Source organism: Curtobacterium sp. AC273 (assembly GCF_979253735.1).
This window is the reverse complement of the sequence record NZ_CEEDDU010000001.1, coordinates 165,452-276,869: the sequence shown is the minus strand read 5'-3', so window position 1 is coordinate 276,869 and position 111,418 is coordinate 165,452. Positions and strand designations below refer to the sequence as shown.

At 71.4% G+C, this 111,418-nt stretch carries 110 protein-coding genes and 30 pseudogenes (1 of these 140 only partly in view); 46 read left to right on the top strand and 94 right to left on the bottom strand.

The window, feature by feature from the left end; genetic code table 11:
- Nucleotides 1-130 precede the first annotated feature (130 nt).
- On the top strand, nt 131-697 hold the full coding sequence (locus ACZ8AI_RS01720) for a GNAT family N-acetyltransferase (RefSeq protein ID WP_464856012.1): 567 nt from the start codon (nt 131-133) through the stop codon (nt 695-697).
- A 78-nt stretch (nt 698-775) separates the two neighbouring features.
- Here ACZ8AI_RS01720 and ACZ8AI_RS01715 read toward each other — a convergent pair.
- Together ACZ8AI_RS01715 and ACZ8AI_RS01710 are read right to left on the bottom strand one after the other, a co-directional pair.
- Nucleotides 776-2,211: pseudogene (locus ACZ8AI_RS01715) on the bottom strand (catalase).
- Between the two features lie 188 nt (nt 2,212-2,399).
- The gene (locus ACZ8AI_RS01710) at nt 2,400-2,843 is read right to left on the bottom strand and encodes a Fur family transcriptional regulator (protein ID WP_071293047.1); all 444 of its coding nucleotides are present in this window, start codon (nt 2,841-2,843) and stop codon (nt 2,400-2,402) included.
- On the opposite strand from ACZ8AI_RS01710, the pseudogene ACZ8AI_RS01705 reads away from it, so the two are divergent.
- A pseudogene (locus ACZ8AI_RS01705) lies at nt 2,734-3,884 on the top strand (cytochrome c oxidase assembly protein). The gene ACZ8AI_RS01710 and the pseudogene ACZ8AI_RS01705 sit on opposite strands and share 110 nt — an antisense overlap.
- Before the next feature lie 280 nt (nt 3,885-4,164).
- On the opposite strand, the gene ACZ8AI_RS01700 reads toward ACZ8AI_RS01705, so the two are convergent.
- Both ACZ8AI_RS01700 and ACZ8AI_RS01695 read right to left on the bottom strand, forming a co-directional pair.
- On the bottom strand, nt 4,165-5,811 hold the full coding sequence (locus tag ACZ8AI_RS01700; protein ID WP_464856009.1) for a DHA2 family efflux MFS transporter permease subunit: 1,647 nt from the start codon (nt 5,809-5,811) through the stop codon (nt 4,165-4,167).
- On the bottom strand, nt 5,808-6,416 hold the full coding sequence (locus ACZ8AI_RS01695) for a PadR family transcriptional regulator (protein ID WP_464856007.1): 609 nt from the start codon (nt 6,414-6,416) through the stop codon (nt 5,808-5,810). Before ACZ8AI_RS01695 ends, ACZ8AI_RS01700 begins: the two co-directional genes overlap by 4 nt.
- A gap of 142 nt (nt 6,417-6,558) precedes the next feature.
- Between ACZ8AI_RS01695 and purS the strand changes: the two are divergent.
- The 4 genes and pseudogenes from purS to ACZ8AI_RS01675 all read left to right on the top strand — a co-directional run.
- Nucleotides 6,559-6,803 (top strand): annotated as a pseudogene (purS, locus tag ACZ8AI_RS01690) (phosphoribosylformylglycinamidine synthase subunit PurS); the annotation flags it as partial.
- 12 nt (nt 6,804-6,815) lie between these two features.
- Nucleotides 6,816-7,510: pseudogene (gene purQ, locus ACZ8AI_RS01685) on the top strand (phosphoribosylformylglycinamidine synthase subunit PurQ).
- A gap of 11 nt (nt 7,511-7,521) precedes the next feature.
- Nucleotides 7,522-9,925 (top strand): annotated as a pseudogene (gene purL / locus ACZ8AI_RS01680) (phosphoribosylformylglycinamidine synthase subunit PurL).
- Nucleotides 9,926-9,942: 17 nt separating this feature from the next.
- On the top strand, nt 9,943-10,863 hold the full coding sequence (locus ACZ8AI_RS01675) for a 2-hydroxyacid dehydrogenase (RefSeq protein ID WP_464856005.1): 921 nt from the start codon (nt 9,943-9,945) through the stop codon (nt 10,861-10,863).
- Between the two features lie 118 nt (nt 10,864-10,981).
- On the opposite strand, the gene ACZ8AI_RS01670 is transcribed toward ACZ8AI_RS01675, so the two are convergent.
- The 3 genes and pseudogenes from ACZ8AI_RS01670 to ACZ8AI_RS01660 form a co-directional block, all read right to left on the bottom strand.
- Nucleotides 10,982-11,104 (bottom strand): hypothetical protein, encoded by a 123-nt coding sequence (locus tag ACZ8AI_RS01670; protein WP_464856003.1) that lies wholly within the window; start codon nt 11,102-11,104, stop codon nt 10,982-10,984.
- A gap of 58 nt (nt 11,105-11,162) precedes the next feature.
- Nucleotides 11,163-11,969 (bottom strand): annotated as a pseudogene (locus ACZ8AI_RS01665) (lactonase family protein); the annotation flags it as partial.
- Between the two features lie 5 nt (nt 11,970-11,974).
- A pseudogene (locus ACZ8AI_RS01660) lies at nt 11,975-12,225 on the bottom strand (chorismate mutase).
- On the opposite strand from ACZ8AI_RS01660, the gene ACZ8AI_RS01655 reads away from it, so the two are divergent.
- Together ACZ8AI_RS01655 and ACZ8AI_RS01650 are read left to right on the top strand one after the other, a co-directional pair.
- Complete coding sequence (locus ACZ8AI_RS01655) at nt 12,170-12,310, top strand: hypothetical protein (protein WP_464856410.1); 141 nt, start codon at nt 12,170-12,172, stop codon at nt 12,308-12,310. The pseudogene ACZ8AI_RS01660 and the gene ACZ8AI_RS01655 overlap by 56 nt on opposite strands.
- Nucleotides 12,311-12,401: 91 nt before the next feature.
- Nucleotides 12,402-12,764, top strand: coding sequence for a DUF1304 domain-containing protein (locus tag ACZ8AI_RS01650; RefSeq protein WP_464856001.1), 363 nt, complete (start codon nt 12,402-12,404; stop codon nt 12,762-12,764).
- A 175-nt stretch (nt 12,765-12,939) separates the two neighbouring features.
- Here ACZ8AI_RS01650 and ACZ8AI_RS01645 read toward each other — a convergent pair whose 3' ends face one another.
- Entirely contained in the window at nt 12,940-13,947 is a 1,008-nt protein-coding gene (locus ACZ8AI_RS01645; RefSeq protein ID WP_464855999.1) for an iron-siderophore ABC transporter substrate-binding protein, read from the bottom strand.
- Between the two features lie 260 nt (nt 13,948-14,207).
- On the opposite strand from ACZ8AI_RS01645, the gene ACZ8AI_RS01640 reads away from it, so the two are divergent.
- The gene (locus tag ACZ8AI_RS01640; protein WP_464855997.1) at nt 14,208-14,435 is read left to right on the top strand and encodes a hypothetical protein; all 228 of its coding nucleotides are present in this window, start codon (nt 14,208-14,210) and stop codon (nt 14,433-14,435) included.
- A 497-nt stretch (nt 14,436-14,932) separates the two neighbouring features.
- Here ACZ8AI_RS01640 and ACZ8AI_RS01635 read toward each other — a convergent pair whose 3' ends face one another.
- From ACZ8AI_RS01635 to ACZ8AI_RS01620, 4 genes and pseudogenes are all read right to left on the bottom strand, one after another.
- A complete protein-coding gene (locus ACZ8AI_RS01635; protein ID WP_464856408.1) occupies nt 14,933-15,385 on the bottom strand; it encodes an SDR family NAD(P)-dependent oxidoreductase in 453 nt (150 codons plus the stop codon).
- A gap of 70 nt (nt 15,386-15,455) precedes the next feature.
- Nucleotides 15,456-15,731, bottom strand: a pseudogene (locus ACZ8AI_RS01630) (SDR family NAD(P)-dependent oxidoreductase); the annotation flags it as partial.
- Between the two features lie 184 nt (nt 15,732-15,915).
- Nucleotides 15,916-16,195: pseudogene (locus tag ACZ8AI_RS01625) on the bottom strand (YchJ family metal-binding protein).
- A 113-nt stretch (nt 16,196-16,308) separates the two neighbouring features.
- Nucleotides 16,309-16,734: an organic hydroperoxide resistance protein gene (locus ACZ8AI_RS01620; RefSeq protein ID WP_464855995.1), complete on the bottom strand. Its 426-nt coding sequence runs from the start codon at nt 16,732-16,734 to the stop codon at nt 16,309-16,311.
- Nucleotides 16,735-17,248: 514 nt separating this feature from the next.
- On the opposite strand from ACZ8AI_RS01620, the gene ACZ8AI_RS01615 reads away from it, so the two are divergent.
- Nucleotides 17,249-17,980, top strand: coding sequence for an SOS response-associated peptidase (locus ACZ8AI_RS01615; RefSeq protein WP_464855993.1), 732 nt, complete (start codon nt 17,249-17,251; stop codon nt 17,978-17,980).
- 42 nt (nt 17,981-18,022) lie between these two features.
- Here the strand turns inward: ACZ8AI_RS01615 and ACZ8AI_RS01610 are convergent, their stop codons facing one another.
- The 6 genes and pseudogenes from ACZ8AI_RS01610 to ACZ8AI_RS01585 all read right to left on the bottom strand — a co-directional run bounded on the left by ACZ8AI_RS01610 (nt 18,023) and on the right by ACZ8AI_RS01585 (nt 21,929).
- Nucleotides 18,023-18,349, bottom strand: coding sequence for a hypothetical protein (locus tag ACZ8AI_RS01610; RefSeq protein ID WP_071293062.1), 327 nt, complete (start codon nt 18,347-18,349; stop codon nt 18,023-18,025).
- Between the two features lie 86 nt (nt 18,350-18,435).
- The gene (locus ACZ8AI_RS01605) at nt 18,436-18,765 is read right to left on the bottom strand and encodes a hypothetical protein (protein WP_464855991.1); all 330 of its coding nucleotides are present in this window, start codon (nt 18,763-18,765) and stop codon (nt 18,436-18,438) included.
- Between the two features lie 213 nt (nt 18,766-18,978).
- Nucleotides 18,979-19,413 (bottom strand): hypothetical protein, encoded by a 435-nt coding sequence (locus ACZ8AI_RS01600; RefSeq protein WP_464855989.1) that lies wholly within the window; start codon nt 19,411-19,413, stop codon nt 18,979-18,981.
- Nucleotides 19,414-19,626: 213 nt separating this feature from the next.
- Nucleotides 19,627-20,926, bottom strand: a pseudogene (locus ACZ8AI_RS01595) (adenylosuccinate synthase).
- A 62-nt stretch (nt 20,927-20,988) separates the two neighbouring features.
- Nucleotides 20,989-21,498 (bottom strand): glycosyltransferase family 2 protein, encoded by a 510-nt coding sequence (locus ACZ8AI_RS01590; protein WP_464855987.1) that lies wholly within the window; start codon nt 21,496-21,498, stop codon nt 20,989-20,991.
- A gap of 83 nt (nt 21,499-21,581) precedes the next feature.
- Nucleotides 21,582-21,929, bottom strand: a complete 348-nt coding sequence (locus ACZ8AI_RS01585) for a hypothetical protein (protein ID WP_464855985.1) — start codon at nt 21,927-21,929, stop codon at nt 21,582-21,584.
- 142 nt (nt 21,930-22,071) lie between these two features.
- Between ACZ8AI_RS01585 and ACZ8AI_RS01580 the strand changes: the two genes are divergently transcribed.
- Nucleotides 22,072-22,245 (top strand): Rv0909 family putative TA system antitoxin, encoded by a 174-nt coding sequence (locus ACZ8AI_RS01580; RefSeq protein WP_464855983.1) that lies wholly within the window; start codon nt 22,072-22,074, stop codon nt 22,243-22,245.
- Nucleotides 22,246-22,345: 100 nt separating this feature from the next.
- Here ACZ8AI_RS01580 and ACZ8AI_RS01575 read toward each other — a convergent pair whose 3' ends face one another.
- From ACZ8AI_RS01575 to ACZ8AI_RS01560, 4 genes are all read right to left on the bottom strand, one after another.
- Nucleotides 22,346-22,516, bottom strand: a complete 171-nt coding sequence (locus tag ACZ8AI_RS01575; protein ID WP_464855981.1) for a hypothetical protein — start codon at nt 22,514-22,516, stop codon at nt 22,346-22,348.
- Between the two features lie 94 nt (nt 22,517-22,610).
- Nucleotides 22,611-24,455: a S8 family serine peptidase gene (locus tag ACZ8AI_RS01570; RefSeq protein ID WP_464856364.1), complete on the bottom strand. Its 1,845-nt coding sequence runs from the start codon at nt 24,453-24,455 to the stop codon at nt 22,611-22,613.
- Nucleotides 24,337-25,236: a S8 family serine peptidase gene (locus tag ACZ8AI_RS01565; RefSeq protein ID WP_464855979.1), complete on the bottom strand. Its 900-nt coding sequence runs from the start codon at nt 25,234-25,236 to the stop codon at nt 24,337-24,339. The genes ACZ8AI_RS01570 and ACZ8AI_RS01565 overlap by 119 nt, the downstream gene beginning before the upstream one ends.
- A complete protein-coding gene (locus ACZ8AI_RS01560) occupies nt 25,175-26,044 on the bottom strand; it encodes a S8 family serine peptidase (RefSeq protein WP_464855977.1) in 870 nt (289 codons plus the stop codon). Before ACZ8AI_RS01560 ends, ACZ8AI_RS01565 begins: the two co-directional genes overlap by 62 nt.
- Nucleotides 26,045-26,417: 373 nt before the next feature.
- Here ACZ8AI_RS01560 and ACZ8AI_RS01555 point away from each other — a divergent pair, with 373 nt between their 5' ends.
- The 4 genes and pseudogenes from ACZ8AI_RS01555 to ACZ8AI_RS01540 all read left to right on the top strand — a co-directional run bounded on the left by ACZ8AI_RS01555 (nt 26,418) and on the right by ACZ8AI_RS01540 (nt 29,845).
- A complete protein-coding gene (locus tag ACZ8AI_RS01555; RefSeq protein WP_464855975.1) occupies nt 26,418-26,711 on the top strand; it encodes a TetR/AcrR family transcriptional regulator in 294 nt (97 codons plus the stop codon).
- Nucleotides 26,603-27,784: a hypothetical protein gene (locus ACZ8AI_RS01550; RefSeq protein ID WP_464856406.1), complete on the top strand. Its 1,182-nt coding sequence runs from the start codon at nt 26,603-26,605 to the stop codon at nt 27,782-27,784. Before ACZ8AI_RS01555 ends, ACZ8AI_RS01550 begins: the two co-directional genes overlap by 109 nt.
- Nucleotides 27,781-28,452: pseudogene (locus ACZ8AI_RS01545) on the top strand (YhgE/Pip family protein); the annotation flags it as partial. The gene ACZ8AI_RS01550 and the pseudogene ACZ8AI_RS01545, both read left to right, overlap by 4 nt.
- An 820-nt stretch (nt 28,453-29,272) precedes the next feature.
- Nucleotides 29,273-29,845, top strand: coding sequence for a YhgE/Pip family protein (locus ACZ8AI_RS01540; RefSeq protein ID WP_464856362.1), 573 nt, complete (start codon nt 29,273-29,275; stop codon nt 29,843-29,845).
- Nucleotides 29,846-29,980: 135 nt separating this feature from the next.
- Here ACZ8AI_RS01540 and ACZ8AI_RS01535 read toward each other — a convergent pair whose 3' ends face one another.
- The 3 genes from ACZ8AI_RS01535 to ACZ8AI_RS01525 are packed head-to-tail and all read right to left on the bottom strand — an operon-like array spanning nt 29,981 to nt 31,510.
- Nucleotides 29,981-30,214, bottom strand: a complete 234-nt coding sequence (locus ACZ8AI_RS01535; RefSeq protein ID WP_464855973.1) for a hypothetical protein — start codon at nt 30,212-30,214, stop codon at nt 29,981-29,983.
- Nucleotides 30,190-30,783, bottom strand: coding sequence for an NAD-dependent epimerase/dehydratase family protein (locus ACZ8AI_RS01530; protein WP_464855971.1), 594 nt, complete (start codon nt 30,781-30,783; stop codon nt 30,190-30,192). The genes ACZ8AI_RS01535 and ACZ8AI_RS01530 overlap by 25 nt, the downstream gene beginning before the upstream one ends.
- Before the next feature lie 10 nt (nt 30,784-30,793).
- The gene (locus tag ACZ8AI_RS01525; protein ID WP_464855969.1) at nt 30,794-31,510 is read right to left on the bottom strand and encodes an endonuclease domain-containing protein; all 717 of its coding nucleotides are present in this window, start codon (nt 31,508-31,510) and stop codon (nt 30,794-30,796) included.
- Between the two features lie 542 nt (nt 31,511-32,052).
- Between ACZ8AI_RS01525 and ACZ8AI_RS01520 the strand changes: the two genes are divergently transcribed.
- Nucleotides 32,053-32,946, top strand: coding sequence for a LacI family DNA-binding transcriptional regulator (locus tag ACZ8AI_RS01520; RefSeq protein ID WP_464855967.1), 894 nt, complete (start codon nt 32,053-32,055; stop codon nt 32,944-32,946).
- A gap of 156 nt (nt 32,947-33,102) precedes the next feature.
- Here the strand turns inward: ACZ8AI_RS01520 and ACZ8AI_RS01515 are convergent, their stop codons facing one another.
- The 3 genes from ACZ8AI_RS01515 to ACZ8AI_RS01505 form a co-directional block, all read right to left on the bottom strand.
- The gene (locus ACZ8AI_RS01515; protein ID WP_464855965.1) at nt 33,103-33,744 is read right to left on the bottom strand and encodes a TrmH family RNA methyltransferase; all 642 of its coding nucleotides are present in this window, start codon (nt 33,742-33,744) and stop codon (nt 33,103-33,105) included.
- A gap of 79 nt (nt 33,745-33,823) precedes the next feature.
- Nucleotides 33,824-34,018: a hypothetical protein gene (locus tag ACZ8AI_RS01510; protein ID WP_464855963.1), complete on the bottom strand. Its 195-nt coding sequence runs from the start codon at nt 34,016-34,018 to the stop codon at nt 33,824-33,826.
- Nucleotides 34,019-34,032: 14 nt separating this feature from the next.
- Nucleotides 34,033-34,515: a TetR/AcrR family transcriptional regulator gene (locus tag ACZ8AI_RS01505; protein WP_464855961.1), complete on the bottom strand. Its 483-nt coding sequence runs from the start codon at nt 34,513-34,515 to the stop codon at nt 34,033-34,035.
- Nucleotides 34,516-34,679: 164 nt separating this feature from the next.
- On the opposite strand from ACZ8AI_RS01505, the pseudogene ACZ8AI_RS01500 reads away from it, so the two are divergent.
- Nucleotides 34,680-35,480: pseudogene (locus ACZ8AI_RS01500) on the top strand (HAD-IIA family hydrolase).
- A 2-nt stretch (nt 35,481-35,482) separates the two neighbouring features.
- A complete protein-coding gene (locus ACZ8AI_RS01495) occupies nt 35,483-36,259 on the top strand; it encodes a methyltransferase domain-containing protein (protein WP_464855959.1) in 777 nt (258 codons plus the stop codon).
- 127 nt (nt 36,260-36,386) lie between these two features.
- On the opposite strand, the gene ACZ8AI_RS01490 is transcribed toward ACZ8AI_RS01495, so the two are convergent.
- Nucleotides 36,387-37,049, bottom strand: coding sequence for a L,D-transpeptidase (locus ACZ8AI_RS01490; protein WP_464855957.1), 663 nt, complete (start codon nt 37,047-37,049; stop codon nt 36,387-36,389).
- A 393-nt stretch (nt 37,050-37,442) separates the two neighbouring features.
- Nucleotides 37,443-38,279 (bottom strand): hypothetical protein, encoded by an 837-nt coding sequence (locus ACZ8AI_RS01485; protein WP_464855955.1) that lies wholly within the window; start codon nt 38,277-38,279, stop codon nt 37,443-37,445.
- A gap of 77 nt (nt 38,280-38,356) precedes the next feature.
- Between ACZ8AI_RS01485 and ACZ8AI_RS01480 the strand changes: the two genes are divergently transcribed.
- Nucleotides 38,357-38,641, top strand: a complete 285-nt coding sequence (locus ACZ8AI_RS01480) for a hypothetical protein (protein ID WP_464855953.1) — start codon at nt 38,357-38,359, stop codon at nt 38,639-38,641.
- 30 nt (nt 38,642-38,671) lie between these two features.
- Here the strand turns inward: ACZ8AI_RS01480 and ACZ8AI_RS01475 are convergent, their stop codons facing one another.
- Both ACZ8AI_RS01475 and ACZ8AI_RS01470 read right to left on the bottom strand, forming a co-directional pair.
- Nucleotides 38,672-39,133 (bottom strand): hypothetical protein, encoded by a 462-nt coding sequence (locus ACZ8AI_RS01475; protein WP_464855951.1) that lies wholly within the window; start codon nt 39,131-39,133, stop codon nt 38,672-38,674.
- Nucleotides 39,134-39,291: 158 nt separating this feature from the next.
- Nucleotides 39,292-40,212: a CPBP family glutamic-type intramembrane protease gene (locus ACZ8AI_RS01470; protein ID WP_464855949.1), complete on the bottom strand. Its 921-nt coding sequence runs from the start codon at nt 40,210-40,212 to the stop codon at nt 39,292-39,294.
- Here ACZ8AI_RS01470 and ACZ8AI_RS01465 point away from each other — a divergent pair.
- On the top strand, nt 40,211-41,008 hold the full coding sequence (locus ACZ8AI_RS01465) for a metal-dependent transcriptional regulator (protein ID WP_464855947.1): 798 nt from the start codon (nt 40,211-40,213) through the stop codon (nt 41,006-41,008). The genes ACZ8AI_RS01470 and ACZ8AI_RS01465 overlap by 2 nt on opposite strands.
- A gap of 29 nt (nt 41,009-41,037) precedes the next feature.
- Here the strand turns inward: ACZ8AI_RS01465 and ACZ8AI_RS01460 are convergent, their stop codons facing one another.
- Entirely contained in the window at nt 41,038-42,333 is a 1,296-nt protein-coding gene (locus ACZ8AI_RS01460) for a sodium:proton exchanger (RefSeq protein WP_464855945.1), read from the bottom strand.
- A 384-nt stretch (nt 42,334-42,717) separates the two neighbouring features.
- Nucleotides 42,718-43,362: a HEAT repeat domain-containing protein gene (locus ACZ8AI_RS01455; RefSeq protein WP_464855943.1), complete on the bottom strand. Its 645-nt coding sequence runs from the start codon at nt 43,360-43,362 to the stop codon at nt 42,718-42,720.
- Between the two features lie 94 nt (nt 43,363-43,456).
- Here ACZ8AI_RS01455 and ACZ8AI_RS01450 point away from each other — a divergent pair.
- Nucleotides 43,457-44,413: pseudogene (locus ACZ8AI_RS01450) on the top strand (aldo/keto reductase).
- Nucleotides 44,414-44,448: 35 nt separating this feature from the next.
- On the opposite strand, the gene ACZ8AI_RS01445 reads toward ACZ8AI_RS01450, so the two are convergent.
- Both ACZ8AI_RS01445 and pyrE read right to left on the bottom strand, forming a co-directional pair.
- On the bottom strand, nt 44,449-45,738 hold the full coding sequence (locus ACZ8AI_RS01445; RefSeq protein ID WP_464855941.1) for a septum formation family protein: 1,290 nt from the start codon (nt 45,736-45,738) through the stop codon (nt 44,449-44,451).
- A gap of 1,032 nt (nt 45,739-46,770) precedes the next feature.
- Nucleotides 46,771-47,322 (bottom strand): orotate phosphoribosyltransferase, encoded by a 552-nt coding sequence (pyrE, locus tag ACZ8AI_RS01440; RefSeq protein WP_464855939.1) that lies wholly within the window; start codon nt 47,320-47,322, stop codon nt 46,771-46,773.
- 87 nt (nt 47,323-47,409) lie between these two features.
- On the opposite strand from pyrE, the gene ACZ8AI_RS01435 reads away from it, so the two are divergent.
- The 4 genes from ACZ8AI_RS01435 (at nt 47,410) to ACZ8AI_RS01420 (ending at nt 51,416) form a co-directional block, all read left to right on the top strand.
- Nucleotides 47,410-49,077 (top strand): hypothetical protein, encoded by a 1,668-nt coding sequence (locus tag ACZ8AI_RS01435; protein ID WP_464855937.1) that lies wholly within the window; start codon nt 47,410-47,412, stop codon nt 49,075-49,077.
- Nucleotides 49,078-49,207: 130 nt separating this feature from the next.
- Nucleotides 49,208-50,173 carry a hypothetical protein gene (locus ACZ8AI_RS01430; protein ID WP_464855935.1) on the top strand — a complete coding sequence of 322 codons (966 nt, stop codon included), beginning with the start codon at nt 49,208-49,210 and terminating at the stop codon, nt 50,171-50,173.
- On the top strand, nt 50,149-50,634 hold the full coding sequence (locus tag ACZ8AI_RS01425; RefSeq protein WP_464855933.1) for a M23 family metallopeptidase: 486 nt from the start codon (nt 50,149-50,151) through the stop codon (nt 50,632-50,634). Before ACZ8AI_RS01430 ends, ACZ8AI_RS01425 begins: the two co-directional genes overlap by 25 nt.
- A 101-nt stretch (nt 50,635-50,735) precedes the next feature.
- The gene (locus ACZ8AI_RS01420; protein ID WP_464855931.1) at nt 50,736-51,416 is read left to right on the top strand and encodes a hypothetical protein; all 681 of its coding nucleotides are present in this window, start codon (nt 50,736-50,738) and stop codon (nt 51,414-51,416) included.
- 550 nt (nt 51,417-51,966) lie between these two features.
- On the opposite strand, the gene ACZ8AI_RS01415 is transcribed toward ACZ8AI_RS01420, so the two are convergent.
- The 4 genes from ACZ8AI_RS01415 to ACZ8AI_RS01400 are packed head-to-tail and all read right to left on the bottom strand — an operon-like array spanning nt 51,967 to nt 53,520.
- A complete protein-coding gene (locus ACZ8AI_RS01415) occupies nt 51,967-52,509 on the bottom strand; it encodes a hypothetical protein (RefSeq protein WP_464855929.1) in 543 nt (180 codons plus the stop codon).
- Nucleotides 52,506-52,889: a hypothetical protein gene (locus ACZ8AI_RS01410; RefSeq protein ID WP_464855927.1), complete on the bottom strand. Its 384-nt coding sequence runs from the start codon at nt 52,887-52,889 to the stop codon at nt 52,506-52,508. Before ACZ8AI_RS01410 ends, ACZ8AI_RS01415 begins: the two co-directional genes overlap by 4 nt.
- Entirely contained in the window at nt 52,886-53,077 is a 192-nt protein-coding gene (locus tag ACZ8AI_RS01405) for a DUF2273 domain-containing protein (protein ID WP_464855925.1), read from the bottom strand. Before ACZ8AI_RS01405 ends, ACZ8AI_RS01410 begins: the two co-directional genes overlap by 4 nt.
- Nucleotides 53,074-53,520 carry an Asp23/Gls24 family envelope stress response protein gene (locus tag ACZ8AI_RS01400; protein ID WP_071293091.1) on the bottom strand — a complete coding sequence of 149 codons (447 nt, stop codon included), beginning with the start codon at nt 53,518-53,520 and terminating at the stop codon, nt 53,074-53,076. The genes ACZ8AI_RS01405 and ACZ8AI_RS01400 overlap by 4 nt, the downstream gene beginning before the upstream one ends.
- A 160-nt stretch (nt 53,521-53,680) precedes the next feature.
- On the opposite strand from ACZ8AI_RS01400, the pseudogene ACZ8AI_RS01395 reads away from it, so the two are divergent.
- Nucleotides 53,681-54,517, top strand: a pseudogene (locus tag ACZ8AI_RS01395) (exodeoxyribonuclease III).
- A gap of 95 nt (nt 54,518-54,612) precedes the next feature.
- Entirely contained in the window at nt 54,613-54,870 is a 258-nt protein-coding gene (locus ACZ8AI_RS01390) for a nuclease (protein WP_464855923.1), read from the top strand.
- A gap of 6 nt (nt 54,871-54,876) precedes the next feature.
- Here the strand turns inward: ACZ8AI_RS01390 and ACZ8AI_RS01385 are convergent, their stop codons facing one another.
- The 4 genes from ACZ8AI_RS01385 to ACZ8AI_RS01370 all read right to left on the bottom strand — a co-directional run bounded on the left by ACZ8AI_RS01385 (nt 54,877) and on the right by ACZ8AI_RS01370 (nt 56,369).
- Nucleotides 54,877-55,095 (bottom strand): four-helix bundle copper-binding protein, encoded by a 219-nt coding sequence (locus tag ACZ8AI_RS01385; protein ID WP_464855921.1) that lies wholly within the window; start codon nt 55,093-55,095, stop codon nt 54,877-54,879.
- Nucleotides 55,068-55,283 (bottom strand): hypothetical protein, encoded by a 216-nt coding sequence (locus ACZ8AI_RS01380; RefSeq protein WP_464855919.1) that lies wholly within the window; start codon nt 55,281-55,283, stop codon nt 55,068-55,070. Before ACZ8AI_RS01380 ends, ACZ8AI_RS01385 begins: the two co-directional genes overlap by 28 nt.
- A 157-nt stretch (nt 55,284-55,440) precedes the next feature.
- Nucleotides 55,441-55,767, bottom strand: a complete 327-nt coding sequence (locus ACZ8AI_RS01375) for a hypothetical protein (protein ID WP_464855917.1) — start codon at nt 55,765-55,767, stop codon at nt 55,441-55,443.
- A complete protein-coding gene (locus ACZ8AI_RS01370; protein ID WP_464855915.1) occupies nt 55,746-56,369 on the bottom strand; it encodes an AEC family transporter in 624 nt (207 codons plus the stop codon). The genes ACZ8AI_RS01375 and ACZ8AI_RS01370 overlap by 22 nt, the downstream gene beginning before the upstream one ends.
- A gap of 265 nt (nt 56,370-56,634) precedes the next feature.
- On the opposite strand from ACZ8AI_RS01370, the pseudogene ACZ8AI_RS01365 reads away from it, so the two are divergent.
- The 4 genes and pseudogenes from ACZ8AI_RS01365 to ACZ8AI_RS01350 all read left to right on the top strand — a co-directional run.
- Nucleotides 56,635-56,862 (top strand): annotated as a pseudogene (locus ACZ8AI_RS01365) (nitroreductase family protein); the annotation flags it as partial.
- A gap of 38 nt (nt 56,863-56,900) precedes the next feature.
- Complete coding sequence (locus tag ACZ8AI_RS01360; RefSeq protein WP_464855913.1) at nt 56,901-57,131, top strand: hypothetical protein; 231 nt, start codon at nt 56,901-56,903, stop codon at nt 57,129-57,131.
- Between the two features lie 11 nt (nt 57,132-57,142).
- Nucleotides 57,143-57,569: pseudogene (locus ACZ8AI_RS01355) on the top strand (acyl-CoA thioesterase); the annotation flags it as partial.
- 57 nt (nt 57,570-57,626) lie between these two features.
- A pseudogene (locus ACZ8AI_RS01350) lies at nt 57,627-58,383 on the top strand (HAD-IIB family hydrolase).
- Here ACZ8AI_RS01350 and ACZ8AI_RS01345 read toward each other — a convergent pair.
- From ACZ8AI_RS01345 to ACZ8AI_RS01335, 3 genes are all read right to left on the bottom strand, one after another.
- Nucleotides 58,364-59,029, bottom strand: a complete 666-nt coding sequence (locus ACZ8AI_RS01345) for a phosphoribosylanthranilate isomerase (protein WP_464855911.1) — start codon at nt 59,027-59,029, stop codon at nt 58,364-58,366. The pseudogene ACZ8AI_RS01350 and the gene ACZ8AI_RS01345 overlap by 20 nt on opposite strands.
- Before the next feature lie 281 nt (nt 59,030-59,310).
- Nucleotides 59,311-59,670, bottom strand: a complete 360-nt coding sequence (locus ACZ8AI_RS01340; RefSeq protein WP_464855909.1) for a protein kinase domain-containing protein — start codon at nt 59,668-59,670, stop codon at nt 59,311-59,313.
- A complete protein-coding gene (locus ACZ8AI_RS01335) occupies nt 59,667-60,215 on the bottom strand; it encodes a serine/threonine-protein kinase (RefSeq protein ID WP_464855907.1) in 549 nt (182 codons plus the stop codon). The genes ACZ8AI_RS01340 and ACZ8AI_RS01335 overlap by 4 nt, the downstream gene beginning before the upstream one ends.
- Before the next feature lie 138 nt (nt 60,216-60,353).
- Here ACZ8AI_RS01335 and ACZ8AI_RS01330 point away from each other — a divergent pair.
- A pseudogene (locus ACZ8AI_RS01330) lies at nt 60,354-60,455 on the top strand (hypervirulence associated TUDOR domain-containing protein); the annotation flags it as partial.
- 116 nt (nt 60,456-60,571) lie between these two features.
- Here ACZ8AI_RS01330 and ACZ8AI_RS01325 read toward each other — a convergent pair.
- The 3 genes from ACZ8AI_RS01325 to ACZ8AI_RS01315 all read right to left on the bottom strand — a co-directional run bounded on the left by ACZ8AI_RS01325 (nt 60,572) and on the right by ACZ8AI_RS01315 (nt 62,512).
- Nucleotides 60,572-60,910 carry a DedA family protein gene (locus ACZ8AI_RS01325; protein WP_464855904.1) on the bottom strand — a complete coding sequence of 113 codons (339 nt, stop codon included), beginning with the start codon at nt 60,908-60,910 and terminating at the stop codon, nt 60,572-60,574.
- A 46-nt stretch (nt 60,911-60,956) separates the two neighbouring features.
- The gene (locus ACZ8AI_RS01320) at nt 60,957-61,598 is read right to left on the bottom strand and encodes a DedA family protein (RefSeq protein WP_464855902.1); all 642 of its coding nucleotides are present in this window, start codon (nt 61,596-61,598) and stop codon (nt 60,957-60,959) included.
- A gap of 197 nt (nt 61,599-61,795) precedes the next feature.
- Nucleotides 61,796-62,512, bottom strand: coding sequence for a winged helix-turn-helix domain-containing protein (locus ACZ8AI_RS01315; RefSeq protein ID WP_464855900.1), 717 nt, complete (start codon nt 62,510-62,512; stop codon nt 61,796-61,798).
- Nucleotides 62,513-63,040: 528 nt separating this feature from the next.
- Here ACZ8AI_RS01315 and ACZ8AI_RS01310 point away from each other — a divergent pair.
- The 3 genes and pseudogenes from ACZ8AI_RS01310 to ACZ8AI_RS01300 all read left to right on the top strand — a co-directional run.
- Nucleotides 63,041-63,262: pseudogene (locus ACZ8AI_RS01310) on the top strand (family 20 glycosylhydrolase); the annotation flags it as partial.
- A 4-nt stretch (nt 63,263-63,266) separates the two neighbouring features.
- Nucleotides 63,267-63,662: pseudogene (locus tag ACZ8AI_RS01305) on the top strand (family 20 glycosylhydrolase); the annotation flags it as partial.
- A gap of 206 nt (nt 63,663-63,868) precedes the next feature.
- Nucleotides 63,869-64,264: a family 20 glycosylhydrolase gene (locus tag ACZ8AI_RS01300; protein ID WP_464856360.1), complete on the top strand. Its 396-nt coding sequence runs from the start codon at nt 63,869-63,871 to the stop codon at nt 64,262-64,264.
- Nucleotides 64,265-64,474: 210 nt separating this feature from the next.
- Here ACZ8AI_RS01300 and ACZ8AI_RS01295 read toward each other — a convergent pair whose 3' ends face one another.
- From ACZ8AI_RS01295 to ACZ8AI_RS01230, 14 genes and pseudogenes are all read right to left on the bottom strand, one after another.
- Nucleotides 64,475-65,650: a hypothetical protein gene (locus ACZ8AI_RS01295; protein ID WP_464855898.1), complete on the bottom strand. Its 1,176-nt coding sequence runs from the start codon at nt 65,648-65,650 to the stop codon at nt 64,475-64,477.
- Nucleotides 65,651-66,629: 979 nt separating this feature from the next.
- Nucleotides 66,630-67,490, bottom strand: coding sequence for a fructose-specific PTS transporter subunit EIIC (locus tag ACZ8AI_RS01290; protein ID WP_464855896.1), 861 nt, complete (start codon nt 67,488-67,490; stop codon nt 66,630-66,632).
- 161 nt (nt 67,491-67,651) lie between these two features.
- Nucleotides 67,652-68,401 (bottom strand): hypothetical protein, encoded by a 750-nt coding sequence (locus ACZ8AI_RS01285; RefSeq protein ID WP_464855894.1) that lies wholly within the window; start codon nt 68,399-68,401, stop codon nt 67,652-67,654.
- A 215-nt stretch (nt 68,402-68,616) separates the two neighbouring features.
- Complete coding sequence (locus ACZ8AI_RS01280) at nt 68,617-68,934, bottom strand: hypothetical protein (RefSeq protein ID WP_464855892.1); 318 nt, start codon at nt 68,932-68,934, stop codon at nt 68,617-68,619.
- 75 nt (nt 68,935-69,009) lie between these two features.
- Nucleotides 69,010-70,021 (bottom strand): annotated as a pseudogene (locus tag ACZ8AI_RS01275) (1-phosphofructokinase family hexose kinase).
- Nucleotides 70,022-70,027: 6 nt separating this feature from the next.
- A pseudogene (locus ACZ8AI_RS01270) lies at nt 70,028-70,801 on the bottom strand (DeoR/GlpR family DNA-binding transcription regulator); the annotation flags it as partial.
- Nucleotides 70,802-71,375: 574 nt separating this feature from the next.
- Nucleotides 71,376-71,603 carry a hypothetical protein gene (locus ACZ8AI_RS01265; RefSeq protein ID WP_464855890.1) on the bottom strand — a complete coding sequence of 76 codons (228 nt, stop codon included), beginning with the start codon at nt 71,601-71,603 and terminating at the stop codon, nt 71,376-71,378.
- Complete coding sequence (locus ACZ8AI_RS01260) at nt 71,561-71,968, bottom strand: carbohydrate ABC transporter permease (protein ID WP_464855888.1); 408 nt, start codon at nt 71,966-71,968, stop codon at nt 71,561-71,563. Before ACZ8AI_RS01260 ends, ACZ8AI_RS01265 begins: the two co-directional genes overlap by 43 nt.
- Nucleotides 71,969-71,995: 27 nt before the next feature.
- Complete coding sequence (locus ACZ8AI_RS01255; protein WP_464855886.1) at nt 71,996-72,241, bottom strand: hypothetical protein; 246 nt, start codon at nt 72,239-72,241, stop codon at nt 71,996-71,998.
- Nucleotides 72,242-72,305: 64 nt separating this feature from the next.
- Complete coding sequence (locus ACZ8AI_RS01250) at nt 72,306-73,244, bottom strand: carbohydrate ABC transporter permease (protein ID WP_464855884.1); 939 nt, start codon at nt 73,242-73,244, stop codon at nt 72,306-72,308.
- 5 nt (nt 73,245-73,249) lie between these two features.
- A complete protein-coding gene (locus ACZ8AI_RS01245) occupies nt 73,250-73,468 on the bottom strand; it encodes a hypothetical protein (RefSeq protein WP_464855882.1) in 219 nt (72 codons plus the stop codon).
- 1 nt (nt 73,469) lies between these two features.
- The gene (locus tag ACZ8AI_RS01240; protein ID WP_464855880.1) at nt 73,470-74,438 is read right to left on the bottom strand and encodes an extracellular solute-binding protein; all 969 of its coding nucleotides are present in this window, start codon (nt 74,436-74,438) and stop codon (nt 73,470-73,472) included.
- A 419-nt stretch (nt 74,439-74,857) separates the two neighbouring features.
- Nucleotides 74,858-75,628: an ABC transporter permease gene (locus ACZ8AI_RS01235; RefSeq protein WP_464855878.1), complete on the bottom strand. Its 771-nt coding sequence runs from the start codon at nt 75,626-75,628 to the stop codon at nt 74,858-74,860.
- 12 nt (nt 75,629-75,640) lie between these two features.
- On the bottom strand, nt 75,641-75,766 hold the full coding sequence (locus ACZ8AI_RS01230) for a hypothetical protein (protein WP_464855876.1): 126 nt from the start codon (nt 75,764-75,766) through the stop codon (nt 75,641-75,643).
- Nucleotides 75,767-75,843: 77 nt separating this feature from the next.
- On the opposite strand from ACZ8AI_RS01230, the gene ACZ8AI_RS01225 reads away from it, so the two are divergent.
- On the top strand, nt 75,844-76,575 hold the full coding sequence (locus ACZ8AI_RS01225; protein ID WP_464855874.1) for a hypothetical protein: 732 nt from the start codon (nt 75,844-75,846) through the stop codon (nt 76,573-76,575).
- A gap of 146 nt (nt 76,576-76,721) precedes the next feature.
- Here the strand turns inward: ACZ8AI_RS01225 and ACZ8AI_RS01220 are convergent.
- The 18 genes and pseudogenes from ACZ8AI_RS01220 to ACZ8AI_RS01135 all read right to left on the bottom strand — a co-directional run.
- Nucleotides 76,722-77,003: pseudogene (locus ACZ8AI_RS01220) on the bottom strand (hypothetical protein); the annotation flags it as partial.
- A 380-nt stretch (nt 77,004-77,383) separates the two neighbouring features.
- On the bottom strand, nt 77,384-77,704 hold the full coding sequence (locus ACZ8AI_RS01215; protein ID WP_464855872.1) for a hypothetical protein: 321 nt from the start codon (nt 77,702-77,704) through the stop codon (nt 77,384-77,386).
- Nucleotides 77,694-77,972, bottom strand: coding sequence for a peptidoglycan-binding domain-containing protein (locus ACZ8AI_RS01210; protein WP_464855870.1), 279 nt, complete (start codon nt 77,970-77,972; stop codon nt 77,694-77,696). Before ACZ8AI_RS01210 ends, ACZ8AI_RS01215 begins: the two co-directional genes overlap by 11 nt.
- An 878-nt stretch (nt 77,973-78,850) precedes the next feature.
- Entirely contained in the window at nt 78,851-78,961 is a 111-nt protein-coding gene (locus ACZ8AI_RS01205) for a hypothetical protein (protein ID WP_464855868.1), read from the bottom strand.
- Between the two features lie 236 nt (nt 78,962-79,197).
- The gene (locus ACZ8AI_RS01200; RefSeq protein WP_464855866.1) at nt 79,198-79,458 is read right to left on the bottom strand and encodes a hypothetical protein; all 261 of its coding nucleotides are present in this window, start codon (nt 79,456-79,458) and stop codon (nt 79,198-79,200) included.
- Nucleotides 79,459-79,507: 49 nt separating this feature from the next.
- Nucleotides 79,508-80,165 (bottom strand): annotated as a pseudogene (locus tag ACZ8AI_RS01195) (response regulator transcription factor).
- 202 nt (nt 80,166-80,367) lie between these two features.
- Nucleotides 80,368-80,790, bottom strand: a complete 423-nt coding sequence (locus tag ACZ8AI_RS01190; RefSeq protein WP_464855864.1) for a hypothetical protein — start codon at nt 80,788-80,790, stop codon at nt 80,368-80,370.
- A gap of 226 nt (nt 80,791-81,016) precedes the next feature.
- Nucleotides 81,017-83,201 (bottom strand): annotated as a pseudogene (locus ACZ8AI_RS01185) (ATP-dependent Clp protease ATP-binding subunit).
- 57 nt (nt 83,202-83,258) lie between these two features.
- Nucleotides 83,259-83,708, bottom strand: a complete 450-nt coding sequence (locus ACZ8AI_RS01180) for an MFS transporter (protein WP_464855862.1) — start codon at nt 83,706-83,708, stop codon at nt 83,259-83,261.
- A 5-nt stretch (nt 83,709-83,713) separates the two neighbouring features.
- Complete coding sequence (locus ACZ8AI_RS01175; protein WP_464855860.1) at nt 83,714-83,962, bottom strand: hypothetical protein; 249 nt, start codon at nt 83,960-83,962, stop codon at nt 83,714-83,716.
- Entirely contained in the window at nt 83,947-84,678 is a 732-nt protein-coding gene (locus tag ACZ8AI_RS01170) for an MFS transporter (protein WP_464855858.1), read from the bottom strand. Before ACZ8AI_RS01170 ends, ACZ8AI_RS01175 begins: the two co-directional genes overlap by 16 nt.
- Nucleotides 84,679-84,842: 164 nt before the next feature.
- Nucleotides 84,843-85,124 carry a twin-arginine translocase TatA/TatE family subunit gene (gene tatA / locus ACZ8AI_RS01165; protein ID WP_464855856.1) on the bottom strand — a complete coding sequence of 94 codons (282 nt, stop codon included), beginning with the start codon at nt 85,122-85,124 and terminating at the stop codon, nt 84,843-84,845.
- Nucleotides 85,125-85,270: 146 nt separating this feature from the next.
- Entirely contained in the window at nt 85,271-85,408 is a 138-nt protein-coding gene (locus tag ACZ8AI_RS01160; RefSeq protein ID WP_464856358.1) for a sugar transferase, read from the bottom strand.
- Nucleotides 85,409-85,457: 49 nt separating this feature from the next.
- Nucleotides 85,458-85,894 (bottom strand): annotated as a pseudogene (locus ACZ8AI_RS01155) (sugar transferase); the annotation flags it as partial.
- 617 nt (nt 85,895-86,511) lie between these two features.
- Complete coding sequence (locus ACZ8AI_RS01150; protein WP_464855854.1) at nt 86,512-86,742, bottom strand: hypothetical protein; 231 nt, start codon at nt 86,740-86,742, stop codon at nt 86,512-86,514.
- A 97-nt stretch (nt 86,743-86,839) separates the two neighbouring features.
- Nucleotides 86,840-87,400 (bottom strand): hypothetical protein, encoded by a 561-nt coding sequence (locus ACZ8AI_RS01145; protein WP_464855852.1) that lies wholly within the window; start codon nt 87,398-87,400, stop codon nt 86,840-86,842.
- A gap of 1,091 nt (nt 87,401-88,491) precedes the next feature.
- Complete coding sequence (locus ACZ8AI_RS01140; protein ID WP_464855850.1) at nt 88,492-89,088, bottom strand: glycosyl hydrolase 2 galactose-binding domain-containing protein; 597 nt, start codon at nt 89,086-89,088, stop codon at nt 88,492-88,494.
- Nucleotides 88,992-89,525 carry a glycosyl hydrolase 2 galactose-binding domain-containing protein gene (locus ACZ8AI_RS01135; protein WP_464855848.1) on the bottom strand — a complete coding sequence of 178 codons (534 nt, stop codon included), beginning with the start codon at nt 89,523-89,525 and terminating at the stop codon, nt 88,992-88,994. Before ACZ8AI_RS01135 ends, ACZ8AI_RS01140 begins: the two co-directional genes overlap by 97 nt.
- 233 nt (nt 89,526-89,758) lie before the next feature.
- Here ACZ8AI_RS01135 and ACZ8AI_RS01130 point away from each other — a divergent pair, with 233 nt between their 5' ends.
- A complete protein-coding gene (locus tag ACZ8AI_RS01130) occupies nt 89,759-90,166 on the top strand; it encodes a pilus assembly protein CpaE (protein WP_464855846.1) in 408 nt (135 codons plus the stop codon).
- Nucleotides 90,167-90,253: 87 nt separating this feature from the next.
- The gene (locus tag ACZ8AI_RS01125) at nt 90,254-91,084 is read left to right on the top strand and encodes an aldo/keto reductase (RefSeq protein ID WP_464855844.1); all 831 of its coding nucleotides are present in this window, start codon (nt 90,254-90,256) and stop codon (nt 91,082-91,084) included.
- Nucleotides 91,085-91,132: 48 nt separating this feature from the next.
- Here the strand turns inward: ACZ8AI_RS01125 and ACZ8AI_RS01120 are convergent, their stop codons facing one another.
- The 6 genes and pseudogenes from ACZ8AI_RS01120 to dnaK form a co-directional block, all read right to left on the bottom strand.
- The gene (locus ACZ8AI_RS01120; protein ID WP_464855842.1) at nt 91,133-92,272 is read right to left on the bottom strand and encodes a class I SAM-dependent methyltransferase; all 1,140 of its coding nucleotides are present in this window, start codon (nt 92,270-92,272) and stop codon (nt 91,133-91,135) included.
- Nucleotides 92,273-92,375: 103 nt separating this feature from the next.
- Entirely contained in the window at nt 92,376-97,028 is a 4,653-nt protein-coding gene (locus tag ACZ8AI_RS01115) for an Ig-like domain-containing protein (protein WP_464855840.1), read from the bottom strand.
- 394 nt (nt 97,029-97,422) lie between these two features.
- Nucleotides 97,423-97,831 (bottom strand): annotated as a pseudogene (locus ACZ8AI_RS01110) (heat shock protein transcriptional repressor HspR).
- Between the two features lie 126 nt (nt 97,832-97,957).
- The gene (locus tag ACZ8AI_RS01105; protein WP_464855838.1) at nt 97,958-98,965 is read right to left on the bottom strand and encodes a DnaJ C-terminal domain-containing protein; all 1,008 of its coding nucleotides are present in this window, start codon (nt 98,963-98,965) and stop codon (nt 97,958-97,960) included.
- A gap of 23 nt (nt 98,966-98,988) precedes the next feature.
- Entirely contained in the window at nt 98,989-99,618 is a 630-nt protein-coding gene (locus tag ACZ8AI_RS01100; protein ID WP_464855836.1) for a nucleotide exchange factor GrpE, read from the bottom strand.
- Between the two features lie 2 nt (nt 99,619-99,620).
- Nucleotides 99,621-101,490, bottom strand: a pseudogene (gene dnaK / locus ACZ8AI_RS01095) (molecular chaperone DnaK).
- A gap of 938 nt (nt 101,491-102,428) precedes the next feature.
- Here dnaK and ACZ8AI_RS01090 point away from each other — a divergent pair.
- From ACZ8AI_RS01090 to ACZ8AI_RS01055, 8 genes and pseudogenes are all read left to right on the top strand, one after another.
- Complete coding sequence (locus tag ACZ8AI_RS01090; protein ID WP_464855834.1) at nt 102,429-102,917, top strand: hypothetical protein; 489 nt, start codon at nt 102,429-102,431, stop codon at nt 102,915-102,917.
- Nucleotides 102,799-103,914, top strand: a complete 1,116-nt coding sequence (locus ACZ8AI_RS01085; RefSeq protein WP_464855832.1) for a hypothetical protein — start codon at nt 102,799-102,801, stop codon at nt 103,912-103,914. Before ACZ8AI_RS01090 ends, ACZ8AI_RS01085 begins: the two co-directional genes overlap by 119 nt.
- On the top strand, nt 103,911-104,315 hold the full coding sequence (locus tag ACZ8AI_RS01080) for a hypothetical protein (RefSeq protein WP_464855830.1): 405 nt from the start codon (nt 103,911-103,913) through the stop codon (nt 104,313-104,315). The genes ACZ8AI_RS01085 and ACZ8AI_RS01080 overlap by 4 nt, the downstream gene beginning before the upstream one ends.
- Nucleotides 104,276-104,632: pseudogene (locus tag ACZ8AI_RS01075) on the top strand (Ig-like domain-containing protein); the annotation flags it as partial. The gene ACZ8AI_RS01080 and the pseudogene ACZ8AI_RS01075, both read left to right, overlap by 40 nt.
- Before the next feature lie 913 nt (nt 104,633-105,545).
- Nucleotides 105,546-105,680, top strand: a pseudogene (locus tag ACZ8AI_RS01070) (Ig-like domain-containing protein); the annotation flags it as partial.
- A gap of 72 nt (nt 105,681-105,752) precedes the next feature.
- Nucleotides 105,753-106,655, top strand: coding sequence for an Ig-like domain-containing protein (locus tag ACZ8AI_RS01065; protein WP_464855829.1), 903 nt, complete (start codon nt 105,753-105,755; stop codon nt 106,653-106,655).
- A gap of 349 nt (nt 106,656-107,004) precedes the next feature.
- Complete coding sequence (locus ACZ8AI_RS01060) at nt 107,005-107,310, top strand: hypothetical protein (RefSeq protein ID WP_464855827.1); 306 nt, start codon at nt 107,005-107,007, stop codon at nt 107,308-107,310.
- A 163-nt stretch (nt 107,311-107,473) separates the two neighbouring features.
- The gene (locus ACZ8AI_RS01055) at nt 107,474-108,376 is read left to right on the top strand and encodes an oligosaccharide flippase family protein (RefSeq protein WP_464855825.1); all 903 of its coding nucleotides are present in this window, start codon (nt 107,474-107,476) and stop codon (nt 108,374-108,376) included.
- A 273-nt stretch (nt 108,377-108,649) separates the two neighbouring features.
- On the opposite strand, the gene ACZ8AI_RS01050 is transcribed toward ACZ8AI_RS01055, so the two are convergent.
- From ACZ8AI_RS01050 to ACZ8AI_RS01025, 6 genes are all read right to left on the bottom strand, one after another.
- Entirely contained in the window at nt 108,650-109,768 is a 1,119-nt protein-coding gene (locus ACZ8AI_RS01050; RefSeq protein ID WP_464855823.1) for a glycosyltransferase, read from the bottom strand.
- A 193-nt stretch (nt 109,769-109,961) separates the two neighbouring features.
- Complete coding sequence (locus tag ACZ8AI_RS01045) at nt 109,962-110,180, bottom strand: hypothetical protein (protein ID WP_464855821.1); 219 nt, start codon at nt 110,178-110,180, stop codon at nt 109,962-109,964.
- Entirely contained in the window at nt 110,131-110,601 is a 471-nt protein-coding gene (locus tag ACZ8AI_RS01040) for a hypothetical protein (RefSeq protein ID WP_464855819.1), read from the bottom strand. Before ACZ8AI_RS01040 ends, ACZ8AI_RS01045 begins: the two co-directional genes overlap by 50 nt.
- A 126-nt stretch (nt 110,602-110,727) precedes the next feature.
- Nucleotides 110,728-110,871, bottom strand: a complete 144-nt coding sequence (locus tag ACZ8AI_RS01035) for a hypothetical protein (protein ID WP_464855817.1) — start codon at nt 110,869-110,871, stop codon at nt 110,728-110,730.
- Between the two features lie 214 nt (nt 110,872-111,085).
- A complete protein-coding gene (locus ACZ8AI_RS01030; RefSeq protein WP_464855815.1) occupies nt 111,086-111,412 on the bottom strand; it encodes a hypothetical protein in 327 nt (108 codons plus the stop codon).
- Nucleotides 111,390-111,418: the final stretch of a hypothetical protein gene (locus ACZ8AI_RS01025; RefSeq protein ID WP_464855813.1), read on the bottom strand. The gene runs 604 nt beyond the window's last position; 29 of the gene's 633 nt are visible here — the last part of the coding sequence; its start codon lies beyond the right edge, outside the window — the gene reads right to left on this strand; the stop codon is at nt 111,390-111,392. The genes ACZ8AI_RS01030 and ACZ8AI_RS01025 overlap by 23 nt, the downstream gene beginning before the upstream one ends.

Here is a 111,418-nt window from a genome sequence, read left to right as displayed (position 1 = left end):
GCCCGCGAAAGCGACAAGACGCCGCCGGGCGCTTGGCTCACCTTCGCCAGGGCGACAGAAAGCCGCGAACGTTCGGCGGCGAACTGTCGCTTCCGTGTTCTCGGACGGCGGCGTCCGGCAGGATGGTCCCGTGACTGAAGACATCCGGTGGGAAGTCGTCGAGGAGAGCACGCTGTCGCTCCCCGACCACGAGGCGATCGCAGCGCTCCTGGGGCAGGCGTTCCCCGACTGGTCGCACTGGTACGTGGGCGGCCGGAGCTGGTCCGGGATGCAACCCGAGCGTCGGGTGCTCGCGCACGACGCCGACGGGGTCGTCCTCGCCCACGTCGGCATCCGACGCATGTTCGTCACCGTGGGCGGCCGGGACCTCCTGGTCGGCGACACGGGCCTCGTCGCGGTGTCCCCGCGGCTGCAGGGAACCGGCGTCGGCCGCGAGCTCATGACCCGCACGCACGCGGTCCTCGACGGACTCCAGGTGCCGTACGGGTTCCTGGGCGCCGGCGAGAACCGGATCCCGTTCTACGCACACCTCGGCTGGCACGAGCTCGACGACGTCGTCGGCACGTTCTCGGCGTTCACGGCCGAGGGTGCGGGCGTCAGCAACACGGAGCAGGGCGGCTGGATGGTCCGGCCGGTGGCCGAAGCGCTGGAGGACTGGCCGACCGGACCGATCTGGCTGAACGGCCAGCAGGTCTAGCACTCGACCGAACGACGGACGGGAGGCACGGTGCCAGCTGGCACCGTGCCTCCCGTCCGTTAGGTGGTGGACCGGGGCTTACGCCTCGACCGCGACCTTCTCCGGGTCCTCGTTGGACCCCGGCGCGCTCGGCGCGACCGCGGCGCGCACGCGCGCCCCCAGGTCGGCGTCGACGTTGGTCCAGTACGCGAAGACGCGCTCGCGCAGGTCGTCGCGCGTCACCTTCGAGACGTGCCCGGCGATGTTGCCGACCAGGCGCTCACGGGCGGCGTCGTCGAGGACCTCGCGGACGAGCGTGCCGGCCTGGCCGAAGTCGTCGTCCTCGGGGTGGAGCGTGGCGGCGGAGCGCTGCAGTGCACCGTCGGACTCCCAGCCCGGGGCGTCGTCGGTGGCGTTCGGGTCGGCGTGCGCGCCACCGAGCGAATTCGGCGCGTACACGGGGACCTCGGACTTCTGGAAGTCGAAGCGCATGGCGCCGTCCTTCGAGTACGAGTGCACCTCGTTCTTCGGGGCGTTGACCGGCAGCTGCGCGTGGTTCGTGCCGACGCGGTAGCGGTGGGCGTCCGCGTAGCTGAAGATGCGCGCGAGGAGCATCTTGTCCGGGCTCGCCGCGATGCCGGGCACGAAGTTCGAGGGGCGAAGGTCGCCTGCTCGATCTGCGCGAAGTAGTTCTCCGGGTTGCGGTTCAGCTCCATCGTGCCGACCTCGATGAGCGGGTAGTCGCCCTTCGGCCACACCTTCGTCAGGTCGAACGGGTTGAAGCGGTAGCTGGCGGCGTCCTCGTAGGGCATGACCTGCACCTTGAGGGTCCAGCGCGGGTTGTCGCCACGCTCGATGGCCTCGTGCAGGTCGCGGATGTGGAAGTCCGCGTCCTCGCCGGCGATGCGGTCGGCGTCCTCCTGCGTCAGGGTCTTGTGGCCCTGCTGGGTCTGGAAGTGGTACTTCACCCAGAAGCGCTCACCCTCGGCGTTGATCCACTGGTACGTGTGCGAGCCGAAGCCGTCCATCTCGCGCCAGCTGGCCGGCAGGCCGCGGTCACCCATCAGCCACGTGACCTGGTGCGCCGACTCGGGCGACAGGGTCCAGAAGTCCCACTGCATGTCGTGGTCGCGCAGGTGCGAGCCCGGCAGGCGCTTCTGCGAGCGGATGAAGTCCGGGAACTTGATGCCGTCGCGGATGAAGAAGACGGGGGTGTTGTTACCGACGAGGTCGTAGTTGCCCTCTTCGGTGTAGAACTTCAGCGCGAAGCCGCGGGGGTCACGCCAGGTGTCCGGGGAGCCCTGCTCACCGGCGACGGACGAGAAGCGCGCGAGCATCTCGGTCTGCTTGCCCGGCTGCAGGAACGCGGCACGGGTGAAGCGGCTGATGTCCTGCGTGACGGTGAAGGTACCGAAGGCGCCGCCGCCCTTGGCGTGCACGACGCGCTCCGGGACACGCTCGCGGTTGAACTGCGCGAGCTTCTCGACCAGGTAGTGGTCGTGGAGGGCGATGGGGCCGTCGGCGCCGACACCCATGGAGTGCTGGTCGCTCGAGACGGGGGCGCCGGAGTTGGTCGTCGTGGTGGGGGTGCCGGCCGGCTGGCCGGTCGTCGTGTTCTGGTCGGACACGGTTCCTCCTCAGGTGGAACGGTTGGTTCGGTCAGGGTGCTCGGGTTGTCTGTGGGGCCGGTCCGCGGCCGACGCGCTCGTCGCCGCGGGGCTGGCTACGCCGTGACGGGCTCGGCGTCGTCGCGTTCCGCCGCTGCGCACCGCTCGCAGATCCCCCAGTAGGTGACCTCGGCGGTGGTGACGGCGAAGCCGTGCGTCTCGGACGGCGTCAGGCACGGCGAGTGACCCACCGCGCAGTCGACGTCCTCGATCGTGCCGCACATCGTGCACACGATGTGGTGGTGGTTGTCGCCGGTGCGCCGTTCGTAGCGCGCGGGGCTGCCGGCCGGCTCGATCCGGCGGACCAGCCCGACGCCGGTGAGCGCCGCGAGGACGCCGTACACCGCCTGGTGGCTGGTCGTCGGGAGCTCGGCGGCCAGGGCCGTCACGATGTCGTCCGCCGTGGCGTGCGGCATCGTCTCGGTCGCGCGGAGGACGGCGAGCCGCGGGGTCGTCACCCGGAGTCCGGCGGTGCGGAGCAGGTCGGCATCGACATCCATGAGGACCCCTTCTTTTGCAGCGATCAAGACAACAGCCACTGTACACGCTCTCGGAGGCGGTTCGGATCTGAACCGGTTCTCACCACCCGGAGCCCGACGCAGCCCCTCGGGACCGCGCTCCGGGCGGAGGATCGTCATCGGCCGCACGATCCGCAGGAGGCACCCCACGCCGTCGACACCCGAGTTCTGGAGCACCTGGCACGCCGATCCGCTGGCTGCCGTCCTCATCGCCGTCGCCGCGGTGGCCTACAGCTGGTGGGTCGTCGGCGCGGCGCGGCGGGGGACGCCGTGGCCGTGGTGGCGGAGCCTGGCGTTCCTCGCGGCGCTCGTCCTGTTCGGGATCCTGCAGTTCGGCATCGTCGGCCTGTACGACCGCGAGCTGCGCTGGGCGTTCGTGCTGCGGCTGGCCCTGCTCTTCTTCGCGGTCCCCACCTTCGCCGCGCTGGCCGCGCCCGTCTCGTTGCTCGGACTGGAGGCCCCGCTCGCCTCGCGCAGGCCGCCACCGCGGCACTCCGGTCGCGTCCGGCGCGGTTCCTCGGCAACGCGATCGTCTCGCCGCTCATCGCCCTCGCGTTGTTCTGCGTGCTGCTCACCCCGCTCGCGGCCACCATCCGCGAGTCCGCCGGGTGGGCGACGGCGATCACCGTGCTGGTGCCGATGCTGGGCTTCGGGCTGCTCACACCCCTGTCCGAGCCGGGGATCCTGCGCTCGTCGACCTTCGTCACCGTCGAGTTCCTGCTCGCGTTCGTCGAGCTGCTGGCCGACGCGGTCCCGGGCATCGTCCTGCGGATCACGAACCACGTGATGGACCACTCGGTCGTGCAGGCGGTCGGGCAGTCCTGGTTCCCGTCGCCGCTGCGCGACCAGCACCTCGCCGGCGACCTGCTCTGGTTCATCGCCGAGGTCGCCGACGTCCCCGTGCTCATCGCGCTGTTCGTGCGGTGGCAGCGGAGCGACCGCCGGGAGGCCCGCAGCGTCGACGCCCTCACCGACGAGGAGATGGAGGCGCTGACGCGGGCGCACCTCGAGCGGCGCGGCTGAGCGCGGCCGCGGGGCCGGCGGGGCCCGGTGGTGCGGGCGGCCCGTTGCCGAAACCTGCACACGCATCTGGCGACGAAGCACGCGTCGATCGACTCGCGCAACGTCGGAACATGCACACGCAGCAGTTGTGCGTGCATGAGTCGACGAAGCACGCGTCGAACGACTGGTGCGGTGTCGGAACAGGCGTGTACATGTTTCGACAGGTCGTGCCCCCGCGGACACGAACAGGCCCCGAGCCGCTCGTGTGAGCAGCCCGGGGCCCGTTCAGCGACGACGCCGCCTAGGCGTCGGCGTGCTTGCCGTGGTGGTCGATCGACGCGAGTTCGTCCTCGGGCGTCGCAGGAGCGGCAGCCGCAGCGTGCACACCGTGCTCGACCTTCGGCGAGCCCTCGGCGTCCGCGTCGGCGTCGTCGTCCGGCTGCGTCGTGACCGACCCGGTCTGCTGCCAGGCGACGGTCTGCTTCGGCTTCGCCAGGAACAGTGCGGCGACGATCGCGATGACGAGCACCACGGCCGGCAACACGAGCGCTTGGCCCATCGCGGTGGCGAACGGCTGGAGCAGGAACTGCGGCAGTCCGCCGACCTGCTGCTCCGCACCGCCGGCCGAGACCCCGCCCGACTGCGCGGGGAAGTTCGCCGTGATGCGCGCCTCGATCAGCGCCGCGATGCCGGCCGAGCCGAGCACGGCACCGATCTGCCGCGTGGTGTTGTAGACGCCTGAGCCGGCACCGGCCAGGCGCGGCGAGAGGTTCCGCGTCGCCGAGACGGACAGCGGGCCCCACATGCAGGCGTTGGCGAGGCCGAGGAGCGCGCTCGGCAGGAGCACCCAGCCCCAGTCGGCGCCGGAGGCGAGGAGCGCACCGAACCAGAACAGGCCGGCCGAGAAGCAGGCGAGGCCGAACGACGCGACCCAGCGCGGGTTCCACACCGTGAGCTTCTTGCCGATGAACGGGGCGAGACCGGCGGAGATGACGGCCTGCGGCACGAGGAGCAGCGCAGCGCCGGTCGGCGAGAACTTCTCGACGTCCTGCGCCCAGAGCATGATCGGCAGCGCGAATGACGAGATGGCGACGCCGACCGCGGTGATCGCGATGTTCGCGAGCGTGAAGTTCCGGTCCTTGAAGAGGCCGAGCGGCAGCAGCGGCTCGCCCTTCTGCACGCCCTGCCACACGACGAAGGCGGCGAGCACGACGATGCCGGCGATGATGAGCGACCACACGCTGATCGGCCCGGTGATGGTGCCCCAGTCGTAGGTCTCGCCCTCTTGGATGCCGAAGACGAGCAGGAACAGACCGGCGGCGGAGAGCACGATGCCGAGGTAGTCGAACCGGTGGCCGTGGCGCTCGAACTTCGGCACGAAGCGCTGCGCGAGGATGAACGCGACGACACCGACGGGGACGTTCACGATGAAGATCCACTCCCAGCCGAAGCCGTCGACGAGCAGGCCGCCGAGGATCGGGCCGACGAGGGACGCGACACCGGCGACGGCACCCCAGAGGCCCATCGCGGCGCCGCGGTTCTGCGGCGGGAACATCCGGGTGATCACGGACATCGTCTGCGGGGTCATCATGGCGGCGCCGAGGCCCTGCACGACGCGGGCGACGATGAGCATCTCGATCGAGCCGGACAGCCCGCACCAGAGGCTGGCGAGCGTGAACACGACGAGCCCGGTCTGGTAGAGCACCTTCGGGCCGAAGCGGTCACCCAGGCGGCCGGTGATGAGGAGCGGCACGGCGTACGCGAGCAGGTACGCGCTGGTCACCCAGATGACGGCGTTGATGTCGGCGTCGAGCTTCTCGGCGATGGTGGGGGTCGCGACGGACACGATGGTCGAGTCGACGAGGATCATGAAGAAGCCGACGACGAGCGCCCACAGGGCGGGCCACGGCTTCTTCTCGGTCGTCCGCGGAGGCGTGACGGTGGTCATCGAGTGGGTTCCTTGCTGTTCGGTTCGGTGTCGGTGGCGAGCGCCGGGCCGTCCCAGGGGACGTCCCCACGCTCGATGCGCTCCGCGGTCGCGGTGAGCCACTCGAGTTGCGCGGTGAGCATGGCACGGACGTACGACACGTCCAGCCAGTAGCGGGTCGCCAACCCCTTGGCCTGGAGGCCCGTGGCCGCTTCCGTGAACCCGGCCAGTCGGGCGCGGATCGCGTCGGCTCGGGCCCGGAGCGCGGTGACCGCGTCGTGGTCGCTCAGGTTGTCGACGTGGGAGAGCGCCAGGTGGAACTCGGGGTACTCGTCGGCCGGTTCGGCGACCATGCGCCGCAGCCCGGACTCCAGGGCGGCCCGCCCGTGGTCGGTGATCGCGTAGGTGGTGCGCTCGGGACGGTTGCCCGCGCGCTCGGTCCCGAGCGGTTCGGCGTACCCGAGGTCGACGAGTCGTCCGATCTGGTGGTACAGCGTGCCCGGTCGGACCTTGACGTTCTCGTCCTCCCGGCGCTGGAGCATGAGCTGGAACATCTCGTAGGGGTGCATCGGCGCCTCGTTGAGGAGCCCGAGCGCGGCGAACGCAAGCGGCGTGAGTGACGCCATCCGTGCCTCCAGTCCGGTGTTCCAACGTGACTATTCGACTTGGAATATACGCCTTCGACCACTTCTCCACAAGCGTGCGGGCGCGACGCGCCCGCGTAGACTGGTCCGGTCCCACCCACCCCCCAAGTGCTGGAGTGAACACGTGCCAACGATCGTCGTCGAGGTCATGCCGAAGGCCGAGATCCTCGACCCCCAGGGCAAGGCGGTGGGCAACGCCCTCGCCGCCTCGGCAAGGCCGACCTGACCAACGTCCGCATCGGCAAGCGCTTCGAGGTGTCGGTCGACGGCCCGGTCGACGACGCCAAGCTCGCCGAGGTCCGCGAGATCGCGGCCGACGTCTTCTCCAACGCGGTCATCGAGGACGTCGTGTCCGTGACCGTCGAGGAGTCGGTGACCCGGATGCGCATCGGCGTCATCACCTTCCCCGGCTCCCTCGACGACCGCGACGCCCAGCGCGCCGTCCGACTCGCCGGCGCCGACCCGGTCGCCCTCTGGCACGGCGACCACGACCTGCGGGCGTCGACGCCATCGTGCTCCCGGGCGGGTTCTCCTACGGCGACTACCTCCGCGCCGGCGCGATCGCCGCGAAGGCCCCGATCATGGCCGAGGTCATCGACGCCGCCGGTAAGGGCATGCCCGTGCTCGGCATCTGCAACGGCTTCCAGATGCTCGCCGAGGCACGACTCGTGCCCGGCGCGCACACCCGCAACGCGCACCAGCAGTTCATCCGGCGCGACCAGAAGCTCCGCGTCGAGACGACCGGCACCGCGTGGACCTCGGGCTTCACCGCCCAGCAGGAGATCACGATCCCGCTGAAGAACGCCGACGGCCGCTTCGTGGCGGACGCCGACGAGATCAAGCGCATCGAGGACAACGGCCAGGTCGTGTTCCGCTACGTCGGCGTGAACCCGAACGGCTCGATCGACGACATCGCCGGCGTCTCGAACGAGCGTGGCAACGTCGTCGGCCTGATGCCGCACCCCGAGCACGCGACGGAGCCCGGGTTCGGCCCGGACACCCCCGCGGCGATGGCCTCCGGCACGGACGGCCTCACCTTCTTCACCTCCGTGATCGAGTCGACACTCGTCAAGTGACGACGACTCCAGTGACAGGGAACAACGACACCGTGACCACTTTCGTGCGCCCGAAGCCCGACACCGTCCAGGACGCGGCGGCCACCCCCGACAAGGACCAGCCGTTCGAGGCCCTCGGGCTGAAGGCCGACGAGTACGCGAAGATCCGCGAGATCCTCGGCCGCCGCCCCACCTCGGGCGAGCTGGCGATGTACTCGGTGATGTGGTCCGAGGCACTGCTCGTACAAGTCGTCGAAGAACTACCTCCGGCAGTTCGGCAAGAAGGTCACGCCGGAGATGACCAAGAACCTCATGGTGGGCATGGGCGAGAACGCCGGTGTCATCGACGTCGGCAACGGCTGGGCGGTCACCTTCAAGGTCGAGTCGCACAACCACCCGTCGTACGTCGAGCCGTACCAGGGCGCCGCGACCGGTGTCGGCGGCATCGTCCGCGACATCATCTCGATGGGCGCACGCCCCGTCGCCGTGATGGACCAGCTCCGCTTCGGCGCGATCGACCACGAGGACACGGCGCGCGTCGTGCACGGCGTCGTCGGCGGCATCTCGTTCTACGGCAACTGCCTCGGCCTGCCGAACATCGGCGGCGAGACCTACTTCGACTCGGTCTACCAGGGCAACCCGCTGGTGAACGCCCTCGCGGTCGGCGTCCTCCGCCACGAGGACCTGCACCTGGCCAACGCGTCGGGTGCCGGCAACAAGGTCGTGCTCTTCGGCGCCCGCACGGGTGGCGACGGCATCGGCGGCGCCTCGATCCTGGCGTCCGACACCTTCACCGAGGGCGGCCCGACCAAGCGCCCCGCGGTGCAGGTCGGCGATCCCTTCGCCGAGAAGGTCCTCATCGAGTGCTGCCTCGAGCTGTTCCAGAAGGAACTCGTCGAGGGCATCCAGGACCTCGGAGCCGCTGGGATCTCCTGCGCCACGTCCGAGCTCGCCTCCAACGGCGACGGCGGCATGCACATCTCGCTCGACGACGTCCTGCTGCGCGACCCCACGCTCACCGCCGAGGAGATCCTCATGTCGGAGAGCCAGGAGCGCATGATGGCGGTCGTCCGTCCGGACAAGCTCGACGAGTTCCTCGCCGTCGTGGACAAGTGGGAGGTCGAGACCAGTGTCCTCGGCGAGGTCACCGGCACCGGCCGCCTCGTCATCGACTGGCAGGGCCAGGAGATCGTGAACGTCGACCCGCGCACCGTCGCCGTCGACGGCCCCGTCTACGACCGCCCGGTCGCGTACCCGACGTGGATCGACGCTCTGCAGGCCGACGGCGCGGAGTCGCTCGAGCGTCCCGAGACCGGACCGGCGCTCAAGGCGCAGTTCCTGCAGCTCCTCGGCTCGCCGAACCTGGCCTCGAAGAACTGGGTGGCGAACCAGTACGACACCTACGTGCTCGGCAACACCGCGCTCTCCTTCCCCGACGACGGCGGCATGATCCGCGTCGACGAGGAAACGGGGCTCGGTGTCACCATCGCAACCGACGCGAACGGCCGCTACTGCCAGCTCGACCCGAAGCAGGGCGCGCGCCTGGCCCTCGCCGAGGCCTACCGCAACGTCGCCGTCACCGGTGCCGTCCCCGCGGCCGTCACCGACTGCCTGAACTTCGGCTCGCCGGAGAACCCCGAGGTCATGTGGCAGTTCGCCCAGGCCGTCGAGGGCCTCGCGGACGGCTGCATGGAGCTCGGGATCCCGGTCACCGGCGGCAACGTGTCGTTCTACAACCAGACCGGCTCGACGCCGATCCACCCGACCCCCGTCGTCGGTGTGCTCGGGGTCATCGAGGACGTCGCACTCCGCGTGCCGTCCGGCTGGCAGGACGACGGCCACAACATCTACCTGCTCGGCACCACGTCGCTCGAGCTCGACGGCTCGGCCTGGGCCGGCACCGTGCACGACCACCTCGGTGGTCGCCCGCCGGCGGTCGACCTCGAGCGTGAGAAGGCCCTCGAGGACCTCCTGCACGCCGCGGCGACGGAGCAGCTCCTGACGAGCGCGCACGACCTGGCGGACGGCGGCCTCGGCCAGGCCCTCGCCGAGTCGGTGCTCCGGTTCGGGCTCGGCGCCCGCGTGGTCCTCGACGAGCTCGAGTCCCGTGACGGCGTCGACACCGCGACTGCGCTGTTCTCCGAGTCGACCGGTCGCGTCATCGTGACCGTCCGGCGCGAGGACGACGTCCGGTTCCAGGGCCTCTGCGCCGGCCGCGGCTTCCCGGTGCTCCGGATCGGCGTGACCGACGCGGCGTCCGGATCGCTCGAGGTGCAGGGTGCGTTCGAGGCGACGCTCGACGAGCTCCGCGGCACCCACGACGCGACCCTGCCGAGCCGTTTCGGTGACGTCATCGTCTCCGACGTGACCGAGGGCTACGTCGGCCGGGGTCCGCTCGACTCCGACGGCGCGTTCTCGCCCCGCTCGGACGCCTGAATCCGGCCGCCGACAGGATGCCGATCGTCACCCTGCCCTTCGCGGAGCTCGTCGACCGGTTCGGCCCCGTGCCGGACGGCGTCGAGCTGGACGTGTGGGACGTCGAGGAGCCGTACACGCGCCCCGACGACGTCGCCATCGCGTTCCTGCCGTTCTACTTCGGTGGACGGCACCGCTGGCAGTACGTCCACGACCTGCCGAACCTGCAGCTCCTGCAACTGCCGAGCGCCGAGTACGAGCACGCCGTGCCGTACGTGCCCGGTCACGCCCAGCTCGCCAACGGGCGCGGCATCCACGACGACGAGACCGCCGAGCTCGCGGTCGGGCTCGCGCTGACCTCGCTCCGTGAGCTCGGCGCGTTCCAGGCCGACCGTGCGAACGGCGTCTGGGACGTCCGCACCACGCGGTCCCTGGCCGACCGCCGGGTCACGGTCGTCGGCTACGGCGCCATCGGGTCCGCCATCGCCACACGGTTCGAGGCGTTCCGCACCGACGTGACCGTGGTGGCCCGCACCGCTCGTGAGCAGGACGGCCGGCACGTTCGTGCGTTCGGTGATCTGCCGGCTCTGGCGGCCGAGACGGACGTGCTCGTCCTCATCACGCCGCTGACCGACGAGACCGAGCGGCTCGTCGACGCCGACCTGCTCGCGGCCCTGCCCGACGGCGCCCTCGTGGTGAACGTCGCCCGTGGCAAGGTCGTGGACACCGACGCCCTCGTGGCCGAGCTGCAGTCGGGGCGGTTGTCGGCAGCGCTCGACGTCACCGACCCGGAGCCCCTCCCGGCCGGGCACCCGCTCTGGACGACGCCGAACACCGTCCTCACACCCCACGTCGGCGGCAACACCGACCTCAGTGTGCCGCGGTCGATCGAGCTCATGCGTCGGCAGGTGGCAGCGCTGGCCGACGGCCGTCCGTTCGAGAACGTCATCCAGTCCTGACGCGCGCGGTCACCGCTCGCTGAGCGGGGTGGTCGCGACCACCGACGGACTGGAGGAGCGGTGTCGGCTGGCACCGCGCCTCCAGTCCGTCGGGGGGTGCGGACCGCCGGCCGCGTCGTCAGAGCGGGACGATGCAGGTCGGCGTGCCGACCGGGATCTGCGCGACGGCGTCACCGGGGACGCCGTCGTCGCCGACGGGCAGCACGGCGACGGCGTCGGACATCTGGTTCGCGACGAGCACGAAGCCGGGAACGCGGGCGAAGTGCCGGGGCCACACGCGCCCCGGAGGACGCCGAGCCGACCAGGGTGAGTCCGCCGTCGGCGGCGTCGAGCACGACGATCAGGTCTCGCCCGCGAACGGCGACGGACACCAGGCCGCGGTCGTCGACCTCGATGTGGCTGAGCAACGACTCGCCCACCTCGCCGTCGAAGGTCGGAGTCGAGGCGATGGTCACGAACGTCCCGGACTCGTCACGGCGCAGGCGGAGCACGTGCCCGTCGAGCTCGCCGGCGACGATGAGGTCGCCGTCGTACCAGGCCATGTGCCGCGGGCCGGCCCCGGGCGCCACGTGGTGCACGCGGACCGGTTCGATCGAGGGGGCGTCGGTGATCCGGTACTCGTGCAGCGCGTCCCCGCCGAGGTCGGCGACGAGCACGGTCCCGTCGGGCGTCGCGACCGACTGGTGGGCGTGCGGGCCCTCCTGCCGGTCGTCGACCGGGCCGGTCGCGTCCGGGAGGACCTCGGTGACGACCGGAGCGCCGTCGGGCAGCGACACCGCGGTGACGGTGCCGGAGACGTAGTTCGTCACGACGAGGGCGCCGGACGGGTCGACCCGGACGTGGCAGGGGGCGTCGCCACCGGCCGGTGCGTCCCAGAGGTGCTCGAGTTCGAGGTCGTCACGACGGAAGGCGGAGACGCTGCCGTCGGCTTTCTCGGAGACCGCGTAGACCCGGTCGCCGGAGACGGCGAGGAACGAGGGGTCGTCGATGACCGCGACGGTGCGGACGTCCGGGGCCTCGGCATCGCCGGCAGCGACGATCGAGATGCCCGTCGCGGTGCCGCCGCCGGTCGCCGTGTACGAGCCGACCAGCAGGGCGGGGAGCATCGTGCTCACGCGTCGCCGCCGGCGATCTGCTCGTGGTGGTGGATGACCTCGGCGACGATGAAGTTGAGGAACTTCTCGGCGAAGGCGGGGTCGAGGTGGGACTCGGCCGCGAGCGACCGGAGCCGTGCGACCTGGATCTGCTCCGCCCCGGGTCGGCGGCGGGCATCCTCGCGGCGGCCTTGAGGTAGCCGACCCGCTGCGTGTACTTGAAGCGCTCGGCCAGCATGTGGATCACGGCGGCGTCGATGTTGTCGATGCTCTGCCGGATGCTGCGGAGTTCGGCGACGGCGGCCTGGTCGTACTGGGGCGTGGTGTCGTCGTCGCTCATGCCCCGAGCCTAACGGCCGAGGCTGGCCGACCGGTGTCGGTTACGCCGCCGCCCGGTCAGGGCGAGAACCCGTGCACGGCTCGGGAACTGCGACAATGGTCTCCATGTCGGTCCTGCTCGTCATCTCGGCCGTGTGCGCGGTCCTCGCCGGCCTCGTGCACGTGTTCATCTTCTTCCTGGAATCCGTCGCGTGGACGAGTCCGCGGGCGCAGCGGATCTTCGGGATCTCCTCGCGGGCCGAAGCCGATGCGACCCGTGCGATGGCGTTCAACCAGGGCTTCTACAACCTGTTCCTGGCGATCGGGGCGATCCTCGGCGTCGTGCTCGCCGCGACCGGCAGTCCCGAGACGGGCTGGACCCTCGTCGTCTTCTCGACGGCGTGCATGCTCTCGGCGCCGCCGTCGTCCTGGCCGGTACCGGGCGGAAGTACCTCAACTCGGCGTTCAAGCAGGGATCGCTCCCGCTGATCGCGCTGCTGTTCGCGTTCCTCGCGTCGACCTTCGGGGGCTGACCCTCCGAGCGAGGACGGTTCCTTCCCATCACGCCCGCGGTGGAAGGCGGAAACGGGCGTACCCGGTCGAAAGAACCGACCGAGTACGCCCGTTTCGACCGAGTACGCCCGTTCCGACCAGGCGCCCGGCGTCAGCCGAGCTTCGACGCGAACTCGTCCGGCAGCTTCTGCAGCGCCCACTCGATCGCGGCAGTCGTCCCCATCGAGAACGCCGAGGACACGTCCGGGTCGTCGAAGACGATGGAGTGGCCGGCCTCGACCGACGGCACCTTCTGGAACAGCGGGTCTGCCTCGGCCTTCGACGCGTCGACGTAGATCGGCAGGATGAGCGTCAGGTCGGCGTCCAGCAGGTCGAGGTTCTCGTCCGACAGGTGCACCGAGAACGCCTTGCCGGCCTGCTCGTCGATGGCCTTCGGGATCGTGAAGCCGAGGTTCCGCATGAACGTCGAGCGGCTGTCGGTGGAGGCGTACGCCCCGAACCCGTCGGCCGTGTACGCACCGACGACCGCCGACTTGCCCTCGAACTCCGGGTGTGACTTGCGTGCGGCGGCGTAGGCGTCGTCGAGGCCGGAGAGCAGCTTCTTGCCCTCGGACTCCTTGCCGAGCGCCTTCGCGATCATCGTGGTCTGCTGCTCAGTTGAGGCGAGGTAGTTCTCGCCGCCCTTCGGGATCGCCACGGTCGGGGCGATGGCGGACAGCTTCGCGTAGCGGTCCTTGTCGCCCGAGGACTTCACGTCGAGGATCACGTCGGGCTTGAGCTTGAGGATGTCCTCGTAGCTCGGCTCGAGGGTCTGGATGATCTTCGGCGACTTCGTGTAGGCGTCCTTGAGCCACGGGCCGACACCGTCGCCACCGAACGCGAGCCAGTCGCTCGCACCCACGGGCTGCACGCCCAGCTCGAGCGCGGTCTCGGCGTCGCCCCAGCCGAGGGCGACGACCCGCTTCGGCTGCGCGTCGATCTTCGTGGTGCCGAGCGCGGTCGTGATCGACACCGGGAACTGGCCGTCAGCCGGGGACGTCGAGGCGTCGTCGGTGGAGGAACCGGAACCGGAGGCGCACCCGGCGAGGACGAGGGACGCTGCGACGACCGCGCCTGCTGCGGCGAGGACGCGTCGGAGACGGTGGGGAGTACGGATCACGAAGGGTAGCCTAACCTAAGCGAACGGATCCCCTCGCTCCTGGCTAGGCTGACTGACCGTGGAGTACCCCGATGCCGACCGCACCCGCCTCGCGGTGCTCGGCTCCCCCATCGCACACTCGCTCTCGCCGACGCTGCACGCGGCGGCCTACGACGTGCTCGGGGTGCCGTTCCGGTACGGGAGGCAGAGGTCGCGTCCGGTGGACTGGACGCGTTCGTCGCGGGGCTGGGTGGGGGGAATGGCGCGGCCTGAGCCTGACGATGCCGCTCAAGCGCGAGGTGCTGCCGCTCCTCGACCGGACGACCCCGCTCGTCGACGAGCTCGGCGTGGCCAACACGATCGCGTTCCGGCAGTCCGGCGACCGGGTGCTCCGCTCCGGCGCGAACACCGACGTCGAGGGACTCGTCCGCCCCCTGTCGAGGCACTGGGACACGTCCCGGGTGAGGCCACGATCCTCGGCGGTGGCGCGACCGCCGCGAGTGCCCTGACCGCCGCAGTCCGGCTCGGCGCCGTGCTCGTCCGGGTCTTCGCCCGCGACACCTCGAGGACCGGAGCCCTGGTCGACCTGGCGGTCCGGCTGGGCGTCACGCTCGACGTCCTCCCGCTGACGGACCTCGCCCGGCACCCGCCCGGCTTCGTCGTGTCGACGCTGCCGGGTGGTGTCGCTGACGACCTCGACCTCGCGCCGTCCGGTGACGACGCCGTGCTCTTCGACGTCGCCTACGAGCCGTGGCCGACCGCCGTCGCCTCGCGCTGGGAGGACGCCGGCGGACGCGTGCTGAACGGCCTCGACATGCTCACCGAGCAGGCGATCGGGCAGATCCGGTTCTTCCTCACCGGCGACGACGACGAGCTCCTGCCCGCCGAGGCCGACGTCCGCCGGGCGATGCGCGCAGCCGTGGGCCTGCCCGAGGTCATCCAGGGCCTGACACCGCGGCGCCGCAACCCACCTCGGCACCGCGCGCCGATCAGCGCCGGGGGCCGATCAGCGTCGGGAGTGTGCCTCGGCGTCGAGCAGCGCGAGCGAGACGTCCCAGAGCCGGTCCGCGTCGTCCTCGTCGAGCGCCCACGGCAGGACGCCGTGCAGCCCGTCGACGATCCGGTCCGTGATGGCCGCCTCGTGGCAGTCCTCGAAGTAGCGGCCGGTGACCCCGGCGAGTTCGGGTGCCGTGGCCAGGAGGACCGAGGTCGCCGCACCCTGCTCGGGCGTCTTCACGGCGTCTGCCGCGGAGAGCTTCGTCGCCGCCAGCACCGCCGGGTCCCAGTGCTTCTGCAGTCCGGTCCAGATGCCCCCGGGCATGCAGGCGTTCGCGGTGACCCCGACGTCGGCCCACCGCTCCCCCACCGCGACGGCGAACAGGACGTTCGCCGTCTTCGACTGTGCGTAGGCAGCGCCGGGCTCGTAGCGACGACGGCGGAAGAACAGGTCGTCGAACACGACGGGCGACCCCACCGTGCCCGCTCGACGACACCGAGACGATGCGTGCCGACCCCGAGGCCGCGAGCGGGTCGTGCAGACCGAGCGCGAGGGCGAAGTGCCCGAGGTGGTTCGTGGCGAACTGCGACTCCCACCCCGCCGCCGTGTACGCCTCCGGAGCGTCCATCACCCCGGCGTTCGCCACCAGGACGTCGAGCGGCCCGGACCACCGCGCCGTGAAGGCCTCGACGGACGCGGGCTGGTCGAGGTGCAGCTCGGAGACCACCGGGTGCTGCCCACCGGTCGTGCGGGCGATGTCCGCAGCCACCCGTTCCCCGGCCGCGGTGTCCCGGACGGCGAGGGTCACCGTCGCGCCGGCACCGGCGAGCGCCCGCCGCCGTCTCGATGCCGATGCCCGAGGACGCTCCCGTGACGATCGCCGTGCGGCCGGTCAGGTCCACCCCCTCGAGGACCTCGTCGGCGGTCGAACGGGCGCTGAAGGCGGCGAGGTCACGGTCGGGCATGGTGCTCCTGTCGGGTACGGGACGCGGTCAGACGACCGTCCCGTCCACGTAGGACCAACGACCGTGCTCGCGGACGAACTCGCTCGTCTCCTCGAGTGTGCCCCGCTCGTCTGCGGAACGCCACCACGCGGGAACGCGACCGTCCCCCGGGAGTCGAACGGGCCTCCAGAACTGGTCGACAGAACGTCCAACCGTGTCCAGCGCTGCTGCGGGTCCAACTCGAGGACGCGGGCCGCGTCCGCGGGTGCCACGTCAGCAGCAGGTACTCCGGCAGCCCGAGCGCGAACGCGCTGAACCGTGACCGCATGAGCCGCTCCGCGGTCGGGGCGGCGGCTCCGGCGTGCAGGGGTCCGCAGCACTCGCCGTAGGGTTCCCGCTCAGGCAGGGGCAGCGCGACTCGTCGGTGACCACGCCGGAACGCTAGTCGACGATGGACAGGGCGACGGTGATGTTCCCGCGGGTGGCGTTCGAGTAGGGGCAGATCTCGTGGGCCCGCTCCGCGAGGCGCTGTCGCTGCTCGGGCTGCGCGGACGGCGCGTAGACGTCGAGCTCGACCGCCAGGCCGAAGCCGCCCTGGCCGTTGCCGCCGATGCCGACCTCCGCCGAGACCTCGGCGTCCGCGGTGTCCACCCCGAGCTCCTTGCCGGCCGCGTGCAGCGCCCCGAGGAAGCACGCGGCGTAACCGGCTGCGAAGAGCTGCTCGGGGTTCGTGCCCTCGCCGCTGCCACCCATCTCCTTCGGCGGACGGGTGTCGAGGTCGAGGCGGTCGTCCTCGGTGCGCACGTGGCCGTCCCGCCCGCCGCCGGTGGCGTGGGCAGCTGCGGTGTAGACGATGTCGAGACTCATGGTCTGAGCGCACCGTCCCTTCCTGGGCGACTGCTGGACGCGCCTGCACTGTCGGCCCGGGACGCCGCCGCCGGGTCCGCCCGCCGGGCGTGTCCGGGCGGGCGGGTTTTTTCCCGCGCGCCCGTCGTTGAGGGAGCAGAAATCGTCCGAGTCGCCGCGCCGACCCCGACGATTTCTGCTCCTCGACGGACGGCAGCAGCGCAACCACCGGGCCGACAGCGCCGCGCGCAGCCGGGGCGAGGAAGGAACCTCGTGTTCACGCTCGGTTGGCAGGTGTTCCGGGAGCGCCTCGGCGAGGTCGTCGACCCCGCCCGGGTCCGTCGCGCCGTGTGGCTCGCGGTCGCCGTGGCGGTCCTCGACGAGGAGCGCGGGCGCGCTCGCCCCTTCGTCGGGGGAGCAGGAATCGTCGAGTCGCCGAGCCGACCCCGACGATTTCTGCTCCCTCGACAGACGGCAGCGGCACCCGAGGCGCGGGCCCCGGGCGCCTGTCGGTGGGGACGGGCACACTGGGCGCATGTGTGGAAGGTTCGTCGTCTCCGACACCACGGCCGATCTACTGCCGGAACTGATCGGTGAGCTCGCCGACCGGACCGAGCACGTCGACGAGGACACCGGCGTGGTCGGCACCGGCCTCGCGCCGAGCTGGAACGTCGCCCCCACCGACCCCGTGTTCGCCGTCCGCCAGCGCCACGGCGAACGCGAACTCCCGCAGATCAGCTGGGGCTTCGTGCCGAGCTGGGCGAAGGACTTCCAGAAGCAGCGCCCGAAGCCGATCAACGCCCGCATCGAGACGGTGGCGACGAGCGGCATGTTCAAGCGGGCGTTCGCCACGAACCGGTGCATCATCCCGGCGCAGGGCTACTACGAGTGGGTCGTGCGCGAGGACGGCAAGGAACCCCACTTCGTGCACGAGCCCGGCGGCGCACTGGCGATGGCCGGCGTGGTGAGCGCGTGGCCGGACCCGACCAAGCCCGAGGACGACCCGGACAAGTGGCGGCTCTCGCTCGCGATCATCACCCGTGACGCCCACGTTGCCCCGGGCGAGGTGCACGACCGGATGCCGGCGTTCCTCACCCCGGACGGTTACGACGACTGGCTCGGCGGTGGGCTGGCGACGGACGACCTGCTGGCACTCCTCGACCACGAGTCCCTGACGGTCGCCGCCGGTCTCGAGCAGTACGAGGTCTCGCGCGCCGTCAACAGCGTCAAGAACGACGGCCCGCAGCTCATCGAGCGGGTCGCCTGACGGACTGGAGGCCCGGTGCCGGCGTCTGGCCGGTCCGTCGGCTCACGCCGCGCGCATCACTCCGGGGAGGACGATGTGCAGCCGCTCGGCGAGGCGCTCCTGCGCTTCCTCCAGCGACCGGAAGTCCCCGACGTACTGACCGAACGTGTCGGACACGAAGTAGTGGCTGCCCTGCCGGTCGACCGTGCCGCCGTAGTACCCGGCGTAGTTGGCGGCCCAGAGGCCGGCGTCGGGACGGGACCAGGTGATCCGAGCGCGCGCGGGCTGAGCGGGAGCGACGACCTCCGCCTCGATCTCGGTGATCGCTTCGATCGTGGCGGTGTCCAGGGTCACCTCGGCCTGCTGGCGGTGGGCGACGGTCGTGCTCATGGTGCTGCTCCTGTCGTGCTGCGGTGCTGTCTGTCGTGCTGCGGTGCTGATGGTGCTGATGCTGTGGGCCCTCGGTGGTCCGGGTCTCAGACGACCGGGCGGATGACGGACGGCAGCATCGTGTGGAGCTGGTCCGCGAGCTGCGCCTGTGCGAGCTCGAGCGACTCGAAGTCGCCGACGACGAGACCGAAGGTGTCCGACGCCACGTAGCGGCCGTCACGCTTGTCGATCGAACCGCCGAAGTAGCCGCCGTAGTTGGCGACCCACTCGCCGTCCTCTTCCTGGGTCCAGGTGAGCTTCGCGCGGGTCGGGCGGGCGTGCGGCTCGGCCTGTGCCTCGAGGATCGCGATGGTGTCGACCGTGTCGGTGTCGAGCGTGACCTCGGCTCGGGTGTCGGGGGTGACGGTGCTGGTCATGGCGCTCTCCTTCTTCGCGATCCGGGGTACATCTGCTGACACCAGAACGCTACGAGAGAAGCCCCCTCGGACGCCAGCGAGGCCCGTTGATTCACGGTTTCCGTCAATGCGGTCCATGGATGAAGCCCGGGTTTCCGGGGCCGTGCGTCACACTTCCGGGGTACAGCACCCGAATCGGGGTACTCGTTTCCCGTCCATTCCCAGCGACGCGGGTCAGCGGTCGCGATCGCGGCCGAGCGCGCCGTCGCGCTGACGTCCCCGTTCCCGCTCCCGCTCGATCTCGTCCGCGACCGCCCGGTTGCTGAACCGGCGCTGGCCGACGACCGCGATCACGACCCCCACCACGAACAGGGCCGCCCCCAGCACGACACCCGTCACGAGGTGATCCCGCGGCCTGTCACCCTCCGCGGCCCCGAGGAGCAGGCCGAGTCCGGTGTACACGAGGGTGAACCCGATCGGGTAGAGCCACGGCTGCGGTCGCCACGGCGCGTCGGGGAGCCCCCACTCCAGGAACACGAGGACGAACCACGCGGCAGCGACCGCCGTGCTCACCGGGAACCACATCCCGAGCACGAGCAACGCCCCGATCGTGACGATCGCGCCGCCCATGACCCAGAGGTACCGCTCGATCCGCCCCCGCAACGTCATGCTCAGACCGTACCCACAGCGCGTCGACCTGCACCAGGCGTCATCCAGACGAGCGGCGGGGACGGTTCGGTCGACTGCCGCGGAGCATCAGCGCACGGCCCGCAGCGCCGCGCGTGCGCCCGGGACTCGGGCGAACCCGCCCGGAACTCGGGCGAACCCGCCCGCAAGCCGGGCGAGCCCGCCCGCCTGGAACCCCGGGCGGGCGGGACCTCGTCAGCGGGCGTCGGCGCCGAGCAGGTCGTGCCGCACGACGATGGCGTCACGGCCCGGGCCGACGCCGATCGCGGAGATCCGCGCGCCGGACATCGCCTCGACCGCCAGGACGTAGGACTGCGCGTTGGCGGGCAGGTCCTCGAAGGTGCGGGCGCCGGTGATGTCCTCGGTCCAGCCCGGGAACTCCTCGTAGATCGGCTTCGCGTGGTGGAAGTCGGACTGGTTCACGGGGACCTCGTCCACGCGGACGCCGTCCACCTCGTACGCGACGGTGGACGGGGATCGTCGAGAGGCCGGTGAGCACGTCGAGCTTCGTGAGCACGAAGTCCGTCACGCCGTTCACGCGCGCCGTGTAGCGGGCGATCGGGGCGTCGTACCAGCCGCAGCGACGCGGACGCCCGGTGGTGGTGCCGAACTCGAAGCCGTTCGCGCGGAGGAACTCCCCCGACTCGTCGAAGAGCTCGGTCGGGAACGGGCCGGCGCCGACGCGCGTCGTGTACGCCTTGACGATGCCGATGATGCGCTCGAGCTTGCCCGGGCCGATCCCCGAACCGGTCGCGGCACCGCCGGCGGTCGCCGACGACGACGTCACGAACGGGTACGTGCCGTGGTCGACGTCGAGCATGGTGGCCTGGCCGGCCTCGAACAGGACGGTCTCGCCACGCTCGAGTGCGCGGTGGATCTCGAGTCCGGTGTCGGCGACCATCGGGCGCAGGCGGTCCGCGAAGGACAGCAGCGACTCGACCACTTCCTCCGGGTCGATCGCGCGTCGGTTGAAGACCTTCACGAGCAGGTGGTTCTTCTGGTCGAGGGCCGCTTCGACCTTCTGCCGCAGGATGTTCTCGTCGAAGATGTCCTGGATGCGGATGCCGACGCGGTTGATCTTGTCGGCGTAGGTCGGGCCGATGCCGCGACCGGTTGTGCCGATCTGGCGCTTGCCGAGGAAGCGCTCGGTCACCTTGTCGATCGTGCGGTGGTAGTGCGTGATGACGTGGGCGTTCGCCGACACGAGCAGCCTGGAGGTGTCGACGCCGCGGGCCTTGAGCGCGTCGAGCTCCTGGAAGAGGACCTCGATGTCGACGACGACGCCGTTGCCGATGATCGGGGTGACGCCGGGCGTGAGGATGCCGGACGGCAGCAGGTGGAGGGCGTACTTCTCGCCGCCGACGACGACCGTGTGCCCGGCGTTGTTGCCGCCGTTGAACTTCACGACGTAGTCGATGCGGCTGCCGAGGAGGTCGGTGGCCTTCCCCTTGCCCTCGTCGCCCCACTGGGCTCCGATGATGACTGCTGCGGGCATCTGGTTCTCCTCACGTTGGCGGAGGACCTCACGCGACCGTCGGGCCGGTGGTCCACCCGAGTCTATCGGCTGGTCACCCGCGTCACCCGGCGGCACGGCGCACCGTCGACGTCACGCGACCCGGTCGGGGTCCATCCGCGGCGTGGTGGGCAGGAATCCCCATCGTCGCAGTGACACCAGCCGCGCCGACCGTGCCCGTCGGGCCGCGGGGGCGCCCGCGGTCGGAGCAGGCCGAGGCACGTGACGAGCGCGAGTTCTGTGCGTTGCAGGATCGACACGATGCGAGACCGGTGCAGGGCAGTGACCCGGATGGCGCCGTCGGCCCGTGCGGCCTCGACCAGGCGGTGGAAGGAGGCCTCGGACGCGGAACCGGCGTGCTCCACCCGCGCCGCCCCGACCGCGATGAGCTCGTGCCCGGCGGCACGTGCACGCCGCGAGAGGTCGGCGTCCTCGCAGTACATGAAGAACTGCTCGTCGAACGGGCCGAGTCGACGCAGGACCGCGGTCGATGCGAAGAGCGCACCACCGCTCGACCTTCTCGACGTGCCGCACACCATCGGCTCCGAGCGCATCGGACCACCGCGCACGCTTGACGAGCCGCTCGCACGAGAAGTCCCAGTCGATGTACCGTCACGCTCGACAGCCCCGTCGCGGATCATCCACCCCGCCAGGAGCGCCCGGGGACGTCGGAGCGAGACCGCTCGGAACGCGCCGAGCGCGTGGTCGTCGAGAGCGGCGTCCGGGTTGAGGACCAAGACGGTCTCCGGCGGTGGCCGCGGCGACCCCGAGGTTGACCGCGGCGCTGAAGCCGACGTTGCCGGACGACTCCACCGCGACCGCGAGGATCGCCCTGCGGGACGAGGTCGAGCGGCAGGGTCCCGCCGTTGTTCACGAGGATCACGGTGGCGGCGACACCCGCACCGGCGGCCGATCGCGCGACCGACTCGAGGCAGCGCGCGAGGAGCTCGCGGTCCGAGTGGAAGTGCACGATGACGACGTCCACGACGGGCGGAGGAGAAGCGGGCATCCTCCTAAACTAGCATGTGATATGTCTATGCGCGTCAAAACCGAGCGCACCTGGAAGCCCGCGCACCGTGACCGGGGCAGCGTCGCACGCGTCAGATCCACCAGGGAAGGAGCACGACATGAGCAACCTCGGCGACAAGGCGAAGGACTTCGCGAACAGCGACAAGGGCGAGCAGGCGACGGACGCCGGTCTCGACAAGGCGGCCGGAGCGGCCGACAAGGCGACCGGCGGCGACCACGGCGACCAGGTCGACAAGGCGGAGCACGCGGCCGACGACAAGATCGGCGAGTAGGGCCGTCGACCCGACCGTCAACGGACTGAGGCGCGGTGCCAGCTGGCACCGCGCCCAGTGTGCGGGTGGTCGCGTCCCGAACCGCGCCACCTGGTCCGGATCAGCTCCGGAAGAAGTCCTGGTACGACGGGTCGCCGACCAGCTGTGAGTGGCCCGGCTCCGCCAGGCGCTGTTCGATCATGGACTGGATGACGTCGGGCGGGGTGAGTCCACGGCGACGCCACTCCATCGGGTTGGCCCGGAGCTGCTTCAGGGTGCTCTGCGTCTGCATGCCGCAATCCTGGCACCGTGTAACTAGTTCGCCTAACTACATGTCCTCGCGACGCACTGGAGGCCCCGGCACGGAGTGCACCGGGGCCTCGGTGTCAGCTGGACCGACTAGCGGCGGGAGACCTTCGCGGTCGGCTTCGACGTCGCCGAGCCGTCCTGGTACCCTTCGCCTTCGCGGTGACCTGCACCTGCAGGCGGTGTCCGACGTCGGACGACCCCAGCGTGTAGGTCTGCTTCGTCGCACCGTCCACCACGGCACCGTCACGGAGCCACTGGAACGAGTACCGCACGCCGTTCGCGTCCCACGAGCCGTGGTGCGCGGTGAGTCGCTTGCCGACGACCGTCGAACCGCTCACCGTCACCGCACTGCCCTTGCGGAGCGTGACCGTCGGTGTCGCGACGGTGGCGGACACCGTCTCGGCCTGGTCGCCGACCGCGTTGCCGAGGTGCAGCAGCAGGACCTGGGCGTTCGCGACACCGGTGCCGCGGGTGACCCGGAGCGAACCGCTGTCGGCGAAGAGCACGCCGCTCGTCTGGCCCTGCGCGAACGTGAGCGCCGGAGCCGTCGGGTCGTACGTCGACTCCGCCGTCTCGTCCACGACGTACGAGCCGCTCGTGGCCAGTGCCGGGGCGTACGCCGACTCGGTGAGGACCGAGTAGGTGAACGGCTTCGTGGCACCGATCGTCGAGGCCTGCACGGTGAGGACCTTGACCGCGCTGTCGAACGTGTTCACGTCCTGCCCGGGGGCTCCGCCGTTGAGCGGCTGCGCGTCGACGGTCTCACCGGTGGCGAGGTCGACCGTCGTGGCGAGCGTGGCGTCCACCGCGGCCGACTTCGCGTCGTACACCAGGTAGTCCGGCGTGCCGTCGCGGTCGGTGTCGATGAGCACCTCGACGTTGGTCACGGCGCCGGGGTTGGCGTCGGGACCGGCCGTCTGCACGCCGAACGCGAGCGTGTCGGAGGCCTTGTCGTAGTTCGCGCCGAAGGCACGGACGTCGGCCGCCTGCAGCGAGCGCTTCGCCGAACCTGCCGGGAAGGACTCCTGACCGTCCGTCCCACCGAGCACGAACGGTGCGACCGCCGCGTGGTAGCCGGTCGTCGCGTCGCCCTGGTCGACCGCGCGCCCGGTGAGCGCGAGGTCGGCCGTGCGCTTCGAGCCGTCGAAGGACACATTCCCACCGTGCACCGCGCTGACCGGCTTCGGGGCCACGTAGGCACCGAGGCGCAGCGGGTTGAGCGACTTGTCCGTGGGCGTGAAGGTCACGACTCCGGATGCCGCGGCGACGAACTCCCGCTGGTACCCCTGCTGCACGGATTCCTGGGTGGGGTCGATGACGCGACGGAGCTGCGTCGGGTCGGCGATCGAGAAGGTGAGCTTCACCGTCGCGGTGCCGTGCGGTCGCACGGTGACGCGCTTCGTGCTGAGCGCGAAGGCCACGCCCGGCTGCGACACCTGCGGCTGGTAGGCCACGTCGTAGGTGTGCGGTCGGCCGTCGGTGTTCTCGATCTGCAGGGTGCGGCTCTCGCTGGTCTTCGAGGCTACCTCGACGACACCGTACGAGGCGGTGACGAGCTGGTCGTTCTCGATGCTGCGGACCGTGGTGCCGGCGGTGACCGCCTGCAGTGCGTCGACGCGGCCGGTGCCCTGGCGGAGCAGGGTGGCGGTGCCGTCGCCCTGCTTGACGTCGTGGGTGGCCGTGTTCATGAGCGCGGCCTTCACCTGCGGTGCCGTCCACGTCGGGTGCGACTGGAAGGTCAGCGCGGCGATGCCCGCCACGTCCGGCGTCGCCATCGACGTGCCGCTCATCGACATGCGTCCGTCACCGGTGCCGTTGGCCGCGGAGATCACGTTGACCCCGGGGCCGGCGATGTCCGGCTTGACGATGTCGTCGAACGATCCGTGGACGCCCCGGCTGGTGAACGACGCGAGCGTGTTCACGGTCTCCGGGTCGGTGGCGAGTTCGAAGCCCTTGAGCTCGTCGGCGAACTTCACGTGCAGGGTCCCGGCCTGGGCTGCTGCCTGGAGGCTCGACACGCTGTCCTTGGTCAGCTCGGCTCCGGGATGGTCGCGTTCCCCGCGATGCCCGAGTCGAAGGTGTTGATCGTCCCGGCCAGGAGGACGCCGATGCCGCCGGCCGCCTGGACGTTGGTGAAGCGGACGCCGGAACCGCACTCGAGCTGGGCGTCGGTCCACTTGAGCCAGACGACCTTGCCCGCGATCTTCGCGGCCTCGTCGGCGCTGAACGCGCGCAGCCGTCGATGTTGGTCGTCGGGACGACGACGTCGCCCTCGATGGGCAGGTCACCCGTGTAGTTCTGCGAGTACTGCGCGCGCCAGGTCTTCGCGACGTCCGCCGGTGCGGTCGCCTCGACGCCGTCGTACAGGGACTGGCCGGTGGCGCTCGCGGCGACCGTGAGGGCACCCTCGGCGTTGCCCGGCGAACCGCCGATGTCGGTGAAGTCGTCGGCGTTGCCGGAGGCGATCACGGGCAGGACCCCGCGGGCGGTGAGGGCGTCGATCTTGGCGTTGTCGGGGTCGTCCGGCGCGCCGTAGTCGGAGCCGAGCGAGAGGTTGAGGACGTTGATGTCCTTGCCCTCGGTGAGCGCCTGGCCGACCCAGTCGAGGGCCGCGCCGGTGAGGTCGGTCGAACCGCCGCCGTCACCGAAGACCTTCAGGGCGTAGAGGCCCGCCTCGGGCGCGGTGCCCGGACCGATCCACATGTCCTGGACCTGCTGCGTCGTCAGCTTCGTGTAGTCGCCGTCGTAGCGTCTGCTTGTCGGCGTCGAGGCCGTAGCCGGCGATGGTGCCCGACACGTGGGTGCCGTGGTCGCCGCCCTTGCCGTCGATCGGGTTCTCGTCCGGCGCCGGGGTGGGGTCGTAGGCGGGGTCGCTCGAGTCCGCGTTGTAGGTGGGACCGGCGAAGTCGTAGCCACCGAGGTACTTGCTCGCGTCGAACCAGCTGGCGTCCGGAGCACCGGTGCTCGCGAGCGCCGCGTCGTAGGCGGCCGTGGTGCCCGGGCCGCCGAAGTCGGCCTGGGTGTAGTCGAGACCGGTGTCGAGCACGGCGACGTTGACGCCCTTGCCCGTGCGGCCGGTCTGCTGCCACGCGTCGAGCGAGCGCGTGTAGAGGTCGCTCGCGGCGTTCTTCGGCGAGACGCCGTCGGCGCCCGGCTTCGCCAGGCTCGGGTCGACACCGGACGGGGCCTTGCCGGAGTCGGCGTTGACCGTCGGGTCGACGACCTTCTTCGGCGTGAGCGGGATCACGCTCTCGACGTCCGAGCGGCCGGCGATCTCGCGGAGGGCTGCGACGTCGGCGACGACGGCGACGCCCGGCACGGTGTACTCGGTCGAGTAGAGCTCGGTCGCGTCGCCGTCGGCCCGCTTGACGGCGTCGGTGACGGCGTCGGTCGTCGAGGTGATGGCCTTGACGCGCTGCTTCGCGGCGGAGGACTGGGCCGTCGACTTCGTCAGGTCCCCGCCCTTCGCCTGGGCGTCGACCTCGAGGGCACCCTGGCCGGTCGTCCGCACGAAGGCGGCGATGGTCTTCGCGGGCTTGGCGTCACGCAGCGGCTGCGCGAGCTTGAGGTCCTGCCGCGGTCAGCCCCGACGGAGCCGCGGAGGCCGCTCCCCGACGGCGAGACCGCCGCACGCCAGAGCCGCGGCGGCGATGCCGGCGGTCAGGACGCGCGCGAAGCGGTGTGGTGTGGGATTCGGGTCGGTGTTCGGTGTTGCACGGTTCAAAGGGCGCACTCCCGGTTCGTCCGTGTTTCGCAAGGAATTGCTGTGAAGTTATGCGGTTCCTCTCAGGCGGCGCAGTCCGCTCTTTGGGGGACGCCCCTCGTTCGGGGGGTACAAGACCTGATAACTTGCACACACGTGTGCACGTTATTACGATGGACGCGTGACCACCTCCGACCAATCCGTCCGCGCGCCCCGCCGCGACGCGACCGAGAACCGGGCAGCGCTCATCGAGGCCGCGAGGACCGTCCTGCAGGGCGACCCGGACGCCTCGCTCGAGTCCATCGCCACCGCGGCCGGATTGTCGCGGCGTGCGGTCTACGGACACTTCCCCTCCGCGACGACCTCGTGCGCGAGGTCGTCACGGCCGGCGCCGCCCGCATCGCCGCCGCCATGCCGACCACCCCCGACCTCGGCGCGCTGCCGCCCGCCGCTCGACTGGCGGCCATCGCGGTGACGCTCTGGACCGAGGTCTCGCACGTCCGCTCGATGGCCCGGGTCGCGATCCGCAGCCCGTTCAGCGAACCGGTCGCCGAGGTGTTCGCCCCGCTGCGCGCCCAGGTCCGCGAAGCGTGCGCGCTCGGGATCGCCGACGGCGCCATGCGCGACGACGTCGACCCCGCCACGCTCGGCCGACTCTCCGTCGAGGGCGCCTGCATCGCCGTCCTCGACGAGGCCACCCGTTCCGGCACCTCCGACGAGGACGGCCGGCGCATGGTGGTCCTCTCGGCACTCGGCATGGCCGGCATCGACTGGCGCACCGCGATGCTCTCCGAGCCCGTCGCCCCGCTCCACCCCGAAGGACCCCGCATGACCCTCGAACTCGACCTCGTCGGCATCGGCGAGGAGCCCGGCGCCGCACTGCCCGTCGTCTCCGCCGTCGCCGCCCCCGGACGCCCGGGCGTGATCGCCGTCGAGACGGAGCAGGCTCCCGTCCTCGCCTCACTCGTCGCCGGCTGCCGCATGCAGCCCGACACCGGGCGGGTCCTGCTCGACGGCCACGACGACCCCGCCGGTGTCCGGAAGGCGTTCGCGCTCGTGGACACCCCCGGCGTCGCCGAACCGTTCCCGGTGATGACGCTCAAGCAGATCGTCCGCGAAGAACTCGCGTACGCCGGGCAGCGTCCCTCCCGCCAGCACGTCGACACGGTGCTCGACGAGCTCGGCCTGCAGCACTACGCCGACACCCACGTGCAGCGGGTCCCGACCGACGTGCGCGTCCGGCTGCTCGTCGAGCTCGCCCTGCTGCGCGACGGCGTGACCGGGCTCGTGCTCACCTCGCCCGAGCGGCACGGCGGCGCCGTCGAGGGGTGGTTCGCCGTCGTCCGCGACGTCGCCCGCCGCGGCGTGACCGTCGTGCTCGTGACCTCGAAGGCCGCTGCGGCGACCGTCGAGACCCTGCTCGACACCGTCGGCGTGCCCGACACCACAGCCCAGACCGAGGGTCCCGAGGACGCGACCCGCCCCGCCGGAGACGACCCGCGCCTCCAGTCCGACACCGACACCCTGCCCACGGAGGCGACCGCGTGACCACCACCTCGCTCGTCCGCGCCGAACTGGCGCGACTCACCGCGACCCCGCTCGCACGACTCGCGTTCATCGCGCTCATGGTCGTGCCGCTGCTCTACGGCGGCGCCTACCTCTGGGCCAACCGCGACCCGTACGCGAAGCTCGACCAGGTCCCCGCGGCGATCGTCGACCAGGACGCCGGCGCGACCCTCGACGGCGACCACGTCGACTACGGCAAGGACGTCACGAAGGAGGCCATCGACGGTGCCGACTTCAAGTGGACGAAGACCACCGCGGCCGACGCGCGTTCCGGCGTGCGGAACGGCACGTACGACTTCGTCGTGACGATCCCGCACGACTTCTCCGAGTCCCTGGTGTCGGCGCAGTCCGACGACCCGAAGCGGGCGAAGCTCGTGATGACGACGGCGGACACGAACTCCTACCTGGCGTCGACCATCGCCGAGCAGGCCGGCAAGACGATGCGCACCGCGGTCGCCGAGCGGGTCGGCAAGCAGGCGGCGAAGACCCTGCTCGTCGGGCTCGCCGACGTCCGCGACAGCCTCGGTGACGCCGTCGACGGAGCCGGGCAGCTCGCGACCGGGGCGTCCGACGCCGCGACCGGGGCGGCGACGCTCGCGGACGGCACCGGCAAGCTGTCCGACGGCGCGTCCGAGCTCGCGAAGGGCACGGCGCAGCTGCCCGCGCAGACGACCAAGCTCGACGCCGGTGCGCAGCAGGTCGCCTCCGGCGCGGCCACCCTGTCGTCGGGGCTCGCGACCGCGAAGCAGCAGACCGCGACGCTGCCGGCCGACACGACGAAGCTGAACGCCGGTGCGCAGAAGGTCGCCGCCGGCAACAAGCAGCTGGCCGACACGGTCGACGCCGCGAGTGACGACGTCGACGCGCTGCAGCCGGTCGACGCCGACACCGTCCTCGCCCAGATCCAGGCGAACCTGCCCGAGGGCGTCACCCTGACCGACGAACAGACCGCCGCGATCACGAAGGCCGTCTCCGACGTCAACAGCGCCGGTGCGCAGGCGAAGACCACGTACGAGACCACCAAGTCCTCGGTGGACCAGCTGCGCGACGGCTCCGCCCAGGTGGCTGCGGGCACCGCCGCGCTCGCCAAGGCCGCGCCGACCCTGAGCTCCGGCATCTCGTCGGCCGCGACGGGGGCGTCCGAGCTCTCCGCCGGCTCCGGCAAGGTCGCCTCCGGCACCGCGGCACTCGCGAAGGCCGCGCCGACCCTGTCGTCCGGTGCGTCGGCGCTCGCCACGGGGGCCGCGTCCGCCGACAAGGGCGCGGACTCGCTCGCGTCCGGCCTGACGAAGCTGCAGACCGGGTCCTCCGAGCTCGCGTCGAAGCTCGACGACGGGCGCACGAAGATCCCGGCGTCGACCGCCTCGCAGCGGAACGACCAGGCGTCGGTGATCTCGGACCCGGTGAAGGTCGGGACGGGACGACGTCGCCAAGGCCTCGAACTACGGTGCCGGCCTCGCGCCGTTCTTCATCTCGCTCGCCGCGTGGATCGGCATGTACGCGCTGTTCCTCATCCTCAAGCCGATCTCGAAGCGGGCCATCACCGCGGTGCGGAAGCCCCTCGCCGTCGTGTTCGGAGGGTGGCTGACGCCCGCGCTGCTCGGGGTCGTGCAGATGGTGGCGCTGTTCTGCATCGTGCGGTTCGCGCTCGACCTGGACGTCGTGCACGCCGGCGCCACGATCGGCATCATGGTGCTGGCCTCGGCGACCTTCGCGGCGATCATCATGGCGCTCAACGTGCTGCTCGGGTCCGTGGGGCAGTTCCTCGGCCTGGTGCTCATGCTCGTGCAGCTCGTGACCGCCGGCGGGACGTTCCCCTGGCAGACGCTGCCGGGGCCGTTGGCCGCGTTGCACTCGCGCGCTGCCGATGACGTACTCGGTCGACGCGATCCGGCAGACGATGTACGGCGGGAACCTCGGCGCGGCGTGGTCCGACGCAGGCGTGCTGCTCTGCTGGCTGCTCGGCGCGCTGCTCGTGTCGTTCGTGGTGACGGCGCGGCAGACCCGGTCGCGGACGCTGCGCGACCTTGCGGCCGAGCCTGATCGGGTAGGGGGCGGGCGCGCCGCGCGGGGGGGCTTTCGTCGAGGGAGCAGTAATCGTCGGTGTGCCACGGAGCACCCGACGATTCCTGCTCCCTCGATCGCTCGTGCCGTGCCGTGCCGTGCGGTGCCGTGCGGTCAGCGTTGCCGACGGCTGAGCGGGACGTCCGCCATGCCGCCGCCGAGGAACCGCATGTCCTCGGGAGCGAAGTCATCGCGTTCGTCGGGGCCGAGCACGGCCGACGCGTCGTCGACCGGACGGAAGCCGATCAGCTCGCCCGCACCGAGGTCCGCGGGAGAGCCGGTGTTGTCCGAGACGGCCCAGACCACGTGGTGCCCGGGCTCCGTCAGCTTCGTGGTCGCGAGGACCAACCGGGCGAGGTCGTCGGGCGATGACCACAGCAGCAGCGCCCGTCGCGATGACGGTCGCTCGCCGAACGCCCCGATCCGTGCCGAGACGATCGACATGTCGTACCGGTCGGCGAACAGACTACCGAGCAGTTCCATCGCGGCCTTCGTGACGCCGTAGTACGTGTCAGGTCGTGGAAGCCGATCCCCCCCACACGCTCGTCGCCGTCGGTCGGCTCGGGCACCCTCCCGACCGCGTGCACCGAGCTGGCCTGGACGACGCGTCGGACGCCGGCGACCGCTGCCCGCTCGAGCACGTTCTTGGTGCCCGTCAGGTTCGCTGCCACGAGGGCGTCCCACTCGTCCTCCGTCGGGATGCCGGCGAGGTGCACCACCGTGTCGACCCCGATGAGGGCGTTGTCCAACGCGCCCGGGTCGTTCACGGACCCGATGACGAGGCGCTCGCCCGAGGACACCGGTTCGGCCGGCTCGTGTTCGTCGAGGAGGACCAGGTCGTGCCCGGCTGCGAGGAGCCGCGGACGCAGTGCCGATCCGATCCGTCCCGCAGCTCCGGTGATGAGGAGGGTCGCCATGCGGCGGACGTTACCCGCGCTCCCGCAGGAGCGTCCCGAGCTGCACGATCGGCTCATCGGCGTCGTCTGCCAGGTCGGACCTCGTCCACCGCAGCACCGTCCAACCGAGGCGGGCGCACTCACGGTGGCGCCGGACGTCGAGCGCCCACTGGTGCGGGTCGCTCCGGTGGTGGTCCCCCTCGTACTCGATGATGATGCGCTCCGCCGGGTACGCCATGTCGACACGAGCCACGAAGCGGCCTCGCTCGTCGTGGATCTCGACCTGCAGGTCCGGTTCGGGGAGGCCGGAGCGCACGACGCGGAGGCGCGCCCGCGTCTCCTGCGGCGACCCTGCGCCCCGACGCACGAGGGTGAGGGCGAGGCGCAGCAGACGTGCGCCGCGGCACCGTCCCCGCTGTGCGAGGGCTGCATCGAGGCCCTCGATCGTCGTCCGGCATCGCGACTCGGTGACGATCGCGTCACCGAGGACGACCAGGTCGTCGAGTCCGAGCAGCGTCCCGCACTCGACCCACGCCATCGCAGGCGTGCTCGCCGGTACGCCCCACCGGTCCGCGACCACCGCGTGCCCTGGATCGACGTGGTGGCCGACCACCCCGGTCCTCCTCGGCTGGGCGGCGGGGCGGCGGGTGCTGATGTGGATCGGACCGTCCTCGAACGCCCGGGGAAGGGGCAGTTCCCACAGCTCCACCGCGGTCGTGTGGCTGATGAACTGCCCGGGCAGGAGCACCGGCCGGAACGACCTGATCCGTCCGATGCCCTGCGGGGGACGCGCTCGATGCCATCCGGACCGACCTGGTCGGACGGATGAGATCCTGCCGGCGGAGTCGCTCGTCGGACGCCCCGGCGCGACGGGCGGTCGCGACGTCGAACGGCCGATGTCGGACGGTGGGCGGAAGTGCACGTGGACGCATGAGATGACCCTCGCGCTGCAAAGGGCAGCCGCTCCGCCGACCGCGTGTTCTCGTGGAGAAGCTCCGCGCGTCATTGCGTTGTGGAGGAAGAGCGCTCCCGTTGAGGGAGCAGGAATCGTCGAGACCCCGGGGCGGGACTCGACGATTCCTGCTCCCTCGACCGCGGGAGCACCGCGCGAGCACCGCACGGGCACGAACACGAACCCGGGCACGAACCCGCCCCCGCTACGATCGACACGAGAACCACGGAGGTCGATGCAGATCATGGGAGCCGGCAAACCCGCGACCATCTCCGACGTCGCCGCGCGCGCCGGGGTCTCGAAGTCCTCGTCTCGCTCGTGCTGCAGCGGTCCCCCGGGTGAGCCAGCAGCGCCGCGACGCCGTGCTCAAGGCGATCCAGGAGCTCGACTACCGGCCGAGCACCGCGGCCGTCTCGCTCGCCGGCACGCGCTCCCGGACGATCGGCGTGGTGCTCGACGACTTCCGGAACCAGTGGTTCGTCGACCTGCTGACCGGGCTCCGCGAAGCGCTGCAGGACCAGGGCACCGGCTCGTCGTCGCCGACCGCTTCCTCAACACCGGGCTCGACGTCTCGCCCGTCGAGGGGTTCCTCGTCGATGCGCGTCGAGGGGCTCGTCATCGCCGGCGAGCCGGACACCGACCTGGCCGTGCCCGCGAGCACACCGCTCGTCATCGCGGGCGGCCGCGTCTCGATCCCCCGTGCCGACACCGTCGCCAACGACGACCGGGCCGGCGGGCGCATGGCCGCGGAGCACCTGCTCGGGCTCGGACACGTCCGCCTCGGGTTCGTCGGGGCACGGTCGGCGGCATCGGCCGAACGACGCGCCGGCTTCGAGCAGCGCGTCGGCGAGGCGGCCGACGTCGCCGTGGTCGTCCTCCCGGGTGAACCCACGGAGGAGGCCGGCTCGAGCGCGGTCGCCGAGCTGCTCGACGCGCACCCGGACGTCACCGCGGTCTTCGCCGCGAACGACGTGATGGCGATCGGCGCGCTGTCCGAGCTCGCCGCCCGCGGACTCCGCGTCCCCGAGGACGTCTCGGTGATGGGCTACGACGACACGCCGTTGGCCGCGACGCGGTACGTGGGCCTGACGAGCATCGACGACCGCAGTGTCGAGATCGGTCGCGGCGCCGGCGAGCGGTTGCTCGCGCGGATCGCGGACCCGGGGCTCGCGGCGACCGAGGTGCTGGTCGAGCCACGGCTGGTCGCCCGGCGAACGACCGCCGCCCGCTGACGACTGCGGCCTGCGTCGGCGAGTGACGCCGACCCGGCCTGGAGGCGCGTGTCACCCCCGCCCCGAACCGCCCCTGCACGAAAGCGACAGTCCACCGCCGAACTCCGGCGGGCATCTGTCGCCCTGCCGCGACCGGGCCCGGCCCCGGACCCGCCGTCAGTCGCCCCCGAGGTCGGCGTGCTGGACGACCCAGATGTGCATCACGATGGCGGCCGCCGCCGAGGCGTTGATGCTCCGCGTCGACCCGAACTGCGTGATCTCGAGGTGCCCGTCCGCACCGGCGACCGCTGCCTCCGTGAGACCGGGCCCCTCCTGCCCGAACAGGAACACGCACCGCTCCGGGATCGCCGCGGACTCGATGCGCTCGGCGCCCGGGGTGTTGTCGATCGCGATCACCGGTCGGTCGTCCTCGCGCATGGCAGCGAGGAAGGCGTCGACGTCGGGGTGGTAGCGGACGTGCTGGTAGCGGTCGGTCACCATCGCGCCGCGCTTGTTCCACCGCCGACGCCCGATGACGTGCACGGTGCCGGCCAGGAACGCGTTGGCGCTCCGCACGATCGACCCGATGTTGAGGTCGTGCTGCCAGTTCTCGATCGCCACGTCGAACGCGTGCCGGCGGGTGTCGAGCTCGGCGACGATGGCCTCCATCGACCAGTACCGGAAGCGGTCGACCACGTTCCGGGTGTCCCCTGCGGCGAGGAGCTCCGGGTCGAGGCGGGGGTCGTCGGGCCACGGTTCGGGGTGCGGGCCGACCCCGTTCGTCGTGCGCTCGTGGGACGGCTCGGGCGCGGTGGTCACGCCCCCAGCGTACGGCGGACGCACGGGCCCCGTCGCACCGTGCGCGAGGCCCGCACCCGGGCCCGCACGACGACCCCGCTCAGCGGACGCGCGACTCGATCCCCGCGATGAGCACGTCGAGCCCGAGTGTGAAGCGGTCCTCGTAGGAGTGCACCCCGAGGAGCTCCCCGACGAGCGCGTGCCGCTCCGGGCGCCCCGCCTCGGAGGACCCCCGGCCGACCTGCACCCCGGTGTGCCCGACCACGAAGTCGTAGACGACGAAGAACGCGTACATCGCCTCGGCGTCGCTCAGCCCGGCGGAGCGGAGTGCTGACCACCTTCGCGACGACGGCGTCGGACTCCGATCGAGACGAGCGCCCCACGGCGGCTGTGCGACTCGAGCACCAGGGGGTGGCGGAGCATGAGGTCGCGGAAGGTGGTCGCGAAGACCCGGACGACGTCGTGCCACTCGGACGGCCAGACGAACGTGGCGGTGAACTCGTCGACGGTGCGCCGCACGAGTTCGGCGTGCAGGTCGTCGAGGCCACCGATCGTCCGGTGCACGGTCATCGGCGCGACGCCCAGCCGCGCTCCGAGGGCCCGGAACGACAACCGGTCGATGCCGTCCTCGTTCGCGATCGAGGTCGCGGCGTCGATCACCTGCTCGCGGCTCAGCACGTTCGGGCGACCTCGGCGTCGGCGGGTACCCGACTCGGTCACGGCACCCGCGACGGCGTCCGCGGCAGCCGCGGGTCGGGGCGTGGCGATCGGGGTTCCGGGTTCGACGAGCACGAGGCGCCTCCCTTGATTCGGTACGTGTCCTGAAAAGCCTAGGGCAATGCCGACCGGCATTCGGTGTCTCGACCATCCCCGGTCCTGGAGCGGCGCGCAAGAGCCGATCCGCGCCTCCCGGCCTCCACCCGAGGGCGCGCACCCGCGCCCGGTAGGGTGAGGGCATGGCGACCCGCGACGAAGTCGAGTGCACGGCTGACCGACATGGACGGCGTGCTCGTCCACGAGAACCAGGCGCTCCCCGGGGCGCCGGAACTGATCCAGCAGTGGCTGGACGAGGGGACGGAGTTCCTCGTCCTGACGAACAACTCGATCTTCACGCCGCGTGACCTGAGCGCGCGGCTCCGCTGGTCCGGACTCGAGGTGCCCGAGGAACGCATCTGGACCTCCGCCCTGGCGACGGCGGACTTCTGCATGGGTCGCAGATGCCCGGCGGCTCGGCGTTCGTGATCGGCGAGGCCGGCATGACGACCGCGCTGCACGAGGCCGGCTTCATCATGACCGAGACCGCTCCCGACTACGTCGTCGTGGGCGAGACCCGCAACTACTCGTTCGAGGCGATCACCAAGGCCGTCCGGCTCATCCGCGACGGTGCGCGGTTCATCGTCACGAACCCCGACGCGACGGGCCCGAGCGCCGAGGGGGTCCTGCCCGCGACTGGCGCGATCGCGGCGATGATCGAGAAGGCGACCGGCAAGCAGCCCTACGTGGTCGGCAAGCCGAACCCGATGATGTTCCGCTCGGCGATGAACCGGATCGGTGCGCACTCCGAGAACACCGGCATGATCGGCGACCGGATGGACACCGACGTGCAGGCCGGCATCGAGGCGGGGCTCCACACCGTCCTCGTCATGACCGGCATAAGCGACCAGGCCGAGATCGACCGCTACCCGTTCCGCCCGAGCGAGGTCATCTCCGGCGTGCACGAACTCGTCCGCACGGAGCCCATCGAAGTCGAGATGTAGTCGTGCGGTGGGACCCGGCCCGCTACGCGGCCTTCAGCGACGAGCGGTCGCGTCCGTTCCACGACCTGGTCGCCCAGGTCGGCCTGGAGAGCGCCCGCCGCGTCGTCGACCTCGGCTGCGGCCCCGGGACCCTCACCGCCACGTTGGCAGCGCGGTGGCGTTCGTCGACGGTGGTCGGGATCGACTCCTCGGCGGAGATGCTGGCGTCGGTGCCGGTCGCACCGAACCTCGCTTTCGAGCTCGGCGCGATCGAGGGCTGGACGCCCGGCCCCACCGACGACGTCGTCGTGACGAACGCGGCACACAGGTGGTGCCGTCGCACGTGTCGCTGTTGCCGCAGTGGCTCGGGGCGATGCCGTCCGGCTCGTGGTTCGCGATGCAGGTGCCGGGAAACTTCGGGTCGCCGTCACACGCGCTCATGCGGTCCGTCGCGGCCGACGGCCGCGTGGGCGTCCGCGCTCGACGGTGTCCTGCGCGCGGACCCGGTGCTCGACCCCGCGGGCTACCTCGGCATCATGCTCGACGCCGGCTTCGAGGCGCGCGCGTGGGAGACCACCTACGCGCAGCTCCTGCCGGGGGTCGATCCGGTGCTGTCGTGGGTGCGCGGGACCGGGCTCCGACCGGCCCTGGCCGCGCTCGACGCCGCCGACCCATCGGGTGCGCTGACGGCGGCGTACACGGAGCGGTACGCGGCGGCGCTCCGCGAGGCCTACCCGGCGAGCGCCCACGGCACGGTGTACCCGTTCCGCCGCGTCTTCGCCGTCGGTCGCAAGCCCTGACCCGTCCCGCCTCGGCGAGCGCCGCATCCGGATTCGAGATCGACCGTTCCGGTTCACGATCACCGGCGTTCGAGAACCGGGACGGTCATCCGCGAATCGGAACGCCCTGTCCCGGGAGACGACCCGGCTACTCGACGGTGACGAGCGTCCCGAGCGGCAGCGCGTTCACCGCTGCGACGGCCTCGGCGGACAGCCGCACGCAGCCGTGCGACACCGCACCCGAGGTCGTCGCGTTCCAGTGCAGCCCGATGAGTCCACCGTCGTGGCCGCCGTACAGCTCGTCGGCCGCGCTCGAGTGCAGGGAGGTCAGCTGGATCGGGTGGTCGCCGGTGCCCTGCGCGGGGTCGACGTACCGCTGCTCCAGGTAGCCCGTGACCCCGGTCGGCGTCGGGGTGTCCGCCGTGCCGACGCCGGCGTCGAAGCGGTGGACGACGTGCCCGCCGGCGGCGACGACCGACACGGTCTGGTCCTTCGTGGAGATGACGACGCGTGCGGTCGGGGTCCCCACCTGCCGCAGCGACGTCAGCGGCACCCACGCCGAGATCTGTGCGGCCGCCCCCGCACCGTGGGCGGCCGACGGCAACTGCTGCCTTGCCGGGGTGAGGACGAGTTCCCAGTCGCCCTCGCGGCGGAGTCCGACGACCGTCGTCGGCCGGCGCAGGAAGTCCGTCGCGGCGAACCGCGCGGCGGGCGTCGTCCGCGCGGCGCCGAACAGGGGTGCGTCGGCACGGAGGTGGAACACCGTCGCGGCGGTGACCGTCCGGTCGGACGGCATGAGGCCGGCGATCACGGCGGAGTACTGCGCCTCCGGCAGTGCGGCGAGCGCGGCTGCTGCGACGTGCGGGACCGCGGGCGCTGCGGACGCCGAGACCGTCGGCGTCCGCGAGGGGACCGACGCCGACGGACGAGGACGTCGAGCTCCCGAGCAGCGGCACGGCGACCGCGGCGGTCACGGCGACGACGGCCGCAGCGACGCCCACGGTCATCCAGGTGGTTCGAGTGCGCATGGCTGGTGCTCCAGGCAGGAAGAGGAACGAGCGGGAGGCCGGCGCCCGCGGGGTGCGGACGCCGGCCGAGCGTCAGCCGGAGACGACCGGCAGGTGGACGCCGGTCCCCGGGTCGACGACGGTGCCGGATCCCGAGCCGCCGCCCGCACCCGAACCGCCACCGGCCGCAGCCGGCGTCACGTGATCGCGAGCGGCGTCGCCAGCACCGAGGCACCCGAGGCGTCGACCAGGTCGATCGTGTGCGCTCCGGCGGCGGTCCCCGCGGGGATCGTCACGCTGCCGGCGACCGTGCCGTCCGCGGCGACGGTGAGCGTGCCCACCGTGACGGGGTCGGAGTGCAGCACGACCCGAGCGTCGCACCGGCGGTGAAGCCGGTCCCCGCCAGCGCGAGCGACGACCCCGCGGCCACCGAGGTGCCGTGCGGCGCGGTGAGCACGCCGGTCCAGGACCCGAGCGGTGCCACCGGTGGCGAGCACCTTCACGCTGCCGTCGGTCGCGACCGAGACGGTGGCGCTGGTCGCTGCCGCCAGGTCGAGTCGCTCCCACGAGCCGTTCGCCGTGCCGCTCTGGTCGAGCGGGGCGCCGGACGGGGTCTCGGTCTGCGCGAGCACGGCGGTGCGCTGCGCGTCGGTGAGCGTCGGGAACGCGGTGAGGAGCAGGTTCGAGGCGCCGGTCGGGACGGACGGCGCGAGGCCGGTCTTCCCGGTCGCCGCGAAGCCGTACGTCATGCGCTCGCGGTAGACCTGCACGGCCGACGCACGGTCGGTGACCACCTGCGCGGTGCCGCCGGGGATCGCTGCGCCGCCGTAGGGGTCGTCCGTGTAGGGCTTCTGCGCGGCGATGCACGTCGCGAGGTGCCGCCGCACGCCTTCTCCGAGGTAGGACACGAGCTCCTTCCGCGCGGGTTCGAGGACCTCGGTCCGGTACTGCGTGTCCGACCAGCGGGCCGCGAGTGCCGCCTCGCCGTCGATGCGTCCGCCCATGATGTCGAGCGGGTAGTGCACGCCGAGCACGATGCGGTCGTTGCCGGCCTCGGACGCCCGGGCGAGGAGCTCCGGCGCGAGCTCGGGGACGAAGCGTGGCGAGGGTGATGCCCGCCTGGTACGCGGTCGTCGTGTGGCCGGAGGGGAACGAGCCGCCGGTGCAGATGCCGGCCGTGCCGTACCCGGCGTCGAGCACGACGTCGTTCGGCGAGAACTCGTGCGTCGTGTCGGTCACCGTGGGCACGCGGGTGATGTCGAGCGTGCCGTCGGCGGAGGCCCACGGCTTGCCGGCACGGTTTGCGGCGAGGGCGGAGGCGTTCACCGTCGCCGGCGCGCAGCCGGTCTGGTCGTCCGTCGCGGGCAGCGTCGCCGTCGTGGTGCCGGGCAGGTAGGGGCGCGGGTAGCTGTAGTGCGCCTTCGCGTCACCGGTGCTGACGTACGCGCCGCTGGTACCGGTCGAGGCTGTTCACGAGTGCCGAGGTCAGGGGCAGCGCGCCGGTGGTCCGACCCTGCACGTAGAGCTTCTCGAGCGTCGCGCCGAGCCCTGCGACACCGTCGACGACTGGTCGTACCCGGTGTTCGTGGCGTTCTGGTACTGCGAGTCCTTGCCGCGCCTTGAGCTGCTGGGCCTTCGTGGCGTGCTGGTTGATCCAGGACGTCGGCTGGTCGTTCTTCGCCAGGGTCGCCGGGTCCTGCACGGTGCCGTGCAGGTCGTTCTTCCCCGTCGACTGCCAGAACTGGTCGTAGCCGTTCAGCAGGGAGACGAGGTCGGGCTTGCTCGAGTCACTCGGGTAGCCCGCCGCGTTCGCGACGAGCGGCGAGCCGAGCACGAGTGCGGTCGCGACCGTCGCGACGGTCACCCCGCGGAGTGCGGTTCTGCGCATGTGGTGTGGTCGCCCGCGAGCGGGCGACAGCTCCTCTTGGTACCGGCTTGGAATCACCGGAACGCTAAGGAGCAGCGGTTGCGGGACGGGGAACGGACGTCGACCGTGAGGTGAACCGGGCCGCAGGCTGTGCGCACTCGCAGCCCCCGCGCCTCCCGTCAGGCGGTGGTCACCACGTGACGGCCTGGAGGCGCGGCTCGTCCCCCCTGCACCGCGAGGGCCGCCATGGGCGGTACCGTCCGCCACCGGCGCCGCAGGCGGCGCGGCCGGTCGTCCCGCCACGCGATCACCCCGCCGGCGACGACCCCGAGCGCGAGCACCCCGAACGAGAACAGCCCGACCAGGCCGACGAGCGCGAGCTTCGACGGGTCCCGCACGTCGGTCGTGGCCGAGGCGCGATCGACCCGAAGTCCCAGAACGCGTGCAGCAGCACGGGCAGGAGCAGGTTGCCCGTCAAGCGCCGCGCGACGTAGAGGCGTCGAGCCGAACGACGCGGCGAAGACCACCTGCACGAGCGTCGCGCCGAGGCTCGCGCCGGCCAGGGCGTTGAGCAGGTGCAGCAGGCCGAACAGCAGGCACGAGGCGAGCCACACGCCGAACTCGGGCAGTCGACGCCGGAGGCCGACGAGCAGGACGCCGCGGGTCAGCAGCTCCTCGAAGACCCCGACGAAGAGCACCCCCACGCTGAGCAGCAGGAAGTAGCGGACGGGCAGTGCCGACCAGTCGACGAGCGGCAGTCGCACGACGCACACCACCAGGATGAGCAGCGGCGCGGTCATCGTCCAGCGGAGCCCGGTGCGGGTCGGGTCCACCGTCGCGATCCGCCACCAGCCGAGGCCCGTCACGACGAGGCACAGCGCCACCGCCGCGATGCCCTCGGGGAGCACGAGCGACCGGACGACGCTCTCGACGGTCTGCCCGAGCGTCGGGTAGTCGTCGCTCGGGCGGGACCGCCAGGCGCTGATCGCCGCGAACACCACGAGCGGGGCGAGACCGACGAGCAGCGAGGGCGGGACCGGCCAGCGGCGACGACGGGCGGGGGCTGCTGTGGTCACCTGCTGTTTGTACCATTGGGGCATGCGCCTGCCCTCCCTGTCCACGATGGCGGAGGACTACGTGAAACTCGTCTGGAAGGCGAGCGAGCGCGGCGGGCCGGGGCTCGCGACCAGGGACATCGCGGCGACGCTCGGGGTGTCCGCGTCGACCGTGTCGGGCAACCTCCGGAAGCTCGACCGCGACGGCCTGATCGAGCACACCCCGTACTACGGCGTCGTCCTCACCCCGCTCGGCCAGCAGGTCGCCGTCGCCATGGTGCGCCGGCACCGGCTCATCGAGTCGTTCCTGGTGTCCCGTCTCGGGTACACGTGGGACGAGGTCCACACCGAGGCCGAGGCGCTCGAGCACGCGGTGTCCGAGACCTTCCTCGACCGGGTGGACGCCGACCTCGGACACCCCACGCACGACCCGCACGGCGACCCGATCCCGCGCTCGGACGGCACGGTCCCGGACTCCTCGGGCACGCTGCTCGGCGCGGTCGAACCCGGTGCGTGCGGCACCGTCGACCGGGTCTCCGACGACGGCCCGTCCCTGCTCCGGTACTTCGACGAGCTCGGGGTCGGGCTCGGCACGCACCTGCGGGTGGAGCGGGTGCGGGACTACGCGGGCGTGATCGCGGTGTCACGCCGCAGCGCCGACGGCGAGGAGTCCCTCGTCGACCTGCCGGCGGCCGCGGCCTCGGCGATCTGGCTCGTCCCCCGACGCCGACTGACGGCCACGCGCTGCCGGCGTCCCCCGGCGCCCGGCGCTCGGCACCCGGCGCCCGGCGTCCGGCGTCCGGCGTCCGGCGTCCCTGAGATCGCACTTCGTTGCCTCTGACGTTCCAGTGAGCGGCACGAAACGCGATCTCAGCCGCGGAACACCGGGGACGACGGCCGGCGGAACGGTGCCGTCACCGTCGGCAGGACGTCCTGCCGGTTGATCCAGAGCACCACGAGCGCCACGGCGACGTGCACCCCGCTCAGCACCCACCGCCCGTTCGTGTCCGTCACGAAGAACTGCACCGCGAACAGCGCTGCCAGCGCGATCGCCGACCACCGGTGGAACCGCAGCGCGATGATGATCGCCACGCCGAGCACGGTCTGCGACGCGGTCAGCACGAACTCCTCGACCTGCCGCCCGTCGAGCGGCAGCCCGCCCGTGGTCCCGCCGCCGAGCACGTGCGCGATCGGCAGCGACCCGACGAGCAGCGACCACTGGTTCACCTTCGACGCGATGAGCGTGCCGATGGCCGCGCCGCCCATCCCGCGCAGGGCGAAGAGCGCGGCGACGATGAACTCGGGCGCCTCGGTCGCGAGCGGTGCGAGCCACTGCACGAGGAAGTAGCTGTCGATGCCGAGCGCACCGCCGGACTGCACGAGGGCGTCGGCGAACGGCTCGGCGGACGACAGGATGACCGCGGCCGCGACGACGAACAGCGCGACGATGGTCCACCGACGGGCCCGCTGCGGCATCGAGGCGATGTTCCCGGCCATGCCGACGAGCTCCTCGTCGTCGTCCCCGTCGACGACCTTCGAGGCACGCCAGAGGTACCAGACGAAGGCGGCGAGCAGCACGGCGCCGAACCACACCGGGATCGACCCCATCAGCGGGATGAGGAACGCGACGACGGCCAGCAGCGCCAGGAACCCGATGTCGAGTCGCGAGGACCGTTCGAGCTCGAGCACGCGGGTGGCCGCTGCGGGGAGCGACCCGGTCCGGACGAAGCGCCGTGCCACGAGCAGCGAGACGACCACCACGAGCGGCCACCCGATCCCGAGCAGCAGCCGGTTCGACCCGGTCATGTTCGCGGCGGCGAACTGCTCGTAGGCGGGGTCGTACCCGGACCGGAACGCGTAGTACAGGTCGACGGCGTACTCGGGCAGCACCGCGATGAGCGCGAGGATCGCGATGGCGAGCGCACCGGCGATGTCCTTCTGGGCGGCCTCGGCGGCCCAGGCGAGCAGGAACGACGCAGCGACGACGGCTGCGCCGAACACCACCAGGTCGAGGAGCGGGGCCGGGGCGAACCCACCGATCCGGAACACCACGGCGGGCAGGGCGACGGCGATGCAGATCGCGATGCGGCCCCACGCGGAGGCGTGCATCCGGGGTGCGGGCGTGGTGGACACCGGCGACGCGGGCGTGGACAGGGTGTTCGTCATGGTGGTCCTCGTGCTGGAGCCATGACGCAGCACACACTCGAGCGGCTTCGGCCATGGCGGAACGGCCGAAGGTCTCGCTCGCCCGGTCGGACCGCCTGCTGCGACGGTGTCCGGGTGGTGCACCGGGCCGATCGTCGTGATGGCCAGTGTGTCGATGCACGCGCTGGGAGCTACTCCCCTTCGACACCCACCTTGGCGCGCTCCGATCCGCGGATGCAAGCCGATCGGCCCTCTTCGGCGACCCGAATCCAGGTCTTCCCCGACCCGCCCCGGATCGGCCCGCACCGCCCCGGATCGCCCCGCATCGCCCCGCATCGTCGAGGGAGCAGGAATCGTCGCTGGGGCCGATCCGCCCCGACGACTCCTGCTCCCTCGACCGCGGCGCTAGCCCGACGCGCGCTTGGTCCGGCCGAGCGCGACCTCGCGGCGTGCACGCTCGAGCGCGAGTCCCGCGGCGGCGTCAGGGTCCCGCAGGAGCCGTCGGACGTCGGCGGCGTGCTCCCGGACGCCCTCGTCACGGCGGTCCTCGGCTGCGTCGAGCACCGGACTGACGGTCTCCTCGCCGAGTGCGACGATCGCCCGGCTCAGCGCGAGACGGGTGTCACGATCGCCCTGCCCGAGGTCACGAGCGAGCCGACGCGCCAGGTCGGGGCGTTCGGCGTCCGGTGCGAGCCGGACCGATGCGCGCCAGGCGGTCCGGACGACACCGCGGTCGACGTCCTCGAGCCGCGCGACGACCGCCGGGTACACCGAGCGGTCACCGATCTTCGACAGGGTGTGCAGCGCTTGGCTCCGTGCCTGTGCCTCCGGCCGCTCCAGCTCGGGGAGGAGTCGGGGGACGACGGACTCGGCCGGGAGCCGCACGAGCGCCCACGTGAGCATCTCCCGCACCTGCAGGTCGGGTTCGACGGCGCACTGCTCGACGAGGACGTCGAGGTCCGTCGGGTCGGGGGTCGTGCCGGCCTCCATCACGGCCCGGAGCCGGACGGAGGGGCGGGGGTCGCTGAGGGACGAGGTGAGCGTGGACATGATCGCTCCCAGCAGACCCCACGGACCTGAAAGCGCACCCGGTGGCGGGCATACCGTGGCGTCGTTCGATCGTTCCGACCTGAAAGGACCTCGCATGCCCCGCATCGGTACCAGTGACATCACCGTCTTCCCGCTCGCCCTCGGCGGCAACGTCTTCGGCTGGACCGCCGACGAGCAGACCCTCGCACCGGGTGCTCGACGCCTACACCGGTGCCGGCGGCGACTTCGTGGACACCGCGGACGTGTACTCCGCCTGGGCCCCCGGCAACGAGGGCGGCGAGTCGGAGCGCGTCATCGGGTCGTGGCTCCGCGCCTCCGGCAAGCGCGACGACGTGGTGATCGCCACGAAGGTCTCGCAGCACCCGCGGTTCTCCGGCCTCAGCGCCGAGAACGTCGCTGCTGCCGCCCGCGCCAGCCTCGAACGTCTCGGTTCGGACCGCATCGACCTCTACTACGCGCACTTCGACGACGAGTCGACCCCGCTCGAGGAGACCGTCCGCGCGTTCGACCAGCTCGTGCGGGAGGGACTCGTCCGGTACACGGCGATCTCGAACTACTCGCGCGCCCGCGCCGAGGAGTGGGTCAGCATCGCGAAGGACAACGGCCTCGCGCTGCCGGTCGCGATCCAGCCGCACTACAACCTCGTCACCCGCGAGCCCTACGAGTCGGAGATCGCCCCGCTCGCCGCTGCCGAGGGCCTCGGCGTGGTGCCGGTACTTCTCGCTGGCCGCGGGCTTCCTCACGGGCAAGTACCGCACGAAGGACGACTTCGCCGGCAAGGACCGCGAGGGGCAGGTCTCGGGCTACTTCTCCGACGAGGGCCTGGCCGTCGTGGACGCCCTCTCGACCATCGCCGAGGCCCACCGGGGTCGAGGTCGCGACCGTGGCCCTGGCGTGGCTGCAGGCGCAGCCGGACGTCGTCGCGCCGATCGCCAGCGCCCGGAACACCGAGCAGCTGCCGGCACTGCTGGCGTCGGCGGAGCTGGAGCTCACCCCGGAGGAACTGCGCACCCTGTCCGACGTGTCGGCGAAGGTGCCCGCCGCGGCCTGACGCCGCCGGCACCGTCCCGCAACGACAGCCCGGCCCTACGGCGCGACGGACCCCGTCAGCGGCTGCCCGGACGACCGCGTGACGAAGCACGAGATGAAGGTGTCGCCCTGGTCCCACGTGGCCTGGTCGGGCGCGTAGGAGCCCTGCACCTGCACGTCACCGACGGCAGCGGCCGCCGAGGTGTTCAGCGCCGCCGAGGTCTGGCACTGCTCCGCGGCCTGTGCCGAGAGGGCGTCCGGCCCCGGCCACTGGTTCGCCGACACGGGCAGGCGTGCGGTGAGCTGGGCGATGTGCGGTGTCGCGCAGTCCACGACCGTGAAGGTCTGCGCCCACGCGTTCGAGAACGGCGACAGGCACTCCCCACCGGCGAGCTCGGTCCAGCCGTGCTCGCCGGGGGCCGCGGGGGTCGTCGCGAACTGCAGCGTCCTGGCAGCCCCTGCAGACGGCGACGGGGTGGCGGCCGGGCTCGAGGCCGTCGACGCCTTCGCCGAGGACGCGGACGAGGCCTGGGCAGAGGCAGCCGAGGTCGACGTCGGCGCCGGGGTGTGCTCCTCGATGGTGTTGCCGAGGATCCAGCGCGTCAGGGCGAACACCGCGACGAGGAGGATGACGATCAGGGCGATCGAACCCCAGATGAGCAGGCGTTTGCCGCGCTGCCCCTCGTTCCGGAGCTTGGCGAAGCCCTCGTTGATGAAGTTGTCGCGGTCGCCACCGCCGGCGGCGGCCGCGGGAGCCGTCGGCGCCACGGGCGTGCGGCCGGGCGCGGGAGCGTGCGCCGGGGTGCCGCCGACCGCGGGCATCATCCGCGTGCTGCTGTCGTGCGGGTCGTAGCCGGTGCCGCCGAGCTGACCGACGGCCTCGGTGCCGAACAGGTCCTTGATGGCACTGGTGTCGCTGGTCTCGCGGCCGTCCCACTCGGACTGGTCGAGGTCGTCCGGGGCGGCGGTGGGCAGCGGTTCCGGCGCCCGGTCGTCGGCGGGAGCGTGCCCGCGGATGCCCATCACGGCGTCGAGGTCCTGCCCGACGGCCGGCGGCAGGTGCGCCGGGTACGCCGGCGCCTCGTCGTCGGCAGCGGGCTCGACGAGCGGCGGGGCCGCGGTCGGCGGCACGGTCGCCGCCGGCTCGGCCCACCAGGGCGTCCCCGCCACCGGGAGCGCGGTCGTCGCCGCGTCGGCACGGGTGCGGTCCGGTTCGGCGTCGCGCTGGTCGGCCGGGAGGCCCGTGGCCGCGTCCGCCTCGTCGCTCGCGTCGTCGGCGAGGGTCCAGTCGAAGGCCGCGGTCGGCTCGTCCCGGGGCGTCGCCGTCGCCTCGTCCGAGTCGTCCACTGCGGGCGGAACGACAGCCGGCGGGACGACGGCCGGAGAGTACCACGGCCGGCGGCACCACGACGGCGCGCGGGACCACAGCCGGCGGCACGGCGACCGGAGGCGGCACGACGGCCGGCGAGCCGAGGCCCGGCGTCGCGAGCTCGCCCGAGACGACGTCGTCGTCGGACTCGTCCGCCAGCGTCCACGCGCCACCCGCGAGGGCCGTCGTGTCGAACGCGTTCGTGGTCAGGGTCGCCGGGACCTCACCGGCCTCGTCGTCGTGGATCGCCCAGTCGAAGGGACGGTCGTGCGCGGCTGCGTCCTGCGCGGCGGCGGCGTCGGCGATGCGGAGCAGCTCGGTGAAGCTCGGCGGCTCGTCGCTCGTCGGCAGCACGTTCTCGACGCCGAGCGGCTGCTGCGGCGCCACGGGGGCGGCCGGCGCCGGGGACTCGGGGTGCGACCCGGTCGCCCGGCCGAGCCAGTCGACGTCGCTGCGGCCCTCCCCGAACGGGTCGAGGCGGCGGCGTTCGTCCTCGATCGCGCGGTTCTCGGCCGCGCGCTGGTCGCGGTGGGACTGCGCGGTCGGCAGCTGGATCGACGACGGGTGCGGCGCGGCCGGGGCCGGCGGCACGGGGGCAGCGGCCGGGATCCGCTCGCCGAGGGTCTCGCGCTCGTGCTCGGCGCTGGCCTGCGGGTTCACCGACGGGGCGGTGAGCTGCTCGGGCATCGAGATCGCCTGGGTGGCGGCGTCCTCGTCGGCGGACGAGGACGTCGGCGCCGGCGCATCCGGTTCGGCTTCGGGTTCGACGGGCTCGAACGGTTCCGGCAGCGGTGCGCCGGTCTCGCGAGCGGTCTTCTCGGCCTCGCGGCGCTCGCGCCGCGACGGCCAGTCCTCGGCACCGCGCGGCGCACCGAAGATGTCGGCGGCACTGCGGAGACCGTGGAACGGAGCGTCCGGGGCGGACTCGCGCCGTGCCTCCAGTCCGTCGTCCCCGTGCTCGGGACCGGCGGCCTGGTCGGGCTCGTGCGCGTCGTCCGGACGCTCCGGGGTCACGCGCTCAGCCCCAGATCGGCCAGCCCGATCGCCGCGAAGTACGGGTACCCGGCGGCCTCGATCTTCTCCTTCGCGCCGGTGTCGCGGTCGACGACGACGGCCACGGCGGCGACGATCGCGCCCTCGCGCTCGAGCGCCTCGGCGGCCTTGAGCGGCGAGCCGCCGGTGGTCGAGGTGTCCTCGAGCACGATGACGCGCTTGCCCTTGAGGTCCGGCCCCTCGACCTGCTTGCCACGGCCGTGGTCCTTCGGCTCCTTGCGGACGACGAAGGCATCGTAGGCCAGGCCGCGGGCGGCGGCCTGGTGCAGCACGGCGCTGGCGATCGGGTCGGCGCCCATGGTGAGGCCGCCCACGGCGTCGACGTCCGGCACCTGCCCGACGAGGTCCGTCATGACCTGCCCGATGAGCGGGGCGACGCGGTGGTCGAGGCTCACCTTCCGGAGGTCGATGTAGTACGTCGCCTTCTTCCCGCTGGTGAGGGTGAAGTCGCCGTGGAACACCGCTTCGTCCGAGATGAACTGGATGAGCTGGTCGCGCGCGTCGGTCACAGCCCACAAGGGTAGCCGGTCGTCCCCGGAGCGCGCTCCCCCAGCCCGTGGGGGTGGGAGAGAGGGGTCACTCGGTACGCTCCGGTCATGTCCTCCGACGCGCGCACGACCACGGCCGTGGCGCGTCCGTCGGGCGGCCCGCGGTGGCGTCGGCTGGTCACCGCCACCGGCCGGGAGGCAGTGGGCGCGCTGATCGCGCTGGCCCTGTCCGTCATCGCCCTCCGCCACGTCGTCGCGACGGCTCGCGTGGACCTGCTCTGGTACGACGGCGACTCGGTGCTGCTGCCGCTCGTCCGGCGGTCGATGGAGCTCGGGCAGCCGTTCGAGTGGGCGATGTCCCCGGCGCTGTTCTTCTTCCCGGAATTGCCCGTCTACCTGCTGAGCGCCGCGGTCACGGCGACCCCGCAGCAGGCCCTCGCGCTCAACGGCGTCGTGGTGCTCCTCGCCGTGTACGCCCTGGTCCGTGCCGCCGCGAACGAGCTGATGCCGGCAGCACGACGGTCGGCCCGGATCGCCGTCTCCGCGATCGCCCTCGGGTTCCTGACCCTGCTGGTGCTCACCGAGTCGTCCGCGACCGCGACGTCGCTCGAGCTCGCGTCGCTGCTCCTCACGACGACGTACTACTACGGCGTGGTCCTGGCGATGCTCGGCACCGCCGTGCTCGTGCTGCGGGCGGTCCGCGTCGGCCGGGCCTCGGTGCCGGTCCTCGTCGTCCTCGGGCTCGTCGCCGCGTGCACGACCGCGTCGAACCCGCTGTACGTGCCGTGGTCGGCGGCCCCGGTCGTCGTGACGCTCGTGCTGCTCGCCGTCGCGCGCCGGTTGCCCTGGCGCCCGGTGGCGCTCCTCGCCGGCACGGTCACGGCGGGCTCCGTCGTCGGGTACCTGCTGCGGATCCCGCTCCGACCCTTCGTGTCGCTCGACCCCTCCACCTACGTGCAGCCGTCGCGGGCGGCGGAGACCCTCGGCTTCTTCGCCGCGCTGACGGACGACCGCGCGGGCTCGGCCTCCGGGGACGCCGGGCTCCTCCTGATGTTCGTCGGGGTGCTCCTCACCGTCGGCGGCACGGTGTGGGCGTGGCGGGTGCGCACCTCGCGGACGGTGCTCGTCGCGGCGGCGCTCCCCCTGGTCACCGTGCTCGCGGTGTCGGTCGGAGTGGTCGTCGCCGGCTCGGAGACCCCCCGGTACCTCGAGCCGGTCGTGACGGCACCGCTCCTCGCCCTCGTGGCGATCGCCGAACTCGCCCGCACGGCGGTCCGTCGCACCCAGGTGCACCGGCCCCGGCGCGGGGTGCGCGTCGTGCTGGCGATCGCGGCCGCGGGGGTCCTGCTCGCCGGGGTCGCCACGGCGCCGAGCACCGCGCGGGCGGTCGCCACGGCACGCTACGACCCGGCCTCGTGCCTCGACGCGTGGGCCGACGGCCGCGACGTCGTCGGGGTCGGCCAGTTCTGGACGGTGCGGCCCCTCGCCGCGTACTCGTCGGAGAACGTGCAGCTGCTGCAGGTCCGCGACACCTTCGAGACGTACCCGTGGCTGGTCGACCTCGGGGCCTACCGCGACGCCGCGCCGACCTTCGTCGTCATCGGGTCGCACGACCTCTGGACGACCGCGGTCGAGGACTCGCTCGGCAGTCCCGCGTCGATCACGCACTGCACCGGGTTCGACGTGTACGACTACGCCGGCACGTCCGGGGCGTCGGTCCCGCAGCGGGACGTGGTGGACAGCGCCGACCGGATCCGGCTCGAGCGCGGTTTCTGAGCCGTTCCCCGCACCGATCTCCGCACACGAGTTCTCCACAGCGGCGCGCCGTCGAGCCGTCTTCTCTGTACGGATGTATAGGCTCGTCGCCGTGACTCGCCCTCTCAGCCACCGCACGACGCGTGCGATCGTGCGCCTCCGACTCGCCGCGACCGCCCTGGCCCTCGCCGGCCTCGTCGGCACCGTCGTGCTCGACGCGCCCTCGGCCAGTGCGGCGAAGTACCCCTCGTGGGACGAGGTGATGGCCGCCCGCGGGCAGGAGTCCGCCAAGCAGGGGCAGATCACCACGATCAAGGGCATCATCTCCGGCCTCGCCGACGACCTGAAGGCGGCCGAGGCCGAGGCGCAAGCGGCTCGGCACCGAGTTCTTCGAGGCGCAGAGCGACGCGCAGGACGCGGCCGAGAAGGAACAGCGGCTCCGCGCCGACGCCGACGAGCACAAGGAGATCGCCGACCAGAGCGCCGCGCAGGCCGGGCAGTTCGCCGCGCAGATGGCCCGCTCCGGCGGCGCCGACGTCACCGCCTCGGTGATCACCGGCGGCGAGGACGCGAAGGACCTCCTCTACAACCTCGGTGCCCTCAGCAAGCTGTCCGAGCAGGCCGAACGGGTCGAGGCCGCAGCCACCGCCGACGCCGCGGTCGCCCGCTCGCTCACCGCGCAGGCGGACCGCGCAGCCGAGGCGCTCGAGGACCTCGCGGCCGAGGCAGAGCGCCGCATGCAGGCCTCGCAGGCCGCGGCCGACAAGGTGCAGACCGCCTACGACGAACAGCAGACCAACAAGGCGCGCCTCGACGCCCAGCTCGCGACCCTGACGTCCGGACGGGTGCGGACCGAAGCGGAGTTCGCACAGGGCGAGAAGGTCCGCAAGGCCGCCGAGGGCGAAGGCCGCGCGCGAAGCAGCGGCACGTGCGGCCGCAGCCCTGGCGGCAGCGGCGAACAACGGCGGTGGCGGTGGCGGTGGTGGCACCGGCAGCTCCGGTTCCGGCGCCGGCGGTTCGGCGGGCTCCGGCAGCGGGACCGGCTGGGTCCGTCCGGCGAGCGGCTACGTCATCAGCCCCTACGGGTACCGCGTGCACCCCATCACCGGTGCGGTGACGAAGCACGACGGTGCCGACCTGGCGAGCGGCTGCTACACCCCGATCGTCGCGGCGGCCGCGGGCACCGTCGACTACGCCGGCTGGTACGGCGGGTACGGCAACTACGTCCGGATCAGCCACGGCGGCGGCGTGCAGACCGCCTACGGCCACATCGTGAACGGCGGGTACCGGGTGGCCTCGGGCCAGCGGGTGTCGGCGGGGCAGCTCATCGCCCTCGTCGGTTCCACCGGCGCCTCCACCGGGTGCCACACGCACTTCGAGGTCCACCTCGGCGGTGCGACCGTCGACCCGATCCGTTCATGGGTGCCCGGGGCGTCGGCTTCTAGCGACCAGCGCCGTCGACGGTCTCGATGCCGTCGTCGTCCAGGTTCCACAGCGCCCGGTACCAGGCGGTCCGCTCCTCGTCGATCGGCACCCCGTAGGCCCTCGTGGAACAGCTGCTCCCACCCGGGGCCGTAGTTCCACCCGAGGGCCATCGTCGCGACGCCCAGGTCGGCCCAGCGGTCCGCGATGCCGATGCGTCGAGGTCCATGTGTCCGGCCCACCGTCCGTCCGCGCCGATGAGCGTGTTCGGCGTGCAGGGGTCCCCGTGGCAGACCACCACGCGGTCGACCGGGGGCTCCGGCCCGATCGACTCCGGGTCGACTCCGGCAGCGCGCGCACGACCGGTCCGCTGCGCCGTGGACCACTCGAACGGGCAGTCGAGCACCGGCAGCGCCTCGTGCAGGGCGCGCAGGCCCTCCCCCGCCGCGACCACGGCCGTCCGCGGCTCGTCGTGCCACCGGGGGTCCACCGCACCTCCACCCGGGCAGGGCACGGGTCCGCAGCCAGGCCTCGTCGTCGAGGCCGTGGTCGAGCAGCTCGGGCACCCGCGCGTACCGGGACGCCCAGGTCAGCCGGGCCGCTTCGCCGACGACCCAGCGCGCGTAGGCGTGCGGAAGGACCTTCACGTACTCCTCGGCGTGCCCGTCCTCGCCGATGCGGAACGTCCGGCCACCGATCTCGTTCACCCACACCGCCTGCACCGGTCGACCGCGCGCGGCCTCGGTCACGACGTGCGGCACGACGACGTCCCCGCGGGCACGGGCCAGGCCGTCGACGGAGCGCGGCACGGCGGCCTCAGTGCACCCGGTCGGTCCGGCCCGAGCCCGATCCGCCCCGAGCGATCTCGAGCAGCACCGGGAGCCGGTCGCCGAGCAGTGCGTCGAGGTCGGCGACGATGCCCTCGACCCCGGTCGTGATCTCGCGCGGCGAAGCCCCCGACGGGGTCGGACACGGATGCGGATCGCCCGGTTGCCACCCACGCGGTAGACGTCGACCGCCAGCGACCCGACCTGCGGCATCGCTCCGATCGCTGACGACAGCGCGTGCTGCACCGCTGCGGCGTCGATGCGGACGAGGCCGGCCACACCGTCGGAGGACCCGTCGTCCTCGACCACGGTGCCCACGCGCCCGCCGCCGAGGGTCGTCAGCACGACGAGCGCGAGGATCCCGAGCACCACGGCCCCGCCGAGCACCCAGGTCCACCCGGTGACGGAGGCGTCACGGGCGGCCCCGGCGCCGAGGTCGCTCAGCGCCACGGCCCCAGTCGTGCCACGTGGACGCGGCCCACGGCACCGTCTGCACAGGATCGTCGCGACGCCGGCGACGAACAGCACGAATCCGACGACGACGAGCGCCGTGCGGCCGAGGCCCCGGTTCGTCGCGTTCATCCGTCCACCCGTCCGGTCGGCTGCACCCGCACCCGCGCGGTGATCGGCGGCTCGGCGTCGATCACGGCGAACTCCTCGGTCACCGCCTCGGTCGCGGCCACGGCGGGGACGTCGACGCCCGCGGCGGGGCGGAGCACGACGTCGACCCGTATCGGCGACCGACGGTGCCGACGGCCGCGTCGGGGCCGAGCCGGGTCACGGAGCGTGCCGCACGGGCAGCGGCGGAGGCGAGCACCTCGTCGTCGACGACCACGGCGAGGCGGTCGGACGACATCGCGTGCCGGGGCCGACGCTGCGGCAGGAGGCCCTGCGCGAGGAACACCAGGCCGAGGAACGCCACGATCGCGGCGATGCCGACGGTGATCGTCGTGTCGAGGCCGCGCGGCGCCCGGACGGCGCGGTCCACGACGTCGCGCGGGTCGATGCCGAGCACCCGCTGGTCGAGCAGCACGAGGGCCGCGGCGAACACGGCCGCGGCGGCGATGACGAGCAGGACGAGCATCGCGACGACGACCGTGCCGGAGCGTGAGGCACTCGTCTCGCGGCGGACGATGCGGCGGTAGACGCGGTCGTGGGTGCGACCGGGCGTCGCGGCCGGCGCCTCCTGCTGCTGGAGCGTCACCGGACCCTCCTCGGTGTGTCCACGACCGACGACGAGAACGTCACGGTCACCCGTTCGACCTGTCGGCCGGTGATGTGGCGGAGCCGCTCGGCGATCACGGCGCGGGCCCGGTGCGCCGTAGTGACGACGGGTTCGTCGGGGACCGCGTGGCTGCCCAGCACCGGGACGGCGAGCGGGGCCGTGATCTCGACCGCCAGCGCACCGTGACCGTCGTCGGCGACCGGGCACGGGCCTCCCCGGAACGGCACGCGCAGCGCTTCGGAGGCGACCGCCTGCGCCGTGTGGACCAGGGCCGCCGAGCCGACGCGGTCGTACCCGGCCACCTGCCGCGGAGCGGGCGGTGGCGCTCCGACGCCGCTCGCCACCGCGGCTGCGCTCACGACGAGCTCCGGCGTCCGCGCAGCACGTCGAGCAGGCGGCGGAAGTCGATGTCGCCCGACACGATGCGGGCGACCAGGCCGCCGACGAGCATGAACACGGCGACGACGACGAACGCCCAGAAGCCGAGCGTCACGGCAACGATCGCGAGGACCGCGCCGACGCCCATGCCGACGACGGTGGCGTTCACCGGACGCGACCCTCGGCATCGGTCTCGACCCCGTTGAGCGCCGGGATGTTGACGTCGTTGATCGCGATGTTGACCTCGGTGACCTCGAGGCCGACGAGCTCGGTCACGGCCTTCGTGACGGCCGCCCGCACGGCGGACGCGACGTCCATCATCGGGATCGGGTAGTCCACGACGATCGTCAGGTCGACGGCGACCTGGGTCTCGCCGACCTCGACCCGGACGCCCTGTCCGAGCGCGCTCGAACCGATCGCGTCACGGATGGCACCGAAGGCACGCGCCGCGTTGCCGCCGAGGGCGAAGACCCCGGGGACGTCACGGGCGGCGATGCCCGCGACCTTCGCGACGACCGTGTCGTCGATGATCGTCCTGCCGTTGGTGGTCACCTGCGTCGTCACGGTGCCCGTCGTCGCGGTCCCGTCGACGCGGTTCGTCGTCGCTGCCATGAGTGCCTCCGGTTGCGGTCGATTGCTGGACCACCCAGCGAACACCATCGTGCCGTGCCGCGGCCGAGAGCAGGACACGGCACGCGGCGCCCGTCCGCGGCGGCCGTCCGGGCCGCTCCGCTGCACTCGGTTGCCGGTGGTCCCCGGTAGGTTCGGACCCATGCGCGTGGCGACCTGGAACGTGAACTCCGTCCGGACCCGAGTCGGTCGGGTCGTCGACTAGCTGGTGCGCGAGGACGTCGACGTCCTCGGCATGCAGGAGATCAAGTGCAAGCCCGAGCAGTTCCCGGTCGACGCGTTCGAGGCCGCCGGCTACACGGTCGAGGCGTACGGCACGAACCAGTGGAACGGCGTCGCGTTCGCCAGCCGGCTGCCGATGGAGGACGTCACGCGGGACTTCCCCGGGCAGCCCGGCTTCCTCAAGGGCCACGAGGGCCCCGACGTCCCGACCGAGGCCCGCGCGATCGGTGTGACGGTCGACGGCGTAGGGCTGTGGAGCCTCTACGTGCCGAACGGGCGCGAGGTCGGCGACCCGCACTACACGTACAAGCTCGACTGGCTCGCCGAGCTGGCCGACCGGACGTCCGAGTGGATCGCGGCCGACCCGGCGCAGCCCCTCGCGCTGATGGGCGACTGGAACGTCGCGCCGCTCGACCAGGACGTCTGGGACGTGCGCGCCTTCGAGGGCGCCACCCACGTCAGCGAGCCGGAGCGTGCCGCGTTCCGCGCGTTCGAGGCCCGCGGGCTGCAGGACGTCGTCCGTCCGATCGTCCCCGACGGCTACACCTACTGGGACTACAAGGCGCTGCGCTTCCCCCGCAACGAGGGCATGCGGATCGACTTCGTGATGGGGTCGCAGGCGTTCTCCGACGTCGTGACCGACGCCCGCATCCACCGCGACGAGCGGAAGGGCGACGCCCCGAGCGACCACGTCCCCGTCACGGTCGACCTCGACCTCGAGACCTCGCTCGACGACGACCGCCCGATGATCTTCTGACGGCTCTGTTACGTCCCGGGTAGCCGCGCGTTGAACGGGCGGAGACGGCCGACGTAGGTTTCCTGCACCGAACCCCTCCGAGAGCAGGTGAAGCCATGTCCCGCACGACCCCGTCGACGATCCTTCCCATCCAGCGCGTCATGGCGGACGCCACCCCCAGGGCCTGGAGGGACGGCATCGTCCTCGAGACAGGTCCCGCCGACCTGGTGGTCGCCTTCCTCGACGGCGACGTCACGCAGCTGCGGGTGGCGGACGCCGACACGCTCGTGTCGGTCGGTGACCCGGTCGCCCACCACCCGGCCGCGGAGATCCTCAGCGCGGGTGGCCGCAAGACCACCGCACGCGTCGCCTAGCGGGAGTCAGGCGGTCATCGAGGCCAGCATCGCCTCGCACTTCGCGACCATCTCGTCGCACGCCATCGCGCAGTAACGGCAGGCCTCGTCCATGTCGGCGTGCGCCCGGCACTCCGCGGCGCAGGCCGTCCCCATGGTCATCACGGCGATGAGCATCGCCTGCATCGACGGCATGTCCATGCCCATCGGCCGCATCATCATGCGCATGCCGGTGTCGGCCAGCATCGCCGTGTTCGAGCACATCGCCGCGCACGTGGCCATCTCGGCCCCATCCGCATGTCACTCGCCGAGCACATCGTCGCGGCCATCGACGCGGCGTTCATCGCCATCATCGTGTCCTGCATCAGGTCCATGTCCATCGACATGGGCATGTCACTCGTCGACATGGTCTTCATCATCGCCATCGTGTCCATCGGGATCTCCTGTTCCTCGTGGTCACGGAGCGGTCCACCCGTGAGCGTCAGGGTACGCGCGGACCCGCAACGGCGAGGGAGCACCGGCGAGGGAGCACCAATCGTCGCCTCCTCGGAGACGTCCCGACGATTCCTGCTCCCTCGAAGCGACCCGCGCCTACGGGTGCAGGAGCGCCGCGACGGCGACGAGGACCGGCACCGAGCCGATCGTCGAGATGAGCACGACGTCGCGCGCCACGGGCACGGCAGCCCCGTAGGCGCTGCGCGTAGTTGAAGACGTTCTGCGCCGCCGGCAGCGGCTGCGAGGGTCGGCGAGCACGAAGACGTCCTGGTCGCCGAGCCCGAACACGAAGCGGGCGAACACGAACGCCACCGCGGGCATCACCACGAGCTTGATCGCCGAGGCCACGATGACGTCGGTGCGGATCGCCGGGTCACGGAGCGGCGTCGCCCCGTGCAGGCTCATCCCGAAGGACAGCAGCACGACGGGCACCGCGGCGGCGCCGACGAGGGAGAGCGGCTCGAGCACCGGTGTCGGCAGCTCGATCCCGGTCGCCGAGAACGCCAGCCCGACGAGGTGACGCGATGATGATCGGGTTGCGGAACGGCCCGGAGATCCGCCGTCCCCAGCTGCCACCGTCCGAGGTCGCGGTGTCGAGCACGGTGAGGGCGATCGGCGCGAGCACGATGAGCTGCCAGCAGGATCACCGGCACGACGGCGGTGGCCTGCCCGAGGACGTACACGGCGACCGGCAGCCCGATGTTGTTCGCGTTCACGTAGCTCGACGCGAGCGCCCCGATCGTGGTGGTCGCCAGCGGGCGGCGGAGCACGAGCCGGAACACGAGCGCGGCGCCGAGCGCGACCGAGACCGCGCTGACGAGGGACACCCAGAGCATCGGTGACAGCAGCGATCCGATGTCGGCGCTCGCGATGGTGTGGAAGAGCAGCGCGGGCATGAGCACGAAGAAGGCGAGCCGGCTCATCACGAACTGGGCGTGCGGGCCGAGCAGGCCGGTGCGCCCGACGACGTACCCGGCCGCGATGATCGCGCCGATGATCACCGAACCGGTCAACACGCCACCCATCGGGTCCATCCTCGCACCGAGTGGGCCCCCGACCGCGCGCGTGCCGCACGGTGCCGTCGCGCCGCGGTGTCATGTGACGCCGTACCGGTCGGAATGCGTACACATCGATTACCGTTGAGCGCACCATGACCTCGACGAACTCCAGCACGCTCACGCGTTCGACCGACTCAGCCAGCCCCTCGTCCCGCTCCTCGAGGAGCGCTGGAGCCGCTCCTACGACGAGACGGCGACCGTCACCGACGCGCAGTTCGACGCCGTCCTCGAGGCCGCTCGGTGGGCGGCCTCCGCGATGAACTTCCAGCCCCGCCGCTTCATCGCCGGCCGTCGCGGCACCGAGACGTTCCGCAAGATCAACGAGAACCTGCTCGGCTTCAACGCCACGTGGGCCTTCCGCGCCAGCGCCCTCGTCGTCGGCGTGCTCGAGACCGTGACGGAGGACGGTGACGAGCGTCCGTTCGCCCAGTACGACCTCGGTCATCCCTCGCCGCGCTGACCGTCCAGGCGCACGCCGAGGGCCTGCACGTGCACCAGATGGCGGGCATCGACGCCGAGGGCCTCCGCGCGGCCTTCGACCTGCCGGGCGCTTCCTGCCCTTCACCCCGTGACCGCGATCGGCGCCGTGGCGGACCCGTCGCAGCTCGACGACAAGGCCGCCGAGCGCGAGGTCACTCCCCGCACGCCTGCCGCATCGAGCGAGGTCGTCCTCGTCAAGGAGGTAGTCGCTCGATGCACGCGCGCCGCTACGAGGACGCGGCCGCGTAATATGTCGTGACATGCAGCACGACGAACAACAGCACGACGACGCCCAGCCGGAGATGAACTTCTACACGCGGAAGTGGGTCCGCCCCGAGGACCTCAACGCGAACGGCACCCTCTTCGGCGGCAGCCTCCTCCGCTGGATCGACGAGGAGGCGGCCGTCTACGCGATCATCCAGCTCGGCAACGACGAGATCGTCCGCAGTACATGTGTCCGAGATCGAGTTCGTGTCCTCCGCGAAGGAGGGCGACATCGTCGAGATCGGCCTCGTGGCGACGCGCTTCGGGCGGAGTTCGCTGACCATGCGCGCCGAGGCCCGGAACCTCTTCACGCACCAGAGCATCCTGACCATCGACGAGGTCGTCTTCGTGAACCTCGACGCCGACAGGAACCCGGCCCCGCACGGGCACACCGACATCACGTACAAGCGCGACCGCGTCCCACCGCCCACCGCTCCTGACCGGCGGTGGCTGTCGGCCGGACCTGACAGAATCGGTCGTATGACCACACCCCGACTCGTCGCCTTCGACCTGGACGACACCCTCGCCCCCTCGAAGTCCGCGCTCGACCCCCGCATGCTCGAGACCTTCGCGTCCTGCTCGAGGTCGTGCCGGTCGCGGTGATCTCCGGCGGCAACTTCCAGCAGTTCGAGCAGCAGCTCGTCACCCCGCTCCGCTACCGCGACGGCCTGACCCTCGACGACCTGCACCTCCTGCCGACGTGCGGCACCCGCTACTACCGGTGGGCCGGCGACGACTGGGTCCTGCAGATACGCCGAGGACCTCACCGAGGAGCAGAAGGCCCGTGCCCTCGCCGCGGTGGAGTCACACGCGAAGGCCGCCGGGTACTGGGAGTCCGAGACCTGGGGCGCCATCCTCGAGGACCGGGGATCGCAGATCACGTTCTCCGCGCTCGGGCAGGCCGCGCCGGTCGACATCAAAGCAGTGGGACCCGACCGGGGCGAAGAAGGACGATCTCCGCCGTCGGGTGCAGGCCGACCTCCCCGACCTCGAGGTCCGCTCCGGCGGTTCGACGAGCGTCGACATCACCCGCAAGGGCATCGACAAGGCCTACGGCATGCAGCGCCTCGCCGAGATCACCGGCATCGCGCTCGACGACATGCTCTTCGTGGGCGACCGGCTCGACCCCGAGGGCAACGACTACCCGGTGAAGGCCCTCGGCGTGCCCTGCCACGCGGTGACGGGCTGGGAGGACACCGACGCGTTCCTGACGGAGCTCATCCCGACGCTGCGCTGACGCCCCGACGGCGTCTGGTCATGGAAATGCTTCGGACGGCCTCGACGAACGCCCGGATCTTCGCCGCGTCCTTTGCACGCCACGCTCGGACTCGACGCCGCTCGAGACGTCCACGCCGTCCGGGTCGAGCGACTCGATCACCGCGACGACGTTCAGCCGGGGTGAGCCCGCCGGCGAGGATCCAGGCCTCGTCCACCTTGCCGTCGATCGAGGCCGGGTCGATCAGTCGCCCGCTGCCCGGCACCGCGGCGTCGAGCAGCAACAGGTCGTGGTCGTACGAGGCGCGCACCTCGGGCGTCTCGCGGAGGTAGTCCTCGGCCGCGACCGCGCGGATGGTGAAGAACCCGGCGTCACGCGCACGGGCGAAGTCCGTCGCCCGCTCACCGCCGTGGAGCTGCAGGGTGGTCAGCCCGACCTCGGACGCGATGCCCACGATCTCGTCGATCTCTTGGTCGCGGAAGACCCCGACGGCGTCGATGCCGTCCGGCACCCGCTCGACGAGTTCCTTCGCCAGATCGGCGGTCACGGTGCGGGGGCTGCCCGCGGCGAAGACGAACCCGACCGCGTCGGCACCCGCGTCGATTGCGGCGTCCACGGTCTCGGGCGTCGACAGGCCGCAGATCTTGATCCAGCGCTGGTCGGTCATGCTGTCCATCCTGCCAGGGACGCACGGCCTCGGAGCGATGGCGTTCGCTGACGACGTAGCCGGGCGACGGACGTCAGTGCAGCATGCCCGCCACGTAGGCGGCGCCGCACGCGACGATGACGCCGAACGCCGCGAACGACCCGACGAGCACGTTCCGGCGACGCCAGCGGCGCACGACCGCGAACGTGCCGCGCTTGGCGTGCCAGGTGCGCTGCCCGGTGCATGCGGTGGTCGCGCTTGTGCTTGACCCGCTGCGGGCCGAGCGGCACCGGACCGGTGACCTACGTCGAACCGCCGCGCAGCGCGTTCGCGATCGCCACCGCGGTCGGGCGACGCTCGGGATCGCGGGCCGTCATCTTCGCGAGCAGGTCCCGCCACTCCGGCGCGATACCCTCGGGGATCTCGGGGTCGTGCCGCAGCCGGGCGAGGGCTGCCTCGATGAGGGTGCCGGAGTACTCCTGCTTGCCGGTGAGTGCTTCGAGCAGGACGAGCCCGAGCGAGTAGATGTCGGTGGCGAAGCCGATCGGTTCCCCGGCGACCTGCTCGGGGCTGAGGTACGCCGCCGTGCCGATGATCGTGCCGTCGTTCGTCAGCCGTGACCCGTCGACGAAGTGCGCGACGCCGAAGTCGGTCAGCTTCACGGTGCGGGCGAACCCGGACGACCCTCGTCGCTCATGAGGATGTTGGCGGGCTTCACGTCACGGTGGACGATCCCTCGGGAGTGCACGTAGGCCAGAGCGTCGGCCAGCTGGGCACCGAGGTCGGCCACCTCGTAGTTGTGCAGCGCGCCGTCGGCCAGACGCCGGAGCAGCGTGGTGTCGGCGATGAGCTCCATCACGATGTACCGGTGCGGACCGTCGTCGAACTCGTGGGTGCCGGCGTCGTAGAGCGGGATGAGCCCGGGGTGCGAGAGCATGCTGAGCAGCCGGATCTCGCGCTCCTGGCGCACCCGGTCCGCCGTCGTCATCGAGTCGGGCGTGGCGAACATCTTCACGGCGACCGCGCGGTAGGTGTGCTCGTCGCGCGCTTCGTAGACCGACCCCATGCCGCCCGTGCCGATCAGCTTGACGAGCCGGTAGCGGCCCGAGGGACCGTGTCCGTCCGTACGCTGTCGAGCAGTGTCATGGTGTCGTCGTTCCGTGTTCGGAGCCCGTGATCCGTGGCAGTTGCCAGCAAGGTGACTCACCCAGTACGGTACGCGGCCGCGTCCGTTTCCGCTGCGGCGTTATGACATCATGATCGGCCTCCTTCCCTGTGTTCATGCGGATGCATCGGGGTACAGTCCGACTCCCACGAAGGTGAGCGATCACGCAAGGAGGACAGGATGGCGCTGTCGAAGGGCGACGAAGTGCACTGGAACACGTCGCAGGGGAAGACGACCGGCACGCTGGTCGAGAAGAAGACGAAGGACTTCCAGTTCGACGGGCAGTCGTTCAAGCCGACGGACGACGACCCGTACTGGATCATCGAGTCCGAGAAGTCGGAGGAAGCGAGCCGCGCACAAGGAGTCGGCGCTGACGAAGGCCTGACGACGAGCGGGGCTCAGTCCTCGGCGGCTCCGGCCCGGCGGCGCCCGCGCGGCGCCGGGTCGGACCGGCCAGCGTCCGTGCGCTCGGCCCGCGCCCGACGGATCCGCCGCACGACGAAGGTCACGACGACCACCGCGATCGCGACGTAGAGCACCCGGTCGATCCACTCCGTGTACTGCTCGACCCGGTCGTACTGGTTGCCGAACGCGGCGCCGAGCAGGACCAGCGCGCTGTTCCAGATCCCGCTGGCGATGATCGTGAAGAGCGAGAAGGTGCCGAGGTGCATCCGGTCCGCGCCGGCCGGCAGGGAGATCAGGCTGCGGACGATCGGCACGAACCGGCCGAAGAACACCGCGCTCTTGCCGTGCCGGTGGAACCAGTCGGCGGCCTTGCGGAAGTCATCCTCGTCGACGAGCGGGAGCTTGCCGAGCCAGCGGGTGGTCCGCTCGAGCGATCCCCGCCCCGAGCCGGTAGAGCACCAGCGCGCCGAGGTAGGACCCGAGGGTCGCGAGCACCAGGACGAGCACGAGGTTCATCCGCCCGGCCCCGGCGAGGAAGCCGGCCAGCGGCAGGATCACCTCGGACGGGATCGGCGGGAACACCGTCTCGACGAAGAGCATGAGGGCGACGCCCCACTCGCCCAGGGCGTCGATGAGCTGGAGCACGAGCCCAGAGGGCCACCCATCTCGGAGTCCCCGGCGGCTGTCACGGTCGTGGCCGGCGCGGCCAGGGCAGTCGTCATGTCCCCATCGTCCCTGAACGCCCTGACAGATCCCGGCGCGCGACCTGGGGATCAGCCCCGTCGCCGTCCGGTCAGCCGAAGCCCCATGTGCGACGTCCGGACGTGGGTGAGCGACCGAGGCGAGCGCGCCGCGGGCCACGGCGTCGCGGCCGACCGTCGACGGGACGATCTCCACCGGGTGCCTGAGCTGCGGCGTGACGACCTCGGCGAGCGCCTCGGCGAACACGGCCGCGGCGGGCAGGACCTCGCCACCGACGGCCACCACCTCCGGGTCGATCGTCGTGACGAGCTGCACCACACCGGGAGCGACGTCCGCGGCGAACGCCGCACGACCCCCGACGCCTCGGCGTCGCCCTGCCCGGCCGACGCCATGACGGACTCGAGGTCCGCGCCGGACGGGATCCGTGCCTCCAGGCGGGCCGGCGCGCTCGGCCAGCCGGTCGATGCCAAGCCCGCCCATCTCGCCCGCCGCCCCGCGCGCACCGCCCGCGCGAGCTAGCCCCGTCGATGCGGTACGCGGCACCGATCTGGCGCCCCATCACCAGGTACAAGCCGTCCTGCACGCCCCGCCGAAGCGTCCCCACATCGCCTCGGCGGTGGCGGCGGAGCTTCGCGTCGTTGTCGAAGAACGTGGCGGCACCGGGGAACAGGTCGCCGATGCGGCCGGGGACCCGTCGCTCGGCCCACTGCGGGACCGCGACGGTGTAGTCGATCGCACCGGAACGATCGACGGCGACCGCCGGCACGCCGAAGGTGGCGGCGAGGAGCTTCGACCCGGCTCGGTGCCCTCGACCAGCCGGCGGACGACGTCATGCGCTGCCCACCTGTTCGGCCGAGGCGAGGTCGGCGTAGACCTCCTCCACGCGGGCGAGCTGCTGGCCGCGCAGGTCGGACCGGAGCCCGACGATGCCGTGCAGCCCGAGGTCGACGCCGAGCACGCAGGCCGGCCCCGGCGTCGGCGCGGAAGCGCTTCACCCGGCGGCCCGCCTTGTTCGGCGTGGCGATCGCCTCGGCCTCGGTGACCCAGCCCTCGGCCACCAGGTCGGCGAGCGCCGCCTCGACCGTGGGACGGGAGAGTCCGACCGTGCGGCTCAGCTCGGTGACCGTGTGCGAGTCGTCGCGAAAGAACTCGTCGAGGATCGCCCACGGAGTTGATGAGGCGGAGCATCCCCGGGGGTGCAGCACGACGACCCCACCCGGAAGCGTTGACACGGTCTCGTCCACAACCATCCAGCCTCCATATTACGAAGAGATCATTGAGGAATGGTGGACTGCGACATGCTCATCCCACGGCCGCGCCGCACCGAACCGAGGTGTCGGTGCCTTCGCGATCCACCCCGTCGACACGCATCGCCGCAGACCCTGCGAGCGAGTCCGTCCGACTGTACCTGCAACAGACCCTGCGCGGATCGACCGGGCTGCCGGTGCGGGACGCCGACGACGACGGCACGCGGGACACCGACGTGATCGTGCTGCGCGTCGCGACCGACGAGACCGTCGCCGCCGCTCTGCCCGAGGGCCCGGGCGGCGACGCTCCGACGAAGCCTTCCGGCTCGTCGATCACGCCCGACCGCATCGAGGTCACCGGCGGCAGCGCCGCGCCGGCGTCTTCCCCGGCGTCCAGGCCCTCACTTACCCGGTCGCTCCCCGCCGACGTCTACCGCAAGGGCCGGGTCGGCCGGGGTCCGTGGACCATCCCCGCCGGTCACCGTCGAGGACGCCCCCGCCTTCGCCTGGCGCGGCGTCATGCTCGACGTCGCCCGGCACTTCCGCACCAAGCACGAGGTCATGCGGGTCGTCGACCAGCTGGCCGCCCACCACCTGAACCGGCTGCACTTCCACCTCACCGAGGTCCAGGGGTGGCGCATCGAGATCCGGAAGTACCCGCGCCTGACCGAGGTCGGCTCGTGGCGGACGGAGTCCCAGGAATCCCGGCGCGCACGTGCCCGGACCGGACGGTGAACTCATGATCGCGGGCAAGGACGGCCGCCCGCGCGGCGGCTACTACACGCAGGACGCGACATCCGCGAGATCGTCGCCCCTACGCCGCCGACCGGTTCGTGACCGTCGTCCCCGAGAATCGAGACGCCCGGCCACGTCCGCGCTGCCCTCGCCGCGTACCCGGAGCTCGGGAGTCACCGGGCAACCGATCGACGTCTGGACCGGGTGGGGCATCGCCGACTTGCCCGACGTGCTGAACGCCGAGGAGTCGACGATCGCGTTCTTCCAGGACGTCCTCGACGAGGTCATGGCCCTGTTCCCCTCCGAGTACATCGGCGTCGGCGGCGACGAGTGCCCGAAGGTGCAGTGGGAGCAGGACCCACGCACGCAGGAGCGCATCCGCGAGCTCGGCCTCGAGGACGAGGAACAGCAGCCAGGCGTGGATCATCGATCGGCTGGCCGCCCACGTCGAGTCGCAGGGTCGTCAGGCGTTCGGCTGGGACGAGATCCTCGAGGGCGGCACCCTGTCGAAGTCGGCGACCGTGGTCTCGTGGCGCGGCCTGACCGGAGCCCGGACCGCGGCGAAGCGGGGCCACGACGTCATCTCCGGCACCCCGGACGACCAAGGTGTACCTCGACTACCGGCAGAGCGACCTCGAGACGGAGCCGAGTCCCGGTGTCGATCGTCCTGACGGTGGACGACGTCTTCGCCTTCGACCCGGTGCCGTCCGACCTGACCGACGCCGAGCGCGCGCATGCATCATCGGCGGCCAGGGCAACATGTGGACCGAGCACGTCGACACCGCGCGGAAGCTCGACTACCAGCTGTTCCCCCGCGTCGCGGCCCTGGCCGAGGCGCTGTGGTCGGCGGACGTCGCCGGCCCCGGGACGTCGCGGAGTTCCGCGGTCGGCTCGCCGAGCACGTCGCCCGGCTCGAGGCGATGGGCATCGAGTACCGGCACGAGGCGGGCCGTTCCCGTGGGAGCAGCGCCCCGGCGTGCCCGGCCGTCCGCACTCGCGTGAGGAGCGTGCGGCCTACATCGACGCGGTGACCGCGAACATCGCCGAGTAGCGCCCGACGCGACCACCGACGGACGGGAGGCGCGGTGCCGGCTGGCACCGCGCCTCCCGTCCGTCGGTTGCCGTGCCCCTACGGCGTCGCGGACGCCGTCGCGGTCGCCGTGGGCGAGGCCGTCGGCGCCTCGGTCGGGGTCGGCGCGCTCGGCGCCGGCGTCACCGGCGCCGAGGCCGCGTCGGGTCCGGCGTCACGGGGGCCGTCGGCGCCGAGGGCGAGGCGGACGGTGCGGGGGCGGAGGGCGACGGCGCCGGGGTCGTGGGCGACGCGGACGGTGCCGGGGTCGGCGTCGGCTTCGGGGTGGGCTTCGGGGTGGGCTGCGGTGCCGGCGTCGGCTTCGGCCGCGCCACCGTCGTCGCGCGCCACTTCTTCGCCTTGGCGTCCCACCGCAGCTGCGACCGCGCGTACTTCGTCCCGCTGTTGAGCACCACGTCGCCGTCGCGCGGCGGCAGCAGCGCGGCGTCGACGGCGATGAACGGCGACACCACCGAGACTTTCTGCTTCGCGGTCCGCGACACCAGGTCGCCGGCCGGGTCGAGGTGCCGTCGACGACGACGCGCACGGGCAGGCGGCGGCGAGTTCAGCGGACGGCGGCGCCGGAGCCGGCGGGCTGGGACAGGCCCTGCACGCCGATCGAGGCGGGTGCCCGCAGCAGCGCCACGGCGCGGCCGTTCTTGAACGACGAGATCGAGATCGCGGTCCCGACCGAGCTGTCCTTGTCCGCCGCCCAGACGGAGCCGGTGCTCCGGGTCAGCCGGGCGAAGGTGGCGTTCGCGATCCGGTAGCCGGAGGCGGCGAGGGCGAAGAGCGTTGCCCGCCCGCGCGGCCGAGCTGTCGTCGGTGACGGTGAGGACGTGATGGTCGCCGAGGCTCTGACGAGCTTCACCGAGTCGAACTGCGGCGCGAGCACCGGGCACGCGACCCCGCTGACGGCGACGGTCCGGACGGACCCGACCGCGAGCGCGACACCCGCTCGCCGCCCCGGCTCCGGTCGACCGGTTCGTGACCCGTCGGACCGTCACCGACGACGCGCTCGAGGCGGCGACCCGGACGATGCCGTCGACGGCGGCGCGGGCACCGGCGGGCAGGGCGACGTCCTCGACCACCAGGGCACCGAGGGTCCGGACGTCGACGTTCACCACCGTCCCGCTCGATCCGGTCGCGGTGACGCCGGACACGGTGCCCTCGAACCAGGTCGGGCCGGCGTAGTTCACGATCTGGACGGGCGAGCGTCCGGTGACGCTCCCGGCGAGGCCGGACGCCGAGAAGCGACGGATGCGGCGCTGCACACCGTTCCCGCCGATGCCGGACGTGACCTTGAGCAGGCAGGGCACTGCCCCGGACGTCCTCGACGACGACGTCGGTGATGTCCCCCTCGCAGTCCCCGAGCCGGGAACCCGCGTGGGTCTGCCCGTCCACCGTGGTGAACGCCGACGCAGGTCGTCGCCGGTGCGCTCACCGGTGATCCGGCGGACAGCGATCCGCGACGACGGCCCTGGAAGTGCACGCCGTCCGAGGCCGTGTCGATGAAGGCGACGTCCTCGACGGTGACGTCGGTCACGTCGCCGAACGAGACGGCGTACTGACCGCCGACCTGGGCGCTGCCCGTCGAGTGCACGGTGAGCCCGGTCAGGGACACCCGCGCGGCACGGCGGATGAGGAGCCCGTGCGACTCGGTGGTCTGCGAGACGGAGGTTCTTGCTGCGGTTCGTCCACGTGCCGCCGACGATGCTGATGTCCCCGTCGTTCGGCGGAGAAGACGGACGTGGCGGCCGAGGGCAGCGTCGAGGTCGCGGCGACGTCGGGTCGCACAGGTCGACGACTGGACGGACGTCCGGCCGTACATCGATCCCGGAGCCTTCGCGCGTTGCCGCTGCGCCGGACCGGCGCCGAGCACCTGCACGCGGCGCCCGACCATCGCCGTGCTGAACACCGCGGCCTTGGTCGTGACGACGTTGGACCCGGCACGAGACCGACGCGGTGGTCCAGGCGCTGGGGTTCGCGGCAGCGTTTGCGGAGCACGTTGTCGCCGATGGCCCCGGTGACGCTCGCGGCCGAGGCGTCGAGCTGCGTGCCGGAGCGGATGACGAGGGGGCCGGACAGGACGGCTGCGCCGCGGAGGACACGGACTCCGCCGACGGCCAGCCACGCGTTGATCGCCGTGCTCGTCCGCGGGTTCGTCATCACGGTCGCGTCGACCGCGTTCGCGCGCCCGCCCGAAGGCGATGACGACGGCGGTGAGGGCGGTGAGGGTCCCGGCGGCGCCCAGCCCGAGCATCCGGCGACGGGACCGGCCGCAGCGCGTCGAAGAGGCTAGACGCCCCGGCATCGTGTCGTTCCGTTCATCGCCACTCGGGCGTGCCGTGCCGTGGCGAGACGGCGGTCCTGCGGGTGTGCGTTCGTGACGCTACCGGCCCGGACCGGGGGTGAGGGAGCCTCCAGTTCGCGGGTCACGACGGACTGGAGGCGCGGTTGCCAGCTGGCACCGCGCCTCCGAGGCGGTCGGATGGTGACGTCGACATACACGGCGACCGCCACCGGAGTCGTCAGCGGTCTCGGACACGGCGGCGTCCGCCGCCGGGGCCCGACGCACCCACTTCTTCCAGCCCGACGAGCACCAGCGCGGACACGATCGTGCCGGCCAGGATCGCGACGATGAACATCGCGACGTCCCCGATCGCGAAGAACACGAAGATCCCACCGTGCGGCGCCCGCGAGGTCACGCCGGCCGCCATCGAGGATCGCACCCGTGACCGCGGCACCGACCATCGACGCCGGGATGACCCGCAGCGGGTCGGCCGCCGCGAACGGGATCGCGCCCTCGGAGATGAACGAGGCACCGAGCAGCCACGCGGCCTTGCCGTTCTGCTCGCGCTCCGGCTTCGTGAAGCCCTTGCGGTACAGGACGGTCGAGGCCAGCGCGAGGGCGAGCGGCGGCACCATGCCGGCGGCCATCACCGCGGCCATGATCTCGAACGGCACGACGTTCGTGGCGGTGCCGGCACCGAGCCCGGCGACGGCGAACGCGTACGCCACCTTGTTGACCGGACCGCCGAGGTCGAACGCCATCATCAGGCCCAGGATGATCCCGAGCAGGACCGCCGAGGCACCGGACAGGGAGTTGAGGAACTCGGTCAGCTGGGTCATCAGCCAGGCGATGGGCCCGCCGAGCACGAAGCAGCATGAGGCCGGAGGCGATGATCGACGCGAACAGCGGGATGATCACGACCGGCATCAGGCCACGCAGCCAGCGCCAGGTCGGGATGCGGCCGATCCAGTACGCGGGGCGGCACCCGCGATGAGGCCACCGATCAGACCACCGAGGAACCCGGCGTTCATGAAGACGGCGATCGAGCCGGCGACGAAGCCGGGCGCGATGCCGGGTCGGTCGGCCATCGCGTAGGCGATGTACCCGGCGAGGGCGGCGACGAGGAACCCGAGCGAGACTCCCGCCGATCTGGAACGCGGCGGCGCCGAGGTGGTAGCCGAGGCCCTGCGGCGCCGGCAGGTCCAGCAGCGTGTAGTTCGGTCAGCGTGAACACCGCGTTGTTCTGGCCGGAGTCACCGTGCTGCAGCGCGATGCCGTACCCGGCGAGCAGGAAGCCGAGCGCGATGAGCAGCCCGCCGCCCGCGACGAACGGGATCATGTAGCTGACGCCGGTGAGCAGCCAGCGCTTCAGGGCCTGGCCGAAGTGCTCGTTCTTCGTGGTCGTCTCTGCCGTGGCGGCGCCGCCCTGCACGCGTGCGGCGTTCGGGTCGTCCGAGGCGCGGATCGCCTCGGCGATCATCTTGTCGGGCTCGTCGACGCCGCGCTTCACGGGGCCGGAGGGACGAGGGGCTTGCCGGCGAAGCGGCCGCGGTCGCGCACGTCGACGTCGACCGCGAACACGACCGCGTCGGCGCGGGCGATGAGCGCGGGGTCGAGGGGCTCGACCTGCGAGGACCCCCTGGGTCTCGACGTGCATCTCGGCGCCGGCCCGCTCGGCTGCGGCGACGAGCGCGTCTGCTGCCATGTAGGTGTGCGCGATGCCGGAGTCGGGCAGGCGGTAGACGCCGACGATGAGCTTGCGCTGGGTCGCCGTCACACCTGCCGGTGGGGTCGGACTGGAGGCACTGCTCGCCTTTCCCGACGCCGGCCTCCGACACCTCGCCGCTCACCTCGCGATCGACCAGGTCGACGATCTCCTGCGGGGTGGACGCGGCACGGAGGGCCGCGGCGAAGTCGTCGCGGATGAGCGCCCGGGCCAGGGTCGAGAGGACCGTCCAGGTGGTCCTTGTCCGCAACCTTCCGGCACGGCGATCATGAACACGATGTCGGCGTCGCCGTCCGGGGCGCCGAACGACACCTTCCGGGCGAGACGCGCGAACGCCAGGGTCGGCTCGGCCATCGACGCCGATCGGGCGTGGGATCGCGATGCCGCCGGGCACGCCGGTGCCGACGCTGGCCTCGCTGGCGATCGCGTCCTCGGCCAGGACCCGGCCGTCGGCGGCGCGGCCGGTCGCGGCGACGCAGGTCGGCGAGGAGGACGCGGATGACGTCGCTCGAGGTGGCGCCGAGGTCCTCGTCGAGACCGACGAGCTGGACGCTGATGAGGCGTGGACTCGTGTTGACGGACATGGTTGCTCCTTTGCAATCGTGCTGCGGTCGCGCACGGGGTGCTGGTGTTCGGGGTGTCGCTCGGGGGTGCTGACGTCAGGCGGGCGCCTGGGCCGGCTCCGACGTGCGCTGGAGTCGCCGGACCGTGATGGCGGCCGGGTCGGTGTGGTCGAGGGCGGGCACGTCGCTGCCGGGCAGGGCCGCGGCCGCGGCTCCGGTGGCGACGGCCTGGGCGAGGCGCTGCTCGGGCGGCTGCCCGGCGACCTCTGCGAGCAGGTAGCCGGCGAGCGCGGAGTCCCCGCGCCGACGGTCGACCATGCCGTGATCCGCGGTGCTGCGGCGGCGTGGCTGCCGTCCGCCGTCACGAGCACCGCCCCGGCGCTGCCGGGGGTGAGCAGCACCGTGCCGACGTGCCGCTCGCGGAGTCGCTCTGCCGCACGCGCGGCGACCTCGACGTCGCGCTCGAACTCCTCGGGGTCCACGCCGACGACCTCGGCGAGCTCCTCGGCGTTCGGCTTGACCAGGTCGATCCGCTCGCCGGACTGCAGCATCAGCGCGGTGAACGGCACGCCCGACGAGTCGGCGATCCGGACGTCGTCGCCGTGGCGCTGCCGGACGGCCCGGACCAGCACGGCGAGGGCGTCGTCGGGGAGCCCCGGCGGCAGCGACCCGGCGAACACGACCCAGCGGGCGGCGGGGCCGGTGGCGGTCGCGGCGGCGGTGTCGGCGACGAGGGTGGCGAGGTCCTCGAGGCGTCCGGCGAGGGACGGCCCGGAGGCTCGTTGAGCTTCGTGGTCGTCCCGGTCGGCTCGGTCACGGTGACGTTCGAGCGGAGCGGCGCACCGATCGGCAGCGCGGCGGTCGGGATCCCCCGGGTCGCCGGGCCGAGCAGCACGGGGTCGAGGTCGTCGCCCGGCAGGACCGCGACGGTGTCGCCGCCGCTGGCCACCACGACACGGGAGACGTTGACGCCCTTGCCGCCCGGCTCGGCGGTGCTGCGGGTCGCACGCTGGACGGCGCCGCGCTGGAGTTCGCCGGCGAGCTCGATGGTGCGGTCGAGGCTCGGGTTCGGGGTGACGGTGACGATGCGGGTGCTGTGCTCGCTCATGCGACCGACCACCTCGACGTCGGCATCGGACAGTGCCCCGGCGAGGTCGGCCGGCGGCTGCTCGTCCGTGACGACGGTGTCGATCTCGAGCCGGGCGAACCGCATGAGCGCCTCGACCCCGTGCTTCGCGGCGTCCGCGAGCACCACGCTCCGACGGGCGGCGAGCACGTAGGCGGCCTTCACGGCAGCTTCGTACTCGTCCGGCGTGCTCAACCCGAAGCCGGCGGACAGGCCGTTCGTCCCGACGAAGGCGATGTCCGGTCCGGAGCGCGCCGATCTGCTCCACGGTGGCGGTGCCGACCACGGCGCTCGTGACCCCGCGGACGCGTCCGCCGAGCAGGTGCAGCTCGACGTGCTCGCTGTGCTGCAGGGTCGCGGCGATCGGCACGGAGTTCGTGATGACGGTGATCGTGGCGCCGACCGTGGCCGGCTCCCAGCGGGCGAGCTCGGCGGCGACGGCGGCGCGGGTCGTGCCGGCGTCGAGGGCGATCGAACCGGTGAAGGTCGGCGGCACGAAGGCGCTCGCGGCGGGCGATCGCGGACTTGGCGGAGTTGTGCTGGCCTTCGCGCTCGGCGACGGTCAGCTCGACGTGCTCGACCGGCTGAGCAGGCACCGCTCCCCCGTGCACGCGGCGCGGACCCCGGCGGACTCGAGCAGGTCGAGGTCGCGGCGCACGGTCTCGGTGGTGACGTCGAAGTGCTCGGCGAGGTCAGCGACGGAGGCCGCCCGGCTGCACCTGGTGCGGCGGCGATGGCGTCGTGTCGCTCGGTTGCGTACATGCCCGAACTCCTTCGTTCCGCGGTTTCACGCAGCGTACGCGCACAGCCCACCGAAACGCAACCGTTCCACAGTCAAACCAACATCTCCCAGGCCTGCGCTCGCCCGCGCTCGCCCGCTCCCGCCCGCCGAGTCGCACAAAACGTCGCTCTCGGCGGACCCGAACAGCATCGTGCGACCTCGGCAACACGCGCGGCATGTCGCGCGACCTCGATGCCGCCCGCGCGATGTCCTCGCCCGCCGTCTTCCTCCACCGAGATCGCACTGTGGCGCGGATGCCCTCCGCCGGATCGCACTTCGGCGCGGACGTCCGAAGCAGACCCGCGCCGAGAAGTGCGATCTCGACGCCCCGATCACCCGCGCCCGCCGAGGTCGCACAAGACGTCGCTATCGGCGAGCCCAGACGGCACGTCGTGCGACCTCGGCCAACACGCACGCGGCATGTCGCGCGACATCGACGCCGAAGACCCGCGACCGCCCACGCCCACGTCCGCGCGCGCCGCGCGCGCCCGCGCGCCCGCCGGACGACGACGCCCCCGACCTGCCGGAGCAGATCGGGGCGTCGCACGTCGAGGTCTACCCCTTGACGGCCCCCGCGATCATGCCGCTGACCAGCCGCCGCTGCACGATGAGGAAGAACACCACGACGGGGATCGAGAACAGCACCGACGCCGCCATGAGCCCGCCGGGGGTCGATGCCTTGTTCGTCGAGAACCCGGCGAGCCACACCAGCAGCGTGTACATCCCCTGGTCCTTCAGCATCACGTACGCCGTGAGGTAGTCGTTCCACGCGGCGATGAACACCCGAACACGCTCGTCGCGATGACGCCCGGCATCACCAGGGGGAACAGCACGCTCCAGAGGATCCGGAACGTGCCGGCACCGTCGACCTTCGCGGCCTCCTCGATCTCGATCGGCACCGCGACGAAAGAACCGCGCATCACCCAGATCGAGAACGGCAGGACACTCGCGGCGTACGCCAGGATCAGCCCGAGGTAGCTGTTCAGCAGCCCGAGGGTCTGGAACGACAGGAACAGCGGGATGAGCAGCGCACCGACCAGGATCATCTGCTGGGCTGGGATGGCGACCAGGATCGCGCGGCGACCCTTGAAGCGGAAGCGCGACAGGGCGGCCGACGCGGAGAACAGGCTCACGATCGACAGCAGCACCGCCGCGACCCGGCGATCGCCGGGTTGCTACGCAGGTAGACGAGGAACCCGTCCTGCGTCAGCTGCGGCAGAAGTTCTCGAGCGTGGGGCGCAGCAGGCCAGATCGGGGGTGGTCGTGACCTCGTCGGCGGGCTTGAACGCCGTGTTCACCATCCGGTAGTCGCGGGAGAACACCCAGATCAGGCAGAACACCACGGCGATGGTGTTCGCCAGCACGCACGGCTTGCGCTTCCGCACGCGCACCGGGGCCACGGGACGGGAGGCACGGGTCACGCCCGCCACGTCCGGTTGCGCCTCGGACGCGGTCGCCCCGGTCACTCGGGGGTCGTGGTCGTCGTCACAGGTCCTCCTCCCCGCTCGAGACGAGCCGGCGGATGTAGTAGCGCTGGTGAGCGCGCCGAGGGTCAACGTCGAGATGACGGCGATCAGCGCCCTGCCCGTAGGCGTTCGACACGAAGGACTTCACGAACGTCCAGATGCCGAGGGTGAGGGTGGTGTCCTCCGGTCCGCCGCGGGTGAGCAGCCAGATCTGGTTGAAGACGTTGAAGTCCCAGATCACCGACAGGATCGTCACGAGCAGCAGGGTCGGCACGAGCGCCGGCAGGGTGATCGCGCGGTACATCGCCCACGCCGAGGCCCCGTCGAGCGAACCGGCCTCGTAGTACTCCGGCGCGATCTGCGACTGGGCGGCGTAGAGCGTCAGCGCGACGAACAGCACCGCCTGCCAGATGACGAGTGACAGCAGCACGATGGTCAGCGCTTGCCCCGGGCTCGACGCCCAGTTGTCCTGCGTGTGGTCGCCGAAGACCCCGAGCTGCGTGATCAGCCAGTTGAGCACGCCGTAGAACGGCTGGAAGAGCCACTGCCACACCAGGCTCGACGCGACGTTCGGCATCGCCCAGGCGAGCACGAGCACGACGCTGACGATCGTGCGCATCGCGACGCCGAGACGGGTGAGCAACTGCGACACCGCCATGCCGATGCCGATCGTCCCGACGACCATCGCCCCGGTGGACGAGCACCGTCCGGAGGATCTGACCGGCCATCGGGTCGGCGAGCACGTTCGTGTAGTTCGAACCCCGCGGCCCGCCTGCCCGGTGAAGATCGCCCGGAGACCGTAGTCCTGGAAGGAGATGACGACGAGGCGCACCAGCGGGTAGACGACGAGCGCCAGCAGGAGCAGCGCCGCCGGGGCGAGCAGCACCAGTGGCGCGCGGCGGACGACCCACCGGCCGGCGGCGCCGGGCGCCTGACTCGGCCTGAGCCGAGCGGGCACCCGCTCTACCAGTCGACGTCATCGACTACTGCTGCGCGTTGAGTGCGGACGTGGTGCTCGAGGAAGCCCTCGGCCGCCTGCTTCGGCGACTTCCGCCCCGTCGCGATGTCCGCGAACATCGTCTGGAACGTGGAGTCGCCCTCGATGGTCGCCCAGCCGGGGGTGGCCGGCGTCGGACGGCTCGTCGACGCGGCGGCGAAGTACGGCTTGTGGAATTCGTCCACGTCACCGGACACCGCGTCGAGCAGCTGCGTCGAGTTCGGCTCCCAGCCGTCGACCCCGAAGACCTGGGTACTGCTGGAACTTCTTCGAGGTGAGGATCTTCATGTAGTACAGCGCCAGGTCCTGGTTCTGCGACTTCGACAGGATGCCGAGGTCCGAGCCGCCGAGGAAGACGGGCTGCGTCTTGCCCTCGGTCTGGGACGGCATCGCGAAGGTGCCGATCTGGTCCTTCAGCTCGGGCTTCGCCGTCGTGATCGAACCGATCTCCCACGCGGATCCGAGGATCGCCGAGGTGTTGCCCTGCGCGAAGATGTCGGACTCGGCCGGCTTGTCGGTGTTGATGTCCTGCGTGGACTTCGCGGAGTAGGCGTTCTGGAAGTCCTTCCACGCGGTCAGGCCCTTGACGGCGTCGGCGAGGTCGATCGACCCCTTCCACTTGCCGCCCTGCTCGGTGGCGATCTGTCCGCCGGCGTCCACACCCTGCAGGCCGCCGTACCAGTACTGCCCGGGCATGTAGAAGGCCGAGAAGTCCGCCTGCGGGTTCTTCGCCTTGACCTTGTCGAGGTCGGCGGTGAGCTGGTCGTACGACGTCGGGACGTCGGTCACCCCGGCGTCGGCCCACATCTTCTTGTTGTAGATCACCGCGCGGTTGCCGGCGAACAGCGGAGCACCGTAGAGCTTGCCGTCGACGGTGGCCGGCCCCTCGAGCCCGGAGAGCCAGGTCTGGCCGCCCTGCAGTTCCTTCTTGGCCCAGGGCAGCAGGTCCATCAGGCCACCCGTCGCGGCGTACACGGGCACCTGCGTGTTGCCCAGGTCGACCACGTCCGGCGCGTCCTTCTGGGCGAGTGCGGTGGTCAGCTTCGTGGTGATGCCGTCCCACTGCTGGAGCTGCTGCTTCACCTTGGCGCCGGTGGCCTCGGTGAACTGCTTCTCGGCGACGTCGAGGATCTTCGGGCCCAGGTCGCCGTTCATGATCCAGACGATGGTCTTGCCCTTGCCATCGGGTGTGCCGATGGACTTCGTGCCGCCGTCGGAAGCTCCGTTGCTTCCGGCGGAGCACCCCGGCCGAGGGCGAGCGCGCCTGCGAGCGAGCGCACCGAGAGAATGCGGCGAAACGCGTGCGTGTCACGATGACTCCCTTGGTCCGACCTTTATGAAAGGACGTTGCGTATTGGCAAGTGAAGACCCTCGGGGTCGCGTTGTCCAAGCATCGATCCGAACCTTGTGGACCGTGTGATCCGCGTGTTTCCGGGGGATCACGGATGTCGAACGGATGGCCTCCGATGCTTGACGAGCTGGTCATGACCGGGCATGATCAGTCAGCCGTTCCTCGACGCCACCGCCTGGAGCGCGGCGCCGGTCCCCGAGACCGGCACCGCGCCTCAGGACGGTCACCCCACTGCGCGCCGCGAGCTCACACAGCAGCCAGTGCGGAGGTCGGTGGGATGCGCGCGGCGCGCACCGCCGAGGAGAGGCCGGACACCCCACCGATGACCACCGTCGCACCGAGCCCGCCGGCGACGGCAGCCAGAGCGGGATCGCGACGGGCCACCCTGCCCGAGCGTGAACACGACCGTCACGCCGACACCGATGACGACCCCCGCGATCCCGCCGAGGAACGACAGCAGCAGTGACTCGACCAGGAACTGGTCGCGGATGTTCCGTCGGCGTGCTCCGAGCGCTCGGCGCACCCCGACCTCCGCACGACGTTCGAGCACCGTGATCACCATCGTGTTCGCGACGCCGATGCCGCCGACCAGCAGCGCGACCCCGCCGATCCCGACGAGCAGCCCCGTGAACGGAGTCGTCCGTGGCGTTCTTCGCGGCGAGGGCGTCGGACGGCCGGGTGACGCCGACGTCCTGCGGCGATCCCGGACGGATGCCCGCCGCGAGCACCGAGCGCGCCTGCACCGACCCGCTCCGGATCGACCCGTGCGTACACCGCCGTCGATTGCCCCGTCGAAGCCGAGCCGCTCGGCCAGGTCCAGGGCACGAACACCTGGTTGTCCAGTTCCCAGGCAAAGCTGGATGGACCGCAGCACGCCGACGACCTGGACCCAGCGACCGTCCATCCAGGCACGCGTGTCGGCGCCCGCCCGTTCGATCCCGAGGGCACGGGCGGCGTCGGCACTCGAGCACGACCCTGAATCCGGTGCCCGCACCGAATCGTCGATCTAGCGACCGGACGCGAGGTCACCGCCGAGGACCGCCGGCACGTCGCCCCACGCCGCCATCACGCCGATCCCCTTCGTCTCGGGGGTCGGGACGAACTCGTTGCGGTAGACGGCGGCGTCGTCCACCGAGCCCACCGCGCGGCGGCGGTCTGCACGTCGTCCTGCCGCAGCGCGAACTCCGAGGCGGCGGTGGGCGGCCGGCGGTGGGGTGTCGCCGAACCCTGCGCCTTCGTGGCCGTCAGCGACGTTCGTCCGCGAGCACGTCGAGCACCTGGTCGAGCTTCGCCTGCTCGAGGACGAGATGCCGACGACGGCGATCATCGCCGCGATGCCGATCGCGATCCCCAGTGCCGAAGCACGACCCGCCCCGGCCGTGTGCGGAGCCCGAGCCACCGAGCCGGCGGAGGGTCCGCGCCACCGAGCCGAGCACGGACCGCGCGGTCCCCCTCACGTGTGCACGGGGGGGGGGGGGGGGGGGGGGGGGGGGGGGGGGGGGGGGGGGGGGGGGGGGGGGGGGGGGGGGGGGGGGGGGGGGGGGGGGGGGGGGGGGGGGGGGGGGGGGGGGGGGGGGGGGGGGGGGGGGGGGGGGGGGGGGGGGGGGGGGGGGGGGGGGGGGGGGGGATTTTTTTTTTTTTTTTTTTTTTTTTTTTTTTTTTTTTTTTTTTTTTTTTTTTTTTTTTTTTTTTTTTTTTTTTTTTTTTTTTTTTTTTTTTTTTTTTTTTTTTTTTTTTTTTTTTTTTTTTTTTTTTTTTTTTTTTCAATCAGCCGCGGCAGCCCACCGGCCGTCACCAGGGCCGCGCCCGGACCGTCCGCGTGCGCAGCAGCCGGAGTCCTCCGCGACGAGCCCGTCGCGCATCCGGACCCGGCGCGGCAGCGACGCGGCGAGTTCGAGGTCGTGCGTGATCACGAACTCCCGCTGGTGCCGGCGTCGTTGAGCTCCCGGAGGAGGGCCAGGATCGCGGCGCCCGATGCCGAGTCGAGCGCGCCGGTCGGCTCGTCGGCGAGCAGGATCGTCGAGGTCGCCGACGATCGCCCGCTTGATGGCGACACGCTGCTTCTCGCCACCCGAGAGGCTGGTTCGGGAGGTGCCCGACCCGGTGACCGAGTCCGACCCGGCCGAGGGCGTGGACCGCACGACGGTGGCGCTCCCGGCGACCGGTACCGGCGTAGAGGAGCCCGTCCGCGACGTTCTCCTGCGCACGGTGGCCCCGGCCTGCAGGTGGAAGTGCTGGAACAGCACGAACCCGATGTGCTCGGCGCGGAGGCAGGGAGAGCGCGTCGTCCGACATGGTGGCGACGTCGTTGTGGCGATCGTCACGGTGCCGTCGGTGGGGCGAGTCGGCGTCCCGACGATGTTGAGCATCGTGGACTTGCCGGAGCCGGACGGGCCGACGGCGGCAGGCAGGCTCGCCGGCGGTCACGTCGAGCGTCACGCCGCGGGCACCTCCTGGAAGTCGCCGTAGGTCTTCGTGACGTCGCGGAGCAGTCGGGACGGCCGGCTCATCCCGGCACCACCACTCGGTCGCCCTCGGATACGTGGCCCGAGACCGCGATCCGGCCGTCGGCGGCCAGCCCGGCCTGACGGCGACCCGCTCCGTAGTGCCGTCCCTCCAGGACGACGTCGACCGCGTAGCCGCCGTCGCCGGTGGCGACCAAGCGCCGCGACCGGCACGGAGAGCACGTCCTGCTCGGAGGCACCCGCGGCGCTCGACCTGGGCGGATGCGGCCGCGGGCAGCTCGCGGTCACCGGGGGTCGAACGACACCGACACGTCGACCTTCGACGCGGCGTCCTCGCCCGCACTCGGCTGCACGTCGGTGACCTCGCCGGCCGTCGCCGCACCGGCGCCGTTGACCCGGGCCCGCACCGACGTACCGACGGCGAGGCCGCTCGGCATCCCGCTGCGGGACCGTGGCGAGGACGACTCGCTCGTGCCCGTCACGGAGAGCACGTCCCCGGAGGCGCGCTGCCCGGAGGCCCTGCCGCCGACCGCCGCGACGCGGACGTCGCCGGGGACGAACGCGACGTCCGCCGCGGTCAGCACGCCGGTGACCTCACTGCCCACGGTCCAGCTTCCAGCTGCCGCACGGCGCGCTGGGTCCGGGGACCGAACGTTCGTCCTGGGCCCACTCGTACCCGAGCGCCGCGAGGTTCTCGTTGAGCTGTCGGACGTCGGTGCCCCGCTGGCCTCGCTCGAGCGACCGCCAGAGCGGGACCGTGCCGTGCATCGCTCGGACGCCGCGCTCGTCGACGGCGTACAGGAACTCGTCGCGGTGGATCACCCGACCGGGCTCGAGCAGCCAGGTGAGCGTGCCGGGTGCCGCCCCAGGCACACCGCTCAGGAGTCCCGTAGCCCAGGACGCCGGAGAACACCTTCGAGTCGGTCAGCACACCCGACGTCACGACCGAGGTGTGCCGCCCGCTCGCCGAGGAGTCCCTGCCGTCGGCGTCGCCGCCGCAGCCGCCGACGGCGCCGCCCCTGTGGAGCGAGGACGGTCCACACGCCTGCTCCGGCGGCGAGGACGGCGAGCAGGCACACGCCGATCGGCGAGGGACCCGGACGAGCGGACCGGGATCCGGGCGGGCGGTGACACTGCAGTGACGGGGCTGTGGTTCTGCAGCTCCCAGCACACCGCGGTGCCTGTTTCGCCCCACGCGCGCGCCGCGGCCCCCCGACGAAACGTCGACGCGCAGGCCCCCACCGGCACGCGAGACGACCTCGAGCCGCCAGCCGTGCGCCTGCACGATGGACGCGACGATCGACAGCCCGAGTCCACTGTGCCGACCGGTGGACGGCGCTCCCGAGCAGCGTCGGAACGGCTCGACCAGGAGCGCCGCCACGTCCTCCGGCACCACCAGGGCCGGAGTTCTCCACGGAGAACCCGTCCGCCCTGGTGTCCACGCGGACGAACCCGCCCGGAGTGGTTGTACTCGACGGCGCGTTGCCGACCAGGTTGACGAAGAGCTGGCGGACGAGGCGTCGGCTCGCCCGTGATCGCGGGACTGCCCGGAGGCGCGGGGCGGCCTTCGAGCGGAGAGCGACACGCCCGCCTCGTCCGCGCGTCCGGCGGCTCCCGCGACGATCTCGTCGGCGGAGCCGCTGGCGAAGTCGATCGAGGTCCCGACGCCCGCGAGCCCGCGGTCGGCCTCCGCGAGCACGAGCAACGAGTCGACCAGGTGTTCCGTCCGCCGGTTCTGTTCGAGGAGCTCGTCACGCACGCCCCGGACGTCGTCGGCGGCAGCGGCGTCGGTGCAGACCGATCTGCACCGCCGCGCGCTGCACGGCCAGGGGCGTCCGCAGCTCGTGGGAGGCCTGCGCCACGAACCGTCGTTGACTCTCGAACGCGGTCTGCAGACCGGTCGAGCAGGTCGTCGACGGTGCCGGACAGCCGTCGGAGCTCGTCGTCGGGGCCGTCGAGGGCGATGCGCTCGTCGGAGGAGTTCGACGCACTGATCCGGTTCGCCGCCGCCGTGATCCGCGTGCGATGGGGCGGAGCATGCGTCGGCTGACCAGCTACCCCACCCCACCGGCGACCAGGCCGGCGCCGGCGATGCCGATCACCAGGACCACTGCCACTGCTGGTCGGCGACGACGCGGGCGACGGTCCCGTCCGGGTCGACGGTCCCGTCCGGGTCGACGGTCCCGTCCGGGTCGACGGCCCCGTCCGGGTCGACGGCCCCGGCGCGGCCCGGCGGGGCGGTGGCGGAGAACGACGGCTGGCCGCTCAGACCGAGCGCGACGCCGATCCCGGCCTGGGACATCAGGTTCGAGAAGACGACCACGCCGGCGGCGAGGACCATCGCCGCCGCCGCGAACACCAGCGCCGTGCGACTCCGGATGCTCCAGGTCCGCGACTGGATCGAGATTTCACACCGCGTAGCCCGTGCCCGGCCCGTGCGGATCGGGTCCGGATCGCCGAGCTTCCACTCGAACTTCGACATCGTGACCCGCACGGCCGCGGTGAACGGGTCGATGTTCATGTCCCACACCTTCTCGAGCAGTTCCTCCGCGGACACGATCCGTCCGTCGGCGCGGAGCAGGGTCTCGAGCACGCCGAGCTCCTTCGACATTGAGGTCGAGCGGTCGTCCGTCCCGCGTCGCCATCCGACGGTTGGTGTCGAGGACGATCCCGGCACGTTCGAGGACCGGCGCGACCGGGGCGACACTGCGTCGGCCGAGCATGCACGGACCCGTGCGACGAGCTCGAGGTGATGCTCGAACGGCTTGGCGAGGTAGTCGTCGGCATCGACCAGTCCGTTCCACCCGGTCGGTCAGCGTGGTCGCCGCCGTGAGCATGATGATCCGGGTGAGGCTGCCGCGTGCCGCGAGCCGGCGGGCGACCTCGTCGCCGTGCAGCCCCAGCACGTCGCGGTCCAGCACGACGACGTCGTAGTCGTTCACCGCGAGCAGCTCGTCCGCGTGGTCGCCGCGGTACACCACGTCGACCGCCATGTCCTTGCCGCGTCAGACCCCGTGCGACGAGGTCGGCCAGCGCGGTCTCGTCATCCACCACCAGCACTCGCATCCATGTATTGCATACCAGTCGGCTAGGAGACGGCTGGGTCCACACGGACGACTCCGGCTGCTTCGTCGAGACGGATCACGAACTCGATGCCACCGGATCCGGGGACGACGGCGAGAGGGGGACGGAGTCGGTGCTGAGGTGGTCCATGCCCCGAGTCTCGGGGGCTGGGTGTTCTCGCCGCCGTAACCCCGACGGCGATGCCTCAGGCGTCCGAAGGGGACCTCGCCGCTGCGGCTGACACCGGCTCGCTGCCGGTACGCCAGGTGTCCGCCGAGGTAGCCCCCGACGCCGACGGCCACGAGTCCCGCGTACCCGAGGAGCTTGCCAGCGCCGTGGTTCCCGCGCTTCCGCTGCATCCAGGACAGGCCGTAGCAGCGAGATGCCGACCCAGTTCGGCGGCCTGGTGCACCCAGCCGGTGCGGAGCTGCTCGCGGTCGAGCTTTCCGACCAGTCGGCCATACCCGGCGACGGTCGCGCTGCCGGAGGACACGAGCCCGACACCGACGAGGGTCTTCGCGGCCTTCGCGTTGCCCTTCCCGCCGATCGTGTCCAGCATGGCGGCCGGGATCCACGCGCCGAGCGGCACCTGCACCGTGGGCGGGTGCAGCGGGTACCTGAACGGCACGCCGTGCAGCAGCTGCCGCAGCGCCTTGGGCTTCGCGAGGGCGTTGACCAGGGAGCGGTCGATGTCGACCAGCGCTTGTCGAGCACGCTCGCGTGCTCGACGGACTCGGTGAGGCGACGGATCAGGGGCAGCTCGGGCACTTCTCTGGAATCTACCAGGCCTGGAGGCGCGGACCGGTCTCAGGGACAGGGTCGCGCCTCCATTCGGATCTCGCTGAGGGCGTCCGCTACTCCTCGACGATCTCCGCCAGCTCGAACGGTTCGACCGTCAGCTCGTCGCCGCCTGCGGCGACGTCGACGCGGACGGTGTCGCCGTCGCGGACGTCACCGAGACAGGATCGCCCGGGCCAGCCGGTCGTCGATCTGCCGCGTCCCATGCAGGCCGGCGGAGCGAGGCGCGCACCGTACGCGGGTCGTGCCACCCGCTCGGCGACCAGCTGCGAGGCGTCCGGCGTGACCGCCAGCTCCAGCCGACGGTCCAGGATCAGGCGGCGTGCGAGACGGTCGACGTAGAGGGAGACGATCTGGCCGAGGTCCTCCTCCGTCAGCGCCTGGAACACCACGATGTCGTCGAGCCGGTTGATGAACTCCGGTCCAAGGAACGCCTGCTGCACCAGCTCGCGGACGACCTCGTCGCGCTGGACGTCGCTCAGGGACAGGTCCGTCACGAACTGCGAGCCGAGGTTCGACGTCAGGATCAGGATCGTGTTCCGGAAGTCGACCGTCCGGCCCTGCCCGTCGGTCAGGCGCCCGTCGTCGAGCACCTGCAACAGCAGGACGTCGAAGACCTCGGGATGCGCCTTCTCGATCTCGTCGAGCAGCACCACGGAGTACGGGCGCCGGCGGACGGTCTCGGTGAAATGCCCACCGGCCTCGTAGCCGACGTACCCGGGCAGGGCGCCGATGAGCCGCGCGACCGAGTGCTTCTCGCCGTACTCGCTCATGTCGATGCGGACGAGGGCCTTCTCGTCGTCGAACAGGAACTCGGCGAGCGCCTTGGCCAGCTCAGTCTTGCGGGTACCGGACAGGAGCCGAGGAACAGGAACGAGCCCGTCGGACGGTCCGGAGTCGGAGATGCCGGCGCGGGTGCGACGGACGGCCTCGGACACGGTCGACACCGCGGTGCGCTTGCCCGATGATCCGGCGACCGAGCTCGTTCTCGAGGTGCAGGAGCTTCTCGGTCTCACCCTGCAACAGGCGCCCGAGCGGGATGCCCGTCCACTGCGCGATCCACGGCGGCGATGTCCTCGTCGGTGACGCTGTCGTTCACCATCCGGTCGGCGGACTCGGCCTGCTCGGCGGCGGCGAGCTCGGCCTCGATGCGGGGCTTCTCGCTGTACTCGATCCGCGAGACGAGCTCGTAGTCGGCTTCCCGCTGCGCGCGCTGCGATCGCATGTTGAGTTCGTCGAGCTGCTGCTTGAGCTCACCGATCCGGTTCAGGCTCGCCCGCTCGGCCTGCCAGCGCTGCTCGAGCTCGCCCAGCCGTTCCTCACGGGTGTGCAGTTCGTTCCGCAGGGTCTCGAGGCGGGCCTTCGAGGCGTCGTCCTTCTCCTGCTTGAGCGCGAACTCCTCGACGCGCAGGCGGTCGACGTTGCGCTTCCAGTTCGTCGATCTCGACCGGGCTGGAGTCGATCTCCATGCGGAGCCGGCTGGCGGCCTCGTCGATGAGGTCGATGGCCTTGTCGGAGCTGGCGTCGGAGATGTACCGGTTCGACAGGCTCGACGCGCGCGTCGAGCGCGGAGTCGTTGATCGTCGCCTTGGCGCCTCGTAGCGCTCCTTCAGGCCGCGGAGGATCGCCACGGTGTCCTCGACGCTCGGCTCGCCGACGAAGACCTGCTGGAAGCGTCGTTCGAGGGCGGCGTCCTTCTCGGTGTACTCGCGGTACTCGTCGAGCGTCGTCGCCCCGATGAGCCGCAGTTCGCCGCGCGCCAGCATCGGCGCGAGCATATTCGACGCCGCGACGGAGCCCTCGCCCCCACCCGCGCCCATGAGCGTGTGCAGCTCGTCGATGAACGTGATGACCTGCCCGTCGGAGTCGTTGATCTCCTTGAGCACGGCCTTGAGCCGCTCCTCGAACTCGCCGCGGTACTTCGCGCCGGCGATGAGCGCGGACATGTCGAGCGACACGAGGCGCTTGTCCTTGAGGGAGTCGGCGACGTCGCCCGCGATGATGCGCTGAGCGAGTCCCTCGACGACGGCGGTCTTGCCGACGCCGGGTTCCCCGATGAGCTTGGAGGTTGTTCTTGGTGCGGCGCGTCAGCACCTGGCTGACGCGTCGGATCTCGGCGTCACGGCCGATCACCGGGTCGAGCTTGCCGCTGCGGGCGATCTCGGTGAGGTCGACGCCGTACTGCTCGAGGGCGGTCTTCTGTCGCTCTTGCGAGTCAGGAGCGCCCTGGAGGTTCGCCATGCGTTCCGTCCTTTCGTTGCGGTGGTCGTTCGGCTGGTTGAGCCAGCCTGACTCAAGTTACCGCGCGTGTGGCTGTTCCGTCTTCGGGTTCCGGATCCCGATGGCGCTGACCGCCACTCCCGCCAGCAGGAGCAGCGCCATCACCACCATGGCCCGGTGCAGGCCGTCCACGCTCACCGCACCCCCGAGGAGGACCCCGGCCAGCGCCACCGTCACCAGGCCGGCGATGCGTGCCACCACGTTGTTGACCGCCGAACCCGACCCCGCCTCGGACTGCGGGACGGACCCCAGCACGGCACTCGTCAGTGGCGTGACCATGACCGAGATCCCCGCTCCGATGAGGACCAGCCCGGGCAGCACCGACCACCAGTACCCCGCCGGGTCGCTGCCCGCGAAGAGGAGCAGGAGCGCCCCGACCGCACCGACTGCGGGGCCTGCGGCCATGAACCACCGCGGACCGTACTTGCCGGCGAGGGACCCGACGGTCGTGGAGAGCAGCAGGAGCATCACGGTCAGCGGCAGCGTCGCGAGGCCGCGAGCCAGGCCGGGTAGCGCCAGACCTCCTGCAGGAACAGCGTCACCACGAAGAACACCATCCCGAGCGCGCCGTAGATCGACAGCGTCGCGAGGTTGCCGACCGCGAAGTTCCGCGCCCGGAACAGCTCGAGCAGGACCAGCGAGCCACCCGAGGTCCGTGTCACGTGGAGCTCCCACGGCACGAACGCGGCCAGGGCGACCGCGCCGATCACGAGCGCAGCCACCACGACCGGCGATCCCCATCCCAGCCGTCCTGCTCGATGAGCCCGAGCACCGCGCTACCGACACCCACCACGGCGAGGACCGCACCGACGACGTCCACCTTCGCCCGCGGCCCGACCCGAACCTCGGCCTGGATGCGCCGCACGAGCGGGATCGTCACCGCGATCGGGATCGCCGTCAGCACGAAGATCCACCGCCAGCCGATCCCGTCCACGATGAGGCCGCCGACGACCGGGCCGAGGATCGTCGCCGCGCTCGACCACGCCGTCCACGTGCCGATCGCCTTCGCCTGCGCCGCCCCGCGGAACGCCGCGACGATGAGCGCCAGCGCACTCGGGGTCACGAGCGCACCTCCGACGCCCTGGAACGCCCGCGCGACGATGAGGACCTCGCCCGTGGGTGCGATCGCGCACGCCACGGAGGCGATCCCGAAGACCACCAGCCCCCACGTGATGATCCGCACCCGGCCGAACAGGTCGGACAGACTGCCGGCGACGAGGATGAGCGACCCGAGCGTCACCAGGTACGCGTCGACGGTCCACTGCTGCACGACGAGTCCACCGCCGAGCTCGTCGCGGATCGCCGGCAACGCGACGTTCACCACGCTCGAGTCGAGCCCCACCACGAACGACGACAGGATCGCCACCACCAGCACGACCCGCCGGTCGTCACGGAGCGGTGCGGTGGCGGCCGGGTGCGCCGCGGGCGGAGTGGTCATGCGCTCATCCTCCGCCCTCGCGGGTCGCGGCGCCTGTCCCTGCCGCTCCCCGCACGCGACCCACCACCGCGGCGGCCCCACACGCCGAAGCCCCCGCGACCGAGTGGTCGCGGGGGCGCCGACGGAGGACGGGGCTGGGTGTCCTGGATCGAGGGTGCTGCTGGCTAGTTCCGGGAGTCGGAGTTGGGCTGCACCGAGGGGCCGGGGTTCACGACCGGCTGCGCCACGAGGGCGGCGGGCTCGGCCGCGGTGTTGTTGACGGTCGTGTTCGTCGCGCCGTCAGCGTTCTTGGCCTTCTTCTCGTCGTCGCTCATCTCCTTCTTGAAGATGTTGATCGACTGACCGAGGCCCTTGGCGAGCGCCGGGAGCTTGGTCGCACCGAACAGCAGGATGACGATCCCGAGGATGATCAGCAGGTGTACGCCGCCGAGGTTTCCGAGCATCATGACTCCTTGAATCTGGATCTGGTCGCCGTCTCCGAGTCACCGTCGACGCGTGCGGCGGAAGTCCCGTCGTCCCACCATCGTAACTCGCACTCCCCGGGAATCACAGGCCGACCCCCGGACGGACACCGTTCGCCCAGGCTGGCGGGTCAGTAGGCGCCGCGGGAACGGAGCACGGACGGGATCGTCCGCGCGAGGATCACCACGTCGTGCGCGAACGACCAGTTCTCGACGTAGTGCAGGTCGAGCCGGACGCCGTCGACCCAGTCGAGGTCCGGATCGACCACTGACCTGCCAGAGCCCGGTGATGCCCGGGGTGACGAGCAGCCGACGGTCGGCGAAGTCCTCGTAGAGGGCGACCTCGCGCGGGAGCGCCGGGCGGGGACCCACCAGGCTCATCGACCCGGTCAGGACGTTCCACAGCTGCGGCAGTTCGTCGAGCGACGTGCGGCGCAGGAAGGACCCGACGCGCTCACCCGCGGGTCGTCCTTCATCTTGAAGAGGGCCCCGAGCCCTCGTTCGCCTGGTCGAGCGCCGCGACCGCGGGCTTCGGCATCGGTGCACATGGTCCGGAACTTGAGGATCGAGAACTCCTGGCCGCCGCGACCGACGCGCGTCTGGCGGAAGAAGACCGGGCCGTGGTCGTCCGCGCGGATGACCAGTGCGATGACGGCGAACACCGGCGCGAGCAGCAGCAGGCCGAGCCCGGCGCCGAGCACGTCGAGGGCCCGCTTGCCGATGCGGCGTCGGTAATCCGGCGTCTCGACGTGCATCAGCGGGAGCCCGTCGACGGGGCGCTCGTGCACACGGCCAGCCGCGATGTCGGCCAGGGGCGAGGACACGACCAGCTCGACGCCGTGTTCCTCGAGCTGCCAGCCGAGCCGTCGCAGCCGCTCGTGGCCGCCGCGGACCGCACCGGCGACGACGACCGCCGAGACGCCCTGGGTCCGGGCGAGGTCCAGCACGTCGTCGATGCCGCCCACCACCGGGACCACGGCCCCGTCGAGGTCGAGTTCCGCGCCGGTCGGCGCGCAGTCCGTCACTACGGCGCACACCCGGTACCCGGCGGTGGGGGTCGCTGCGATGCGGCGCCCCACGTAGCGGACGTCGTCGGCGTCACCGACGAGCAGGACCTCCTGCCAGCCGTTCACCCCGGAGCACGCCGACGGACGAGCGCGGTCCGGAGTGCCTTGCGCCCGAGGGCGAGGAACAGCAGCCCGAGCGGGAACGCGATGGCGACGGTACCCGCGGGCGATGTCGACGTTCGTGCCGTAGGCGATGACGGCCACGGCCGCACCGGTCAGGAGACTGGCGGTCAGCAGTCGTCGGTACTCGTCGCCGCCGACACCGGTGATCCGGGGGTCACGGGTACGGAACAGCGAGAGCAGTGTCATCCAGACCACCACGATCGCGGGGGCGACGACGAACTCGACCCATCCGGCGTCGACCGAGCCCCGCGAGGCTCCGACGGGAACCGGAGCACGTGCGCGACGGCGAACGCCACGAGCAGCAGCGCGAGGTCGAGCACCGTCGTGAACGGTGGCGACGACGCTCGGCGCGGCTTCCGCACCACGGTGGCCGGCGTGTCTGGTGCGATCGTGGTGCGGAGCGCGAGTGACATCGAACGGTCCTCCTGTCGGCCGCCGGCGCGACGGGAGGTCGACCGGACGCCCCACGCAGTCGGGGGAATACGACTGCGCGGGGCGTCCTAAAATATATCACTCTGCAACTCTGGATATCAATGGCCCAGCACCTGGTCGAGCGTCGAGATCACGGGTGCCTGACGGAGTGCGGGCACGTCCGCGTCGGTCACGCCGCGCAGCCGGAACGACACGGTCTCGCCGGGCAGCAGGGTCATGAACCCGCGGTCGACGGTGCCGGTCGGAGCGACCCGGTCGGGTTGGACGAGCAGGTCCCGCACCAGCCCCTCGGCCTCGACGACGAGCTGGAGGCCGTCGTCGCCCACCGGCGTGAACGACGTCACGGTAGCGCGCCGGCTGCCACCGCATGTCCTTGTCCGGCGCCGGGGTCCACACCGCTCGACGCCAGTCCATGTCGGCCACGACCAGCTCGTTCGTGGGGTCGTCCACCACGCCGACCGACTCGGGCAGCGCCACGACGGCGACGCCCGCCGCCGACAGGTGCACCGGCAGCGTGACCTCGGCGAGCACGGTGCCGGCGAGGGTGATCCGCCGCACGCGCACCACGCTGTCGTGTCCGGTCCGGGTGGAGCGGACGGCGACCTCGATCGGCGAGTGGCCGAACGCGCCGGGCGACACCCCGAGCGACAGCGTGTCCGCCAGGTCGCTCGGCTCGGCCGTCTCGGCGACGGGGGCGGTCGGCGCGGGGCGATCCGCGCCTCCAGGCCGCCCGTCCCACCGGCCGGAGCCGACGCGGCGGGCGTGCCCACCGGACGGATCGTCAGCAGCACGTCGTCGTAGAGCCGGCGCAGCTCGTGCGCCAACGGCTTGAGGCGCCCGCCGAGTCGATCGCCGACCACGACGACACCGGCCACAGGTCGTTGAGCTGCCACACGATCACACCGGTGTTGCGCGGCCAGTGCGTCCGCCAGTGCTCGACGCCGGTCGCGATCGCGCGCGTCTGCTGGAGCTGGGTGAGGTAGAGCCACGCGTCGAACGCGGCGGGGTCGACGGCGCCGAACCGGGGCTCGAGCCCGCGGGCGAGCTTGCCCATCCCGTCCGCCGCCTTCTGGTGGTGCACCACGCCGGGCGAGTCCACGCGGAGCGGCTCGTCGGCGACCGCGTCACGCAGCGTGCGCCACGCGGGCGGCGCCTGCCAGCCGAACTCGGACACGAACCTGGGGACCGACGAACGGTAGTGCTCGTCGGACAGCCGGTTCCAGACGTCCCACGAGTGGTGCGTCTCGTGGTCGACGTCGTTGGCGGCGAGCGCCTCGTCGCCCGACCAGGGCGACGCCACCGTGTAGAACCGCGACGGGTCACCGCGTCGACGATCGTCGGCAGCAGGTCGAGGTAGTAGTCGAGGCCCCAGCCGCGGTCGCCGAGCTCCTCGCCCCAGCCGTCCGCGTCGTGCAGCCAGATGTTCTCGTTGTTGCCGTTCCAGAGCACCAGCGAGGGGTGCCGCGACAGCCGGGCGACGTTGTCGCGCGCCTCGGCGATGACCTCGCTGCGGATCGGCTCGCCCTCGGGGTAGGCCGAGCAGGCGAACGGGAAGTCCTGCCAGACGAGCAGGCCGAGCTCGTCGCAGACGTCGTAGAAGTCGTTCGACTCGTAGACCCCGCCGCCCCAGACGCGCACGAGGTTCACGTTGAGGTCGGTGGCGGCCGCCAGGCGGGACTCCGCCCGCGCACGGTCGACCCGCGACACGATCACGTCGTCCGGGATCCAGTTCACGCCGCGGACGTCGATCGGGGTGCCGTTGACGTGGATCGTGAAGGGCTTGCCGACCGCGTCCGAGGTCGTGTCGACCCGGGTCGACCGGAAGCCGGTGCGGAAGGCCTCGCGGTCGAGCACCTCGCCGTCGACGGTCTGCAGCTCGACGACCACGTCGTAGCGCGCCTGCTCGCCGTAACCCGCGGCCACCAGCGCTGCACGTCGGGCACGCGCACGGTAACCACGGTCTCGTCGTCCTTCGGCGTGAGCTGCGCGCGCGACCGCTGCCGGGTCGCCGTCCCCTCGGCGGTGTGCCCGCTGACGGTGACGACCAGCACGAGGTCGTCGTCCTCGCCGTCCTGGTCGAGGTCGTTCATCCCCGAGCGCTCGACCGTGAGGTGCGCGTCGAGCACGCCCTCGCCGGCCTCGACGTCGACCAGCGGCCGCACGTCGCGCAGGCGGGCGGTGGACCAGCGCTCGATCGCGACCGGACGCCACGGCCCGCTCGTCACCGCCGTCAGCCCCCAGTCCCAGCCGAAGTTCGACGCCATCTTCCGGATGTACGGGAAGGGCTCGTCGTAGGGGCCCGGCATGGACCCGGCCTTCGCGGCCACCCGTCCGGCTTCACGGTAGGGCGACTCGAACAGGAGCTCGAGCGTCTTGCTCCCCGGCCGACGCCGCCGGTCTGGTCGCGGGCGTCGAAGCGGTAGCGACGGTGCATGTTGCGGGTCGTGCCGACGACGACGCCGTCGAGGCTCAGTTCCGCGACCGTGTCGAGGCCGTCGCACACCAAGTCGACGCGCTCGAAGCCCCGCGGGTCGACGTCGACGGTGCGCTGGTACGACCAGTCCGCGCGTCCGACCCACTTGGCGGCGTCCTCGTTGCGGTCGAACGTCGGGTCGGCCAGCAGCCCCTCGCGCTCCAGGTCGGTGTGCACCTGCCCGGGGACCGTCGCCGGGATCGCCCGGCCTGCGACGCCGTCCGGCGCACCGGTCCCGCCGACCATGGTCACGGTCCAGTCGTCGCGGAGTTCCTCGCGTTCGAGGGTCATGCGGGTCCTTCTCTTCGGCGGACGGAGGTGGTGGCCGCCGCGGTCGGGACGCCGGCCGGCTGCCCGCCTCGGGCCCGGTTCGTGCGGCCTGGAGGCGCGACACCGGTTGGCCGGGCGTCGTCGCGTCGCGCGCGCGGACGCTGGTGCGGCCGCGCGTGGGGGTGCTCGGCGATGCTAGTACGGCTTGCCCTCTGCAACGTCTGAGTCCCGCGTTCCGTGGCAGTGTGGGTGCGGTGATCGCTTCTGCACTCGCCCGTTCCCTCCGCGCGACCGGGCTCCGCTGGCACCCCACCACCGGCGACCGGTTCGTCATCGACAAGCCCGGCGTCGACGACGACGTCTACACCGTGTCCGAGATGACCGTCGAACGCCACGACTACCCGTCCGGCACCGTGCTGGGCTTCAACGGCACCACCGAGTGGGCGCTCGACTCGGTCGAGGCGTCCGAGTCGCTCTGGCTGCCGCGCGAGGACCAGCTGCGCGAGCTGCTCGGGCCGGCGTTCGTGTCGCTCGAGGCGTCCGGGTCGTCGTTCGTGGTGACGGCGACCATCTCCGGCGCCCCGCGGACCTTCTCAGAACCCGTCGCCGCCGACGCGTACGGGCAGGCCCTGCTGGCGTACATCGGCGCGGCGCTGGCCTGAGGCGCGGCGCGGCGCTGCCCTGAGGTCGGCGCGCCCGGCTGGGTGTTTCCGGAATGCCTCCTGGGGGTCCTTTGGTTGCATGGCAGGATGACCGTTCCGAACATCACCCTGAACGACGGCAAGACCATCCCGCAGCTCGGCTTCGGTGTCTTCCAGATCGACCCCTCCGAGACGAAGGCCGCGACGCTCGCGGCGCTCGAGGTCGGCTACCGCCACATCGACACCGCCGAGATGTACGGCAACGAGAAAGAAGTGGGCGAGGCCATCGCGGAGTCCGGTATCGACCGTTCCGAGATCTTCGTGACCTCGAAGCTCAACAACGGCTTCCACGACCCCGAACTCGCGCTGGAGAACGGCAAGAAGTCGGCGGAGCTGCTCGGCGGCTACACCGACCTGTTCCTCATCCACTGGCCGCTCCCCACCGTGTCGGACTTCGTCCCCACGTGGAAGGCGCTCGAGGAGCTCTACCACGCCGGCACCTCCCGCTCGATCGGCGTCTCGAACTTCCAGGCGCACCACCTCCGCCGCCTGATCTCGGAGACGACCATCACGCCGGCCGTCAACCAGATCGAGGTGCACCCGTACCTCACTCAGGACGAGCTCCGCGCGGTGGACTCCGAGCTCGGCATCGCGACCGAGGCCTGGTCCCCGATCGCGCAGGGCCTCGTGCTCGACGACGAGACCATCACCCGCATCGCCTCGGCGCACGGCAAGAGCCCGGCGCAGGTCGTGCTCCGCTGGCACATCCAGCGCGGCGACATCGTGTTCCCGAAGTCGGTGACCCGTGCCCGCGTCGAGGAGAACTTCGCGATCTTCGACTTCGAGCTCTCGGGCGAGGACATGACGGACATCAGCACGCTCGACAAGGGCCACCGGACGGGTCCGGACCCGGACACGTTCGACTACGTTCCGGCGTAGTCAGCAGTTCCAGGAAGGGCGGTCGCGCGGTGCGCGGCCGCCCTTTCGTCACGCCCGGCGGGAGGCCGTGACGGTGAACCGGTCGGTCCGGGTGACCTGCCGGGTCGGCCCGACCACCTTCTCGAGCACCGGCCGGTAGCGCAGGTGCGAGTTCCAGACGCACCACAGTTCGCCACCGGACTGGAGGATCGTGGCCGCGTTCCGGAACATCGCCTCGGCCGCGTCGGTGCTCACCGTGGTGTCCGCGTGGAACGGCGGGTTGCACAGGACCAGCTGCGCGGAGCCCTCGTCGAGTTCGTCGCCCGCGTCGCTCCGCACCGTGGTCACCCGGTCGCCCACGCCGTTCAGGTCGGCCGTCGCCCGCGTGCTCGCCACCGCGGTCCACGCCACGTCCGTCGCGACGACCTTGATCGTCGATCGACGCCGGGCGATCTCGGTCGCGATCACGCCGTTGCCGGACCCCAGGTCGACGGCGACCCGCGCCGTCGGCACCGCGTCGTCCATGACGCCGAGCAGCACGCGCGTCCCCAGGTCCAGCGACGTCCCGGCGAACACACCGCCGCGCGCGGCGATCGTCATGCCGAGTTCGTCGTTGTGCACGACCCGCGGCCACGGCGACGTGATCGCCGCACGGTTCGCCGTCGCGGTCAGCGGGTCCTGCGCGATGAGCAGCCGTGACTTGCCCCGGCCGCGTGACGCGGTCACCTCGCCGAAGGACCGTCGCAGCACGTCGTTCTGCGACAGCGTCATGAACTTCGTCCGACCGCCGCAGAGCAGGACGACGTCGGGAGCGGCGAACCGAGCGACGGCGCGGGCGATCTCGTCGAGCCGGTCGTGCGACTTCGAGAGTCGGAGCAGCACGAGTCGGGCGTCGCGGAAGGCTGCTTCGTAGGAGTCCGGGTGGTGGAAGCCGCGGCGTCCGAAGGTGCCCGCGTTCGCCTCGAGTGCGCGTTCCCCGACGAGGGAGTCCTGCACCACGCGGACGTCGGCCGCCCCGTGCAGCGCCAGCACCCCCAGGGTGATCACGCCGTGCACGTCGTCCACGACCGCGACCGCGCCGGGCTGGCGGAGCGCGTCGCCGTGGACGTTCGGCGCTTCGTCGAGGATGAACCGGTCGGTGCCGTCGATCGCGACGAGGTCGGGGCCGGTCTCTGACCGGCGGCGGAACAGGTCGGCGAAGTCGGGCACCGAGCCAGCGTACCGAGCACCGGGTGGGAGACCGGCCACGCATCGCAGGAACGACGAAGCCCGGGACCCGCGGTCGAGCGCGGTTCCCGGGCGTCGTCAGCACTCAGACCGTGTCGTTCCCGTCGCGTCGGCGTCGCGCCCGGAGCAGGAGCAGGACGAGTCCGGCGAGGAGCAGGGCGATGCCGCTGGCCGCGACCGTCCCCACCTCGGCACCCGTGAACGCGAGCGCCTCTCGTTCGACGGTGACGTGGATCGTCGCCGACCCCGGCGCACCGGCGCTGTCCAGCACGCGGTACTCGACCGCCGGGACGGCACCGGTGAAGCCGTTCGCCGGTGTGAACCGGACCCGGCCGTCCTGCCGGACCTCGAAGGTCCCTTCCGCCATCGCCAGACGGTCCACAGCGACACCGTCGTGACCGACGAGCCGCAGGGTGGTGGGGTCGATCGCGGATCCGTGGTCGACACCCGGGCGGTCGTTCTCCGCCGGCGCGAAGGTCACCGGGGTCTCGAACCCGGTCGTCACGGTGTCGTCGGCAGCACGGGGGCCCACCGCGTGCACCTCGACCGTGATCGACGAGGACGAGACCTGACCGGCGTGGGTGCGGATCGTGTAGTCGATCGGCTCGATCACACCCACGAAGGACGCCACCGGCGCGAACCCGATCGTGCCGTCCTCCTCGACCGTGAAGGTCCCGGCGTCGGTCGTGACCGAGCGCGCGGGCTGGGCCTCGGCACCGTGCGGTGCGACGCCGAGCGTGGCCAGGTCCCACCCGGACGGGTCCGCGTGGTCGTTCGCGAGCACGTCGAACCGCACGGGCTCGGACTGGAGGGTCGTGACGGTGTCTGCCTCCGCCACCGGAGGCACCGCAGCCACCTGGATGCTCGCCGTGGAGCCGACGCGCTGACCGGCGCGGGTCTCAGCCGTGTAGTCGACGGCGGTGGTCGTCCCGATGAAGGTGTCCATCGGGGTGAAGGTCAGACCGTGCTCGGACGCCGTCCAACGGCCCTGGTGCGGCACGTCGAGCGAGCGCCCGTCGTCGCTCAGGTCCGCGCCCTCGATCTGACCGGCCCCCAGGCGCAGGGTCGACGTGTCGAAACCGGACGGGTCGGCCGTGTCGTTGCCGAGGACGTCGAGCGAGACCGGATCCGCCTGGCGGGTGTGTGCCTCGTCCGGCGATGCGGCGACCGGTGCGGCTTCCACCGCCACGGTGACGGCTGCCCGGACCTGCTGACCGGCGTGCGTCTCGACCGAGTAGTCGACACCCTTCGCGTCACCGATCAGCGTGGCCTCCGGCGCGAACTCGATGCCGTCGTCGACGACGCGGTACACGCCGTCGCCCGGTACCTCGAGCGTCCGACCGTCGTCGGAGACCGTGCCCGCACCGTGGAGTCGCAGTGTCGAAGCGTCGAAGCCGGACGGGTCCGCGCTGTCGTTCGCCAGGACGTCGAGGCGGGCGGGTTCGGCCTGCACGGTGGTCGCTGCGTCGTCCACAGCGCTCACCGGCGCCGCGTCGACGACGACCGACGCCGTGCCCGTCACCTGCTGCCCGGCGTTGGTCCGCGCTGCGTACGTCACCGATGGCGTGGTCCCGATGAAGGTGACGGCCGGCTCGAACGCGAGTCCGCCGCTGGCAGTCACCGTCCACCGCCCGACGCCGTCCTGCACGAGGGCACCGGACTCGTCCGCATCCGCGAGCCGCACCGAGCCGGCGTCGAACCCGGACGGGTCGGCCGTGTCGTTCGCGAGCACGTCGATCTCGGTGGCCTGGCCCTGTTCGGTCGAGGCCCGATCAGCGGTGGCGTCGACCGGCTCGGGGGTGACCGTCACGTACACCTCGGCACCGGTCGTCTGTCCGGCCTTGGTGGAGACCTCGTAGTGCACGGGGTCCGCGTTCCCGATGAGCGTCGCGAGCGGCGCGAACCGGACCGCGCCGCCGTCGACGGTCCAGGTGCCCTGGCCCGGGACGGTGACCTCGCCGTTCGCGGAGACGGCGCCGGATGCGCCCGACGACAGGACGATCGTCGCAGGGTCGAACCCGGACGGGTCGGCGTCGTCGTTCGCGAGGACGTCGATCGAGACCGGCGCCGCCTGCTTCGTCGTCGCGTCGTCGTCCGACGCGGAGACGGCCCCAGCAGCGACGACGACGGTCAGCTTCGCCGAGACGCTCTGTCCGGCCTTCGTGGTGGCGGTGTACGACACCGCCTGCGTCGTCCCGATGAACGTGTCCACCGGCACGAACCGGATCGACCCGTCGTCGGTCACGGAGTACTCGCCCTGGCCGGCGACGTCGAGCGTGCCGTCGGCCGCGGCGCCGTCGAGCCGGACGGAGTCCGCGTCGAACCCGGAGGCGTCCGCGCTGTCGTTCCCGACGACGTCGACCGTGACCGGCTTGCCCTGCTCGGTCGTACCGCGGTCGTCCGCCGCCGAGACCGAACCGGCGCTCACGACCACGGAGAACGCGGCGCTCACGTGCTGCCCGGCCTTCGTGGCGATGCCGTAGGTCACCGGAGCGGTCGTGCCGATGAAGGTCGCGACCGGGGTGAAGCGGACAGTCCCGTCGGCGTCGACCTCGTAGCGGCCCTGGCCGGGCACGACGAGCGTCTTGCCGCCGTCGGAGAGCTCCGCGCCCTCGACGTCGGGCTTCTCCAGCTCGAGCGAGCTCCGGTCGAAGCCGGACACGTCCGCACGGTCGTTCGCGAGGACGTCGACCGAGACGGCAGTCGCCTGGGTGGTGGCCCGCTGGTCGTCCGTGGCGCTCACGGCCCCGGGGGTCACGACGATCTGGAGGTCCGCGGCGACGAACTGCCCGGCGTTCGTCTCGGCGGTGTAGCGGATCGCCTTCGCGGTGCCGATGAAGGCGTCCACCGGGGCGAAACGGATGTCCCCGCCGTCGGTGATCGTGTACGTCCCCTGGCCGGCGACGGTCATCGAGTCACCGTTCTTCGAGATCGAGACCTTCTTCTTCTTCTTCGAGTCAGCGGGAACGAACGCCACGGTCTTCCGGTCGAAGCCGGACGGGTCCGCCGTGTCGTTCGCGAGGACGTCGACCGTCGTCGGTGCACCCTGGACGGTCGTGGTCCGGTCATCGGACGCCGCCACCGCCGCGGCCGAGACCTCGACGCGGAGGTCCGCCCTGACGATCTGGCCCGCGTTCGTCCGCGCCGAGTAGCGGACTGCCGTGGTGGTTCCGATGAAGGTCGGGTCCGGGGTGAAGGTCACCGAACCGTCCGCGCGTACCTGGTACGTCCCCTCGCCGGCGACCGTCAGCGTTCGTCCGTCGTCGGCGCCTCCGTCGAGTCGCACGGAGCCGGTGTCGAACCCGGAGGCGTCAGCGCTGTCGTTCGCCAGGACGTCGATCGCCACCGCGGAGGCCTGTGTCGTGGACGCCGAGTCGTTCCCGGCGGAGACCGAACCACCGTCGACGCGGACCTGCAGGAGCGCAGTCGCGGACTGCCCGCCGTTCGACGTCGCCTGGTACGTGACCGGCTTCGCCGTGCCGATGAAGCTCGCGACCGGGGTCACGCTGACCTTGCCGTCCGCGGTGACGCGGTAGGTGCCCTGGCCGGGGACGACGAGCTGCTTGCCGCCGTCGGTGAGCGTTGCGTCGGGCAGCCCCGTCGTGGTGAGCACGAGCGACGACCGGTCGATGCCGGTCCGGTCGATCGTGTCGTTCGCGAGCACGTCAGCGGTCGTCGCCGTCGCCTGCGCGGTCGTCGCCGTGTCGTCGGTCATCCGCGGAGCCTCGAGCCCTGCGCTGATCGACAGTGGCACGACGTTGTTCGCGAGGTCGGTGTCGAGTGCGGAGCCGTCGAGCGTGACCTCGTGGTGGCCCGGGTCGAAGGTGTTCGTGGCGAAGTCCGTCACGGTGGCGACCTGGCCGGTGATCGCGCCGACGGGTGCATCGGCGGCGAGCTTGCCCGTCGCGGTGACGGTGACGGAGCCACCGCCGGGCGCCGTCCAGTCGACGAGCACGTCGGCACCGGTTCCGGAGGCGGTGGTGCACGATGCGCCGTCGTTCGCCTCGCACGACCACGAGACGCCCTCCAGGTGCAGCTCGTCGAGCTTCGCGACGAGCCGGGCGCGCGCGTCGGGTGCGCCACCGATCGCCGCCGGACCGTTGTTGGTCGCGGTCATGCGGACCGTCACGTCGTCACCGGGCACGAGGTCCGTGTCCTTGCCGACGACGGAGGCCGTCATCCCGATGTCGAGCGGCTGGCTCGCGGTGATGTTGCGCACTTCGTGGTACTCAGAACTCGCGCCGGTCGAGGCGGCGAACCCGAGACGGAGCTCGTCGGGGAGGTTCGCGATGTCGATCGACGTGTCGAGGTAGTCCGTCAGGGTGCCGGGCGATGCGCCGAGGGCCTTCTTCCCGGACATGGACAACAGCACGCGAGCCTTCCCGCCGTCACTCGGCAGGACATCGAGCTTCACGTGGCGGTACGGCGCGTTCGCGGGCGTCTTCGCGCGGGACTCGAGGAAGTTCGTCCCCTTGTCGCCGGTCGTGGCGAGTTCCTTGTAGCACCCGGAAGCCGGGCCGCGGAGGGTGATGGCGTTCGGCCGGTCCCTCGTGAAGTTGCCGAACCGGTCGAAACCGACCCCGAGCACGCCGCCCGGCATGCCGGCCGAACAGGCGAACATCGGGCTCCAGTAGCCGAGCGCACCCCCGGTCGGACCGATCCGGTCGAGCGGCACGGAAGCGTCCTGCAGGAAGAAGCTCATGCCGTCGGCGTACCCGTTGTCCGTCGAGTTGAACATGCGCATGTCGAACTCGACGCTGAGGCCCTGCGTTGCTGAGTAGGGCTTGGTGCTGAAGACCGCCCCGGACCGCGAGGTCTGGTTGTCCGTCAGCCGGACCCACTTGCCGGCGGCACCGTTGTCGACGACAGCCGCCTGCTTGGAGTCGGAAGCGATCCGAGACCACCCCCTCCGGCATCGTGGTCCCCGGGGCGACGTCGGCGAACGGGTCCTCGATCGGGAACGGCGGGGTCGCGTGCGCCGGCGAGGCGATCACGACGGCGCCGGCAGCGCCGAGCGCGACAGCGAGCGTCGCCGCAACGGAGCGGCGAGGCATGGGATGGCGGCGGGGGTCATGGAACTCCTCAGGTCAGAGGAGTTCAGAATACCGTATTAAAATATCTATGTCGATATGTCAATGTGGCGGACGCCAGAGCACGATCTGTGTGTTCCGCTGCGGTCGTGCACCAGCCCGGAGGGAGACTGCGGCACCGCTCGCCGTCGCCGCGAACACCCGCGCGCCCGGCCGGTTGATCAGCTGGTCGGCCAACGCCGTCTCGAGCTCCCGCACACGGTCGCGGAGTTCCTTGTTCTCGTTCTCGAGTTCGAGCACGCGCCGGATCCCCTCCAGCGGCACCCCTCGGACCCGAGGCGCGCGATCTCGCGCAGCTGCGCGATGTCGCGCATCGAGTACCGGCGGGACCCGCCGCGGGTCCGCCCGGCACGACCAGGCCGAGCCGGTCGTACTGCCGCAGCGTCTGCGGGTGCATCTCCGCGAGCTCCGCCGCCACCGCGATCGCGAAGACGGGCGAGTTCTCGTCCATGTCGGTCATGGCCAGTTCCTTTCCGTCGTCCGCGTGGATTGCAAACCAGCCTGGAGGCTCGGCGAGCGTCCGTCAGGAAGCCGCGCCGTTCCTCCAGGCTGGGTCTACTGCTGTTCTTCCGTGGTCCTAGCTGCGCGCCTTGGCGAGGAGGTCCTCGCGGGGATCCTCGTCCGGCAGTGCGGCCGCGAGCGCCTCGACGGCCTCGCGTGCCTTGTCGGACAGGTGCGACGGCACCGCGACCTGGACGGTGGCGAGCAGGTCGCCCGTCCCGTTCTTCGTCGTGACGCCGCGACCCTTCACCCGGAGGACGCGACCCGACGGCGTGCCGGGAGCGACCTTCAACTTGACGGGCTCGCCGCCGAGCGTCGGGACCTGGATCGTCGCGCCGAGTGCTGCCTCCACGAACGTCACGGGGACGTCCACGCGGAGGTTCTGCCCGTCGCGCTCGAACACCGGGTGCTTCCGGACGGTGACGGTGACCACGAGGTCGCCGGACTCGCCGCCGTCGGGCGACGGTTCCCCGCGCCCACGGAGCCGGATCTTCTGACCGTCGGCGACGCCCGCGGGGATGCGGACGTTCACCGGACGGCCGTTGCCCTGCGAGAGCTTGACCGTGTCGCCGGCGATCGCGGTGGTGAAGTCGAGCGTCGTCGTCGCGGTGACGTCGCGCCCCTTCGTCGGACCACCGAACCCGCGGTAGCCGCCGGAGGGCTGGCCGAAGCCACCACCCGCGCCGCCACCGAACATCCCGCCGAGGATGTCCTCGAAGCCGCCGGCTCCGCCGCCGCCCTGGCCGAAGCGGACGCGTTGCCCGCCGCCCTGCTGCCCGAACATGCCCCCGAAGACGTCCTCGAAGCCACCGCCCTGGCCTCCGCCGCCCGCCGTGAAGCGAGCGCCGGAGCCCATGGCCCGGACCTGGTCGTACTCCTGGCGCTGCTCCTTGTCGGAGAGCACCGAGTACGCCTCGCTGATCTCCTTGAAGCGGTTCTCGGCCGCAGCGTCGCCCGGGTTGGAGTCCGGGTGGAACTGCCGCGCGAGCTTCCGGTAGGTCTTCTTCAGCTCAGCGTCACTCGCCGTCTTGTCGACGCCGAGGACCTTGTAGAAGTCCTTGTCGAACCAGTCCTGACTGGCCATGAATCCCTACCTCCTCCCTGCGCTCAGGCCGGGACCGCCACCGCGACCTTGGCCGCGCGGAGCACGCGCTCGCCGAGCTTGTAGCCCGGCTCGACGACGTCCGCCACGGTCTGGCCGGTGGCGCCCGGGGTCGGGAGCTGCACGATCGCCTCGTGGATGTTCGGGTCGAAGGCCTCGCCCTTCTCGCCGATCTGCACGAGCTTGAACTTGTCGAAGCCGCCGCGGATCTTCTGGCCGATGACCTGCATGGGGCCCTCGGTCAGATCACCGTGGGCCTCGGCGCGGGTCAGGTCGTCGAGCGCCGGCAGGAGTGCACGCACCACTTCGGCGATGGCGACCTCGCGGTTGGCCTCGCGGTCGCGCTCGACGCGCTTCCGGAAGTTCACCAGTTCGGCCTGCGCACGGAGCATGTCCGCGCGCATCTCGGCGACGAGGTCGCGGTCGGCCGTGGACAGCTTGTCCTCGGCCATCCCGCGAGCCGCATCCGCGAGCAGCGCCTCGTCCTCAGGGGAGAGGTCGTCCGCCGCGTCGGTCAGCACCTCGACGTCGGGGCCCTCGGCCTCGATCAGGTCCTCCGGCTGCTCGGCGTTGGTGGCGTCACCCTCGACCTGGGGCTCGTCCTCGTTGGGGACGTTGTCCTTGGGGTCCGTCATCGTTACTTCTTGTCCTTGTCGTCCTCGTCGTCCACGACCTCGGCGTCGACGATGTCCTCGTCGTCCGCCTGCGCCTGACCGTCGGCGGAGGGCTGCTCGCCACCGGCCGCAGCGCCCGCGTCCTGCTGGGAGTAGATCGCCTGGCCGAGCTTGCCCTGCGACTCGTTGAGCTTGTCGAAGGCCGTCTTCACGGCGTCCTCGTCCTCGCCCGCGAGCGCGGACTTCAGCGCGTCGACGTCGGCCTGCACCTCGGACTTGACGTCCGCGGGGAGCTTCTCGTCGTTCTCCTTGATGAGCTTCTCGATCGAGTAGACGAGCTGCTCAGCCTGGTTGCGACGCTCGTTCGCCTCACGACGGGCCTTGTCCTCGGCGGCGTGCTCCTCGGCTTCGCGGACCATGCGCTCGATGTCCTCCTTCGGCAGCGACGAGCCGCCGGAGATGACCATCGACTGCTCCTTGCCGGTGCCCTTGTCCTTCGCGGACACGTGCACGATGCCGTTGGCGTCGATGTCGAAGGTGACCTCGACCTGCGGGACGCCACGGGGAGCCGGCGCGATGCCGGTGAGCTCGAAGGTGCCGAGCGGCTTGTTGTCGCGGGTGAACTCGCGCTCGCCCTGGAAGACCTGGATCGCGACCGACGGCTGGTTGTCGTCGGCGGTCGTGAAGGTCTCGCTGCGCTTCGTCGGGATCGCGGTGTTGCGGTCGATGAGCTTCGTCATCAGCCCGCCCTTGGTCTCGATGCCGAGCGAGAGCGCGCGTGACGTCGATGAGCAGGACGTCCTTGCGCTCACCCTTCAGCACACCGGCCTGCAGTGCGGCACCGACGGCGACGACCTCGTCCGGGTTGACGCCCTGGTTCGGCGACTTGCCACCGGTCAGCGACTTGACGACCTCGGCCACGGCGGGCATGCGGGTCGAGCCACCGACAAGGACCACGTGCGCGATGTCGTTGACGGACACGCCCGCTTCCTTGATGACGTCGTTGAAGGGCTTCTTCGTGCGGTCGAGCAGGTCGGAGGTCATCTGCTCGAACTGTGCGCGCGAGATGGTCTCGTCGAGGTTCAGCGGGCCCTCGGCGGTGAGCGTCAGGTACGGGAGCTGGATGTTCGCCGACATCTGCGACGACAGCTCCTTCTTGGCCTGCTCAGCCGCTTCCTTCAGGCGCTGCTTGGCGATCTTGTCCGTGGACAGGTCGACGCCGTGCTCGTCCTTGAACTTCTTGATCAGGTAGTCGACGATGCGCTGGTCCCAGTCGTCACCGCCGAGGCGGTTGTCGCCGGAGGTCGCGCGGACCTGGATCGTCGAGAAGTCGTCGTCCTTGCCCACCTCGAGCAGGGAGACGTCGAACGTGCCGCCACCGAGGTCGAAGACCAGGATGAGCTCGTCTTCCTTGCCCTTGTCGAGGCCGTACGCCAGTGCGGCGGCGGTCGGCTCGTTGATGATGCGGAGGACGTTGAGCCCGGCGATCTCACCGGCGTCCTTCGTGGCCTGGCGCTCGGCGTCGTTGAAGTACGCCGGCACGGTGATGACCGCGTCGGTGACGTCTTCACCGAGGTACTGCTCGGCGTCGCGCTTGAGCTTGCCGAGCGTGCGGGCCGAAATCTCCTGCGGCGTGTACTTCTTGCCGTCGATCTCGGTGGTCCAGTCGGTGCCGACGTGGCGCTTGACGCTCGCGATGGTGCGGTCGACGTTGGTGACCGCCTGACGCTTCGCGGTCTCGCCGACCAGGACCTCGCCGTCCTTCGTGAAGGCGACGATCGACGGCGTGGTGCGAAGCCCCTCGGCGTTCGCGATGACGGTGGGCTCGCCACCTTCGAGAACGCTGACGACCGAGTTGGTGGTTCCGAGGTCGATGCCTACTGCACGTCCCATGTGTGGGTGCTCCTTTTGTCGTTGCTGTGATGCTGAAGTCCGCCGGACTTGCGTCCGATGGACTCAACTCTACTCCGGACAGGAGGCGCGTCAACTCAGGGCGGGTGAACTTGCGTCGATCTCACTCAACTCTCAGGCGCGGACCGGGTCGACGACGCGGTGGCCGCGATCGTCGACACGTGATATATTTATATCGACATTTGACATGTCGCCGTGACTGCCTGATCCGCAGGCAGCCCTAGTCGAAGGCAACCTCACCTCCCCATGAAGAAATCCTTGAAGGCCCTGGGCGCTGCGGGCGTCGCGGCGGCCACGCTCGTCTCCGGACTGAGCTTCGGGCCGGCGGCTGTCGCTGCCCCGTCACACAACGACCCTGCAATCGGCACACCCACGAGGGCACTGCCGCTCGCTGCCGCGGGCGATTCGAAGGTCCGTCATTCCGAAGGCGGCGAAGCAGTCGAAGGGTGCCGTCTCGATCCCACTCGTGTTGAAGAACTCATCGGGCCAGTACGTGGGATTCACCCGTCCGAGATATCTCGTTCGGCTACGCCCCGGCGTACGGCTACAGCGCAGTGCCGAAAGCCACGTACGCAGAAGCTGCGGCACAGTCCATCGAACTGACGTTGGGCACCCCGGGATCACCGAAGGCCCCAATCCGAGATGTGAACGCGCCCAAGGCAGATACCTGTCTCTTTGCTGCGCTACAGACCGATGACAGCAGCGCAATCGGCATTTTTGATATCGGAACAACGACAGGTTGTAACTTCACACAGGGCAATCTGAACTGGACAACCGATTCTGACGGGCGTCTCCGCGACAACAAAAATCGCTACTTGACGTATAAGACGGGCTCCGCTTACCCGGGTGGATCGACCCTCTGGGTTCAATCCGCTGGCGGAAGCCCCACGGTAGTCGGACCCGGCTTCCCAGATAGTGGAGTGACGAACGGTGGCATCGCTACCTCCGGTGACGGTTACCCCCTCACCCTCACCGAAGGCGAGGACAAGAACGTCGCGTTCGGTGTCACCACCACGGGGAACATCTCCTCCATCTCGAACAACACGTTCACGCTGACGGCACCGACCGGCGCCGAGGTTCACCTCCGGCACCACGTCCACCACGACGCAGTACTCCGCCGACGGCAGCACCTGGCACAACTCGGCCTACGGCCCCGCAACCGTCTCTGTCCCCTCGGGCGGCAAGACCGCCACCGTCCAGGTCACCACGAACGGCAGCTTCAACATCGAGAAGGAGTACAAGCTCCGCTGGGGCATCCCCCTCACCGCCGTCACCGCCGGCACCGGCGACATGACCTTCACCGGCACCGGCACCACCAACAACGGCACCTTCACCGCCTCCGGCAGCTCCCGAGTCACCGTGAACGCCGACACCAGCGCCTCGGCGGCTCCGACCGACGTCAAGGGTGAGTTCCTCACCAACGTCACCGACAAGGCCAAGCTCTCCGGCAAGGGCGTCAACGACTCCACCATCACCATCAAGCAGGGCACCACCACACTCGGCACCACCACCGTCAAGAACGGCACCTGGAGCTACAACCCCGTCGCCCCCGGCACCGGCAACCGCCAGTTCACCGTCACCCAGAAGACCGGCAACCGCCCCGTCTCCGCCGGCGTGAACGTCTCGCTCGACTACGGCCGCGCCGTCGACATCACCTCCCCGGCCAACAACGCCGACCTGCCCACCGAGAAGTTCGACCTCAAGGTCGACACCCAGACGGGCGCGAAGCTCGTCGTCAAGGACGGCACCACCCAGATCGCCACCGCCACCGCCACCGGCGCCACCGCGACGATCTCCATCCCGGCGCTGTCCGCAGGCTCGCACACGCTCAACGTGTCCCAGGTCTCCAAGGGCAACCTCACCACCACCGACGCCGTGACGGTCAAGATCGCCAAGCCCGTCTCCAACGGCGGCTTCAACACCGCCGGCGACGGCTACCCGAGCGAGCTCAAGGTCGGTGAGACCAAGGACGTGCGCTGGGGTGTCACCAGCAACGCCGCGGTGAACGACCTCGACAACGGACGCTTCACGCATCACCGCTCCGACCGGGACCCGTTTCGTCGCGGACACCGACTCGCTCCAGGCCGAGGTACTCGGCCGACGGCACCAACTGGGCGAACTCCTCCAGCGTCACGGCCTCCTCGACGGTCGCGGACGACGGCAAGACCATGGAGGTGTCGGTCGACAGCGGCACGTACTTCAACTTGCGCGACGGCGGCAAGCTCCGCTGGGTCACACCGCTCACCGGAGTCACCGCGGGTACCAACGACCTGTCCTTCTCGGGCACGGGTTCCACCAACCACGGCAACTTCGGGGTCTCGGGCTCGTCCCGGATCACGGTTGCCGAGGACACCAGCGCCTCGGCTGCCCCGACCGACGTCTCGGCCAAGTTCGAGTCGGCCGTGACCGACAAGGCCACGATCTCCGGCAACGGCGTCACCGGCTCGACGATCACCATCACCTCGGGCGGCACGTCTGAGGACGTGGAGGTCGTCGACGGCAAGTGGTCCTACCGTCCGGTTGCTCCGGGTGCGGGTGAGCGCGAGTTCACGGTCACGCAGAAGACCGGCAACCGCCCCGTCTCCGACGCGGTGAAGGTCTCGCTCGACTACGGCCGCGCGGTGGACGTCACGTCCCCGCCGACAACGCCGAGCTGCCCGCCGGCGGGTTCGACCTGGACGTCGACACGCAGCAGGACGCACAGCTCGTCGTCAAGGACGGCACCACCGAGGTCGCCACGGCGACCGCCACCGGCGCCACCGCCTCCGTGCAGATCCCCGCGCTGTCGGCCGGCTCGCACGAGCTGACCGTCTCGCAGGTCTCCAAGGGCAACCTGACCACGACCGACAAGGTCACGGTCACGATCGGCGAGGACAACACCAAGCCGGGCGCCCCGACCGCTGAGGGCTACTTCCCCGAGGACGTCGCCCAGTGGGCGAGCGTCACGGGCACGGGTACCGTCGGCGCGACCGTGGTCGTGGTCGACGGCACGGGCACGGAGATCGGTCGCACGACCATCACCGCGGCCGACGGCTCGTACAACATCCCGGTCGACCCGAACTCGGTCGGCTACGGCGTGGTCTCCCTGAACGTCACGCAGAGCGTCGACGGCCAGGCCTCGGACCCCGTCTCGGTGGCGCTGGACTACGGCCAGAACACCCCGGCGTTCACCTCGCCGACGAACGGTGACACCGTCGCGAACAAGGACCTCACCTTCACGGGGACCGGGAACGCCGGCGGCAAGGTCCAGGTCAACGGCACCGACCTCACCGACGCCACGGCGATCGGTTCCTCGGACGTCACCGGCGCGGACGACTCGTGGTCGGTGTCCAACCAGGACCTGACGCTGCAGAACGGCCCGTACCAGCTCTGGGCGAACCAGCGCACCAAGGGCGGGAAGATCGAGTTCACCGGCATCAACGTGCAGGTCGTCGACGCGAAGCCCGCTGCCCCGACCGTGCAGGGCTACTTCCCGCAGAACGTGTCCGAGTGGGCTGGTATCGCCGGTACCGCGACGGTCGGCTCCACGGTCATCGCCCGTGACGCCGACGGCAACGAGATCGGTCGCACCGAGGTCACGGACCCCAAGGGCACGTACAACATCGGCATCAACCCGGGCAAGGTCGGCTACGGCGTGGTGAAGCTCACCGTCACCCAGACGGTCGGGGCCGCAACCTCGGACGGTGTCGACGTGGATCTCGACTACGGCCAGAACACGCCGGAGATCACCTCGCCGATCACCGGTGCCACCGTGCCGAACAAGGGCCTGACCCTGACCGGCAAGGGCAACCCGGGCGGCGAGCTCGAGGTCAACGGCACCGACTTCACCGACGCCACCCGCCTGGGTACGGCGAGCCTCGGTGCGGGCACGGACTGGACGGTCAGCAACAACGAGCTGAAGCTGCCGAACGGCAACTACCAGCTCTGGGCGAACCAGCGCACCAAGGGCGGCAAGATCGAGTTCACCGGCATCGGCGTGAACGTCGCTCCGGTCGAAGCCGGCGGCACCGACCGCCGAGGGCTACTTCCCGCAGGACATCGCGCAGTGGGCCGGCATCACCGGTCTCGGCGCCCCGAACGCAACCGTCACCGCGACGGACGCCGCGGGGAACGTCATCGGCGAGGCGGTCGCGGGGACGAACGGTTCGTACAACATCGGCATCGACCCGACCAAGGTCGGCTACGGCGTGGTGCAGCTCACCGTGTCGCAGCAGTCCGACGGGGTCGTCTCCGACGGCATCGACGTGGACCTGGACTACGGGCAGAACACCCCGGCGTTCACGACCCCGACCGACAACGCGACCGTCCCGAACAAGGGCCTGAACTTCGCCGGTACCGGTAACCCGGGCGGCCACGTGCAGGTCAACGGCACCGACATGACGAACGCCACGGCGATCGGATCCTCGGCAGTGTCCGGTGCGGACAACACCTGGTCGGTCTCGAACGACACGCTGACCCTGCCGGTCGGCGGTGCCTACCAGCTCTGGGCCAACCAGCGCACCAAGGGCGGCAAGATCGAATTCACCGGCATCAACATCCACACCGAGGTCGCCAAGCCCGCCGCTCCGACCGCGAAGGGCAACTTCGCGGAGAACGACCAGGAATGGGCGTGGATCGACGGAACGGCGACCAAGGGCGCCACGGTCACCGTCAAGGACGACCAGGGCAACGAGATCGGCAGCGGAGTCGTCGACCAGAACAGCGGCTACTACCGCATCGCGGTCGACCCGACGAAGGTCGGCATGGGCACGGTGAACCTCGCCGTCACCCAGACCATCGACGGCGTGGAGTCCGCGAGCGTCCCCGTGTCGCTCGACTACGGCACGGCTGCTCCGATCGCGATCACCTCGCCGACGAACGGCTCCACGATCGGCGGCGGCTCGCGCGCTGACGATCTCGGGCACGGGTGCCGACGGCGCGACCGTCTCGGTCTCCGGTGTCGACCCGAGCAACCCGGCCAGCGCCACGGCGTTCGGTACGCCGACGGTGACGGACGGCAACTGGTCGGTCACCCCGACGCTGGACCTGCCGGCCGGGAACTTCCAGTTCTGGGCGCACCAGTTCAGCAAGGGCGGCAAGTACACCAACTCCGCCGTCAACACGGTGATCACCCGCTGATCACCCGTGTGACGGTCGAATCCGCCTGACACCGCATCGGCGGGGCGTTTCCTGAGGAAGCGCCCCGCCTTTGCATTTCACCTGTTAGTATATGAATATCAACCATCCCGAAAGGACTCCCATGCTCTCCCGACGCCTCTCCGCCGCCGCCATCGCCGTGCCGCCGCCGTCGCCGTCCTCGCGGGCTGCTCCGCGGGTAGCACGAACGACCACGCCTCCGAGACCACGAAGCCGGCCCCGAAGTCGACGCCCACCACGAACCCGACGTCGGAGATCACTCCGCCGCCGCTCAAGCAGGCCTCGGTCGAGTGCACGGACGGCACCGCCACGATCGCCGACCTCAACAACAAGGAGGTCACCGTCGCGGACTGCGCCACCGTGATCGTCACCACGTCGAACGCGCTCATCCACCTCGGAGCAGTCGACGACCTGACCGTCAAGGGCGCGATCAACGGGATCGAGGTCAAGTCGCTCAAGAAGGTCGTGATCACCGGCGACGGCAACCGCCGTCTCCACGCCGGACAAGCCGAAGGTCACCGACAAGGGCAAGTCGAACACCGTCAACCACTGACACCGCCCGCACGAGAACGGATGACGATGCGCGTTCGAACCCCGGCCGCCGACTGGACGGACACCCGTTCCCTCGGGTCCGCCGCCACCAGGGCGCCCTCGTCACCGCGATGACCAGCTGGAGCCGGTTCCTGCTCCAGCTGGTCACCCTCGTGGTCGTCGCGCGGCTCATCGGCCCGTCCGAGTACGGCGCCGCTGCCACGGCCCTCGTCGCCGTCACCGGAGCGGAGCTCGTCCGCTCCGGTGGCGTCACCTGGCTGATCGCCCGCGCCCCGGCTTGTCCGGCGCGAGCGCCAGCACCCTGCACTGGATCAGCGTCGGTGCGGGCTGCGCGATCGCCCTCGCCCTCCTCACGGCCGCGCCGTTCGTCGCGGCGGATCTGCTGCCCGCGGGCGCACTGGCGTTCCCGGCGCTCGCCCTCGTCTTCGTCCTCGCCGGCATCGGTGCCGTCCCGACGGCATTGCTCGGCCGGAACCTCCGCCTGCTGCCGATCGGTCTCGGCGAGGTCACCGCAGCCGCGGTCTCCTGCGCCGCGGCGATCACCGCAGCGCTCCTGGGCGCGGGCTCCATCCTGATCCTGCAGGCGGTCGTGGCACGCAGCCGTGCTCTGCGGCATCGTCCTCGTCGTCACACCGTGGCGCCCCAGCCGCCCCGCACCGCTCCGCGCGGTGCGGGGCGAGCTCGCGTTCGCCGGCAGCGCGACCTGTCGCAGGGCCTCGAGTGGGTGTCCCGCAGCGTCGACCGGGTCGTCGTCACGGCGCTGTTCGGCACCGCGGCCTCCGGCCTCTACGTGCAGGCCGCGCAGCTCTCGACGCTGCCGGTCGAACAGGTGAACAGGCCGCTGCGTCGCGCAGCCGTCCCCGCGCTCGGCCGCCTCGTCGGCGACCCCGCACGCTTCCGCCCCGCGTACCGCTCCGTGCTCACACTGTCGTGCGCGGTGCTGTGGCCGGTGTTCGCCGTCCTGATCGTCCTCGCCGAACCCGTCGTCGTGACGCTGTTCGGTTCCGGTGGCTCGCCACCGCGCCGATCTTCCGCGCGATGGCTCCGCTCGCGATGGCCACGGTCGTCACCGGCGTCACGACCTTCGTCGCGCTCGCGCACGGCCTGGCGAACCGCCAGACCCTGTGAAGTGCGCCGTCCTCCGGCCCGTCACGATCGCCGGCTTCGCCGTCGGAGCTGATCTGGGGTGTGACGGGAGTCGCCGCCGGGTACTCCGTCTCGACCGCCCTGCTCGTGGTGCCCGGGTTCCTCTTCATCGCCAAGCGCGCTGACCTCGGTCTCGAGACCTCCTCGCGCCGCTGACGGCCCCGGCGACGGTCGCAGTCACGTGCGCTGCCACGGCCGCGGTCGTCCAGGCCGTCGCCAGCACGTCACCGCTGCTCACCGTGGTGGTCGCCGGCGGCGCTTCCGCGGTCGTGTGGCTCGCGGGCCTCGCCGCGTTCCCGTCGACGCGTCACCTGCTCCTGCGTCTGCGCGCTGTCGTCCCGGCTCGTCGCGCCGTCGCGACGGTACCGGTCCCCCAGGACTGAACGACGCTCCGGACGCGACGACGGACTGGAGGCGCGGTGCGAGTCGGGAACCGCACCGCGCCTCCAGTCCGTGGTCGCATCTGCCCGACCAGCGCCGTCTCGACGTCGGCGACGATCCGGCCGAGGTCGTACCGCGCGGCGGTGCGACGCGCGGCGATCGCCATCCTGCTGCGCTCGACGGGGTCGGCGGCGAGGCGCAGCATCTCGGTGGCCATCGCATCGACGTCCCCAGCGGGGACGAGCAGTCCGTCGACTCCGTGCTCGATGATCTCCCCGGGCCCGCCGGCGTCGCTCGCGATGACGGGGCGGCCGGCAACCATCGCCTCGATCACGACCTGTCCGAAGCCCTCGGGCAGCACGCTGGCGTGCACCGCGACCGTGCAGCGGTCGAACTCGGCCGCGGCGTCGTCGACGTGCCCGACGAAGACCACGGCCGCGCCGAGGCCGAGGGCGTCGACGAGTTCCCGCAGGGACGCGGCGAACGCGACGTCACGATCGAAGAGCGCACCGCCGACGAGCCGCAGACGAGCGTTCGGATCGAGACCGCGCTGCCGGGCCACGTGCGAAGGCGCGGACGGCGACGTCCTGACCCTTGAACGCGGAGAGTCGTCCGACGACGGTGAACACGGGGCACGACGGGGCCGGGAGGACGGTCTCCGGGAGGGTGACCGGACAGCCGATGACGATCGCGTCGCGACCACGACGACCACCGACGGAGTCGCCGTCGCACGGGAGTTCGCGATCACGCGGTGCGGCAGGAGCCGCACGACCGCCCGCAGGAACAGCGCGTTGCCGCGGCGGACGTCCGCGGTGCCGATCACCCCGTGGAGGTGCGCGCTGACCGGGAGACGTGCGAGGCGACCGGCGAGCGCACCGTAGACGTGCGCCTTCGCGGAGTGCGTCGCGACGACGTCCACCCCGCGATCGGAGAACAGCCGTGCGAGCCGGCGAGCGACGGCGACGACGCTGGCGACCTTACCGAGCGCTGCCCTTCCTGCTCCGGTCGTCGCGGTGTGCTGCTGCACGGCCGTGGCGAGCGGCACCACCATCGCAGTCGACTCCGAGGTCCGCGAGGGCCTGTTCGAGCGGGCCGTGCTCGCCGAGCACCACCAGCGGCCAGGACGCGCTGCATCGCGCTGGTGACCCGCAGCAGGAAGATCTCGCCGCCGGACATCTTCGCGGAGTGCGTGACGAACGCGACGACCGGCACCCGGCCGGTGGTGCCGTTCGTGCTCGTCACAGCGACATCCACGCCGACACCTCGGTGTCGAAGCGTGCCGGCGCGAAGACGTCCGCGCCCGCTCGACAGTGATCCGGGTCGAGGCGGGCAGCGGTGTCCACCGCCGCGCGGAGGGTGGACGGTTCGAAGTCGGGGAGCCGCACACCCGCCCGTTCGGTCACCGTCTCACGGGTGCCACCGGTGTCCGCGACGAGCACCGGCGTGCCGACGGCCATCGCCTCGACGGGGATGATCCAGAAGCTCCTCGACCGCCGGGAAGACGAAGACGCTGGCGCGCTCGAGCAGGCAGGCGAGGAGCGCGTCGGACGGCGCGATGACGATCCGCACGTCGGCCGAGGACTCGACCGCCAGCGCTCGGAGCCGAGCCTCGTCCGGGCCGGATCCGGCGATGACGACCGGGCGACCGGAGGCCTCGCCTGCCGCGATGGCGACCTCGAGGCGCTTGTACGGCACGAACCTCGACGCGCTGAGCACGAACCCGTCCGGCATGGACTCGAGGAGGTGCCGGTCGCGGGTGTCGAGCGCATCGACCTCACGGACCGCGGTCCGGACCCGCTCGACGTCGACCGGGGGAGCGATGACGGCGGAGTCGACGCCCCAGGTGCGCGCGACGCGCTCGCGGACGAACTCGCTCACCACCGCCAGGTTCCGCAGGCCGGCGGCGTTGCGACGGTCGATGCCGCCCCCCCCCCCCCCCCCCCCGGAAGAACAGTGCGACGGCTCGCACGGCTGCCGACTGGCCGCGCTCGTCGAGCTCGGGGGTCAGAGGTACCGTGCCGGCGTGTAGGCGTAGGTGAACTGTCGCTCGGGTGCGACACCCTTCACCCGGGCGTGGTGCGCGAACAGGTGCGAACTGACGAGTGCCCAGTCGTACGTGCCGACACGCGCGATGTCGTGACGCCACACGGCGGGCATCACCGGCAGTGACGCGGCCTTCCGCCCGCGGAGCGGCGTCCGCGCGAGCCGGCTCTCGTGGACCCGCCCGTCGCGGTAGCGGTCGGGGTGGTCGTTCCAGAGGCAGAAGAGATCGGCCTCCGGGTGGAGCGCGGCGAACGCGTCGACGACCCGCTCGGCGCCACCGATGCGCTCGATCCACTCGTGGACGATGAGGCCTTCGTGGTCATCGGGTGCCTCCGGGTGCAGCGTCAGGGGTGGTCAGGTCGACGAGGACGGGCACGATGACCGACAGTGCGTCGTCGATGCGTTCGACCATCGAGCGGAAGTCCTCGGGGCCACCGACGACGGGGTCGGCGACGTCGTCCACTGCGCTGCCGGTGCTCATCCGCAGGCGGTGCCGCGCGATCACCTGCTGCAGGTCGGCCCCGGGCGAAGTGTCCCCTCGGCCAGGACGGCACGGGCCAAGCGTTCGAGCTCGACGAGGGTGAAGGTACGGCGGAGCGAGGTTCGGCGCGGCGTCGAGCACATCAGCGCGGTGCGACCGTTCCATCGTCGA

Bases quoted from the DNA above. Each gene is read 5' to 3' on its own strand.
- ACZ8AI_RS01280 (WP_464855892.1), bottom strand. From the start codon at position 68,934: ATGTCCGTCAACACGAGTCCACGCCTCATCAGCGTCCAGCTCGTCGGT.
- ACZ8AI_RS01460 (WP_464855945.1), bottom strand. From the start codon at position 42,333: ATGACGAACACCCTGTCCACGCCCGCGTCGCCGGTGTCCACCACGCCC.
- ACZ8AI_RS01125 (WP_464855844.1), top strand. From the start codon at position 90,254: ATGACCGTTCCGAACATCACCCTGAACGACGGCAAGACCATCCCGCAG.
- ACZ8AI_RS01605 (WP_464855991.1), bottom strand. From the start codon at position 18,765: ATGACCAGCACCGTCACCCCCGACACCCGAGCCGAGGTCACGCTCGAC.
- ACZ8AI_RS01135 (WP_464855848.1), bottom strand. From the start codon at position 89,525: ATGACCCTCGAACGCGAGGAACTCCGCGACGACTGGACCGTGACCATG.
- ACZ8AI_RS01615 (WP_464855993.1), top strand. From the start codon at position 17,249: ATGTGTGGAAGGTTCGTCGTCTCCGACACCACGGCCGATCTACTGCCG.
- ACZ8AI_RS01085 (WP_464855832.1), top strand. From the start codon at position 102,799: ATGACCTTCACCGGCACCGGCACCACCAACAACGGCACCTTCACCGCC.
- ACZ8AI_RS01610 (WP_071293062.1), bottom strand. From the start codon at position 18,349: ATGAGCACGACCGTCGCCCACCGCCAGCAGGCCGAGGTGACCCTGGAC.
- ACZ8AI_RS01580 (WP_464855983.1), top strand. From the start codon at position 22,072: ATGAGCAACCTCGGCGACAAGGCGAAGGACTTCGCGAACAGCGACAAG.
- ACZ8AI_RS01620 (WP_464855995.1), bottom strand. From the start codon at position 16,734: ATGAGTCTCGACATCGTCTACACCGCAGCTGCCCACGCCACCGGCGGC.
- ACZ8AI_RS01380 (WP_464855919.1), bottom strand. From the start codon at position 55,283: ATGGACACGATGGCGATGATGAAGACCATGTCGACGAGTGACATGCCC.
- ACZ8AI_RS01045 (WP_464855821.1), bottom strand. From the start codon at position 110,180: ATGGCCGTCGGCACGCCGGTGCTCGTCGCGGACACCGGTGGCACCCGT.
- ACZ8AI_RS01575 (WP_464855981.1), bottom strand. From the start codon at position 22,516: ATGCAGACGCAGAGCACCCTGAAGCAGCTCCGGGCCAACCCGATGGAG.
- ACZ8AI_RS01030 (WP_464855815.1), bottom strand. From the start codon at position 111,412: ATGGAACGGTCGCACCGCGCTGATGTGCTCGACGCCGCGCCGAACCTC.
- ACZ8AI_RS01640 (WP_464855997.1), top strand. From the start codon at position 14,208: ATGCCGCTCAAGCGCGAGGTGCTGCCGCTCCTCGACCGGACGACCCCG.
- ACZ8AI_RS01650 (WP_464856001.1), top strand. From the start codon at position 12,402: ATGTCGGTCCTGCTCGTCATCTCGGCCGTGTGCGCGGTCCTCGCCGGC.
- ACZ8AI_RS01115 (WP_464855840.1), bottom strand. From the start codon at position 97,028: ATGTTCAACTCGACGGACAACGGGTACGCCGACGGCATGAGCTTCTTC.
- ACZ8AI_RS01180 (WP_464855862.1), bottom strand. From the start codon at position 83,708: ATGCTCCTGCTGCTCTCCACGACCGTCGGGTCCCTCGCCGGCAAGTAC.
- ACZ8AI_RS01530 (WP_464855971.1), bottom strand. From the start codon at position 30,783: ATGGCGACCCTCCTCATCACCGGAGCTGCGGGACGGATCGGATCGGCA.
- ACZ8AI_RS01475 (WP_464855951.1), bottom strand. From the start codon at position 39,133: ATGCGCAGAACCGCACTCCGCGGGGTGACCGTCGCGACGGTCGCGACC.
- ACZ8AI_RS01565 (WP_464855979.1), bottom strand. From the start codon at position 25,236: ATGTGGATCGGTCCGGGCACCGCGCCCGAGGCGGGCCTCTACGCCCTG.
- ACZ8AI_RS01170 (WP_464855858.1), bottom strand. From the start codon at position 84,678: ATGACCACTCCGCCCGCGGCGCACCCGGCCGCCACCGCACCGCTCCGT.
- ACZ8AI_RS01360 (WP_464855913.1), top strand. From the start codon at position 56,901: ATGGCGGGCATCGACGCCGAGGGCCTCCGCGCGGCCTTCGACCTGCCG.
- ACZ8AI_RS01345 (WP_464855911.1), bottom strand. From the start codon at position 59,029: ATGACCGACCAGCGCTGGATCAAGATCTGCGGCCTGTCGACGCCCGAG.
- ACZ8AI_RS01370 (WP_464855915.1), bottom strand. From the start codon at position 56,369: ATGGGTGGCGTGTTGACCGGTTCGGTGATCATCGGCGCGATCATCGCG.
- ACZ8AI_RS01385 (WP_464855921.1), bottom strand. From the start codon at position 55,095: ATGCTGGCCGACACCGGCATGCGCATGATGATGCGGCCGATGGGCATG.
- ACZ8AI_RS01465 (WP_464855947.1), top strand. From the start codon at position 40,211: ATGCGCCTGCCCTCCCTGTCCACGATGGCGGAGGACTACGTGAAACTC.
- ACZ8AI_RS01695 (WP_464856007.1), bottom strand. From the start codon at position 6,416: ATGGCGTCACTCACGCCGCTTGCGTTCGCCGCGCTCGGGCTCCTCAAC.
- ACZ8AI_RS01420 (WP_464855931.1), top strand. From the start codon at position 50,736: ATGAGCGTGTTCGGCGTGCAGGGGTCCCCGTGGCAGACCACCACGCGG.
- ACZ8AI_RS01710 (WP_071293047.1), bottom strand. From the start codon at position 2,843: ATGGATGTCGATGCCGACCTGCTCCGCACCGCCGGACTCCGGGTGACG.
- ACZ8AI_RS01390 (WP_464855923.1), top strand. From the start codon at position 54,613: ATGTCCCGCACGACCCCGTCGACGATCCTTCCCATCCAGCGCGTCATG.
- ACZ8AI_RS01675 (WP_464856005.1), top strand. From the start codon at position 9,943: ATGCCGATCGTCACCCTGCCCTTCGCGGAGCTCGTCGACCGGTTCGGC.
- ACZ8AI_RS01240 (WP_464855880.1), bottom strand. From the start codon at position 74,438: ATGAACGGCGACCTGGGCCCGAAGATCCTCGACGTCGCCGAGAAGCAG.
- ACZ8AI_RS01100 (WP_464855836.1), bottom strand. From the start codon at position 99,618: ATGACGGACCCCAAGGACAACGTCCCCAACGAGGACGAGCCCCAGGTC.
- ACZ8AI_RS01480 (WP_464855953.1), top strand. From the start codon at position 38,357: ATGCCCGCCTGGTACGCGGTCGTCGTGTGGCCGGAGGGGAACGAGCCG.
- ACZ8AI_RS01455 (WP_464855943.1), bottom strand. From the start codon at position 43,362: ATGTCCACGCTCACCTCGTCCCTCAGCGACCCCCGCCCCTCCGTCCGG.
- ACZ8AI_RS01700 (WP_464856009.1), bottom strand. From the start codon at position 5,811: ATGACCACCGTCACGCCTCCGCGGACGACCGAGAAGAAGCCGTGGCCC.
- tatA (WP_464855856.1), bottom strand. From the start codon at position 85,124: ATGATGCTCGGAAACCTCGGCGGCGTACACCTGCTGATCATCCTCGGG.
- ACZ8AI_RS01510 (WP_464855963.1), bottom strand. From the start codon at position 34,018: ATGTACGCGTTCTTCGTCGTCTACGACTTCGTGGTCGGGCACACCGGG.
- ACZ8AI_RS01400 (WP_071293091.1), bottom strand. From the start codon at position 53,520: ATGGCAGCGACGACGAACCGCGTCGACGGGACCGCGACGACGGGCACC.
- ACZ8AI_RS01590 (WP_464855987.1), bottom strand. From the start codon at position 21,498: ATGCGCTCGGAGCCGATGGTGTGCGGCACGTCGAGAAGGTCGAGCGGT.
- ACZ8AI_RS01470 (WP_464855949.1), bottom strand. From the start codon at position 40,212: ATGCCCCAATGGTACAAACAGCAGGTGACCACAGCAGCCCCCGCCCGT.
- ACZ8AI_RS01150 (WP_464855854.1), bottom strand. From the start codon at position 86,742: ATGTCACTCGCGCTCCGCACCACGATCGCACCAGACACGCCGGCCACC.
- ACZ8AI_RS01600 (WP_464855989.1), bottom strand. From the start codon at position 19,413: ATGACGTTGCGGGGGCGGATCGAGCGGTACCTCTGGGTCATGGGCGGC.
- ACZ8AI_RS01105 (WP_464855838.1), bottom strand. From the start codon at position 98,965: ATGGCCAGTCAGGACTGGTTCGACAAGGACTTCTACAAGGTCCTCGGC.
- ACZ8AI_RS01435 (WP_464855937.1), top strand. From the start codon at position 47,410: ATGTCCTCCGACGCGCGCACGACCACGGCCGTGGCGCGTCCGTCGGGC.